The following is a 115,343-nucleotide window of genomic DNA, read 5'->3' on the forward strand; positions in this document are numbered from 1 at the left end:
GTACCCCCCCCCCGTGGCCTTCCTCGCCGACCCGCGGCCGCGGGCGGCCCGGGGCCGCCCGGCCGCCTCGTCTTTGTCGCGCCCCCGCTCCCCCCCCCCCCCTCACCCCCCGCGGTGCCTCCCCAACCCCCCCCCCGCCCCCCACCCCCCCCCCCCCCCCCGGGGGGGGGGGGCCCGGGCCTCTGTCGTTCCGTGGGATCAGGTGTTCGGGGCGGGGATGTCGTCACCGTCGATGCCGTTGACCGGGATGCGGCACTCACCGGTCATTCCGGTCCCGCCCGCGGCGGTCACGACGATCTCGTGGATGGTGGCGTTGGGGATGCCGCTGGGTATCTGCCATCCCGTGGCTCCCTCGTCGAGTCTGATCTCGTAGTCGGTGTTCTGCTTCTCGCCGGGTTCCGGCTCATGGACGATCCGGATGTCGATCCGGTCCCCGGGCTTCCCGTTGTAGGTGATGTCGGCCGACGGTTTCCGGTGGTCGATGTCGATGACCTCCGGGTCGCAATCGCCGGATGTGGATACCTCGCCGAGGATCGGTGCGTCCGTCGGTCTGGGTGCGAGTTGTGCCGAGGGGGCGGTTGACTCCCGCTCGTTCGGCGGGGAGCAGGAGGCTGCCGTCGCGAGGAGGGTTGCGGAGCAGACTGCGAGTACAAGCGGTGTCCGTCGGAGGATCATGTCGGAGTAACTCCTTCGTTCGGTGTCGGGCCTGTGCCCCACGCTACCGGGGGGGGTGGATCGGTGTTTGTATCAATTCATTGACACAAACACCGGTCCCACATAGTGTCATTTGTGCCATATGATTGGTACAAAACTCGAAGGAGTCCACCATGACACCCGTCCTTCCCCTGATAGTCGCAATTCTCGGAGGCATCGCCGGCGCTGTGTCGATCCGCTTCGTGCGGAGGCGAGGAGTCCCCGACGGAGACGCCGTCGCCATCGAATCCCCGGTCCTGGTGCGCTACCGCCGTTGGATCATGGGTGGGGTGGTGGTCGGATCGATCACCGCACTGCTGGGGATCCTTCTCGTCACCGGGCTCGGTCTGGGGCTGGTGTTGGCCCCGATGGTGTTCGCCGTCGTAGTCCTCACCACCTCGGCGCTGGCGGTGGCCACCATCCGACCGCGACAGGGCGCGCGTCGTCAAGCGCCGCTGGCCACCAGAACACTCCGTTCCACCGCCGGGACCACGGACCTGATGGTGGCGCTCACCACGGTCGTTGTCACCGTAGCGGTCCTCGTCACCGGAATCCTCGCCGGATCCCCCGATGACCTCGGAAGGCAGGGACGGGCAGTCACGGTGTTCTGTGACATGGACGACGGACTCCATGTCATCTCATCGACCCCGTGGCCCGGAAGCTGGTACTCGACACCGCTGCTCATCATCCTCGCGACCTGCACACTCATCGGGCTCGGAGCGCTCATTCTCGCGACGAAACGCCCCGTCCTGCCTGATCTGGAGGCCGATGCATCATTCCGCAGGATCGCCGGACACACCGGCACCTGCACCCTCACTTTCACCGCGGCGGTCACGGGCGCCCCGATCGCCTTCCGGATGCTCTCCGCGTACCCCGACTGTGCGGGCATGCCGGGCTTCCTGTGGGCGATTGCGGCAGCCGGTGGGTTGCTCGTCTGTTCCGCCGTGTACGCCGTGGGGCAGGTCGGTGCGGCGCTGGCCGGGCGAGCTCCGGAAGCGCGGTGATCCCGGATGAACCAGCAGGGGATAACCGTTCGGCTGGATGACCCGACGCCGGTCTACGCACAGGTGCACCGGGAGGTTCTCCGGCTCATCGCGGTCGGGGAGCTGACCGAGGGGGACCGGCTACCACCGTTGCGCCAACTGGCGCGGGACCTCGGGGTCGCCCCGGGCACGGTCGCACGCGCCTACCGGGACCTCGAGGCCGCGGGCACTGTGACCACCCGTCGCGGCGCTGGCACCCGGATAGCGGCGGGCGCGCCGAAGGATGGCGCCGCCGGGTCCGTCGATCCGCTGGCCGCCAATGTCGCAACCCTGATCGCCGACGCCGTTGCGGCGGGCATCCCGCTGGATGAGGTGCAGCGGCGGATAGCGGAGGCGTGGCCGGCGGGGTGAGCCGGGACCGTTAGGATTGACGATTGCCAGTTCACCGCACACGTCAGTTCCAAGGAGAATCCCATGGCCGGATACACCCCGGGCGAAACCACCGTGCACACCTCGGTCGCGGAGATCGGCCGCGTCACCCGCGCTCTGCGCGCGACCGCACGGCCGGTCGTTCTCGTTCCCACCATGGGCGCACTCCATGAAGGACACCTGGAACTCGTCCGGGCCGCGCAATCCCTCCCGAGGGCCGTGGTCGTGGTGTCCATCTTCGTCAATCCGTTGCAGTTCGGGGACGGGGCCGACCTGGACTCCTATCCGCGGACCCTGGACGCTGACGTGGAGAAGCTGCGGAAACTCGGCGTTGAGCTGGTGTTCGCCCCGTCCGTGCGCGAGATGTACCCGAACGGGTTCCGGACCACCGTCTCCGCCGGGCCTCTGGCCGAGGAGCTGGAGGGTGCCGCGCGTCCCGGCCACTTCGATGGTGCGCTGACCGTCTGCCTGAAGCTGTTCAACGTGACCAACTGCTCCGACGCGGTGTTCGGGGAAAAGGACTACCAGCAGCTCGTTCTCATGCAGCAACTCGTGACGGACCTCAACCTGCCCGTCCAGCTGCATTCCGTCCCCGTCATCCGGGAGAACGACGGGTTGGCCATGAGCTCCCGGAACGTCCGGCTCGATGACGCCTCGCGGCAGGCGGCCGTCGCTCTCTCCGCCGCGCTCACGCTGGGTGCGCACTGCGGCGATCAGGGTGTGGACGCGGTGCTCACGGGCGCCCGCTCCGTGTTGGACTCCGTACCCGGTGTCGAGGTCGACTACCTGGAGCTTCGCGACGGCAGGTTGACCCGGCTGCCCGGGGACGTCGGGGAAGGTGAGGCCCGCCTGCTCGTCGCTGCCCGGGTCGGAGGCGTCCGGCTGCTGGACAATGTCGGTGTCATCCTCGGTGATCTGCAGACCCGCAGGGAGAAGGAGATCGCCCAGGCCGCCCTCCACGCCGCGGGGCTCGACGCCGAGCTCAGCGATGAGGAGATGGCGGAGCTCCGGAGACTCAGGGAAAAGGTACAGGAGATACGGTCTTCCCGCCGGGGCGGATCCGGAGATTCCCGCGAATGAGGATCAGCACCACCCGTCCACCGGTCGCCCGGAAACGCCGCGGCGTGGTCACCGGTCGCTGAGGGGGAGATTCCCTGCGCCCACACTGATATCTCCGCCGCCGACCCCGCGTGGGGAGCGGGGAGCCGGGCCCCGCACGTTCACCGGCGGTGAATTGGCGGACCATTCCGCCGGGGTTTCCTCCGGCGGCCGGGCGGTTGGCGGTCCGAAACAGGCCCCTGCGGCCGGTGCGTGTCCGGGTCTGAGGTGCCCCGGGTGGTTGGTGTACCCGGTTGCCCTCCTGACGCAGTCGGGTCCCGGTTGAGCGGACTCGGCCCGGATTCGTCTGCAGGCAGGGATGCCGCCACTTCACCGCCGGTCCACATTGTCCACACGGCGCGGGGCCGGTCGGGGTGCGCCGATCCCGGGGTGGACCAGGGGGCTCCCCGGGCCGCGGGATGGAGGAAACTCCCCACCGGCGCACCAGGTCGTCGGATCGGTGCGCGGAGGTGGTCGTGGCCGGAAGTCGGGAACGGGCGAGGAACCACCGCCACTCCCGCGACTGAATCCCCTGTGCCGGTGGCTGGTGTCGTCTGCCTTCGCTTCCACCCGATCTGCCGCCACCGCTGCACGGGAGGCTCCCAGGTGGCGCGAGACATATATAGAGGTATTCCGTCCTATATAGAGGTGCCCCTACATAGAGGTTCCTATATAGAAGTAGACGTGTTCATGTACTCGGCCGGGCGGCCACTTCTGGGGTGTCGTGTGGTTCGCCGCCCGTGTACCGGCCCCGGATGGGATCCGGTCCGGGCGAGCGTGTGAGGGGTCGGGCTGTGGGAGACCGTGGTGGAGATCCGCGTGGTTCCCGGACCCGCCGGCTGGCGCGTGTTCTCCCGGAGGACAGAGATGTGCCCGCTGAGCCGGGCTGTCCACGGTCTTTCGTTCCGGAGAGGCTGCAGGCCGGGCGTGGTGCGGCGACGGCGGATCCGGCACCGGGCAACCGGGAACCGGACGGGACGTTCGGTGTTTCCGGAAGGGACCGCAAGCCCGGGATGTTCCGGGGGAGCGGGTCGGCGGGGAGAAGACGGTCAGTCCTGTCTCTATCCGGTTGCGTGCACGCCTGCACCGGTCCTTTCCCGGACGAAGAGGGATACAGCTTCCGATCGGTGATTCCCCGTCGGAGTCCGGCCGCGGCGCCGATCACGATGCCTCGGGAACAGCCGTCGGCCACAGGCCGAACCGACGATTCATGTACTCCGGGATGCTCGCCGTTTCCTGTCGGTCGTCCCGGGACAGCGGAATCCGGTGCTCCGGGTCCCTCGGGTGGTGGTCCGCCGGGCCCTCCCCGGAGAACCCCGTTAGGTGGCGGTGGAGCGGTACATACGGTCCCACATATAGCGGTTGAGGCTGTTGTGGTCGATGTGGCGGGGCGCTGCTCGCGTTAAAACCCCCCGGATAGGGGCAATTTAAGAGAGGTTGAGATTATCTCAGGCGATTCCGGGCTCTATCTGGCCTGTGTACGTCTTCGTTACTCCGAAAACGCGTTTATCCGTGTTTTTCTCATCTGGTACGCGCCAGCTGGCGATTATAGATGAAAAAGTGCAGGTCGTGAGCCCGGATGTATGCCCCGGATGTGGGTACCCGGTTCCGGCGCCGTCCCGGGGTCGGGAGGATTGTCGATCAGAAAGATGTTGACTCCCACGCTGCGTGTGCTTAAATGAGTCCATGACGTCCTGAGGGCGTCAGCAACTGGAATCTACTACCAGCTCCAGGCTGGTTCCTCTCAAGGAGAACAACATGGACATCGCTCATCAGCTCGGCGCTTTCAGCGACATCATCGGCGGCATCGTCAAGGTCTTCGGCAACATGCCCGAAAGCATCTTCCAGGTCTGGAAGGCCCTCCGCGGCTTCACCGCTGTTGAGATGAGCCTCGGCACCGCCGCCATGAGCGCCGGCAACCCGGTTGCCGAAGGCCTCGCGGTCATCGCCGAATAATCAGCACTTCCCAACTCATAACTCTCTAGGAGCCCTAAAATGGCAAACTTCTCCCTCGCTTCCGACCTCTTCTCCCTCGCTTCCGGCCTCTTCTTCGTCAACGAGTGGAACCCGGTCGTTCAGCTGCTCCACGTCCTCGAGCCCTTCGCTAACGTGGCCGGTGGCCTGAAGAGCATCCTCGGCGCTTTCTGATCGCCGCTTCACTCCTGACGGAGTGAACCTCCCTCGCTGATCCATGATCTTTGAGGGCAACGAGAACCCGGTACCGTGCAATGCACGGTACCGGGTTCTCGCGTTTAGGTACCCGCAGTCCGCCGCGTCGGACGGTTTCAGATGAGATATCCACCCGCTGTCCCCCCGTCGGCGTGGTGAGTCCAAGAATCGTCCGCGTACTCCCCCTCGCGGCGTTAAACTGAGATCATGGCTGAACTTCCCGAGCAGGAACTCCCCGTCGTCGACCTGGCCGCCACCGAAGGCTACATCGTCGATGATTCAGACGATGACGATCCAGTCCTCATCAGGCCCGACGGCGCGCCCGTGGAGACATGGAGGGAGAACTACCCGTACGACGAGCGGATGTCCCGGCACGAGTACGAGCACATCAAGCGTGCCCTCCAGATCGAGCTGCTCAAATGGCAGAACTGGACGAAGGACACCGGGCAACGCCACATCATCCTCTTCGAGGGACGTGACGCCGCGGGTAAGGGCGGAACCATCAAGCGTTTCAACGAGCACCTCAATCCGCGCGGTGCGCGCACCGTCGCACTGGAGAAGCCATCCCCGCGCGAGTCGACCTCGTGGTACTTCCAGCGCTACATCGAGCACTTTCCCTCAGCGGGGGAGATCGTGTTCTTCGACCGCTCCTGGTACAACCGTTCCGGTGTCGAGCGCGTCATGGGTTTCTGCACGGAGTCCCAGCACGCCGAGTTCCTCCGCGAGGTGCCGATGCTGGAGAACATGATCATGGGATCCGGGATCTCACTGACCAAGTTCTGGTTCTCGGTCACCCAGAAGGAGCAGCGCACCCGCTTCGCCATCCGCCAGGTTGACCCGGTCCGGCAGTGGAAGCTCTCCCCGATGGACCTCGCGTCACTGGACAAGTGGCCGGACTACACCCGCGCCAAGGAGGAGCAGTTCCGGTACACGGACACCGACGAGTCGCCGTGGATCACCATCAAGTCGAACGACAAGAAACGGGCCCGCATCAACGCGATGCGCTACGTGCTGTCGAAGTTCGAGTACACCGGCAAGGACCATGAGCTCGTCGGTGAGCCGGATCCGAAGATCGTTCTCCGCGGGCGGGACCAGATCGGCGACTGAACGTCCGGCCCAGTGCCCCACCCGGGGACACTCAGCCCCGGGGCTCGACCGGGTTTCCGTGCCACACCGTGTGGCCGGGTACCCGGTCTCCGCGTAGTACCAGGGAAGCGGGCCCGATGGTGGTGCCCTCGCCGAGGGATGCCGCGGGGAGGATCACGGAGTGCGGTCCCAGGACCGCCCCGGCCCCGATCCGCACGGTGTCGAGACTCATCACCCGGTCCTGGAAGAGGTGCGTCTGCACCACGCAGCCCGGTCCGATCGTCGCCGCGTCCCCGATCTCCACGAGATCCGCCTCGGGCAGCCAGTAGGACTCGATCCAGGTACCCCGTCCGATCCGGGCGCCGATCGCGCGGAGGAACCACACCAGCGGCTGGGCACCCTGATTCGGGTTCAGGAACCACGGGGCGGCGACGGCCTCGACGAACGCGTCCTGGAGCTCGTTGAGCCACACGAAACGGGACCACAGGGGATGCTCGCTGGGTCGGATCCTGCCGACACACAGCCACTTCACCGCCACGGTGATCGCCGCTGCCCCCATGCCGGTGGACATGAGGATGAGCCCACCGCACAGCCAGGCCAGTACCGCACCGGCGAACGGGGCGTCCGGCCGGGTGTACAGCCACTGCAGGGCCAGCAGTGTGCCCGCGGCGAGAACACCGGAAGTCATGGGGGCGAGCAGCCGCATGGTCTCCACGAGGCCGCGGGCGCGCTTCAGTCGCGCAGTGGGCTGGTAGGTCCGGGCCTCGCCGCCGGCGTCGACCGTGACACGGCGCAGCCGCTCCGGAGGGGAACCCAGCCAGTTCGATCCGGCGCGTGCCTTCTTCGGCGTCTGGGAGAGCACGGCGACGAGTGAGTTCTTCGCGAGTTTGCGGCCCGCCCCGGCGATCCCGGAGTTGCCGAGGAAGCTGCGCTTGCCGATTCGGGTCCTTCCGGCGAGCATCCACCCGCCGCCCAGCTCGTAGCCGCCGACCATCGTGTCATCGGCGAGGAACGCACCATCCCTGATCTCAGTGAACGCTGGCACCAGGACGGCCGTGGAGATCTCGGTGTCCCTGCCGACGCTCGCGCCGAGCGCGCGCAGCCACGCCGGGGTCAACCGCGAGGCGTAGAGCGGGAAGAGGTGGGTGCGGGCCGCGTCCATGAGACGTTCCGTGGCCCACAGCTGCCAGCCGATCCGGGAACGTACCGGATGAACCCCGGTGGCCAGTCGGACCGACATCAGGCGCACGCCGACGAGTGTGAGGACCACATTCAGTCCGAAGGCGACGAGCGCACCGAGCGGCGCGAGGATGACACCCGCGGCGACGGTCTCCGTGGGGCTGCCCCCGAGGACGGTCGCCAGCCAGGCGACGACAGCGGCGCCCACCCCGACGGAGAGCACCGGCATGAGGCTCAGCGCCAGGGACGTCACCCCGTAGACCGGAACCCACCACGGGCGCCGGTCCGGGTGCTCCTCCGGGAAACGCTGCTTCGCGCGGCCGACCTTCGCCGCCGGCGAACCTGCCCAACGGGCCCCGGCCTTGACCTTCTTGTCCCCGGTCACGCAGGATCCGGCTTCGACGTGTGCACCGGCCCCGATTACGGCCCCGGGCAGCAGGGTGGAACGTGCGCCGACGCGGGCGTCCGCCTCCACGGTGATCCGGCCGACGTGGACCGTGTCACCGTCGACCCACATGCCCGACAGATCCGTCTCCGGTTCGATGCAGCAGTGGTCACCGAGGGTGAGCAGGCCGGTGACCGGGGGGAGGGTGTGGAGGTGCACGTCCCGCCCGACGGTCGCTCCGAGCAGGCGGGCGTAGCTGGTTATCCACGTCGCCCCGGCGATGTCCCGGGCACCGCACGCGTCCTGGATCCGGTCCGCCGTCCACAGCCGCAGGTGCTCGGATCCGCCGCGGGCGTAGTCACCCGGCGCTATGCCGCGGGTGAGCAGACGCGCGGCGAACGCACCCATCGGAAGCCTGCCGATCGGGGTGACGAAGACGATGAGGAGGAGCAGGACCAGCCACCAGGGGGCGGGCTTCGCCCACCACGCCCCGGCAGCGGACGCGAGATTGTTGCCCACGAGCAACCAGGCCACCCACTGCGCGGCCTGGAGCGTCATCACCGGAACCTGGATCAGGTGCTGAAGGACACGGGTGCCGGCCGGCACGGGACGGGCGGGCTGTTTCTCGGCCGCCCCGGAGTCGTTGTCCGGACGTTCGTCGAGGCGGTGCGCGAGAGCACCCAGCCGCGGATGGTCGTAGAGCTCCCGTACGGAGATGGTCGGGAACCGTTCCCGGATCCGGCCGACCAGCGTCGCCGCGGCGAGCGACGTGCCGCCGAGCGCGAAGAAGTCCGCGTCCGGATCGGCCACCGCCGCACCGAGCACGTCCACCCAGAGCTCCGCGAGCCAGGCCTCGGTCGGGGTCATCGCGGAGGTGTCCGTCACCGCGCCGGGCAGCGGCCACGGGAGCGCGGCCTTGTCCACCTTGCCCGATGTCCGGACGGGCAGTTCATCGAGCACGCAGAGTCGGGGGACGAGGGCCGCGGGCATGCCCTCCGCGAGGCGGGCCGTCGCGGCCTCCGTGTCGAATTCCACCGCGTCGTCCTCGCGCGAGAGGTAGGCCACGAGGACCTTGGAATCGGCGCCCGTGGTCTGGACCACGACGGCGGAGGACCTAACGCCCGGCAGAGCCGCGACGGCGGCCTCGACCTCACCGAGCTCGATCCTGCGTCCGCCGATCTTGACCTGGTCGTCGACCCGGCCGACGAAGTAGAGCCCGTCCTCCTCCAGGCGTACGTGGTCGCCTGAGCGGTAGGCCCGGGACCAGCCCACGCTGCGCAGCGGGGCGTACTTCTCCCGGTCCTTCTCCGGGTCGAGGTACCGGGCGAGGCCTACGCCGCCGATGACTAGTTCACCTACCTGTCCCGGGGCGACCGGGGCGCCGTCGGCGTCGACGACGACGAGATCCCAGCCGTCGAGGGGGAGCCCGATGGACACGTCGCGGCCGGCGTGGAGTCGCGCCGCGCAGGCCACGACGGTGGCCTCGGTCGGCCCGTAGGTGTTCCAGATCTCCCGGTCGCCGGTGTCCAGTCGCTGGACGAGTTCGGCGGGGCAGGCCTCACCGCCGAAGATGAGCAGGCGGACGTTGTCGAGGGCTTCCGGGGGCCACAGACCGGCGAGGGTCGGGACGGTGGACACGGCGGTGATGTCGCGGCTGATCAGCCACGGTCCTAGGTCCATGCCCGAGCGCACCAGCATGCGCGGTGCGGGGACGAGGCAGGCGCCGTGCCCCCAGGCGAGCCACATCTCCTCGCAGGAGGCGTCGAAGGCGACCGAGAGCCCGGCGAGCACCCGGTCGTCGGGTCCGAGCGGACCGCCGGGGGCGTCGGCGAGGAACATCCGTGCCTCGGCGTCGACGAAGGCGGCGGCCGAACGGTGCGTGACGGCGACGCCCTTGGGGCGACCGGTGGACCCGGAGGTGAAGATGATCCAGGCGTCGTCGTCCGGTCGTGGCGGGCGGGTGTCCCCACCGGCGGTCCGGTGGTGCACCGTCAGTCCGGCGTCGGTGACGGTCGCGTTGACGCGGGCCTCGCCGAAGACCATCTCGGCACGCTCGTCCGGGTCGTCGGCGTCGACCGGGACGTAGGCGGCGCCGACCGTGAGGATCGCGAGGATCGTGGTGTAGAGCCCGCTGCCGCCGCTCGGCAGGCGGACGCCGATGCGGTCGCCCCGGCGGATGCCTGCGGCGTGGAGGTCGGCGGCCTTGCGGCGGACGACGTCCACGAGTTCGGTGTAGGTGAGCACCTCTCCGTCATCGATCGCCGCGGCGTTGGGGTGCGCGGCCGCGGTGCGGGAGAGGATGTCGACGAGCGTGCGGCGGGGTGGGGCCTCGCCCGCGCGCAGGAACTGCTGGGGTACGGATTTCAGTGACACGGTGCGGGGCTGGGCGCTTTCCGGTTGGGGGTGATTTCTAGTCGGCGTCGAGGGCGATGATCGCCTTTGCGAGCTTGCGCAGGTGTTTGAGCTGCTTCGAGGTCGACTCGTCGAGGGCGCGGTCCTCGGCGTCGGTGACGATGTCGGCGAGCTTCTTCTGGGCCGCCCGCCCCTTCTTCGTCGCGGCGACGATCTGTCGGCGACGGTCCTTCTGGTCGCGCTCACGTTTGACCCAGGCGTGCCGCTCGAGGCCGTCGATCAGCCGGACCATGTCTGAGGCGTCGACGGCGAGGAGTTCGCACAGTGCGGTCTGGCTGGCCGCCGATTCCTCGACCAGACAGGTGAGCACCCAGTATTCACGGAGGCCGGTCTTCTCGTCGGCGAGGGCCCTCTCGACCTCGTCGCGGGTGCGTCTGCGGAGCCGCTCGAGCTGAAATGACGGGGATTCGAGGAGTGCTGTCGGAACAAGAGGGGTCGCTGCCATAACGTTGATCCTAGCTTTCCAACATGGCGAACGTAAAACGTTGGTGGGTATCCACCATTGTGTGTCGCCGTGATTCGATCGGGGTCAGGTGCCGGGAATCTCCACGGGCAGTTCCGCGGCGCGCCACGCCGACGTACCGCCCTCCACATTGATCGCGTCGATGCCGTGATGCTCCAGGTACTCACAGACACGGGCCGAGCGGCCGCCCGAGAGACAGATGACGTAGAGGTCACGATCCCGGTCGATCTCGTCGAGTCGACCGACGATCTCGCTCATCGGCACATTGACCGCACCGGTCGCGTGACCGTCCGCGAACTCGTCGGCCTCCCGGACGTCGATGAGCTGGGCGTCGGACGGGACGGCGGAGGGGAGAACGGTTCTCATGTGTCGATCCTTCGTGTGGGGGTGTCGGCTGCTGTCCGGGTTTCACCCGCGGGCTCACCCCGGACAGCAGCAGTTTACCTGCGGGCCCCGTGCATTCGGCGGAAACACGGGCCCGAACGGGGCTGGATCGCCGCGGCACCGCAGCCCGATTCCGGCGGGCAACGGGCCGATGTCGCGTGAGGTCAATAGACTGGGTCCATGCAGGGAACCCGTTCGACGATGTTCAACTTCGGCTGGCCACTCGTGGTCGCCCTCATCCTCCTCGTCGTCATCGCCGCTGTCCTGGCCAGGATCGGCCGGACCGAACACGCGCCGGTCATTCCCTGGGCCGCTGTCCGGGCGACGGCCCAGCTGCTGATTCTGGGATTCGTCCTCGACTTCGCGGTGAGCCGTGCATGGGCGGTCGCGCTGTTTCTCATCGCGATCACGCTCACGGCCGCGGAGACAGCCCACGGACGCATCCGGGCCGCCCGCGTCGGCCAGCACGTTCCGCGCAGGGATCGCCCCCGGCTGTCCCCGGGTCGTCGGATCAGGGAGATCCTGATACTCACCGTTCCCGTGGGGCTCGGACCCTTCCTTCTGGTCGGTGCCCTGCTGCTGTCCGGGATCCTGGACATGCGCGGGCTCGCGGTGATTCCCGTCGCCGGTATCCTCATCGGGCACGGAATGGCGGTCTCCGCCCTGACCGGCCGCCGCGTGCACGAGGAGCTCCGCGCCGGGCGGGGCGAGGTCGAGGCCGCGCTCTCGCTCGGATTCACCGCCGGCCAGGCGCGGATGCTCGTCGCCGAGCGCGCGGCGAGTGCCGCGCTCGTGCCCACCATCGACACGACCAAGACCGTGGGCATGGTCACGATTCCGGGGGCCTTCGTCGGCATGGTTCTGGGCGGTGCGACGCCCCTGGAAGCCGGGATCATGCAGCTTTTCGTGATCATCGCGATTCTCGCGGTCGCCACCGCGGCGCTGACGATCACCGAGTACCTCGTGGTGTGGCGCCTGCTCTGACCGCTGCGACGGGGAGTCCGGGGCCGCCGCACGGACACCGCCACCGGTTTCTCTCGGGAACCCGGAATCAACGGAAGCTTCATGCACGGGGCTCAGGGAAGGTCAACTAGTCGGAGTCCTTGTGCCGGTGGGGCCAGCCCCGCCTACCTCGGGGGCGCCGTTCCTTCCCCTGCGGTCCCGGGGGCGCGGCCGGTGGCTGGTCCGCGGTGACGGACAGATGCCGGATCAGCCGCTCCTGCTGTTCGGTCATCCGGCTGATCTGGCTCCGGAGCTGGTCGATCTCGCGGCGCAGCCCCCTGATCTCCATGCGGGCGGCGGTCTGCTGATCCTGCATGGCCGCTGTATCCTCGTCATCGACCTGCTGGACCAGCCACGATGCGAACGTCGCCGTGACTATGCCGGCGACGGCGATACCGCCCAGCATCACCGCGATGCCGATGTACCGGCCGCTCGTGGTCGTCGGGGTGATGTCACCGTAACCCACCGTCGTCACCGTCACGATCGACCACCAGACGGCGTCGAAGAACGTGTTGATCTGTGAGTCGGGGTTACCGTGCTCCACGTCGTAGATGGACAGCGCGGAGATCAGGAGAAGCAGGATCGAGGCGACACCGGTGTACGCGGCGACCGTGACTCGTTTGTTCGTCGCCGAGAACCGCTGCACCAGGAAGATCACCGGCAGGATCCGCAGCAGGCGCAGCGGCCGGAACCAGGGCAGCACGACCAGGAGGAACTCGTGGAGGTGGCGCCAGAACCAGCGGACCCGGTGTTCCGCGAGATAGAGCCGGGCCGCGTAGTCGACGATGAACGCCCACCAGGTCAACCACATCCCGTATTCGGCGATGCGGGTCCAGCGGGCGTCTGCCCGTCCGATGGAGGCCCAGATGAACAGCACCAGGAACACGATGGAGACGATGATCATCGGTCCCTCCACCTTCGCCTCCCACCGCTGCTGCGCGGGTGCGTCCTCAGGAATCTCCGGGTGGAAGACCGCGAGGTAGGCGTACTTCAGGCGGGCCGGGAAGGACGGTTCCTGATCCGGGTCCGCTGTGGTCCGGGTGCTCTCGTCTGGGGTGGCGGGCATGACGAACAGTCTGCCATGCCCGGGAATCTAGCCCTTGTAGCGATCGATGGAGGCCTGCAGGATCTTCTCCGCCTCGGCCTTGTCACCCCAGCCCGCGCCCTGGACCTCTTTACCGGGCTCCAGGTCCTTGTAGTGGACGAAGAAGTGCTCGATCTCGTCGCGGACGAAGGAGGACACGTCGTCGATGTCCTGCAGGTGGTTGAAGCGCGGATCGTCCAGGACACAGAGCAACTTGTCGTCGCCGCCGGCCTCGTCCGTCATCTTGAACACGCCGACGGTGCGGGCCTTGACGATGACGCCGGGGAGGAGCGGCTCGGGCAGGATCACCAGCGCGTCCATCGGGTCGCCGTCCTCGCCGAGGGTGTGGTCGATGAAGCCGTAGTCGGCGGGGTACGCCATCGGGGTGAACAGGTAGCGGTCCAGGTAGACCTTGCCCGTCTCGTGGTCGACCTCGTACTTGTTGCGGGAGCCCTTGGGGATCTCGATCGTGACTTCGATGCTCATGGTGTTTGTTGCCGTGTTCCTTTCCCTGCACCCCCCACCGCGGTGCGGAGAGGCACCGCGGGACGTGACGCAGGATCGACTGCTGTGGACTGGAAAACGGGGACGGCTGAAACCGGACCCGTGACCATTCCATCCTAGCCTTGACGGTGCACCGGGCCTGCGCGGTGCACTAGGATCATGCCCGCAACGGAAACGACCGGCGGGCAGGATACGCGACGCCGGGCGAGGCTCGGAAAGGGAAGTCATGGCGCGCAGGGACGGGTGGTGGGTGATCTCCGCCGTCCTGGTGGTGGCGACCGCAGGCGGAGTGACCACCGTCGCGGCACTCAAGGCCGAGGCCGACCGGGCTCTCACCCACTCGGCACCGCTCACGGTCGCCCGCCCCACCGAGGCATTCACCCCGGTACCGACCGACGGCGATTCCACCGGTGCCGACCCGGCGACGGCGGAAGTGGTCGCCCGCCTCGACGCGTTCGCCGCCGATCCCCGCCTCGGGCACCTCGTCGGATCCGTCACCGACGCGACGACCGGTGAGGTGATCTGGAGCCGGGAGCCGGACCAGCCGGTGCGTCCGGCATCCACCGTGAAACTACTCACCGCGGCCGCGGCGCTGCTGACGTTCGGGCCGGAACACACCGTCACGACCTCCGTCGTCGAGGGCGCGGAACCCGGTACCGCCGTACTCGTCGGCGCGGGGGACGTCGACCTGGGGACGGAGAAACTCGACGAACTCGCCGGGTCAGTCCGGGCGCAGTTCCCGGGCGACGGACCGGTGGACGTCTTCGTGGACACGTCCCGGTGGTCCGCTGACGACTTCGCCCCCGGCTGGTTCCGTGACGACATCGCAGCCGGCTACATCGCCCCCATGGAACCGGTGATGATGAACCGGGGACTCATCGATCCCGCCGACCTCCACGGGCCGCGCAGCGCCGAACCGGCGGTCGACGTATCCCGGGCGCTGGGGGAGCGGCTGGGGGCCCGGCGTTTCGGCTACACCACGGCACCCCACGATGCCCGCGTGCTGGCATCGGTCACCTCGGCACCCCTGGCCGACCGGCTGGAACTGATGATGCGGACCAGCGACAACGTCGCGGCAGAGGCCCTCGGCCGGGAGCTGGCACTGAGCCGCGGGCTACCCGCCGACTCCGCGGGCGCCGGGCGGGCGGTGCTCGACATTCTCCGGGAGCAGGGGTTCGACGTGACCGGTGCCCGACTCGACGACACGTCGGGGCTGTCCGGGGAGGACGAGGCGACGACCGGGCTTCTCGACGCCGTGCTCACCGCAGCCGCCCGGGGCACGGAGCTCCGGGCGCTGCTGGACACCCTCCCCGTCGCGGCGGCGACGGGGACGCTGGCCAACCGCTTCGACGGGTCCGTGGGACGTGGCTGGGTGCGGGCCAAGACCGGGACACTCACCGACACCTCCGCGCTCGCGGGCACGGTGACGTCGGTGGATCGTCGGGTCTACACCTTCGCGTTCATCTCCAACGGCTCGGAGATCCTGCCAGCCAGGGACGCCCTGGACGTACTGGCCTCCACGTTGCGGGCCGGGTGACCGGCGGGTGCCCGCGCGGATCGGGGATGTGCCGGTTCCCCGCACCTGCCCGCACTTTCTCACCCTGCGTCACGCGGTCAGGCGGGTCGAGGCCCCCGGCCGGCCCGCTGTGCTCGGGGTGTCCGGAGGGCCGGATTCCCTGATGCTCGCGGCGGCCGCCCGTGCCGAGGGGGTGGTCGTGCACGCGGTCTGCGTCGACCACGGGCTGCAGCCCGGGAGCGGCGCTCAGGCGGAGAGCGCCGCCGCCCAGGTGCGTTCTATGGGGGGAACCGCCCAGGTCGCCGTCGTCGACCCGTCCGGGTTCACCGGTGGGACCGAGGCGGCGGCCCGTGCCGCGCGCTACCGGGTCCTCGGTGCCGTCGCCGCCCGGCTCGGTACCGCGGTGTGGGTCGGGCACACCCTCGACGACCGCGCCGAGACCCTGCTGCTCGCGGCGCTCCGGGGCAACCCTGGCGGCCTCGCGGAGGAGGGGATCGTCCCCGGAACCGCGGACGCGGAGGACCCCGTCCCGTTGATCCGCCCCTTCCTCGGCGTCCGCCGCGCGGACACCGTCGGCGCGGCCCGTGAGCTCGGCCTGACGCCGTGGCACGACCCACACAACAGCGACACCGCCTTCCGCCGGGTGGCGCTCCGGAGGGAGATCCTGCCGGCGCTCGCCGAACTCGTCGGGGGAGACCCGGCTCCCGCTCTCGCCGAGGCATCCGCCAAAGCGACGCAGGACTCCGAGCTGCTCGACCGCCTCGCCGATGACGTGCTCCGCAGGCACCGCGACGGTGCCGGGGACAGCGGGACGGACGTCCTCCCGGTCGGGGTCGGGGACGAGCACCCGGCGCTGCGGCGCAGGATCATCGCCCGGTTTCTCCGGGACCACGGGGTGGTCGTCAGCACCCGCGGAATCTCCGGCGTCGACGCGCTTCTCGGTGACTGGCACGGGCAGGGGCCGGTCGCGGTGGGTGGAACCGCCGACGGGCGCAGGTTGGTTGTGGCGCGCCGTGGTGGCATTCTGACTGTGAGCACGTGCTGAAGGACACTCTGTGACCGGGCTCACCGTGCCGCGAGCGAACGACGACGAAGGGTCGAGACACACCATGCACGAACAGCTGAACAACCCTGTCCCCGACGGGCCCTACGGAACCGACGTGGAGAAGGTCCTCGTCACCGAGGCCGATCTGCAGCGCCGGGTCGCGGAGATGGCGGCGAAGGTGTCCGCCGAACACGCCGACGACGAGCAGGACCTCATCCTCATCGGGGTCCTCAAGGGGGCCGTCTTCTTCATGACCGATTTCGCCCGCGCGCTGACGATCCCCTCCCAGATGGAGTTCATGGCGGTGTCCTCCTACGGCAACGCCAGTTCATCGTCCGGCGTCGTCCGGATCCTGAAGGACCTCGACCGCAACATCGCCGGCCGCAACGTCCTCATCGTGGAGGACATCATCGACTCCGGGCTCACGCTCTCCTGGTTGATCAAGAACCTGAGGAGCCGTGGGCCGAAGACCCTCGAGGTCATCTCCCTGCTCCGCAAGCCGGAGGCGGTGAAGGCGAAGGTCGACTTCTCCGACATCGGGTTCGACATCCCGAATGAATTCGTCGTCGGCTACGGCCTCGACTACGCCGAGCGCTACCGTGACCTGCCCTATGTCGGCAGCCTGCACCCGAGTGTCTACGCAGACTGACCGTGCCGGGCGGCCGCCCGGCACGGCCCGGGTACCCTGTGTGTGAGCTGCGCCGGGGATGATTCTCCGGCGCCCCGTCCACCGGCACGCTGTCCGTGCCCCGCAACGACTTGAAAAGAAAGGGCCCGGCGACCGCGCCCCGACGACACGACACAGCCGTCGGGACCGTCCGCCGGCTTGGCTTGTGAATGGATAACAAGAAACTGCTGAGGATCGGCGCGATCGCCGCCGTCGTCCTCGTCGCCCTGTACGTGATGACCGTGCTGACCGACGACACCCGTGCCTACCGCAAGGTGGACACATCGGTCGCGTTGGCGCAGCTGGACGAGCACAACGTCGCCGAGGCCCAGATCGACGACCGTGAGCAGCAGATCCGGCTGAAGCTCAAGGAGGACATCACCGTCGAGGAGCGGGACGGCATCAGCGAGATCATCGCCGAGTACCCGGCACGGACCACCCCGGTCATCTTCGACAGGGTGCAGGCGGCCGACGCGGAGAAGTACACCACCAAGGTCACCCGCGAGAGCTTCCTCGGCTCGATGTTCAGCGTCATGCTGCCGATGCTCATCGTCTTCGGTCTGCTGATCTTCTTCTTCTCCCGCATGCAGGGCGGTGGTATGGGCATGCTGGGCATCGGCGGATCCCGGGCCAAGCAGCTCACCAAGGACATGCCCACCAACACCTTCGAGGACGTCGCCGGGGCCGACGAGGCCGTCGACGAACTCCACGAGATCAAGGACTTCCTCCAGGATCCCTCGCGCTACGAGGCACTGGGGGCGAAGATCCCGCGCGGCGTTCTCCTGTACGGCCCGCCCGGAACCGGTAAGACCCTGCTCGCCCGTGCCGTCGCCGGTGAAGCCGGCGTGCCGTTCTACTCGATCTCCGGCTCCGACTTCGTCGAGATGTTCGTCGGCGTCGGCGCCTCGCGCGTCCGCGACCTGTTCAAGCAGGCCCGCGAGAACAGTCCCTGCATCATCTTCGTCGACGAGATCGACGCCGTCGGACGCCAGCGCGGCTCCGGCATGGGCGGCGGCCACGACGAACGGGAACAGACCCTGAACCAGCTGCTCGTCGAGATGGACGGCTTCGGTGACCGCGAGGGCGTCATCCTCATCGCCGCCACGAACCGCCCCGACATCCTCGACCCCGCGCTCCTGCGCCCCGGACGCTTCGACCGCCAGATCCCGGTCACCAACCCGGACCTCAAGGGCCGTGAGATGATCCTCAAGGTTCACGCCAAGGGCAAGCCGCTGGCCCCGGACGCGGACCTGAATTCCCTGGCCAAGCGCACCGCCGGCATGTCCGGCGCCGATCTCGCCAACGTGCTCAACGAGGCGGCGCTGCTGACCGCGCGAATCGGCGGCAACGTCATCACCGCCGACGCCCTCGAGGAGGCCACCGACCGCGTCGTCGGCGGCCCGCGCCGTTCCAGCAAGATCATCTCCGAGCACGAGAAGAAGGTCACCGCCTACCACGAGGGCGGCCACACCCTCGCCGCCTGGGCGATGAAGGACATCGAGCGGGTCTACAAGGTCACCATCCTCGCCCGCGGCCGTACCGGTGGCCACGCCATGACCGCGGCCGAGGACGACAAGGGCATGTACAACCGCTCCGAGCTGTTCGCCCGGCTGGTGTTCTCGATGGGCGGCCGTGCAGCCGAGGAACTCGTCTTCGGTCAGCCCACCACCGGTGCGTCCTCCGACATCGAGCAGGCCACCAAGATCGCCCGTGCGATGGTCACCGAGTACGGCATGTCCCCGGAGCTCGGCACCGTGAAGTACGGCGAGGAACAGGGCGACCCCTTCTCCGGCCGTGGGGCCGGAGGCAGCCTCGACTACTCGCCGGCCGTGGCCGCCACGATCGACCAGCAGATCAGGTATCTCCTCGACAAGGCGCACCGGGAGGCGTACTCCATCCTGCGCGACAACCGGGGGACCCTCGACCGGCTCGCCGGGAAACTCCTGGAGAAGGAGACCCTGCGCCGACCCGACCTGGAGGCACTGTTCACCGACATCACCGCGCGGGAACCGCTCGAGGTCTTCGCGGGTGAGGACACCGACTACCCGCGCCAGTTCGGCCACGAACCGGTGAAGACCCCCACGGAACTCGCCATCGAACGTGGGGAGGAACCGCCGAAGAAGTTCTCCCTGCTGGAGATGTCGAAGGCCGCCCGCGCCCGCCGCGAACGGCAGCTCGCCGCTTCGGGCGTGCCCGGACCGGGGCAGAACCCGCAGGGGAGCCCGGAAACCGGGGGACAGCCGCAGCAGAACCGGACCCCCGGTCCGGATCGGCGGGGCAACACCGGATTCGGCTACGGTGACGCGACGGGTTCACACTCGGTCGATCCCGTCCGGGAAGCTGACGGCGGAGGCGCCGCCCCCACCGGCAGGCACGCTCTGCCGCCCCGGGGCGGGAATCCCGTCGACACCGACACCTCCACACCCGCCTACGGCGGAACCCCGCCGCCGCCCGGCTGGTCCGCCCCCGGCTGGCCGCCGCGCGACGGATCCCGGCCCAACCCCTACGCCGCCGGTGCGGGTCGGGGAACGCCGGAACGCCGCTCACCGGAGGAACACCCCGGGATGGCGTCCTACGGTCCCGGCGAACCGGAGAACGGGACGGACGGGGTGCAGACCTTCGCCGCACCCGGGGACGGTGAGCTGATCGGTTTCCGGCTGCCCGACCATGAACAACCCGAGCACGCGCAGGAGGGCGACGATAGCGTCGACGCGCCGGACGATCGCGACGGGAACGTCTCGGAGACCCCCTCGTCCAGCCCGACGGACGTCATCGATCTCGGGGACACAACCAGCGAACCGCCGAGGGAGGAAGACGATGAGCGACGGGATTGATCTGGAGCGGGCCGCCGCGGCGGTACGGGAACTGCTCCTCGCGGTGGGGGAGGACCCCGACCGGGAGGGGCTGAAGGAGACCCCCGACCGGGTCGCCCGGGCGTACGCCGAGGTTTTCGCGGGGCTGCACGCCGACCCTTCCGAGGTGCTCGCCAAGACCTTCAACGAGGACCACCAGGAACTCGTCCTCGTGCGGGACATCCCCATCTACTCGACCTGCGAGCATCATCTCGTACCGTTCTTCGGGGTGGCGCACATCGGCTACATCCCCGGGAAGAGCGGACGGGTCACCGGTCTGTCCAAGCTCGCCAGGCTGGCGGATCTCTACGCCAAGCGCCCCCAGGTCCAGGAACGCCTCACCCGGCAGATCGCCGATGCGCTGGTCAACCGGCTCGATCCACAGGCGGTCATCGTCGTGATCGAGTGTGAACACCTGTGCATGGCGATGCGCGGTATCCGCAAGCCCGGAGCCACGACCATGACCTCGGCGGTCCGTGGTGGATTCCAGCACAACGCCGCCTCCCGTGCCGAGGCGCTGAGCCTCATCCGGGCGAAGCAGTGACCACCGGGGCCGTCACACGGACACCCCGCCGGTCACCCGACGGGCTCCCCGTCCGGGACCGGTGCCTGGTCATGGGCATCGTCAACGTCACGGAGGACTCCTTCTCCGACGGCGGCCGCTACCTCGACCCCGAGGTGGCCGTCGCGCACGCCCGCGAGCTCGTCGCGTCGGGGGCGGACATCATCGACGTCGGCGGGGAGTCGACCCGCCCCGGTGCCGTCCGGGTTGACCCGGACGTGGAACTGCGCCGGACCGCCCCGGTGATCCGTGCCCTCACCGAAGAGGGGATCCCCACGTCGGTGGACACGATGCGGGCCGGCGTCGCAGCAGCTGCCGTGGAGGCCGGCGTCTCCCTGATCAACGACGTCTCCGGCGGTCAGGCCGACCCGGACATGTTCCGGGTGATGGCGCAGTCCGGGCTCCCGGCCTGCCTGATGCACTGGAAGACGGTCCGATTCGGGGACGCGTCGGGGGCCGCGCACACCGACGGCGACGTGGTCGCCGACGTGCGGCGGCGGCTCGAGTGTCTCGCCGGGGAGGCGCAGGCCGCGGGGATCGCCCCGCACAACATCATCATCGATCCCGGTCTCGGCTTCGCCAAGACCCCGGAGGACAACTGGGCGCTGCTCGCGGCGCTGCCGGAGTTCACCTCGGGGCCCTACCCTGTCCTCGTGGGCGCGTCCCGGAAGCGGTTCCTCGCCGCGGTACGGAGCGACCGGGGACTGACCGGATCCGCGGATCCCGCGACAGCGGCGGTCACCACGCTCTCCGCGCACCACGGTGCCTGGGCCGTCCGGGTCCACGACGTCGCGGTCTCCCGCGACGCGGTGGACGTCGCCGCCGCGTGGCGGAAGGCGGTCCGGGACACGAGTGAACACCAACTGGAAGGACGGGATTTTCCCGAACATGGCTGACAGAATCGAACTCAGGGGACTGAAGGTACACGGGCGGCACGGCGTGCTGTCCGCGGAACGAGCCGCGGGACAGGAGTTCATCGTCGACCTGACCTGCTGGCTGGACTTCACCGCAGCCGCGGCCGGGGACGACCTGGAACGCACCGTCGACTACTCCGAGCTCGCGCAGCTCGCCCACAAGATCGTCGCGGGCAGCCCCCGGGACCTCATCGAGACCGTCGCCGCGGAGATCGCCGACACGGCTATGGGAGCATTCACACAGCTCTACGCCATCGAGGTGACGGTGCACAAACCACACGCACCCATCCCGCTCGACTTCGCTGACGTGGCTGTCGTGGCGCGACGTTCCCGTGGCGGCCGGGGGCAGGGGCAGCCCTGATGCGCGCGGTCCTGTCAGTGGGCGCCAATCTCGATGACGCGACCCGCGCCGTGGAAGGTGTCCTGCGCCACTTCGCCCCGGAGACGGTCTCCGCCTCGCCGGTGTACGACACCGCCCCCTGGGGGGTGACCGAGCAGCCCGATTTCGCCAACGCCGTCGTCATCATCGACACCACCGATGCGCCCGTGGAGTTGCTCGACCGCTGCCAGGCCCTCGAGAATGCCGCCGGTCGGGTCCGTGAGCTCCGGTGGGGGCCGCGGACCCTGGACGTCGACATCGTGCAGTGCGTCGCCGCGGACGGTTCCGAGATCCGCAGCGGCACCGAGCGGCTGACTCTCCCGCACCCGCACGCCCATGAGCGGGCGTTCGTCCTTGTGCCGTGGCTCGCAGCGGACCCCGGGGCCGTGCTCGCCGGGGTACCCGTGGCAGATCTGGTCGACGGGTTGCCGTCCGCGGACGTTGCCGGGGTGCGGCTGCCGGAGGAGCGCCGGTCGTGAGGGCGACCCAGATCCCGCTCCTCGTCGCGACGGCATTGTTCTGTGCCGGGGCCACGGCGATACTGACATGGCGTTTCTACGCGAATTTCATTCCGATATCGGTGACCGCATCGGTCACGCTGTGGCTCATGGCGGGACTGTGCGGGGTGTTGGCGTGGCGTGTCCGGGTCCATCTGGACAAGGGGCGGATAGGGCTCGACCGGAGCCAGCTCAACCCGATCACCGTCGCACAGTGGCTCGTCATCGGGAAGGCCTCGGCGTGGACGGGAAGCGTCGTCGGTGGAGCGTATCTGGGGATGTCGGTCTACATCGTTCCGAGGTCGGGCACGTTGATCGCCGCCGCCGACGATCTCCCCGGGGTCCTCGTCTCGTTCCTCGGGGGGTTCGCCATGGCCGTCGCCGGAGTGATCCTGGAGCGCAGCTGCGAGGTGCCGCCACCGTCTGACGGGGAGCCCGCGGCCGTCGCGTGACCGGGGATCCGTGTTTCCCGGTGGTTCCGCCGGGCGCGCGTGCCTGGGGCGCCGGATCCGGGTCCTTTAGTACATTGGTATCCATGAACGACGCCGATGAGACAGCGACAGCCCCCGGAACAGGGCCGGACCAGGGTCGACAGCGGAATGACATCTGGCAGGTGGCGCTGGTTGTTCTGGTTGTGCTCGCGGTGGTCGCCGTCGTGGTGATGCTGTTCACCGGTAGCGACGTCGCGTTGAAGATCAGTGTTGTCGCGGCCCTCTGGGCCGCTGTCCTCGGGATAATCCTCGTCGCCCGTTACCGCGGTCAGGTCGCTGCTGTGGAACGCGAGCGGGAGCTCGCGGAGCGGGAATACGAGGAGGACCTCCGGCTCGAGACCGCCGTGCACCGGGAGCAGGAGCACATTCTCCAGCAGAGCTACCTCGAATCCCTGGACGAGTACCGGGACACCGCCCTCGCCGAGATCCGGGAACAACTCGAAGCCATGCGGGCGCAGCTGGAGGAGCTCAGCGGACAGACCTGGAGCTACGAACCCGCCGCCCTGCAGGCCGAGGCACGTCGGATCCAGGAGCTGCTGGCCGGTCCGGCCCGGACCGCGGACGACTCCGGGCGGCACGGCCACCCCGGAGCGGACACCGCGGAAGCACAGACCCCGGTTCGCGCGGAACCCGCGGTGTCGGAGGTTCCCGTGGAAGAGGAGTCCCGGGACATCCGGGATGTCGAGGATGTCGAGGAGGTCTCCCCCGAGGAACAGGCGCCGGCCACCTCCCCGGTCCGGCCCCCCGCCGCGGCGGACGCCGACATTCCGGCCGCCTCCGGATCACGCTCACCGTCAGCGGTCGAGGCCCGACGGCCGGAACCCTCCGCCGGGGCCGTGGAGGACGCGACAATCGCAACCGGCCACCCGGACGGCGACTCAGCCGCTGAAGACGCCGTCGACGACGAGGACACCACCGGGGCTTTCGCGCCCGTGTCCAGGCCCTCCTGGTTGACCTCACCGTCGGCCCTGAAGCCGAATCCGCTGATCACCGGCGGATCCGTGCCGGGGGGTGGGGTGCCCACCGACGCCAGCTACCTGATCGCCGGCGGTTCCCGGGACACGGAACAGGCACCCTCATCCGGGTCGGCAGCGGAGGATCCGCCACCGTGGCCCGCCACCGGGGCGGATTCCGGCTCCCACGGGGTTCACGGGGACAAGGGTTTCGACACCGGCGCCATGGGGACGGTCCCCTGGGACGCGTCCGAGCGGTCTGCGGCGCACGCTGCCCCGCCTGCCGGTTCCCCGGACGAGCGTCGGGACGCCGGGCACGACACCGAGGTCCCCCGGCACGGGCGGCGTCGCCGGGACGAGCGTGGCGGCGGCATCTCGGTCGCCGAACTACTGGAGAATCTCCGCGACAACGCGGACGACGATCAGTGACCCCGCCGCGGCTGAGGATCGGGTTCTACGGAACTGATGGGATCGCTGCGGGACTGGCTGAACGGTTGACCGGCATCGGGCACAGGGTCGTCGCCGCCGTCGATCCCCGGCGAACCGACATCCGGTTCCGGTTTCCGGCCGGTGGTGGGGTGGACACGGAGATCGGGGCGTTGCGGCGGTGCGAGCTCGTCCTCATCTGTGTGGCCGACGAGGATCTCCCGGTCGCGGTCGGGGAGCTGATCCCGCACGTGAGCAGGGCACAGATGATCGCCCATCTGTGTGCCTCCCAGGGCACGCGGGCACTCGGACCCCTCGTCGACGAGGTGGCACTGGTGATGGCGCTCCACCCGTGCGTGTACCCCGTCGGCTCCCCGGACAAGGCGGGTGTGCTCCGCGACGCCGACGCCCTGGAGTCGGTGCCGTGGCTCGTGACAGCCGACCCCGGGCCGCCGGAGGGAGTGGCTGAGGTGTTCGTCGCCGAGCTCGGCGGTTGGCCCGTCCCCGTGCCGGAGAACGAGCGGCCGGCGTTCGCCGCCGGGCTGCAGCACGCCACGGAGCATCTGATGACAGTGGTCGATGACGCGTGTTCCATGATCGACGAGGCCTACTTCCGCAGTGGCGGTCCGCAGGAGGGGATCGGGCGCGCGCTGCTCCGGCAGACGTCGCGCAGGGTGCTCGAGGTGGCGCTCGCGGATCCGGACCACAGCGTGCCGGGGCCGGTCTACCGGGCGTCCGTGGACACGGTCCGCAGGCAGCACGATCTGGGGATCCCGGATAGCGCGACGGCCCGGAGCTACCGTGACCTGGCCCGGCGGACCGCGGAGCTCACTCCGTTCGGTGACATCGACATCGAGTTGTGGGCGGACCAGCCTTCCGGCGGGGATCCCGGGCGCGAGGAATGACCGGATCACCCCCGATTGGGGTCTCTCTTTAGTCGAGTGACATTCGTGCAGACCATCACATGTATCAGAGTTTCATCTGTATTGCTTCACGCCAACATGGCTGCTCGGACCCTCTTTCCTGGGCATCGCCACTCCCGGCGATGGGGACCGGCGATGTCACCGACACGGTAAACCCGAATGTCGGATGCCGATTCTGCATAGGCTCTAGGCGTGCAACTGACCCGGTTCTCCGATCTCGCCCTGCGGACCCTCATGCGTCTCGGGGAGGCTTCCGCAGTCGGTGCCACCCGTGTGACGGTGGCCGACCTGGCCGCCGCCATCGAGGCCCCCGACACCCACGTCGCCAAGGTCGTGTCCAGACTGGCCAAGCTCGGTGTCGTACGCAGCATCCGCGGCCGGTCCGGCGGCGTTCTCCTCTCGGAGTCGGCACCGACCCACAGCGTCGGTGCACTGCTCCGCGAGCTGGAACCGAAATCACCGGTGATCGACTGCTCGGTACCGTCCCCCTGTCCCTATCTGGAGGGGGACTGCCTGCTGCGGCACCGGCTCGCCGACGCCACGGAAGCTTTCTACCGGAGCCTGGATGATCTCCGCGTCGCGGACCTCATCGCCGATGCCGCACCAGCCCGACGGGGCGCCGTTCCCCTGGGTCTACCGCACTCCCAATGACCCCCGCCCGCGCGGGCGTGCCGCTCCACGCCGCAACGGATCATCTACCGAGGAGCAACCAGCTCATGTTCGTGACCACCCAGCCCGACACCTCCCGCACGCTGTCCGAGAAGAACGCCGACATCGTCCGCGCGACCCTGCCCGTGATCGGCGCGCACATCAACGAGATCACCCCGATCTTCTACGACAAGATGTTCACCGCGCACCCGGAGCTGATCAGCGACCTGTTCAACCGGGGCAACCAGGCCGCCGGTGAACAGCCGAAGGCGCTCGCCGCGTCGATCGCCACCTTCGCCACCATGCTCGTCGACCCGGACGCCCCGGACCCGGTCGAGATGCTCGGCCGCATCGGCCACAAGCACGTCTCCCTCGGCGTGACCCGCGACCAGTACCAGATCGTCCACGACAATCTCTTCGCCGCCATCGTCGACGTCCTGGGTGACGCGATCACCCCCGAGATCGCCGGCGCGTGGGACGAGGTCTACTGGCTCATGGCGGACGTTCTGATCGACTTCGAGGAGGACCTCTACGCCTCCGACGGTGTCGGGCCCGGCGAGGTGTTCCGCGATGTCACGGTCACCGAGAAGTACGATCTCCCCGGTGACGTGACCGTCTACACCCTGAGCGGTGATCTCTCGATCCCGCGTCCCGGCCAGTACACCTCGGTCGGGGTGAAGTTGGACGACGGCGCGCGCCAGCTGCGCCAGTACTCCATCATCGGCGGCGACGCCACGAAACTGACCATCGCGGTCCGCCGCGAGGGCGAGGTATCCGGGTTCCTGCGCGACCGTGTCGACGTCGGGGACACCGTCCAGGCGACCCTGCCCGCCGGTGACCTCGTCCTCGACGACGCCGACAACCCGGTCGTCCTCGTGTCCTCCGGAATCGGATCCACGCCGATGACCGGCATGCTGCACCACCTCGCGACGACCGGTTCGTCCCGTCCGGTCACCGTTCTGCACACCGATGTCGACGAGGAGCACTTCGCGCAGCACGAGCAGATGGCCGCGTACGTCGCCGAGATCCCCGGCGCCACGATGCAGGTCCGCTACCGCTCGAACAACGAGCGCATCGACATCGCGGAGCACCTGCCCGCCGGGGCGACCGTGTACCTGTGCGGCGGCAACGGCTTCCTGCAGGCGCTGCGCGACCAGATCGCGGCCCTGCCCGCCGACCGCGCGCCGAAGGCCGTGCACTTCGAGCTGTTCTCCCCGAACGACTGGCTCATCAGCTAGCGACGCCCGGGAGGTGATCGGCGCACACGTATCGACTACGCTGGCGGGATGTGACTGACACGAAGAAGAACCCCGCCGTGACCACGCCCGACGCCGACGACGTCCCGGAGCAGCTCCGCATCCGCCGTGAGAAGCGGGCCCGGCTGCTCGACGCCGGCGTCGAGGCCTACCCGGTGGAGGTGAAGCGCAGCACGTCCATCGCGGACCTGCGGGACCGCTACCGGGTTCTCCCCGAGGACGCCGACGAGGCCGCCGCCGTCGAACGCGAGGACGGCGTCACCTACCTGGAGAAGGGACAGGAGACCGACGACACCGTCTCCATCGCCGGCCGGGTCATCTTCGTGCGCAACACCGGAAAACTCTGCTTCGCCAGCATCCAGGACGGCGACGGCACCCAGGTGCAGGCCATGCTCTCCCTCGCGGAGATCGGCGAGGACGCGCTCGCGGGCTGGAAGAGCGACGTCGACCTCGGTGACTTCGTCTCCGTCACCGGCCGGGTCATCTCCTCCCGTCGCGGCGAACTCTCCGTCATGGCCTCGGAGTGGCAGATGGCGTCCAAGTCGCTGCGCCCCCTGCCCGTCGCCCACAAGGACCTGAGCGAGGACACCCGCGTCCGGCACCGCTACACCGACCTGATCATGCGCCCCGCCGCACGGGAGAACGCGCTGACCCGGATCAGGGTGATGCGCGCACTGCGCCACCACCTGGAGGACGAGGGCTTCCTCGAGGTCGAGACCCCGATGCTGCAGACCCTGCACGGTGGCGCCGCCGCCCGCCCCTTCAAGACCCACTCGAACGCCCTCGACATCGACCTCTACCTGCGCATCGCACCGGAGCTCTACCTCAAGCGCTGCGTCGTCGGCGGCATCGACCGCGTCTTCGAGGTCAACCGCAACTTCCGCAACGAGGGCGTCGACTCATCCCACAGCCCCGAGTTCGCGATGCTGGAGACCTACCAGGCGTGGGGCACCTACGACGACGGCGCGGAGACCATCAAGAATCTCATCCAGGCCGTCGCCACCGAGGTGTTCGGCTCCACCACGGTCACCCTCGCCGACGGTACCGAGTATGACCTCGGCGGGGAAACGTGGCAGACCCTCGAGATGTACCCCTCGCTCAACGAGGCGCTCGCCCGGAAGTACCCCGGGCAGCCCGAGGTCACCGTGGACAGCACCGTCGAGGAACTCAGGGCCATCGCGGAGGTGATCGGTCTGACGGTCCCGCAGAACGCAGGCTGGGGCCACGGCAAGCTCGTCGAGGAGATCTGGGAGGTGCTCTGCGAGGACCAGCTCCACGGCCCCGTCTTCGTCCGCGACTTCCCCGTCGAGACCTCACCGCTGACCCGCCAGCACCGCGACAAGCCCGGGGTCACCGAGAAGTGGGACCTCTACGTCCGCGGCTTCGAGCTGGCCACCGGCTACTCCGAGCTCATCGACCCCGTCATCCAGCGGGAGCGGTTCGTCGACCAGGCCCGGCTAGCCGCCGACGGCGACGACGAGGCGATGGTCCTCGACGAGGACTTCCTCACCGCGATGGAGCAGGGCATGCCCCCGACCGCCGGCTGCGGCATGGGAATCGACCGGCTGCTCATGGCGCTGACCGGCCTCGGGATCAGGGAGACGATCCTGTTCCCGATGGTCAAGCCCGAGCCCAGGCAGTAGCACCCGCCACGACGGACGGCCCGGCACCTCCCACTGGGGAGTGTGCCGGACCGTCTCCGCTTTTCCGGGATCAGTCCCGGCTCTCCGGCAGTTCGATGTACCGCGTCGGCCGCAGCCGCGGGATCACGAGCCGCTCGATCAGTCCGAGAACCAGCATGAACACGATGAAGATCACGTAGATCACCGCGGTCGTGGTCACCGACCTGACCAGACCGATCTCCGTGGCGTTCATGAAGTCGTAGGGGTAGTAGCCACCGGTGGCCTGCGCCCGCCAGAACGTCCAGGCCGTCCAGACCACCGGGATGATCAGCGCACCGAGCAGGGTGCGCGGGCGCACGTCCGGGCGTTTCCGCTGCGTCATGTGGAGCAGCCAGATCACCGGGAGCAGGATCGGCATGATGCCGTGGATGATGGGCGCGGTGAACGCCTGCGTGCCGGTGTTCGGCGAGCCATCCGCGATCAGCAGGTGGTACACCAGCCCCGTTGCCATGAGCATGATCGTCGCGTCCAGCCGGAGCACCGCCCCCAGCCAGCCGCCGTCGCGGCCCCGGACGAACCACAGTGCGTAGGAGAGACCCGCCGCGGCGCCGACGATGTTCGACCACAGGGTGAAGTACGAGTAGTAGGCCAGGAGCTTCTCGCCCGTGGACCCGAACGCGGGGTAGTCGGTGAACGGGGTGGTGGCCGCACCGTAACCACCGACGACAGCGGCGCTCACGCCGAGGAGCACCGCCACGAGTCCCAGGAACCGGATCACTGAGGATGTCATTTGGCTGACCTTACAACATGCCGTGAGCGACAATCGGCGGATTGACCCGGAATCGGTCCGGAAACGGTGTTTCCGGACCGTGTTCGCTACCGGCGTACAGCGTGCCACGGAAGCGTGGAAACACTGTCTCACCTGGGGTTCGAGCCACGCTCTGACCAGAGTTGCGTCGCCTGGGGTGCACCATCGCCGGGTGGGCGGAATGTCGGCGCCCGTGCGCAGGTTACAGTGGTGGCACTAACACCCAGCGATTCCAGGGGAGAGATATGTTCGAGAGGTTTACCGACCGCGCCCGCCGCGTCATCGTCCTGGCTCAGGAGGAGGCGCGGATGCTGAACCACAATTACATCGGCACCGAGCACATCCTCCTGGGACTGATCCACGAGGGCGAGGGTGTCGCAGCGAAGGCGCTCGAGTCCATGGGTATCTCGCTGGACGCCGTGCGTCAGGAGGTCGAGGAGATCATCGGCCACGGCACCCAGCCGCACACCGGTCACATCCCCTTCACCCCGCGGGCGAAGAAGGTCCTCGAGCTCTCGCTGCGCGAGGGACTGCAGATGGGCCACAAGTACATCGGCACCGAGTTCCTGCTCCTCGGCCTCATCCGTGAGGGCGAGGGCGTCGCCGCCCAGGTGCTGGTCAAGCTCGGCGCCGACCTCCCGCGTGTCCGCCAGCAGGTCATCCAGCTGCTCTCCGGGTACGAGGGCGGCCAGGGTGATTCCCCCGAGGGTGGCCCCAGCGGGCCGGAGGCCGTCGGCGCGGGTGCCAATCCCACGGGGCGCACGGGCGGTCCCGCCGGTGAGCGTTCCAATTCGCTGGTCCTCGACCAGTTCGGCCGCAACCTGACCATCGCGGCGAAGGAGGGCAAGCTCGATCCGGTCGTCGGCCGGGAGAAGGAGATCGAGCGGATCATGCAGGTCCTCTCCCGCCGGACGAAGAACAACCCGGTGCTCATCGGCGAGCCCGGTGTCGGTAAGACCGCCGTCGTCGAGGGCCTGGCGCTGGACATCGTCAACGGCAAGGTTCCGGAGACCCTGAAGGACAAGCAGGTCTACTCGCTCGACCTCGGCTCCCTCGTCGCCGGTTCACGTTACCGCGGTGACTTCGAGGAGCGCCTGAAGAAGGTGCTCAAGGAGATCAACCAGCGCGGCGACATCATCCTGTTCATCGACGAGATCCACACCCTCGTCGGTGCAGGTGCCGCGGAAGGCGCGATCGACGCCGCCAGCCTGCTCAAGCCGAAGCTGGCCCGAGGTGAACTGCAGACCATCGGTGCGACGACGCTCGACGAGTACCGCAAGCACATCGAGAAGGACGCCGCCCTCGAGCGTCGCTTCCAGCCCGTCCAGGTCCCCGAGCCGAGTGTCGAGATGACCATCGAGATCCTCAAGGGTCTGCGCGACCGCTACGAGGCGCACCACCGGGTCTCCATCACGGACGGTGCACTGGCCGCCGCGGCGAATCTCTCGGACCGTTACATCAACGACCGCTTCCTCCCCGACAAGGCGGTCGACCTCATCGACGAGGCGGGCGCCCGCATGCGCATCAAGCGGATGACCGCGCCCGAGGGTCTGCGCGAGATCGACGAGCGCATAAACGACGTGCGCCGCGAGAAAGAGGCGGCCATCGACGAGCAGGACTTCGAGAAGGCTGCCGGCCTGCGCGACAAGGAACGCAAGCTCGGTGAGGAGCGTGCGGAGAAGGAGAAGCAGTGGCGCTCGGGTGACCTCGAGGAGGTCGCCGAGGTCGGCGAGGAGCAGATTGCCGAGGTGCTGGGCAACTGGACCGGGATCCCCGTGTTCAAGCTCACCGAGGAGGAGTCCTCCCGGCTGCTGCGCATGGAGGATGAGCTGCACAAGCGGATCATCGGCCAGGATGACGCGGTCAAGGCCGTCTCCCGCGCGATCCGACGTACCCGTGCCGGCCTGAAGGACCCGAAGCGCCCCAGTGGTTCGTTCATCTTCGCGGGCCCGTCCGGTGTCGGCAAGACGGAGCTGTCCAAGGCGCTGGCGAACTTCCTGTTCGGCGAGGATGATGCCCTCATCCAGATCGACATGGGCGAATTCCACGACCGCTTCACCGCTTCCCGCCTCTTCGGTGCGCCCCCCGGGTACGTCGGCTACGAGGAGGGTGGCCAGCTCACCGAGAAGGTGCGCCGCAAGCCGTTCTCCGTCGTGCTGTTCGACGAGATCGAGAAGGCGCACAAGGAGATCTACAACACCCTGCTGCAGGTGCTGGAGGAGGGCCGTCTCACCGACGGTCAGGGCCGGGTCGTCGACTTCAAGAACACGGTGCTCATCTTCACCTCGAACCTGGGTACCCAGGACATCTCCAAGGCCGTCGGCATGGGATTCTCCGGCAGCGGTGCGATGGGGGTCGAGGGGCAGTACGAGCGGATGAAGCAGAAGGTCAACGACGAGCTGAAGAAGCACTTCCGCCCCGAGTTCCTCAACCGCATCGACGATGTCGTGGTGTTCCACCAGCTCACCGAGGAACAGATCGTCGAGATGGTCGACCTCATCGCAGCACGTGTCACCAAGGCGCTGCACGCCAAGGACATGGATCTCGAGCTCACCGACAAGGCCAAGCGACTTCTGGCCAAGCGCGGTTTCGACCCGGTGCTCGGTGCCCGTCCGCTGCGCCGCACGATCCAGCGGGAGATCGAGGACACCCTGTCCGAGAAGATCCTGTTCGGCGAGCTCGGTGCCGGTGAGATCGTCACCGTCGACGTCGAGAACTGGGACGGCGAATCCAAGGCGACCGACGCCACCTTCACGTTCACCCCGCGGCCGAAGCCGCTGCCGGAGGACGGGGAGTTCAGCGAGATCAGCGTCGAGGCCGCCGAGGCCATCAAGGACGTCTCCGACGCCGCAGATGGCGACGTTCCCGAGGGCGACACCGCCAGGGAGATCGAGGCGGAGGAGATCATCGAGTCCGCCGAGCACGTCGAGAACCCGGATCACCCGGACCAGGACAAGGGACGCAACTCCGCCCCCGACGACGACGGCGACACCGAGGCCGGCGGTGGACAGGCCCCCGCAGGCACCGTCTGACCAACGCTGACGCACCACGGCAGGGCCCCGCCCGGAGTTCGATACTCCGGGCGGGGCCCTGCTCCGTGTCCGGCCGTCGGTTCCGGGACGCATGATCTCGCCCGGGCGGTGCTCCCGCAGCACGAACCGCGCCGAGGCCCCCGGGACGTCGGGTGTGAGGGGCCACGGGTCGAACCCGGTGAAGGACACCCGCGAATAAGACCGGTCGCGGGCGGCGCCCCGGGCGGTCGTAGAATCGGGTGGAATGGTGTTTCCTCCGGAGAATCCGGCACGAACGGACCGTGGAATACCCGGGTGTGTCCGATCGGGCATGTCCACCAATCGAGCAAGCAGGAGAATCAGTGGGGCTGAACTACCGTCGACGCAAATCACTCGGCAAGGGCACGTGGCTCAATCTGTCGGGATCGGGGGCGTCCGTGTCCAAGCGGTTCGGGCCGCTCACGGTCAACTCCCGGGGCCGGGTCTCGCTCCGGCTCCCGGGCGGACTCAACTGGCGCGGTCGCTGGCGCTGAGCCCGCCCGGTGGCGGGACGAACCACGGAAGACCCGGTGAGACGTGAGGAAGGTGACTGGTTGTGGCGGATGGCAGCCGATCGGACGGTGAGCTGCAGCAGCTTATGCAGCTCCAGCAGCAGATGGGACGGGAGGCCGACGCGGTCCTGAGACTCGGCCTGATGATGACTGCCGCAGGCACCGGGGGGTACCGGGTGCTGCGCGCGATGAAGCGGGCCGCACGATCCCTCGGATTCGACCGGCTGGACGCCATCGTGTCCGTCAACACGATCACGTGCACGTTCCACCGGTGCGACATGTTCCGCACCGTCGTCGCGAACCACCACGAGCCTTCGGTCGACGCCTCCCGGATCGAGGCACTGGAGGATCTCACCCACCACATGCACCGCCGGTTCACCGTGGAGGAACTCAACCACCGGCTCGACGTCATCGAACGCACCGTGGTCAAACGCTGGTCCCGGCTGCTGCTCGCCATGGCGGCGGGGGTCGCCTGCGCCTCCTTCGCGGTCCTCAACCGCTATCCCGCCAGCGAGGCCGCGGTCGTCGCGGTCTCGGCGGCGTGCGGGCAGTTCGTCCGGGTGACCCTCGGTCGTAGGCACTTCAACCAGCTCGGCACCGTGTCCGCGGCCGGCGCCGTGGCGTGTCTCGTGTACTGGGCGGTCACGGTGCTGATCGGGATGATCGGGGACACCGACACGACCTCCTTCGCCGCCGGTTACGTCGCCGCGGTCCTGTTCCTCATCCCCGGGTTCCCGCTGTTCTCGGCGCTGCTGGACCTGACCCGCTTCGACATCACCGCGGGAATCTCCCGGTTGACCTACGCGGTGAGCGTCATCATCACCGCGACGATCTCCGTCGGGATGGTCAGTCTCGTGACCGGGCTCAACCCACTGCCCGCGAGCCCCGGGCCACCTTCCCCGGCATGGTGGGCGGCGGCCGCCGCCGCGAGCTTCCTCGGTGTCGCGGGGTTCGCGCTGCTGTTCAACTGCTCGCGCCGCATGGTGCTGCTCGGGGCGTCCGTCGCGATGGTCGCGAACATGACCCGGCTCGTGCTCGTGTTCCACCACGTGCCGCAGCACCTCGCCGCCTTCATCGCCGGAGTGCTCGTCGGCGTCATCGCCGCACTGATCCACCGGTCCGCCCGGGTTCCGAGGATCACCGTGACGGTGCCGGCCTCGGTCATCATGATTCCCGGTGTCGCCATGTACACCTCGATGTACGCGTTGAATACCGGGGACATGGACCTCGCGATGTCGGCGGCCGCTTCGGCGGCGTTGGTCGTCGTCTGCATTGCGGCGGGGCTGGCGCTCGCCAGGATGCTCACGGATCCGGACTGGGCCTACGGTCGGAGCATCGACCTGCACAAGCAGCTCACCGATCCGGCGCAGCACCCCGGCGGGGCAGACCTATCCGACCGTCCCCGTACTCCTCGGCGAGACCGTCACTGAGAAGCCCGAGCAGCGCCCGGGCACGCTGCTCCTCATCGGGCCACACGGCGTCCACCACGCGTCGGTGCACCGGCCCGTCCGCGTCCCGAAGCACCGCCATGATCTTTCCCCGCACCTGCCGGTCGGTGCCCGCGAACTTCTGCACCCGTTTCCGCGCCGCTCCGAGTTCCCCCTCTGTCGGCGCGGGGCAACCGGCCCGCTGCCACGCGCATTCCGTGCGCAACGGGCAGGCGTCACAGTCCGGGCGTGCGGCGGTGCACACCAGGGCGCCGAGCTCCATCAGCGCCACCGAGAACCGGGGGACCAGCTCCGGATCGGAGGGCAGGATCGATTCGACGTCGTCGAGGTCCCGGCGCCGTGGAGTCCCGGGGAGAAAGCGTCCCTCAATGAGCCGCCGGTACACGCGTCTCACGTTGGTGTCCACCACCGGAACGGGTCTCCCGTACGCGAACGCGGCCACGGCCCGCGCGGTGTAGTCACCGATCCCGGGGAGCGCGAGCAGCTCATCGACGTCGTCGGGAACCCGGCCATCGTGCCGGGTGGCGATCACCGCCGCGCACTCCTGCAGCCGGAGGGCCCGGCGGGGATAACCGAGGCGTCCCCAGGCCCGCAGGACCTCATCGGTGCCCGCCGCCGCCAGATCCGCCGGGGTCGGCCAGCGTCGCATCCACTCGCGCCAGATCGGCTCCACCCGGCGGACCGGGGTCTGCTGGCTCATCACCTCGGACAGCAGCACCCCCCACGCCCCCGTCGAGGGGGTGCGCCAGACTAGGTCACGCCGGTTGGCGTCGTACCAGCGCAGGAGGGTCCGGGTGATCACAAGGGCAGGAGTCTATCGGGTTCCGGTCCCCGGTCACACATCGTCCATAATGTCCCGCGGCGGACCCCGACGGTGCACAATTGAATCATGACGAACACCCTTTCACCGGATGAAGACCGGGCCCCCCGAAATCCGAAGGCCGTGTGGGCCGCGCTGATGGAGGGCAACCGTCGTTTCATGAACTTCTCGGTGGAACGCCCGAACCAGGACGCTCTGCGCCGCAGTCAGCTCACCCAGGGACAGGAACCGCTGGCTGTTGTTCTCGCCTGTTCCGACTCGCGGGTCCCCGTGGAGCTCATCTTCGACCAGGGACTCGGTGACGTCTTCGTCATCCGTACCGCGGGCGAGATCATCGACCTCGCGGTACTCGGTTCGCTGGAGTACGCGGTGGAGTCCCTCCACGTCCCGCTCGTCGTCGTCCTCGGACACGAGTCCTGCGGTGCCGTCGGGGCGACGATGGCGGCACTGGACGGGCACGAGATCCCCGGGGGATTCCAGCGCGTGCTCATCGAGAAGGTCAGCCCCTCGATCCTCGACGCCCGGGCTGCGGGACGCCGCACCATCGAGGAGTTCGAGGCGCATCACGTGGCCGAGACGGTCGACCAGGTCCTGTCCCGGTCACCCGAGATCAAGGCCCGGGTGTCGAAGGGGACCTGCGGCATCGTCGGTGTCCGGTACCGCCTGTACGACGGGATGGCGGAGCCCGTGGTCACCATCGGTGTCAACGACGACTGACAAAACAGACGGGGACACGCCGCAGGACTGACACGTGCGCGGCGCGACGCCGCATAGACTCAGGCTCGTGGACAACAGAAACCGTCGACTGCCCAGAGAGATCTACATCCGCCGCCGGGTGGCGGCGGGCGTCGTGCTGATCATCGTCGTGTTCCTGGTCGGATGGCTGATCTCGGCGCTCGTCGGCGGTAACGACCCGCAGCCGACCGCTGCGGAGGGAACGGAGACCACCACCTCCACCCGGGGGACGACAGCCGCGGAGGCCTCCCGGACGTCCACCGGTTCCACCACCGAACGCGGAACCGCGACGGCCGCGACCACGGCGGGTAAACGGCCCGCTGATGAACCGAAGAAGGACAAGCCGTACGCCGGGTCGGAATCCACCGCACCGACGGCGGAACAGGCGCCGTCCGAGCGGAAGAAGACCTGCGAGCTCAGCGATCTCATCATCACCGCCACTTCCGATCAGGCCGCGTACGCGCCTGACGTCCAGCCCAGTTTCTACATGGCGGTGAAGAACCCCACCGCCGCCGACTGCGAGATCGATCTCGGGGAGAACGTCCTCCGCTTCGAGGTGTACGACCTGGCCACCAACCGCCGGGTCTGGTCCGACGTCGACTGCAACCCCGCCGTGGATGTCACCGAGCGGACGTTCCCCGCGGGGGAGGAGCGCTACTACGAGGCCGTCTGGTCCCGGACGAATTCCGCACCGGGCAGCTGCGGGGACCGGACGCAGGTTCCGGCCGGCGGCTACTACCTGCACACCCTCGTCGGCGGCAACCACTCGGATGCGCACCCGTTCAACCTGATGTGACGCCGCGGCGCTCAGCCGAGGGCCGCGATCGCCTCCCCGATGGTGCCCACCCGCGTTATCCGCATCCCCGGAACGCTGAGATCGTCCCCGGACGGCACGATCGCGGACACGTAGCCCAGACGCGCGGCCTCCTGGAGCCGCCGCCGTAGATCCGGTACCCGCCTGATCTCCCCGGCCAGACCGACCTCACCCAGCACCACGGTCTTGGGTGCTATCGGGCGACCGTCCATCGCGGACACGGTGGCGAGAGCGACCGCGAGATCCGCCGCCGGTTCCCCGACCTTCATGCCGCCCACGGTCGCGATGTAGACCTCCCGGTCGAAGGACGGACGACCGGCCCGTGCCGAGAGAACCGCGAGCACCATCGGAACCCGGGTCGCGTCGAGGCCGGTGACGGCCCGTCGGGGATTCTTCGACTGGGTCGGCACCAGGAGGGACTGGACCTCCGCGAGTATCGGACGGACCCCGTCCATCGCGACCGTCACCGCGGTCCCGTCGGGGGTGGAGTCACGGTGGGACAGGAACAGTCCCGAGGGGTCCTCCACCTCCCGGATCCCGTCCCCTGTCTGCTCGAAACACCCGACCTCGTCGGTGGCCCCGAACCGGTTCTTGATGCCGCGCAGCATCCGCAGCGAGGAATGCCGGTCACCCTCGAAGGTCAGGACCACATCGACCAGGTGCTCGAGCACCCTCGGGCCGGCGACGGACCCGTCCTTGGTGACGTGACCGACGAGAAGCACGGGGATGCCGGAGGTCTTGGCGAGGGTGGTCAGCGCGGCGGTGGTGGCGCGGGACTGGGCGACACCGCCCGACACCCCCTCGACCCCGCTGATGTGCATGGTCTGGACGGAATCCACGATGAGCAGACTCGGCTTGAGCTGCTCGACGTGACCGAACACGACGTCGAGATCCGATTCCGCGGCGAGGTACAGCGTCGGTTGGAGGCCCCCGGTGCGTTGGGCGCGCATCCGTACCTGGCCCGCGGATTCCTCGGCGGTGATGTAGAGGGCCGTTCGGGTGTCGGCGGACGGATCGTCCGGGCCGGCCTTCGCGGAGGGCTGGGCCGCCCAGCGGGCGGCCACCTCCAGCAGGAGCGTCGACTTGCCCACGCCGGGTTCGCCCGCGAGAAGCACCACGGAGCCGGGGACGATGCCGTCGCCGAGGACCCGGTCGAGTTCGCCGATACCGGTGGATACCGTCGTCGCGGTCGCCGGGTCGATGCGGCTGATCGGTACCGCGGGTGACGTCGGGGTCAGTCCGGTCGGGAGGTTCCCGCCGACCGCGGCACCGGCGGCCCCGGTCCCGCCCGCCGTTGCCCGGGACTCGGTGAGGGTGCCCCACCCGCCGCAGTCCGGGCAGCGTCCCAACCACTTCGGTGTGCTGTAGCCGCACTCTGAGCAGGTGTGCACGCTGCGGGGTTTCTTCGCCATGGGAACCACCCTAACGCGTGGGCCCGACACGGCTGCGAAAGGGTGTTCGAACCGGGTGGGGGGCGCGAAAACGGCCACTCCCGCGTCAGGGAGTGGCCGTTTCGTGGAGGGGATCAGGGGTCAGTGCCCGGAATGCCCCTCGTGGCCGTCGCCCTTCCCCTCGGGTCGGTCGATGTCGGCCGGTGTGAGGATGGGGGCGGCGATGGTCGCGGTGACGTCGATGGTCTGGCCGTCGTCGAAGGTGAATACGACATCGGCGTTGCCGCCCGGTGGGAACCCCTTGTCCCTGACCGCGGTGACCACCTGGGTGATGCAGATACCGTCGCCGACCTCGGGCAGGGTGTCCAGGTGTGCCCGGGACCCGGCGACGATGGAGCAGTCACGGTTGAGCTCGGTGTCTCCCCGCAGGCTCACCTTCTCGCCGTCGACGGTGGCGCTCTTCAGGGAGTGGACCGACATGTCGGTGTCCTGATTCACCAGGGTGAACCGGAGGGACGCGGTCGAGGTCCCGTCGACCTCCACGGTGACGTCGCGGACACCCATCTTGCCGTCCGGGGTGTCCGCGCGGGCACCGTCAACCGCGGCGACCTGGCTGGCTGTCTGGGAGATCTGGCCGGAGCTGCAGGCGCCCAAGGTCAGTGCCGCCGCAACGGAGACTAGGGCCGCTGCCGCGCCTTTCACGGTCTTGGTGGTCATCACTTTCAGTGTCCTCCATCGGAAGGCTTTCGGGTAAGGCAGTTGTTGTCCTCACTCTAGCTGCTGTTCAGACTCTCCACACAGTTCAAGGGATTTGAGGAGGGGGAGCGCGGGGGCAATCCTTTGATTGCGTCAACTGTCATCCCCGTGTCCGGTCCGTGGGTGGGTCAAGTGTTTCCGTGACCGGCCAGTGCACCCCACTGCTCCGGGTGTTCGGGGAAAACAGCTGGTTGGGGGCATGCTAGAATCAGCCCCGCAACAGTGACTATTCACCGTGGCGCCGGTGGGCGCAGGAAGGTGCATCAAGTGGGCATGGATTTCAAGGTCGGCGACACCGTCGTCTACCCGCATCACGGCGCTGCCGTGATCGAGGCTATCGAGAGCCGGGAGATCGGCGGCGAGGTGCTCGACTATCTGGTCCTGCAGATCCACCAGTCCGACCTCACCGTCAAGGTTCCCACGAAGAACGCCGAGCTCGTCGGAGTCCGCGACGTCGTCGGTGAAGAGGGCCTGCAGAAGGTCTTCGGCGTGTTGCGCGAGACCGATGTCGAGGAGGCCGGCAACTGGTCCCGCCGCTACAAGGCGAACCAGGAACGGCTCGCCTCGGGCGACGTGAACAAGGTCGCCGAGGTGGTTCGCGATCTCTGGCGTCGCGACCAGGACCGCGGCCTGTCCGCGGGTGAGAAGCGGATGCTGGCCAAGGCACGGCAGGTGCTCGTCGGTGAGCTCGCACTCGCCGAGGGCGTGGACGAGGCCAAGGCCGACGACCTGGAGGCCCAGATGGAGGCGACCATCGAGAGGCACGACGCGGCCGGTGCCGGGGACGACTCCGACGTCGTGAAGAAGGCGGACGATGATGTCCCGGGCGTCGATCTCGATGACGTCGACCTCGACTCCGACGACGACTGAGCCGTAGCGCGGAGTGTCAGCTTCAGCCGATGACCGCCGGGTGACCGCGTTGCTCGCGGCCGCCGGACGGGGCACCCGATTGGGTGCCCCGGTGCCGAAGGCGTTCGTGCCGCTGCGCGGCATGACCCTCGTGGAGCGCAGCGTCCGGGCCATGGCCACCTCAGGGGTCGTCGATGACGTGATCGTCCTGGTCAGCCCGGACATGGCGGATTACGCCCGCACCATCCTCGAGCGTGCGGGACTCCTCGATGACCCGACCCTGCCCGTCCGTCTGGTCCACGGTGGCGGGGAGCGCGCGGACTCCGTCTGGGCCGGACTCCGGGCCATCGACGCCGACGACGGTGTCGTCGTCATCCACGACGCCGCCCGCGCGCTCACCCCACCCGGGCTCATCGCCCGGGTGGTCCACCGCGTGCGCCGCGGTGAGGTCGCGGTGATCCCGGTGCTCCCGGTGACCGACACCATCAAGGTCGTCGACGGCGACCGGGTCGTGGACACCCCGCCCCGCTCCGATCTCCGTGCCGTCCAGACCCCGCAGGGCTTCGACCTCGCCACACTGCGTGCGGCGAACACCGCCTACTTCAGCTCGGAGGACCCCGGCTTCACCGCCACCGACGACGCCTCCCTGATGGAATGGGCGGGACACACCGTCACCTGCGTCAGGGGCGATCCCATGGCGCTGAAGGTGACCACCCCCATGGACATGATCCTCGCCCGGCACATCACCGACGAGGCCGAACCGACCATCTTCGAGGTACCCGGTGACTGAGAGCCCCATCATCCCGCGCGTCGGCATCGGAACCGACGCCCACCAGATCGAGGCCGGCAGGGACTGCTGGATCGCCTGCCTGCGGTTCGAGGAAGCCGACGGCTGCGAGGGGCATTCCGACGGGGACGTCGTCGCCCACGCGCTCGTGGACGCACTGCTGTCCGCCGCGGGTCTCGGGGATCTCGGATCCTTCGTGGGGGTGGGCCGGGCCGAGTACGACGGGGTTTCCGGTGCCCGCCTGCTCCGCGAGGCACGTGAGCTCCTCGAGTCCAACGGCTGGGCGATCGGTAACGTGGCGGTGCAGCTGATCGGCAACACACCGAAGCTGGGCCCACGCCGGGCCGAGGCCCGGGACGCCGTCGCCGGGATCCTCGGCGCCCCGGTCAACATCTCCGCCACCACGACCGACCACATGGGCTTCACCGGACGCGGTGAGGGGCGTGCCGCCGTCGCCACCGCGCTGGTGTACCCCGCGGTCTGACCGGTCCTCCCGCCGCCCGGAACCGGGGGTGCGGCAGATAGGATGGGTGCCGTGACTCTGCGAATCTATGACTCAGCGACCCGTACCCTCCGCGACTTCGTGCCCCTGCGCCCCGGGCACGCCTCGGTGTACCTGTGCGGTGCGACGGTCCAGTCTGTTCCGCACATCGGCCACGTCCGCAGCGGTGTCGCGTTCGACATCCTCCGCAACTGGCTCGAGGCCAAGGGCCTCGATGTGGCGTTCCTCCGCAACGTCACCGACATCGACGACAAGATCATCACCAAGGCCGCCGAGGCAGGTCGCCCCTGGTGGGAATGGGCCGCCACCCACGAGCGCGCCTTCACCTGGGCCTACGACCAGCTCGGTGTCCGGCCCCCGTCCCTCGAGCCACGGGCCACGGGCCACGTCACCGAGATGGTCGACTACATGCAGCGGATCATCGACGCCGGCCACGGCTACGCCGCGGACGGCAACGTGTACTGCTCACCGACCACCATCGAGGGCTACGGGAGGATCTCCGGGCAGCGCCTCGACGAACTCGACCAGGGCGAATCGGCGGGCACCGGGAAGCGGGACCCGCGCGACTTCACCATGTGGAAGGCGGCGAAGCCGGGCGAACCGTCCTGGCCGACGCCGTGGGGCGACGGCCGTCCGGGCTGGCACCTCGAGTGCTCGGCCATGGCCACCAAATACCTCGGTGGGGAGTTCGACATCCACGGCGGCGGCCTGGACCTGAAGTTCCCGCACCACGAGAACGAGGCCGCCCAGGCGACAGCGGCCGGCGACGGCTTCGCCCGCTACTGGATGCACAACGGCTGGGTCACCATGGCGGGGGAGAAGATGAGCAAGTCCCTCGGCAACGTGCTCTCCGTCCCGCACGTCCTCACCCTCGTCCGCCCCGTCGAGCTCCGCTACTACCTCGGCAGCGCCCACTACCGGTCCATGCTCGAGTACTCCGAGCAGACCCTCGCCGACGCCGCCACCGGATACCGCCGCATCGAGGCGTTCCTCGACCGGGTCGGTCCCGTCGAGCGCACCACCTGGACCGACCGCTTCGCAGCCGCGATGGACGACGATCTCGGCGTTCCCGCCGCCCTCGCCGAGGTACACAACGCGGTCCGCGCCGGGAACAGCGCACTCGCCGCGGGGGACCGGGATGAGGCGGTTCGCCTCGCGGGTCAGATCCGTGCGATGATGGCCATCCTCGGTGTCGACCCCCAGTCCGATACCTGGACCGCCTCCAGGACCGCGTCCGGTGGCACCGACGACGCGGCGGGAAAAGCCCTGGACACCCTGATCCGGACTGAACTCGACCGTCGGACCGCCGCCCGCGCGGCGAAGGACTGGGCCACAGCAGATGAGGTGCGCGACCGCCTGGCGGCGGCGGGCATCGAGATCACCGACACCGCCGACGGCCCACAGTGGTCGCTGCGCACCAACACCGACGACAAGTAAGGCCCCTGAAGCACCATGGCTGGAAATTCCAAGCGCACCGGAGCGGTGCGCAAGACCGACAAGAAGAACCCCCAGGTCGGATCCGGTGGCCAACGCCGTCGTGGTCTGCGGGGCAAAGGCCCCACCCCGAAGGCGGAGGATCGCACCTACCACCCCGCACACAAGCGGAAGAAGGAGGCGGAGCGCCGCGCACGCGGCCGCCACGTCAAGGAGGAGACCACCGAGCTCGTCGTGGGGCGCAACCCCGTCGTCGAGTGCCTGCGCGCCAAGGCGCCGGCCAACGCCCTCTACGTGGCCGTCGGCACCGAGAGTGACGAGCGTCTGACGGAGGCCGTGCAGCTCGCCGGGCACCGCGGCATCTCCATCATCGAGGTGCCGCGCACCGACCTGGACCACATGACCGGCAACGGCATGCACCAGGGCATCGGCCTGCAGATGCCGCCGTTCCGGTACTCGGCGGTCGAGGACCTCATCGAGCAGGTCAACGAGCGCGGCGAGCCCGGCCTGATCGTCTGCCTCGACAACGTCACCGACCCCCGCAACCTCGGCGCGGTCATCCGCTCCGTCGCGGCGTTCGGTGGACACGGTGTCGTCATCCCGGAGCGTCGCTCGGCATCGGTCACCGCCGTCGCATGGCGCACGTCGGCGGGAACCGCGGCCCGTCTCCCGGTCGCGAAGGCCACCAACCTGACCCGGACCCTCAAGCAGTTCCAGAAGGCCGGCTACCAGGTCGTCGGCCTCGACGCAGGTGGTGACCACACCCTCGACACCTACGACGGGACCGGCCCCACGGTCGTCGTGGTCGGCAGTGAAGGCAAGGGGATCTCCCGCCTCGTCGGCGAGACCTGCGACGTCACCCTGTCCGTTCCCATGGCCGACTGGGTGGAATCACTCAACGCGTCCGTCGCCGCGGGCGTCGTGCTCAGTGAGTTCGCCCGCCAGCGCCGTGCGCAGCTGAGGTGACCCGCCACCGTCCGTGACGGACACGAGGAACGGCCCCACCGTGATACCGGTGGGGCCGTTCCAGTTTCCCGTGCGGTGGCCGCTAGACCGTAGGCTCGGTCCGCGTCGGCTCCGGGGCGTGGTCACCGATCTCCTGCAGTCCCCCCTGGGCGCGGAGCCGGAGGGCGTCCTCGTCCCGCTGTGCCGTCCGCCCCCGGAGGTACCCGATGAGGCGGCAGATGAGGTAGATCACGAAAGAGATGGTGGTGACGAACACGCTCACCGGTAGCCCGGGCGCGAGCGAGATGACGAAACCACCGAGCGCCGCGACCTCGGCGAACACGGTCGACAGCACGACCGCGCGCACCGGGCTGGAGGTCACCTGGGCGGCCGCGGCGCCCGGTGTGATCAGCAGGGAGATCACCAGCAGCGCGCCGACGATCTGCACCCCCTCGGCCGCGGAGAGCCCGACGAGGACCGCGAATCCGACCGCGACCAGGTGCACGTTGACCCCGGCCGCAGCGGCCATGTGCGGGTCCGCGGAGGCGAACAGGATCGGTCGCCAGAACAGCACGACGCATCCGACGACCAGGGCCGTGATCCCGGCGAGCAGCCACACCGAGCTCGACTGCACGCCGACGATCTGGCCGGTGAGCAACGCGAAGGCGTTGGATGAGCGCCCCGGGTACAGATGGATGAACAGCACCGACAGCCCCATGCCGAAACTCAGGACCACGCCGACGGCGGTGTCCTGCTGACGCATGCCGAGCAGCGCGAGAACGATGGCCGCCACGATGGAGCCCACCACTGCGCCGACCCCGACGTTGACGCTGAGCAGGAGCGCGGCCGAGGCGCCCATGAGGGCGAGTTCGCTCGTGCCGTGCACCGCGAAGGACATCCGGCGCAGCACGATCAGCGGGGCCATGATCCCGGAGAGGATCCCGAGCAATCCCGCGGCGATCAGGGAGTCCCGCACGAAGTCGACCCCGAGCAGGTAGCGCGTGTCGGTGATGAACTGGGTCATGTCCATGGTTGTTCCTCGGGTCGGTTGGGATCGGTGGGGCGGGTCAGAGGACGACGAGGCGGCCGTTGACCTCTGCGACCTCGACGCGCGTGCCGTAGAGCTCTGAGAGCGTATCGGAGCGCATCACCTCGGACACGTCCCCGAGCACGTGCCCGTACGGGGCGAGGTAGAGCACCCTGTCGACGACTCTCAGGACCGGGTTGATGGAGTGGGTGACGAACACGACCGCCGTCCCGGCCTCCCGGCGCCGACGGTCGATGAGGTCCACGGTGCGTTGCTGCACACCCATGTCGAGGGAGAGCAACGGCTCATCACAGAGAAGGAGCTCGGGATCGTTGGCCAGGGCCTGCGCCTGGCGCACCAGCTGTTGTTGGCCGCCCGACAGGTTGCCCACCCGCCTGTCCGCGATCCCCGTCGCCCCGACCTCCCGGAGCAGTTCCTCGACGGCCCCGCGCCTCGCCCGACGCCGCCTGACCACCCCGTGTGCGGCGGACAGGTTCACCAGGTCCCGGGCGCGTAGGGGGAGATCGGGGGAGAACATCCGCTGCTGGGGGATGAATCCGGTCCGCGCGTCCACCGAGACCGTGCCGCGGGTGAGCCTGCGGGTTCCGGTGACCGTGTGCAGCAGCGTCGACTTCCCGGCACCGTTGGGGCCGAGAACCGCCAGGAACTCGCCGGGCCCGACCGTCAGATTCAGATCCGAGAAGAGCGGGTCGACGGCGGCGCCGGTGAAGGTGAGGACCATGATCGTGGTTCTTTCTGATCAGAGGTCCGGGAGGGCGTCCCGGACAGCAGTTGAGCCTTCCACGCGGAAGATGACTCCGTGTGGAAGGCTACAGGGTGGAGCGGGGGCGGTCGGGAATCAGTTCTTCCTGACCTGGTCCGCGCCGGTCTTCAGACGCTCGACGGCACCGCTGAAGAAGTCGAAGAAGTTCTCGCCGCGTGACGGGGTCTCGAAGACCTCCACCACCGGGATACCGAGTCCCCGGGCCTCGTCACGGAGACGTTCGGTCGAATCGGTGGCGGTCTGCGGGTTGAAGATCAGGACATCGATCTCACCGTTCTTCAGTGCCTCGGTGAAGGCGGCGTAGTCGGCGGCGGTGGGCTCGGATTCCTTGAGGGTGGCCGTCCGGTAGCCCTCGGGGGTGGCCTCGGTCAGGGGGGAGTGCTCCACGATGTAGTCCGCGATGGGTTCGGTCTGGGCGACGCGGACCGCCGGAAGGGAGTCCATCTCAGTCTCGAGTGCGGAGAGCTTGTCCTCCAGCTTGTCGGTGTCGACCTTCGCGTCGGGACGCAGTTCGGAGACCCGTTCGGCGAGCTCGGCGCCGACCTCCTCGACGGCGTGCGGGTCGTACCAGATGTGCTCATTCACGAGATCGCCGTGATCATGTCCGTGGTCGTGATCGTGCCCGTGGTCGTGGTCGTGCCCGTGCTCGTGATCATGTCCGTGGTCGTGCCCGTGATCGTGCACGGTGAGTGGGAGGGCGTGGATGATGATCGACTCATCCATGTTGCGGTACAACCAGGAGTCGTATCCGCCGCCACCGACCACGATCAGGTCGGCTTCCTGGGCCAGTGCCATGTCGGCCGCCGTCGGTTCGAACGAGTGGGGATCCACGGAATCGCCGACGATGATGGCCCGGATGTCGGCGTCCTGGTCGGAGACGACCATGTCCGCGACGTCGGCCCAGATCTGGGTGGAGGTGACGATGTTGAGTTTGTCGTCGCTTTCAGCGGCCGCGGTTTCACCGGACTGTTGCGCCGCTGTCGTGGACTCCGGTGCGGGATTCTCGTTCCCCGGTGCGCAACCGGCGGTGGCCATGACCATACCGGTGGCGAAGAGTGTCGCACCTGCGGTCCGGGCGGGGTGGTTCCGGAGATTGCGGAGGAGGGGACGGAAGCTACTGTTGATCATGAAACCCAGTTTCAGACAAATGACAACCTTTGTCAAGTTTATGATCATTTAACTGACCTCGGATCAGTGGCCGGTGCGTGCCTGCATCGGCTCCCGGTGAACCTGGGTGCTAGGTTTCTATCATGGCAAAACGTAATCGGCAGCGCGGTACGCTCGCGTCTCTGGCCGCCGAACTCGGGGTGTCGAGGACGACCGTCTCCAACGCCTACAATCGCCCGGAGCAGTTGTCCGCGTCCCTGCGGGAGAAGATTCTCGCCACCGCGGAACAGCGCGGTTATCCGGGGCCGCACCCGACGGCCCGCTCACTGCGGACCCGTCGGGCCGGGGCCATGGGTGTGCTGTTGACCGAGCATCTGACCTACGCCTTCGACGATCTCGCCTCCGTCGACTTCCTCGCGGGCATGGCCGAGGCCTCCTACGGAGGCAACACCTGTCTCACCCTTATCCCGGTCGGCCCCGACAGCTCCGTCGATGTCGCCGCGGCCGCCCAGCTCGTGAACCAGCCCGTCATCGACGGATTCGTCGTCTACTCGGTCGCCGCCGACGACCCGTACCTGCAGGCGGCCCGAAACCGCAGGCTCCCGCTCGTCATCTGCGACCAGCCCGCCGATGAGACCGGACTCCCGTTCGTCGGCATCGACGATCGCGCGGCGATAGCGCCCGCAGCTCAGGCTCTCATCGACGCGGGACACCGGCGGATCGGGATTCTCTCGATCCGCCTCGACCGGAGGAAGAACGACGGCCCGGTGTCGGCCGAACGTCTGCGGAATGCCGGGCTGCACGTGCAGCGCTCCCGGGTTCTCGGCGCACTGGACGTTCTCGCCTCGGCGGGCATCGATCCGGACACGGTGCCTGTCATAGAGCGGCACATCAATGACCGGGCGAACAACGTTGACGCGGCGCGGGAGCTTCTGGAGACCCACCCGGATCTCACGGCCGTACTCTGCACCACCGACTCGATGGCCCTCGGTGTCCTCGACTACTGCGCGGATCACGGGATCTCCGTACCGGACCGGCTGTCGGTCACGGGATTCGACGGGATCGTCACCGCCGTGGCCCGGGATCTGACAACCGTGATCCAGCCGAACCGGGAGAAGGGGGCCGCCGCGGGAAGGATGCTCTTCCGGCTCATCGAACAGCGGCTTTCGGATGAGGATCCGTCCGTCGGGGAGCCGCTGCGCGAGCTGCTGGAAACGAAGTTCAGGCCCGGCGGCACGGTCGCGGCGCCCCGGTCCACGGACTGAACAGGCGGCTCAGCCGTTGAGGTGGGCGGCACGCGCCTCGGCGAGCCGCTCGAGGACAGCCTGCACGCCGGCGGTGCCGGCGACGCGGCCCAGGGCTGCGGTGGCTCCGTCCCCGACCTTGATCCCCAGGTCACCGGATTCCAGCACCCGGAACCCGTCCTCGTCGGTGACGTCGTCGCCGAGGAACACGACGGCGTCCCATCCACCCCGCTTCCTGGCCGCGTCGATCCATGTGCCCTTGTTCACCGACACCGCGGAGAACTCGACGATGCACTTACCCGTGGACACGTGCAATCCCTCCGGGCGCAGCTGCCGGGCCTCGTCGAGGAGCCGGTCGCCCAGTTCCCGGTCGGCGACCCGCCTGGTGTGCAGCACCCGGTGAAAGGGTTTGCGCTCCACCGCGGCACCGGCATGCCCCACGATGAGGTCGTTGAGGCGTTCGCCCACGGCGTCGAGGAGCCGACGCTGCCCGTCGGTCGGCTCAACCGGATCGCCGGTGCTCTCCGCGCCGTGGCTCCCGACGAGTTCGATCCGGTCGCCGGTTCCGGACAGGCGTCGGAGGGTAGCCAGATCCCGGCCGGAGAGGATGGCGGCCCCGGTGTCGGGGAGTTCGCCCAGCGCCTCGAGGGCCGCGATGGAGGCCCGGTTGACGGGAACGTTCTCCGGGTCGTCCGCGAAATCGGCGATCGTGCCGTCGAAATCGGAGATCACGAGCAGTCTGGGGGCCCGGATCACGGAGCTGAGTCTGGCTTCGAGGCTGGTGTCGTCCATGGCCCCGATGGTACGTCGGCCGGTGGCCCGGTTCAGCTCGACGTGGTCAGCCGGATGCCCCGCTTGTCGACGGCCGGATCATCGGCATCGGTCAGCAGCAGCTCACCGTCCTGGGGGCGGGACACGGTGAGCGCACCGGCGCCGAGTACCCCGAGGAGCCCCTCGTGGAAGTAGAGTTCCGTGCCCTCGCACCCGCTGCCCTCGCGCACTCGCAGGTCCCGGAACTTGAACGTCACGGCGGCGGGGTCCGTCGCCGCCACCCTTTCGCCGTCCCCGTCGAGGAAGTCCACGGATCCGGTGAATGGTGCGCACCCGGTGTCCCCGACGACGGTGCTGTCCCCGAATGCGAGGTGTACCCGTCCGGCGAGGGTGTCGGGGAGGACACTCGGATGTTCGGTGTCGGTGTACACGTTCGTCACCTGCCAGTTCGAGGAGACCACCGGGGCCTGTCCCTGCGTGCACCCTGTGAGGAGCAGAACGCCGAGGACGACGGCCACCGTCGGGGTACGCAACCGGGTACCCATCAGTGGCTCCGAAGGGCGTCGAGGAAGGACCGGGCCCAGAGGTCCACATCGTGCTCGACGACCTGGCGGTGCATGGTGAGCATCCGTTCGGCCGCCTCGTCCGGGGCGTCCCGGAGCATGGTCACCGCGGTCATCAGCTGTCGCTTCACCGAGTCCCCGTCGTGCGGATTGCAGAGGAAGGCCCGGTTGAGTTCGGTCGCCGAACCCGCGAACTCACTGAGGACCAGGGCCCCCGAGCCATCACCGTGACAGGCTACGTATTCCTTCGCCACCAGGTTCATTCCGTCCTTGAAGGGGGTCACGAGCATGATGTCGGCGGCGACGTAGCAGCCGAAGAGCTGCTGCTTGTCGAGGGAACGGTGGAGATAGTGCACGACCGGCCTGCCGACCTCCGCGAATCGGCCGTTGATCCGGCCCACGGCCTCCTCCACCCTGGCGCGGGTGCGGCGGTAGTGCTCCAGCCGCTCGCGCGAGGGGGTGGCGATCTGCAGCAGCACCGAGTCGTGGGGTTCGAGTGCACCGGACTCCAGCAGCTCCTCGTAGGCGGAGAGCCGCTGGAGAATGCCCTTCGTGTAGTCGAGTCGGTCCACACCGAGAATCATCGTCTCCGGGTCCCCGAGACGGTGGCGGATGTCGGTGGAGTCCACCTGCGAGGCGGTCTCGATCACCGAGGCGGTGTCGATGGAGATGGGGAACGCGGCGACCCCGACCCGGCGACCGTCGGGGGCGGTGATGTGTGCGGTGATCCCGCGGACCGATGCCCGCCCCTCCACGTTGAGGCTGTCGGGCTGTCCGGTGTGGGACCCCGGGGCCCCCGCGACGGAGCGCGCCAGGGAGAGGAAATTGTCGGCGTTCTGCGGCAGGTGGAAGCCGATGACATCGGATCCCAACAGACCGCGGACGATCTCCTCGCGCCAGGGCAGCTGGCGGAAGAGCTCCGCCGGAGGGAACGGGATGTGCAGGAAGAAACCGATCGTCAGATCCGGTCGGAGCTGCCGCAGAATGCCCGGAACGAGCTGGAGCTGGTAGTCCTGCACCCACACCGTCGCCCCCTCGGCGGCAACGGACGCCGCCTCGCGGGCGAAGGTGTAGTTGACCTCCCGGTAGGTCTCCCACCAGGCGCGGTCGTAGGTGGGGGGAACGATGAGGTCGTGGTAGAGCGGCCAGAGCGTGGCGTTGGAGAATCCCTCGTAGAACTCCTCGTAGTCCGTGGCGGTGAGCGTCACCGGATGCAGGAGGATCCCGGAATCCGTGCGGAACGGCTCCATGCCGCCGTCCACGGTTCCCGGCCAGCCGACCCAGCAGCCGGCGTTGCGCTCGAGAACCGGGCTCAACGCGGTGACCAGGCCACCGGGGCTCGGGGTGAAACTCCTCGTTCCGTCCGGGTTGACGGTGACATCGACGGGCAGCCTGTTCGCCACAACGACGAAGTCATTTCCGCCCTTCGCCGGGGTATGTGGCGCGGCAGTCACGGTCAGGCCTTCTTCGTGGTCTTCTTCGCGGTGGTTTTCTTGGCCGTGGTCTTCTTGGCGGCCGTCTTCTTCGTGGCCTTCTTCGCGGTCTTCTTCGCGGTGGTTTTCTTGGCCGTGGTCTTCTTGGCGGCCGTCTTCTTCGTGGTCTTCTTGGCCGTCGTCTTCTTGCGGCTCCTGGCTGACTCCGCTTCGGCGGCCTCAGCGTGTTCCGCGGCGATCTTACGGTAGTTCAGGCGTTCGGGAGCCACGCCGAGCATGGATGCGAGGGTGACGCAGTCGAAGAAATCGGTGGAGTAGGTCGCGACGATCCGACGGGCCGCCTTCGCGGTGTTCTCCTCCACGGTGTGCAGCGACTCGGCGTTGGTGGTGCGGGTGTCTGTGACCTTGGGCGGCACTGATCCTCCTGGAATCGTCGGCTGGGGCTGGGCTGGGCACAGCTCATCCTACGCCACGGCGGCGCCGGGAACATGCCGCCCCCCGACGGGCGCGGAGTGTGCTCAGTTCCGATTGTCGGGATGAATCCGCGGGTCGGAGGCGCCGGCGGCACCGCCGGGCATTCCCGGGTGCCGCGTATTCGCGCTGCGGGCCGCTTTCCGGGCCCGGTGCTGGCGACGGTTCACGGCGGATCCGGTCCGCCGGACGACGCGGGCGGTCGTCTCCACCGGCCTGGAATGCCGGAAGGAGGAGGCCCTGCGTCGGGCGAAGCTGGTGTACCGGTTGAGCGGTGGCGGACGGCGCAGTTTCCGGGCGACCCATTCTCCCAGAACCACACCGGCGGCGAGGGAGGAACCGATGGCCAGTGCCAGCGCCATGTTCCCGAATCCCTGCACCAGCTGCTCATTGAGCAGGGTGTACATGCCCCGGTAGATCGTCAGGCCCGGCAACAGGGGCGTGATGCCCGCGACCGCCGTGATCAGGGGTGGGATGAGGAACCGCCGGGCGAGCAGACCGCCCGCGAGACCGATGATCGTCGCCGTGATGCCGAGTCCCACGACCGGGCTCATACCGAGGGGTATCAGCACGAAGTAGTAGCAGGCGGAGCCGGCCAGCGAGGTCAGTCCGGAAATCCAGACCGAGGGCCACTCTGCGAACGCGGCCACGGCGAATGCGGCCGACGCGGCGGCGCCGGCGAGAACCTTCGCGGAGACGGATGCGAAGTTGACCGGGGTCGTGGCCTCGAGCGGGGGCAGCGTCACACCTAGCGCCGTCGACGCCTGGATGCCGATGGCGACTCCGGCGATGATTCCTCCGGTGAGCATGATCGTCTGGAAGAACCGCGCCGAGGCCGTCACCGGGGCCCCGGTGATGCCGTCCTGGATGGCCTGCACCAGTGTCAGACCGGCGAGCAGCACGATGATTCCCGAGGCGATGATCTGCCCCGGTGCGAGGTTGATTCCGTTCTCCAGCGCCCAGTTGTAGGTCATGGCCGCGGGCAGGGTGGCCACGAACCCGCCGTACATGTTCCGGTAGAACTCCGGCAGGCCCTTCTTCTCCAGCCAGATGTGCCCGGCCATGATGACGAGGGCCGTGAGGAAGGAGATCACGGAGACCAGCCAGCCACCGCCGAGCAGGACCGCGACGGCGGCGGCCAGTCCCGCCCAACCGACGAGCGCGGTGCGGATCCCGTAGGGCGGGGGCATCGAGGTCAGGTCGTTCATGATCTGTTCCGCGACATTGGGTGGAGTCGCGCCGGCCTGGATGGACCGGATCAGACGGTCGATCTCGGCGAGCTTGGAGAAGTCCAGGTCCAGCTTCGGCACGACCCGGAACACCGTGATCGGAATCTTCTGACCCGTGTCGATCTGAGTGAACAGCTGGATCGTGTTGAAGGTGATGTCGACGTGCACGTAGTGCAGCCCGTAGGCGGAGCACACGGTGTGGACGTGGGCACGGGTGTCGTGGTTTCCGGTCCCCGAGTACAGCAGGTAACCGCCGATCCTGGCGGCGAGGTCCATGACCGCGGTGACCTGCGCAGGGTCGGTGAGATCGATCGGAGCCAGTGGTGAGGGAGGGGGAGCGGCCTTGGCCTCGTCGATCGTCGCGAAACGACCCTGACGGGACCGGAACAGCCGCAGCCTGGTCAAGATGTCGGACACGTCGGCTACTGATCCTTCGGAAAAACGACTGGTGGGAACGCGCGGTGTCGCGCACCGGGAGCAGCATACCCCGGTGAGTCCGGGCACGGAACCTGCGCCGGATGGTGCAGGTCTTGGACTTGGCCGGTACTCGTCCGGTATCATCCTCGCGTGCCCCGGACACATGCACCGGGGCGTTGCTGGAGTGGCGCAATTGGTAGCGCACCGGTCTTGTAAACCGGCGGTTGTGGGTTCGAGTCCCATCTCCAGCTCGATCAGACCGGGCGACCGCGGCATCGCACCCCATGGTGGGGTGGGGCCGCGGTTTTCCGTCTGCTGCCGTCCACAGCCCCGGTACCCCGGTGCGTCAGTGGAGGTCGCGAATGGCCTCGGTCATCGCGGTGCGCTGTTCGGCGGGCATGGTGCGGTGGCCGGGCGCGTCGTGCAGCCACGGTCCCTCCGCCGCGAGCATCTTCAGGTGGCGGCCCCGGCGCTCTCCGGCGGCGTGTCGGACACTAGGTCCCGACGATGAGGCGCGGAACCCGGGCCGCCGGAGTAGTACGCCGCAGTCCGGTGCCGGGGGCCGTCGGCAGAGCGACGGCCTCCACGGGTCCACCCACCCGAAGTGGGCTGTATCCGGACACCGGTCGGAAGCGCCGCGTGATCGGCGGATCGGTCCCCGCCGGGAGGAGTGTTCCGGGCCCCGTGGCCAGGACACCGCCGGTGAACGGTCGCTGTCGGAAGATCCGGAAAATCCACCGGTGGTTCGGGCGTCCGTCGCTGTCGCCGTCGGAACAGCAGCGCAGTGACGATCGCGGTGAAGGGCCGGCGACGGTGATGATTGGATCGGGGTGGGTGCCCCAGGATGAGCTTGATCGCGAGGACCGGGCCGGACAGGGTGAGCGGCGCCGGCAGGGAAAACAGGGCGTCCCGGTGACCGTGCCCGGAGCGGAGGTCGTGCCCCGGATCCCGATGGCTGTGTCGCGTTCCCGGGTGTCCGTGAAGGTGACCCGGATGAGAGGGAGCGTCGCGGGCATCATTATCGCGGCTCCGACGGCCGACAGCGAGGCCGCGCCGAACAAGGTGGGGCCCGCGGTGAACATCCGACGGTGACCGGAGCGGTCACCCGGTGCACCTGCCCCGGGAGCGACCCGGCCATGACGAGTGGGGGCGTCGATGATCCACAGCGTCTGGTGTGCGGTGGCACCGGGTTCCCCGCGGAGGGTCGGCGGAGCCGTGTGCGGGGTCGAGTGTCGATGCCGATCAGGAGCGGTCCGGAACTGATGGCGGTGAGAAACGCCCTCCGCCGGATGGCGGGAAAGGTGTGCGGCATCCTCAACTGGACCATCCTCAACTGGACCATCCGGTCGGTTTCTTCCGGCGGGCGGTCTGACTCCCCTCCGGGCTGTCGGACCGCCCGGAGGGCGGAATGTGGCGAAAAGCTCTGGGGGCCTTCCGTGTGATCTGATGTCTTCCCTGCAGTTCAGAGGTGGTGTTTCGGGCGGCTCTGCGGGAGGGCGACCTCCGGGACGGTTGCGTCCGGTCTGATACCTGGCGGGAATCGGTGGAGAGGTTCACCATGGATGAAGACAGTGAACCAATCAGGTACCCACAAGGTGCACACATAAGGAGCACAGCAGAACATGTCACAGAGTTTCGCCGAACAGATCGTCGCCAGTCTGGAGCGGCAGGGTGTCACCCGGATCTTCGGCCTCGTCGGGGACAGCCTCAACCCGATCGTCGACGCGGTCCGCCGCAGCAGCATCGAGTGGATCCACGTACGCAACGAGGAGGTGGGTGCGTTCGCCGCCGGCGCGCACTCCCTCGTCACCGGTGAACTCGCCGTGTGCGCCGCTTCCTGCGGGCCGGGAAACACCCACCTCATCCAGGGACTCTACGATTCTCACCGCAACGGGGCGAAGGTGCTGGCGATAGCCAGCCACATCCCGTCGCTGCAGATCGGCTCCGACTTCTTCCAGGAGACCCACCCGACGCAGATCTTCGGGGAGTGCTCCGGGTACTGCGAGCTGATCAACTCCCCGTCCCAGGGCGCCCGCGTGCTGCACAACGCGATCCAGTCCACGATGGCGGGCCGTGGCGTCAGCGTCATCGTCGTCCCCGGTGACGTCACCACCGAGGACGCGGTGCCCGCCCCGGAGCTGAACAGCGTCATCTCCGCGCACCGTCCGATCGTCTTCCCGCACCCCGAACAGGCCGCGAAGCTGGTTCAGGCGATCAACGACGCCAGGAGCGTCACCCTGTTCTGCGGTGTCGGCTGTGCCGGCGCCCGCGACGAGGTGTTCGCCCTCGCCGAGAAGATAAAGGCCCCCGTCGGCCACGCGCTGGGCGGCAAGATGTTCATCCAGCACGACAACCCCTACGACGTCGGCATGTCCGGTCTCCTCGGCTACGGGGCCTGCTTCGACGCCTGCGACGAGGCGGACCTGCTGATCCTGCTCGGCACGGACTTCCCGTACAACGACTTCCTGCCCAGCGGGAACGTCGCGCAGGTCGACATCAACGGCGCCCACATCGGCAGGCGCACCGAGGTGAAGTACCCCGTCGTCGGCGACGTCAAGGCCACCATCGAGAACATCCTCCCCTCGATCGAGGAGAAGACCGACCGCTCCTTCCTGGACAAGATGCTCAAGGAGCACGCCAAGAAGATCGAGCACGTCGTCGAGGCGTACACCAGCAACATCGAGCACCACACCCCGATCCACCCCGAGTACGCCGCCGACATCATCGACGAACTCGCCGCGGAGGACGCGATCTTCACCGTCGACACCGGCATGTGCAACGTGTGGGCAGCCCGCTACATCAACAACCCCACCGGCAACCGGACGCTGCTCGGCTCCTTCCGCCACGGCACGATGGCCAACGCCCTCCCGCAGGCCATCGGTGCCCAGGCCGCCGCCCCCGATCGGCAGGTGATCTCCATGTCCGGCGATGGTGGGCTGGCGATGCTCATGGGTGAGCTGCTCACCGTGAAGCTGCACCAGTTGCCCGTCAAGACCATCGTGTTCAACAACTCGTCGCTCGGCATGGTGAAACTGGAGATGCTCGTCGAGGGCATCCCGGAGTTCGCCACGGACCACGAGGAGGTCAACTTCGCGGCGATCGCCGAGGCCTGCGGCATCCGATCGGTCCGGATCACCGATCCGAGGAAACTGCGTACGGAACTCGGAGCGGCACTCGCCCTCGACGAGCCGGTGCTCATCGACATCGTCACCGACCCGAACGCGCTGTCCATCCCGCCGGACATCACCCTCGAGCAGGTCATGGGCTTCTCCAAGGCGGCCGCCCGCACGGTCCTCGACGGCGGCGTCGGCCGGATGTACAACCTCGCGATGAGCAACCTCCGGAACATCCCGCGTCCCTGACCGCCGGCCGTTCTTGACCTTCACGCCGCGGCAACCCCGAGAGTGGTGTCCGTGACCGACCACACGATTGGACGGGCCGCAGAGGAACTGGGCGTGACCGCCCGGACTCTGCGGCACTGGGACGAGATCGGGCTGCTCAGCCCGGGTTGGCGCACGGAGACCGGCGACTACCGCCTGTACACCGACGCCGACCTGGACCGCGGCCTCGACATTCTCATCTACCGGCGGGCCGGTGTCCCGCTCAGGGACATCGCCGTTCTGCTGGCGGAACCCGTAGACAGGCGGGACCGGCTGCTCACCCAGCGGGAGCTTCTCGTCCGACGGATAGGTCACCTGCACCGGATGGTCCGGGCAGTGGATTCGATCCTGGAAGGGGACACCGTGACAATGCAGGACAAGAAGGCGATATTCGGCGAGGATTATCCTGACTGGCTGGCCGAGGCAGAAGAGCGTTGGGGCGACACCGGGGACTGGTCGCACGCCCGGGACTCGATGAAGACGATGGATGCCGAGGGCTTCCGCAGGGTGAAGGCTGAGTCCGATGCCTTCGCGGCGGCCCTGGTCGACGCCCGGGGCCGCGGAGTGGCGCCGGGCGACGCCGAGGCGGACGCGCTCGTCGGGCGCCACGCCGCGATGGTGGACACGTTCTACCTGTGCACCCGGGCGAAGCAGGTTCTCCTCGCCCGGATGTACGTCGCGGACGGTCGTTTCGCCGCCTACACCGGCGACGCCGCCGATTACCTGGTTGAGCTCGTCGAGGCGAAGGCCCGCGCGGAGGGGATTGACCCGGACACCGTCGCCTGGGAGTGAGATCCACGCACGGGAAAGCGGGCCCCGGGGCGGTGGGAAACCACCCCGGGGCCCGCTCGTGTCCGTCGGCTCGTTCAACGGGTCACTTGATCGACCCCGCGGTCAGTCCGCCGACGAGCTGCTTCTCGATCAACCCGAACAGGATCAGCACCGGGATGATCGCGATCACCGACACCCCGAAGACGTACTGCCAGGACGTCTCGTACTGGCCGACGAACTTGGTCAGCGCGACCGAGAGGGGCTGCTTCTCGGCGGAGGAGAGGATCACCAGGGACGCGGCGAACTCGTTCCACGCGGCGACGAAGGTGAAGATCACGGCGGTCACGATGCCGGGCCACACCAGCGGCAGGTTGATCCTGAACAGCACCGTCCACAGGCCGCAGCCGTCGATCTGCGCGGCCTCGTCGATCTCCTTCGGTACCGACGCGAAGAAGGAGTGCATGATCCAGGTCGAGAACGCGAGGTTGAACGCCGAGTTCACCAGGATCATCGCGATGTACGTGTCGACGATGCCGAACAGCTGGAACTCGCGGAACAGCCCGGCCACGACGAGCGCCGGAGGGCACATCTGGGTCAGCAGCACGACGAAGAGGAAGGCCCCGCGCCCCGGGAACCGGAACCGGGCGGTGTAGTACGCGGCGGGCATCGCCACACACAACACGATCAACGTGGAGATTCCGGCGATGAGCACCGTGGAGAACACGTTCATCCCCACGGGTGTCTCGGGTGTCGACCACATGGAGATGTAGTTGTCGAAGTGCCATTCCCGCGGAATGTAGGTCGGCGGGATACCGAGCACCTCCGCCCGGGATTTCAGGGATCCGACGAGCATGATCGCGTAGGGGAGGATGAACACCGCCAGGATCAGCAGGCCACCGACGATCCGGAGGCCGGTGTGCGGCCGGGCGCCGGGGGCGGGTTGCTCGCTGTGCCGGGCGAACCACGAGGCGCGGGCCTCTTTCGGGGGCTCCGTCGGTCCGGTCGTGCCGCCGACGGCCTCCTCGGTCACTGGTTTCTGGATTGCGCCGGGCATCAGTCGTCAACTCCCTTCATGGGTTTGGTGAAGTAGAGGTAGCAGCCGATGAGCACGACCATGATGACCAGGTTGATCACCGACAGGGCCGAGGCCCAGTCGAGGTGCCCCCGGTTCCGGATGTACTTGAACAGCAGCGTGGTGGTGGTGTCCGCCGCGTTCCCGGGGATCGACCCGGTCAGGACCTGGAGGATCGGCAGGTTGTTGAACACGTTGATGATGTTGATGGTGGTCGCCACCGCGATCGCCGCCTTCAGCTGGGGCAGGATGATCGAGAAGTAGATCCTGGTGCGGCTGGCGCCGTCGACCCGGGCGGCCTCGATGACGTCGTGCCCGATGGCGGCGTGGCCGGCGAGGATCGTGTAGGTGGTGAACGGCAGGGAGACGAAGACCGCGACGAGGATGGCGATGGTGAATGCCGGGACGGGTTGCTTGGTGAAGCCGTAGTCGGCGCTCTCCGTCAGCCCGAGGTCGTGGAGGAACCGCTGCCCGATGCCGAGCTTCGGTTCGAGGGCGTAGTAGATGACGGTGGTGGTCATGACGACCGACGCCGCCCAGGGGATGATCACCGCGAGCCGGACGAGCTGGCGTCCGGGGAAGACCTTGTTGAGGAAGTTCGCGAGTACCAGGGAGATGAGGATGGTGAGCACGACCACCGACACGACCCAGATGACGGTGTTCAGCAGCACCCTGGGGAGCGCCGGATCACTCAGCACCTGGGAGAAGTTGTCGAAGCCGGCGCTACCCTTGTCGACACCGATCCGGCTGATCGTCCGTGTCGAGTTGTAGACCATGAGTGCCATCGGGTACACCACGATGCCGGCGAAGAGCACCAGGACGGGTGCCAGCCACGGCAGTGCACGCAGTGTGTCCCGGAAGGTCCGCTTGTCCTGTCGGAGACGAGCCATGAGAGTCCAATCGCTGTGGAGACGGGTGTGGGGGCGACGGTGATCCGTCGCCCCCACGGAGGGCAGTCGGGCGCCTAGCCCTGTTCGACCTGCATCTGGATGGCCTCGAGAACCTCAGCGGGGTCCTCGGACTCGATGCGTCCGATGTTGGACTGGATCGCGCCCTGGGCGGCCTGCCAGTCCGGGTTGGTGAACGGGTAGAAGCGGGCGTTCGGGAGCAGCGGGATGAACTCCTCGATCGTCTCGTCGGACTTCATCTTCTCGCCACCGGAGACGGTGACCGGGATGAAGCCGAGGGTGCCGACGAAGTCGGTGTAGACGTCGTCGCTGTAGAAGTAGTCGAGGAAGTCGCGGACGGCCTCCTGCTTGGCGGAGTCCTCGTCATTCCTGAACACCATGAGGTGGTCGGCGACACCGAGGGTCATCGGGTCGCCGTTCTCCGTGGGGATCGGGGCGAGTCCGTAGTTCAGGTCGGGATTCTGCTCCTCGATGAGCTTCTTGTACTGGGGCAGCCCGACGACCATGCCGACCTTGCCCTGGAAGAAGGTCTTGCCGAGTGGCGTGCGCTGGGAGGATCCGGGATTCGCCTGGGTCGCGCCGGCGTCGATGAGCTCCTTCATGAACGTCGCACCCTCGAGGTTCTTCGCGGTGTCGATGGCGATCTCGTCGTTCTCGGCGTAGCCGCCCCCGGCGCCGAAGAACCACACGGCCGTCTCACCCTGTGCCTCCTCGTTGCCGAGGGGCATGCCGTAGCCGTCGACGCCGGGAAGATTCAGATCCTTGATGGCGAGTGCGTCGTCGCGCAGCGCGTTCCAGTCGGCCGGTGGCTCGGTGATGCCGGCCTGCTCGAAGAGGTCCTTGTTGTAGAACAGTGCGCGGGCCGACGCGATGAGCGGCAGACCCCACTGGGTGCCGTCCATGGAGGCGTTCTCGCGGAAGGAGGGCTGGATGTTCTCGAGCGTCGCGGCGGAGACGACATCCTCGGCCGGGTAGAGCAGATCCTCGGAGGCGTAGTCGGTGAAGGAGTCGATGTTGAGGATGTCCGGGGTCTTGTTCGCCTGGATGTTGTTGCGCATCACGTCGTTGATGTTCTCCCAGGACTCAACCTGGAGATCGACCGTGACGTCGGGATTGTCGGCCTCGAAACCGGAGATGATGTTCTCCCAGAGAGCCTTGGTGTCGTCCGAGTAGGAGGGGACGAGGAGATTGATCTCGGTGGAGCCGTCGGCGCCGCCGGACCCGGAGGGCTCTCCGCCGCTGCAGGCGGAGAGTCCGGCGAGAGCCATGCCGGCGGCGATGGTGGTGACGGCGACACGTGTGGTGAATGGACGCATGGGGGGAAACCTTTCCTCGGTTCCGGCACGGTGCGTGCCGGAGCGTGAACGAGTTCGAGGGGCGGTTCCTTGAGGGAGGCCGCGCCGCTTCTCTTGGTGTGAGTATGAGTGATCCGGGACACTCCCCCGGTGTCGACCACCTTTTTGTAACCTTTTCGTTACTCAGTTTTCAGGCGTGAACATTCGCCCGTCCGGGGGTGATGGGGGTGCTTCCATGATTCGTTTTCGCCCGATCAATCATCGGCCGGTGCGATATTTCCAGGTCGCCGTGAGCGATATATGGGAATACCTTAACGGAATTGCTGTTTGGGGAAATCTGGGGAATCGGGGGTGGTGTGGGGGTGTGTATTTCTTCCGGGGAACTCGTACGGTTGAGTCGCCGGTACGGCATTCACAGGTGGGTCACAGCTCGGGCATGGTGATTACACACGGGTCGCGTGTGTAGTGGAGGGGAGTGCATGCCACCAGGTGGAGAAGAAAGGGAGCGGTGGGAGATATGGAATCCATGAAGGACACCCAGGTGACGGTTCTCGTCGTCGATGATGAGCCGAACATCGTCGAACTGCTGGCGGTGAGCCTGAAGTTCCAGGGATTCACGGTGGCCACCGCCCGATCGGGGCAGGAGGCCCTGCGGGTCGCGCGGTCCTGCGAGCCGGACGCCTTCATTCTCGACGTCATGATGCCCGGAATGGACGGTTTCGAGCTGCTCGGGAAACTGCGCGCGGAGGGCTTCGACGGCCCCGTGCTGTACCTGACCGCCAAGGACGCGGTCGAACACCGTATCCACGGGCTCACCATCGGCGCGGACGACTACGTGACCAAGCCGTTCTCCCTGGAAGAGGTCATCACCCGGCTCCGGGTCATTCTCCGCCGGGGCAGGCTGCTCGACGACGGGGCCTCGGACGCGACCCTGAGCTACGCCGACCTCACCCTCAACGACGACACCCACGAGGTGACCAAGGCGGGCCGGATCGTCGATCTGTCCCCCACCGAGTTCAACCTCCTCCGGTACCTGATGCTCAATGCGGAGGTCGTTCTCAGCAAGGCGAAGATCCTCGACAACGTCTGGCACTACGACTTCGGCGGTGACGGCAACGTCGTCGAATCGTACATCTCCTACCTGCGACGCAAGATCGACACCGACGCGCCGCACCTCATCCACACGGTCCGCGGTGTCGGCTACGTGCTGCGCACACCACGGTCATGACCCGGGCCGGCTTCGGGGAGTGGCGGTCCCGCCTGTCGCTCCGGGTCCACCTCATCGTCATCGTCCTGCTCATGACGGCGACCGGGCTCGGCCTCTCGGCCGTGTTCGTCACCGAAGTGATGCGCAACTACATCTACGTGCAGGTCGACGAACAGCTCGAGGGTGCGCTCGGTGGCTGGGTGGGACGGGACATCCCGCGACTCGCCCCGGACGGCCCCCGCCTACCCAGCTCCTTCTACCTGGAGAAGGTCTACCCGGACGGCTCGAGCCTCACCTTCAACGACAACCCGGGCGCCCCTGACCTGGCGGGGGTGAAGCCCGGCGAGTACCCCGTCACGGTGGGGTCCGCACCCGGTCCCGGCGAGGACATCCGGTGGCGGGCGATCGCCGATTCCCGGGACGGGGTCACGACCGTCGTCGCCTACTCCCTGGCGCTCGAGACATCGATGCTCCGGTACCTGCTGTTCTTCCAGTTCGTCATCGGGGTGGTCGTCCTCGTGGCGGTCGGCGGCATCGCCCAGTGGATGGTCCGGAGGGCGTTCCGTCCGCTGCGGGAGGTGGAGACAACCGCCGTGGCCATCGCCGGCGGGGACCTGAGCCGACGGCTCCCCGAATGGCCGAGGACCACCGAGGTCGGGCAGCTCGCGGACTCCCTCAACACGATGCTGACCCGGCTGCAGGAATCCATTGACTCGGCGCGCAGGAAGGAGGAGCAGATGCGCCGCTTCGTCGGGGACGCCTCCCACGAACTCCGCACCCCGTTGACCGGGGTCAGGGGCTTCGCCGAGCTCTACCGCTCCGGGGCCACCCGGGACGCGGACATGGTGCTCGACCGTATCGAGCAGGAGGCCGGCCGGATGGGGGTCCTCGTCGAGGACCTCCTGGCGCTGACCCGCGCGGAGGAGGCGCCCATGGATCCCGTTCCCGTGGACATGCGACCGGTCTGCCTCGATGTCGTCACGACGATGCGGGTCGCCCACCCGGAGCGCGTCATCCGCGTGGTGGACACCACGACCGCGGACCCGGTCGTCGCGGGGGACCGGCAACGACTGCACCGGATCATCGGGAACCTGGTGGGCAACGCCCTGATCCACGCCGGCCCCGACGCCCGGGTCACCGTCGGCCTGGCGACCGGGGACGGTTCCGTCCTGATCACCGTGGCCGACGACGGCTGCGGCATGACGGAGGAGGACACCCGGCAGATCTTCGGACGCTTCTACCGGGCGGACGCCTCCCGGTCCCGGGCCTCCGGCGGCTCCGGGCTGGGGCTCGCGATCGTGAAGTCACTGACCGAATCCCACGGCGGGAACGTCAGCGTGCGCAGCGCTCCGGGGGAGGGGTCGGTGTTCACCGTGGAACTCCCGCTCAACGCGCCGGACTGACCGGCCGGTCCCCCGGCACGGGATCACCCGACGACCGTGCGGGGACCGGAGGTGCGGTCAGAGATCGAAGTCCGCGGTGTAGGGGCCGTCCCCGTCCCGGATCGTCTGGCAGGCCAGCGTCTGATCGTCGCCGATGTCGTAGGCGCTCAGCACGTGGTTGACCAGCATGTGCCCCGGACCTCCGGTGAGAGTGCACTGGCAGGCCCCACACTCGCCCTGCGTGCAGCTGAACGGCGCGGGGATGTCGGCGTCGAGGAGGGCGTCGAGGAGCAGCTGCTCCGCGGGCCAGCTGAATGGATGGTCGACCCCGTCGACGGTGGCGGTGTGGATCCCACCGGCGGGGTCCGCGGTCACAGGTTCTCCACCCGCCGCGAGGTCTCGTGCCCCGTCGCGCTGAGGTCCTGGTCGGCGTCCCCCGGGGCGGGCACGTCGTGCGGTTCGGCCGCCCCGTCCGCCAGCGCCAGGGCGACCTCCTCGGCGTGCGTCGTCAGCAGGGCATGCGAGGTGCCCCGCACCCACCGGACCTCGCCAACCTGTGAGGAGACGGGATCGACGATACGGTCGTTGTCCGAGACGATCGAGATCACGCGGAGGCCCTCGGGGATCGGGGCGTCGATCTCCGCGTCGCACATCAGCTGGACCAGGGAGGGGCCGGTCACGGCGGTGACGAGTGCCCGCACCAGCGGATTCCATGCGACCGGCTGGCCCCGGAAGCACGCCCCCAGCCCGACGAGGGTACGGACGCGACCGGCGAACTCCGGCAGATGCGCTAGGCGCAGGCCCATGAGGCCGCCGAGGGAATGGCCGACGATGTCGAACCGCTGGCCCGGCTCCAGCTCGTGCTCGAGGGTTGTGACGATGTCGAGGAGACACAGCTCGAGTCGATCCGTGCCGCGGTGTCCGAACTCCACGCCGATGACCCTCCGGCCCTCGTCCCTGAGACGGGCGGCGATGAGTGCGAAGTTGCCCGGGGAACTCACGGTTCCGTGGAGCAGCACCACCGGGACGTCCCCGGCGACCGGGGGGAGTGGCTCCGGGAGGACACCCCGGCGGGGTATGAGCAGAGCGAGGTTCACGGCCTCCCCTTCAACTGGAGATGGTGGGTCGCAGCGACTCGAGGGTCTCCGCGACGAGGGTGCGCACAATTCTGCTCCGCGGCATTTCCGTGTGCAACACCACCGCCCGGGGGTGGAGGTCCTGCAGCCAGATGTTCTCCACCCCGGGCCCGTCGAGGAAGCACGAGTCGGCGGGGACGACCGTGGAATCCGTCCGGGTGGCGACGCAGGTGTAGCTGACACCGGGCTCCGTGTCGCCGTCGGCGTTCAGCGCCGTGAGGAACGCCGATCCCGTGAACTGCTGACGTCCGGCCGGACCGAACACCGTCTCCGTCGCGCGGGTCGTCAGCTCGGCCTGCCGTTCGGTGAGCACCAGCGGCTTGAGCAGGCCCGCTTCCCGGATACCGTGGTTGGGGCTCGCCAGGCAGATCAGGTGCCGGACGTGGCGGGCACCGCCGAGCATCCGCATCCACCACCGGGCGAGCACCCCGCCCTGCGAGTGACCGACGAGGATCACCCGGTCCGCCCCGGTCGCGTGCAGGACCTGTGTGATGTAGGCGCCGACCTGGTCCGCGGAATCCTCGATCCGGTTCGTCGCCCGGTTTCCGTAGTCCGGGATGAACACCGCCCACCCCAGTGCCCGGAGTTGGGTGGTGAGATCCTCGAAGTCACCACTGGTGACGGTGGTTCCGTGGATGAGGACGACCGGCCAGGGCCGCTCCGGTGTGGGGCGGGCACGCCAGTCGTCCTCGACCCAGCCCCTGACCCGCAGCCGCGCACCGACCGGAACGGAGACGTCCAGTTCCGGGATCAGTCGCGGTAGTCGGGCGGAGAGATCCCTCAAGCGGGACGACCGTCATCATCGGTGCCGAGTGCGGCACGGAGCTTCGCCGCGGCGGCGTCCATCTCCGCCGGGTCTGTCTGATCGGCGGGGATCACGTGCCTGAAGTCGTAGTCGGCCATGCTCGAGGTGGGGAACACGTGGATGTGGGCGTGCGGAACCTCGAATCCGGCGATGATGTAACCGGCCCGGGGAACATCGAAGCACTCGGGGATCACCGCGCCCACCATCTGCGCGACCTCATTCAGGTGCCCCCAGGTCCGCTGGTCCAGGTCGGTCCAGCGGTCGACCTCCTCGACCGGGACCACCAGCACGTGCCCGTAGGTCAGGGGCTCGATGGTGAGGAATGCGACCGCCCTGTCATCGCGCCAGACGAACCGTCCGGGAATCTCGCCGTTGATGATTTTCGTGAATACGCTGCTCATGACAATCCAGGGTAGCGGCCCCGGGCCGCCCGCGCCGCCCACCGGTTCCGCCGGTTCCACGCTCCGGCGGAATCCTGCGACGGTAGGGTGGAGTTCATGCGAATCCTCGTCATCGGATCCGGAGCCCGCGAGCATGCACTGCTGCGTGGCCTGGCACAGGACCCCATCGGACCAGAACTTCACGTCGCCCCGGGCAACACCGGAATGGAGCCCCTGGCGACCCGACACACCGAACTCGACGGCAGACCGTTGAAGGTCGATGATCCGGCACAGGTCACCGACCTCGCACGCCGGATCGACGCCGACCTCGTGGTCGTCGGCCCGGAGATCCCGCTCGTGGCCGGTGTAGCAGACGCCCTGCGGGACGCGGGGATCGCCGTGTTCGGGCCCGGGCGGGAGGCCGCCCGCATCGAGGGCTCCAAGGCCTTCGCCAAGGACGTGATGGCCGCCGCGGGTGTCGCCACCGCACACGCCGAGGCGCTGGAACCCGGGGCCTCCGACGATGAGATCGACGCCGCCATCGACCGCTTCGGACCCGTCTGGGTGGTCAAGGACGACGGACTCGCCGGTGGCAAGGGCGTCGTCGTGACCCGCGACCGGGACGAGGCCGTGGCACATGTCCGTTCCGTCCATTCCTCCGGTAACCCGGTGCTCCTCGAGAGTTTCCTCGACGGGCCCGAGGTGTCCCTGTTCTGTCTCGTCGACGGCACCACCGTCGTCCCTCTCCTGCCCGCCCAGGACCACAAGCGGGTGCGGGACAACGACGAGGGCCCGAACACCGGCGGAATGGGTGCCTACGCCCCGCTTCCGTGGTTGCCGGACGGCGCCGTGGAACAGATCGTGCGCGATGTCGTGGAACCCGTCGCCGGGGAGATGGCGCGCCGGGGCTGCCCCTACTCGGGCCTGCTGTACGCGGGACTCGCGTGGGGAGCCGACGGCCCGGCCGTCGTCGAGTTCAACTGCCGCTTCGGAGATCCCGAGACCCAGGCCGTCCTCGCGCTGCTCGAGACCCCGCTCGCGGAGCTCCTGCGGTCGGTCGCGGACGGCACGCTGGCCGCGCAGCCGCCGCTCCGCTGGCGGGACGGGTACGCACTGACCGTCGTTCTCGCGGCCGAGGGCTACCCCGCTTCCCCCCGTTCCGGGGATGTCATCACCGGTGCCGACGTCGACGGTGTCCTGCACGCCGGAACGGCCCGCAACAGCGACGGCGAGCTCGTGTCCGCTGGTGGGCGGGTGCTGTCCATCGTCGGGACCGGCCCCGATCTGGTCGCCGCGCGGGAGGAGGCGTACGGCATCCTCCGGGGGATCACGATGGCCGGTGGCCACTACCGGTCGGACATCGCCGGGCCCGCTGTCGAGGGTCGCATCCGGATCTGACCCGTTCCGGGCCGAGGGGGTCTAGAGTTCTACGGCGTGAGCAGAACTCCCCAAAGACGCGGTTCGGGTCCCCCGCGTCGTCCCCTCAGCCCGGCCAGACTCGTGGCCGGCGCCTTCGCGGTCCTGATTACCTCCGGAACCCTCCTGCTCCTCCTTCCCGCGGCCCGGGCCGGGGACGGTGGGGCAGATGTCGTGACGGCACTGTTCACCGCGACCTCAGCGGTGTGCCTGACCGGCCTGATCGTCGTTGACACCGCCACCTACTGGTCCCACTTCGGACAGGCGGTCATCGTCGTCCTGATCCAGCTCGGCGGACTCGGGATCATGACCCTGGCGACGTTCACCTCATGGGTCGTCGCCGGCCGGATCGGGGTGAAGTCGCGGCTCAACGCCGCCGCGGAGGGTCGCGGGATCCACCTCGGTGACGTCCGCACCCTCCTCGTCGCCACAGTCACATTCACCTTCGTCGCCGAGTTCATCGTGGCCGTCCTCCTGACCCTCCGCTTCCGGTCCTACGGTTTCGACTGGGCGGCGAGTCTCTGGGAGGGCGGATTCCACGCGGTCTCGGCGTTCAACAACGCGGGTTTCGGACTGCGCAGCGACAACCTCGTGCCCTACGCCCGGGACAGCGGAATCGTGCTGCCCGTCGCCGGGGCGATCATCATCGGTGGTCTCGGCTACCCGGTGCTGCTGGAGATCGCACTGCGGACACGTCGCCGGTCCCAGGGCATCACCAGGTTGCCCCAGATGTCGCTGACGGCCCGATTCGCCTTGACCGGCACCACGATCCTGCTCATGATCGGCTGGATCGGCTACGCGGTGCTGGAATGGCGCGGGGTCTTCGCCGAATTCGGTGTCAGGGACAAGCTCCTCAACTCGTTCTTCCAGTCGGTGACCACCAGGACCGCGGGCTTCAACACCGTCGATCTCGGTGAGTTCCACCCCTCGAGTCTGCTGCTCACCGACGTACTCATGTTCGTCGGCGGTGGCTCAGGTGGTACCGCCGGCGGCGTGAAGGTGACCACCGTCGCCGTCCTTGTCGCCGTCGTCATGGCCGAGATCCGCGGTGCGGAACACGTCTCGGCCTACAGTCGCCGGATCCCGCAGCGGACGATCCGGCAGGCGCTCACCGTCATCGTCCTCGCCGGGGTGTCGGTGGCCGGGTCCATCGGGGTCATGCTGCTGCTCGCGCCCGAGATAGAGACGAACCGCATAGTCTTCGAGGTGGTCAGCGCATTCGCCACGGTCGGCCTGTCCACCGGAATAACAGCGGACCTGCCCGCGGCGGGCCAGCTGCTTCTCGTCCCGCTCATGTACGCCGGCCGTATCGGCCCGATCACGCTCGTCGCGGCGCTCGCAGCCCGCAACCGCAACGGCATCCTCTACTCACATCCAGTCGAAAGGCCCCACATTGGTTAGCTTCCTGCAACGCCGCTCACTGCCCCCCGTCGTCATCCTCGGCCTCGGGCGTTTCGGTATGGCCCTCGGGGAGGAGCTCGTCGCCTCCGGCGTCGAGGTTCTCGGGGTCGACGACCGGGAGGACGTGGTCTCCACCGCGGCCGGCATCCTCACCCACGCCACCATCGCGAACACAACCAACATCGAGGCCCTGCGCCAGCTGTCGGTGCACGAATGCCAGCGTGCCGTCGTCGGTATCGGATCCAACATGGCGGCCTCCCTGCTCACCGCCTCCGCCGTCATCGAGCTCGGTGTCCCCAACGTGTGGGCGAAGGCGGACGGTGACGCGCACGCGAAGATCCTCACCCAGATCGGGGTCCACCACGTCATCCGGCCCGAACGGGACACAGGGCGCCGGATCGCCCACCTCATGACGGGCAACGTCGAGGAGTACGCCGAGTTCGACCGGGACTTCGCCGTCGTCAAGCTCGCACCACCGATGTCGATGCTGGGGAAACAGATCAGCGCCGTACCCCCGGGAATCCACATCGTCGCGGTCAGGCACCCCGGGGCCCGGTTCGTAGTGGCGCGAACCGATGAGACCATCCGGTCCGGTGACCTCGTGATCGCGGCCGGTGACCCCGAGGTGCTGGAGGCGTTCGTCGCGGCGGGCTGACCCACCCGAACCGGTTGTTCCGCAGAACCGATGCGGCCTGTCGTGCGATAATGGCCGCGTGCCCGCAAAGAAGAAGATCGCCAACGTCCTGTCCACCCGCTACGCCTCCACCGAGCTGACCAACCTGTGGAGCCCCGAAGCCAAGATCATCATGGAGCGCCAGCTCTGGATCGCGGTCATGAAGGCCCAGAAGGACCTCGGGGTGGACATCCCCGCGGATGCCATCGCCGCATATGAGAAGGTCATCGACCGGGTCGACCTGGAATCGATCGCCGAGCGAGAGCGCGTCACCCGCCACGACGTCAAGGCCCGTATCGAGGAGTTCAACGCCCTCGCCGGACACGAGCAGATCCACAAGGGCATGACCAGCCGGGACCTGACCGAGAACGTCGAGCAGCTGCAGATCCACCGCTCCCTGGAGCTCGTCCGGGACAAGGCTGTCGCCGTCATCGCACGTATCGGGGAGCGCGCCGCGGAGTACCAGTCGGTCGTCATGGCCGGACGCTCCCACAACGTCGCCGCCCAGGCCACCACCCTCGGCAAGCGGTTCGCCTCCGCCGCGGACGAGATGCTCGTCGCCGTCGAACGCACCGAGGGGCTGCTCGCCCGCTACCCGCTGCGCGGCATCAAGGGCCCGATGGGAACCGCCCAGGACATGCTCGATCTCATGGGCGGCAACGAGACGAAGCTCGCCTCCCTGGAGACCCGGATCGCCGATCACCTCGGATTCTCCCGGGTGTTCGACTCGGTCGGGCAGGTCTATCCGCGTTCCCTCGACTTCGACGCGGTCTCCGCCCTCGTCCAGCTGGGTGCGGGTCCCTCGTCCCTGGCGCACACCATCCGGCTGATGGCCGGGAACGAGACCGTCACCGAGGGCTTCAAGGAGGGGCAGGTCGGTTCCTCCGCCATGCCGCACAAGATGAACGCCCGCTCCTGCGAGCGGGTCGGCGGATTGCAGATAATCCTCCGCGGCTACCTCACCATGCTCGCGGACCTGTCCGGCCAGCAGTGGAACGAGGGCGACGTGTTCTGCTCCGTCGTGCGCCGGGTCGCGCTGCCGGACGCCTTCTTCGCGCTCGACGGACAGTTCGAGACCTTCCTCACCGTACTCGACGAGTTCGGCGCCTTCCCCGCGATGATCGACCGCGAGCTCGAGCGCTACCTGCCGTTCCTTGCCACCACCCGCATCCTCATGGCCGCCGTCCGCGCGGGTGTCGGCCGCGAGACCGCCCACGAGGTGATCAAGGACAACGCCGTGGCCTGCGCCCTGAACATGCGGGAGAACGGCGGGGAGCAGGACCTGGTCGAGCGTCTGGCCGTCGACGATCGGCTTCCTCTCGACCGGGCACAGCTCACCGAGGCTCTGGCCGACCGGCACGCGTTCATCGGCGCCGCGGAGAGCCAGGTCTCCAGGGTCCTCACCCGGATCCAGGACCTGGTCAACCGGTATCCCGTGGCGGCCGCGTACCGTCCGGGCGAGATCCTCTGACAGTCGCCGGGACGCCGGCGCACAGCTGACTGACAGGATCCCGCAAGCACATTCGGGGTTCGACGCGCTAGATTCGTCGGCATGATCGAACTACCCGCCATCCCGCTCACGGGGCCCGTCGCTGTAGCGGTGACCGTTTTCGTCCTCGCGGCAGCCGGCGTCCTCGCGGCCGTGGGGGCCCGCAGGTCCGAACTCAGGCGCCGGACCCTGTGGGCGGCCGTCGCGGGCCTCGCGCTCACCGTTTGCTCCTGGCTGATCATCGAACACGTCTGGCGGCCGTTCCCGGACTCGCTGCCCTTCCGGATCTATCTCGCCGGTTCGGTGGCGTTCTTCGTCGTCGCCGCTCTGGTGCTGCAGAAGGGCAGGCGGCTGATTCTGGTCATCCCGGCGGTTCTCGGGGTGGCGGCCACGGCGGCGGTGGTCAACCAGATCTACCAGAGCTATCCCACGCTGCGGTCCCTGGATCCGTCCCCCGTCGCGGTGCAGATGAGCTACCCGGAGTTCCGGGATCTGACCCGGGCCCCGCAGATCAAGGGCCATGACGCCGCCGCACTCGTCACCCTCCCGCTGGATGCGACGGAATCGAAGTTCACGCACCGCGACGCGATCGCCTGGATCCCCCCGGTGTACTTCTCCGACCCCGAAGTGAAGCTTCCGGTCATCGTGCTGCTCGCCGGGAACCCCGGGGCCCCGGACCAGTGGTTCAACGCCGGTGGTGCCAGTGACACCCTCGCGGACTACCAGGCCCGGCACGGCGGCGTCACCCCGATCGTGATCAGCGTGGACGGCACCGGGAGCTTCGGCGCGAATCCGCTGTGCATCAACGGTGAGCGGGGACAGGTCCAGACCTGGCTCGCCGTCGACGTCCCCGCGGGGATCCGGGAGAAACTGCGGGTCGACCCCGACCAGTCCCGGTGGACGATCGGGGGACTGAGCTACGGTGGGACGTGCTCGCTGCAGGTTCTGGTCAACCATCCGGACTCCTACGGCGCCTTCCTCGACTACTCCGGGCAGGCTGAACTCGGCACCGGCAACCACAGGGAGACCGTCGACGAGTACTTCGGCGGCAGCGAACTCTCCTTCATCCGGGCGAACCCCGCGGATCAGCTGGCCGAGGCCATCAGGGAGGGATCCACCGCCTACACCGGGATCGCCGGACGTTTCGTCGCCGGTGAGGACGACCACGAGGCGATAGAGGACCTGAAGATGATGCAGAAGGTGACCAGTGACGCGGGGATGCAGACCGAGTTCCTGACGGTCCACGGAAGCCACGACTACAAGACCTGGCGCAACGCGTTCCGGGAGACCCTCGACTTCGCGGCCCAGCGGGGTGGTCTGAACCGATGACCGGAGTGACACGGGAAACAGAACGACGGAACACGCCACGGACTGTGGGACGCAGTGCCGTACGTGGTGTGTCGACCGGCATCCACTGGGCGGGAGCTCTCCTCGTCGGTGCACCGGTCACCCTCGCCGCGCTCGTCATCAACTGGCTGCTGTTCATCATCTGGAGAGGTGACGGCAACGCGTTGGAGGACGCGTTCGGCGCGGCCGCCCCGAGTCTCCACCCCTGGGCGGTACTCACCGCGGGTCTGACCGGACCGACGGTGTCGACCGTGGTCCTCGGCTCACTGGCGCTGGTGTCCCTGGGGCTGCTGGCCGAAAGGCGACTGGGCAGTTACCGGTACGCCATCGCCGCGGTCGTCATCCAGGCGTTCGCGGTGATCGTCGGGCTCACCGCGGCGCAGGCGGTCGTCGCCACCGGTAGTCACTGGGGTGGGATCCTCGACGGCCAGCACACCCTCACGCCGGTGTCCTGGACGTTCGGAACCGCGGCGTTCGCCTCGGCCTGGATGAAGGCTCTCTGGCGGCGCAGGGTCCGGGCCGTCGTCCTCGCTTTCTCCCTGACCCTGTTCCTCTACTCCGGGATCGTCGCGGACTTCGTGCGTCTCGCGGCGGTGATCATCGGGCTGCTCATCGGGCAGTGGCTGGTGGAGCGTTCCCTCCGGTTGGGATCCATCTCCTTCCGCGAGGGCCGGACACTGCTCGCGATCGCGATGCTCGCCGTCGCGGTCGGCCCCCTCGTCGCGGGACTCAACCCCGATTCCGCGGGCCCCTTGTCCGGTGTGGCGGTCCTGACCTTCGATCCGGGCATAAGCCCGCGTCACGCCCTCGAGATCTGCGGTGCCCAGCCGAACTCGATGGCCTGCGCCGAGGCGACGAATGAACTACGGGAGTCGGGGCTCGGTCCGTTCCTGCTCAACCAGCTTCCGGTCATTCTCATGGCCGTCATCGCCCTCGGGATCTCCCGCGGACGGCGGCTCGCGTTCGGGGTCGCCCTGCTCACCCTGTCCGCGACCGTCGTTGTCCTGACCCTCGAGATGCTGGCGCTCTTCGAGGAGTTCGGTGGTGGCGTGTACGCCTGGTCGAGTCTCGCCGGTGTCGTTTTGCCGTGGGTCGTCATCCTCGCACTGCTGGTCCGCTACCGTCGGCTCTTCCGGGTCCGTGTGCACCGGGGTGCCGTGCACGCCCTGATCCGCAGGATCCTGCTGCTCCTCCTCGGTACCGGGATGGCGTGGATCCTGGGTGCCTTCCTCCTCCGGGACGACTTCCTCCCGCGGGCGGAGCTACCGTCGATCCTCCGCTCCTGGCTGTCGCACTACATACCACCGGTGCTCGGCGACAACATCGACCACAATCTCATTCCGGTCGGGGAACTGAGCTGGATGCTGTCAGTCTGGATCGGTGTCATCTTCTGGGCCGGGGCCACCGTCGCGTTGTACGCCGCAATGACCTCCGCGGAGAACCCGGGAGATGTGCGCAGTCGTGCCCGTGCGGCGGAGTTGCTCGGGTCGGGCACCGGCGACCACCTCTCCGCGATGACGATGTGGCCCGGCAACCGGTACTTCCTCACCGATGACGGATACGTGGCCTACCGGGTGCACGCCGACGTGGCGGTCACCGTCGGGGAACCGGTCGTGACGGGGGACACTGACCCGCAGGATCTCGCCCGCCGCTTCGAGGACTTCGCGGCCAGCCGTGGCCGCCGGGTCGCCTGGTACTCGGTCCGCGCCGGGTTCGCGGAGGCCCGTGCTTCCGCGGACTACCAGGCGGTGCAGGTGGCCTCGGAAGCCGTCTGCGACACCACCGCGGTCGAGTTCCGGGGCAAGAAGTTCCAGGACGTCCGCACGGCGCGGAACCGCGCCGGGAAAGAGGGGATCCGGGCGGAGTGGACATCGTGGAATGAACTCACTCCCGGGGTCCGGGAGCAGATCATCGAGCTGAGCGAGGAATGGGTCGCGGACAAGGCGCTGCCGGAGATGGGTTTCACCCTCGGTGGCGTCAATGAGATCGTCGCCCCGGATGTCGCACTGATGCTCGCCCTCGACGGGGATAACCGGGTGCACGGGGTGACGAGCTGGTTGCCGGTGCGTCGCGAAGGTGAGGTCGTGGGGCGGATGCTGGACTTCATGCGTCGGGACACCGAGGGGTTCCGACCGGTCGTGGAGTTCCTCATCGCCGAGACCATGCTGCAGGCCCAGTCGGACGGACTCGAGTGGATCTCCCTGTCGGGAGCCCCCCTCGCCCATACGGGGGCGGTGGACACAGGTGGGGTCGCGGCCGTGCTGGACCGCGTCGGCGCGTTCCTGGAGCCCCTCTACGGGTTCAAGTCGCTGGCCGCGTTCAAGTCGAAGTTCCATCCCCGACACGAGTCCTGGTACCTCTGCTACCGCGATGAACTTGCGTTGCCGTCGATCGCGGTGGCGGTCGGACGGTGCTATGTGCCACAGATGGAGGTCAGCCAGGCCGTTCACGTGGCGCGGGTATGGGCACGGGGCTAGACTGTGTCCACATGCGCCCCGAACTCTCCCAGTACAACCACCTCTCAGCGGGAAAGGTCCGCGAGATCTACGAGATCGACGATGACAACCTGCTGATGGTCGTGTCCGACCGCATCTCCGCGTACGACCACATCCTCGAGACGGAGATCCCCGACAAGGGCCGCATCCTGACGGCGATGAGCGTCTGGTTCTTCGACGCCATCGATTTCCCGAACCATCTCGCGGGCCCCATCGACGACGAGCGGATCCCGGAGGAGGTCCTCGGCCGGGCTCTCGTGTGCCGGAAGCTGGAGATGATCCCCTTCGAGTGCGTGGCCCGTGGCTATCTCACCGGCTCGGCGCTGACCGAGTACCAGGAGACCGGGTCGGTCTGCGGGATCGAGCTTCCGGAGGGGCTGCGGGAATCCTCCCGACTCCCGCAGCCGATCTTCACCCCGGCGACCAAGGCCGAACTCGGGGACCACGACGAGAACGTCACCTTCGAGGAGGTGGCCGAGCGTCTCGGTGAGGCCCGTGCGACGGAACTCCGGGACGCGACGCTCGCCATCTACACCCGTGCCGCCGAGCTCGCCCTCGAGCACGACCTGATCCTCGCGGACACCAAGTTCGAGTTCGGTGTCGACGAGGACGGCAGCCTCGTGCTCGCCGACGAGGTGCTGACCCCGGATTCCTCCCGGTACTGGCCCGCGGACGACTACGAGGAGGGCAAGGTCCAGCCCAGTTTCGACAAGCAGTTCGTCCGCAACTGGCTCACGGGCCCGAAGTCCGGGTGGGACAAGTCCTCGAACACACAGCCGCCACCACTGCCCGGTGGTGTCGTCGAGGCCACCCGGGAGCGCTACATCGAGGCGTACGAGCGGGTGTCCGGAGAGAAGTTCGGTAACTGGATCGGATCCTGCGTCTGACCCGGCGGGCAATGCCCGGAGCCCCGCCGGGGACCGTTGAAAACGGCCCCGGCGGGGCTCTTCCCGTCACACCCCCACAATATTGTCTACTACGCCACATTCTCCCTGATTAGTTAAGTCACACCTTCCTTAGGGGAGGCTCAGCTGGTAATAATGATGCGGTACAAAAATTGCCGCCCCGCACCGTCAGAGAGTGGGACGGCAACCGTTTTCTCTCACCAGCAGGAGAACCATGAAGTTGCACATCAAGTCAGCGGGCGCGGCACTGGCCGCAGCAGCCCTCGTCCTCGCCGGATGCGGCGGTGCCGACGATGACGCCGCCAAGGACGGGGCCGCCGGCTCCGCGGACAGGTCCACGGAGTCCTCGTCGGAGAAGGAGAGCACGTCAGCACGTGAGGCGTCAGACGGTGGGATCACCATCACCGACGTCGAGGGACGCACCGTCACCTTCGATTCCCTCCCCGAGCGGATCATTCTCGGTGAGGGCCGGGGCGTGTTCGCCACCGCCATCCTCGACAAGGACGATCCGCTGGACAAGGTTGTCGCCATGGGCTCCGATCTGAAGAGCGGCGCCCCGGGCTACTACGAGAACCTCGTCGAGGCGTACCCCAGGGCCGGCGAGGTCCCGGAGATCGGAAACATCGCCAAGGGTGACGTGACGGTGGAGAATCTCGTGTCCTACCAACCGGACGCCCTCGTGATCACCGCAGACCACTACTCCGCGGCCAAGACCACCGGCATGCTCGACAAGATCGACGCCGCCGGAATCAAGTACATCGTCACCGACTTCCGTCAGCACCCGATGACGAACACCACCGTCTCGGTCACCGCGCTGGGTGAACTGCTCGGCAAGGAGGACGCGGCCACCTCGTTCAACAAGGAGTGGAACTCCGTCGTCGACCGCGTGAAGGAGCGGGTGGCTGAGACGGACTCCCGACCGTCCACGTTCCTCTGGCGCGCCGCAGGCCTGAAGGACTGCTGCGCCACCTTCGGCAAGGCCAACCTCGGTGAGATGATCACCGTCGCCGGTGGCGACAATCTCGCCGACCACATCATCGACACCGAGTCCGGTGACATCACCGCCGAGAAACTCATCGACGAGCAGCCGGAGATCATCATCGCCACCGGCGGCACCTGGTCGAAGCAGAACGACAAGCCGCAGGCGGTCCCCCACGCCGATCTCGGTTACGGCGTCAGCGAGGAGACCTCCCGCGACACGTTGAGGGGCCTGCTGGAGACACCCGGCCTGAGCGAACTCGACGCCTCGGGAGACGGCAGGTTCTACGGCGTCTGGCACCAGTTCTACGATTCCCCCTTCAACTACATCGCACTCGAGCAGTTCGCCAAGTGGATTCACCCGGAGAAGTTCGACGATGTCGACCCCGCAGCGGACTGGGATGACGCGAACAGCAAGTACCTCCCGTTCCCGGCCGACGGCACGTTCTTCATCGGGATCAACTGACCCCGGAACCGTCCGAAAACGTGAATTCCCGGAAAACCGTCATCCCGTCGGGACCGCCTCCCGGCGGGGTGCACGCATCCCCGTCAACCGCGCCGGGCGTCGGCGACATCGTCGCCGACCACCGCAGAACCGCCAGATTCCGGTGGTTCGTCATAGCGCTCCTCACCGTGCTCGCCGTCGGTGCATTCATCATCTCCACCATCGTCGGGCCGATAGACCTCAGTGTCCGTGACGTCATCGTCGGCCTGGTCAACCCGGATTCCCTCGACTCGACCGGACGCACCGTCCTCTGGCGTCTGCGCCTGCCGATGTCGGTGATGGCCGTCCTCGTCGGTATGGGACTTTCACTCGCAGGTGCCCAGATGCAGACCATCCTGGGGAACCCTCTCGCCGAGCCCTTCACCCTCGGGGTGTCGGCCGCGGCGGCGTTCGGCGGTGCAGCGGCGATCGTCCTCGGTGTCGTCATCATCGATCAACCCCAGTTCAACCTGGCCGCGACGGCGTGGGTGGCCGCCATCGTGGCCACCGGTCTCATCGTCGTGGCCAGCGTGGTCAGGGGGGCGAGTGCCGAGACGATGATCCTTCTCGGTATCGCCCTGGTGTTTCTCTTCCAGGCTCTGCTCGCTCTCATGCAGTACCGCGCCACCACCGAGGCACTCCAGCAGATCGTCTTCTGGACGATGGGGTCCCTGACCCGCGCCACCTGGGCGGGCAACACCATCATGGCCGTCGTGCTGGGCGTCTCCCTCCCGATCTTCGGGGTGCTGTCCTGGCGGTTGACCGCCCTGCGTCTCGGCGATGCGCGGGCGACGGCGATGGGGGTCAACGTCGCCCGGCTCCGTGTGGTCGTGCTCGTCATGGTCTCCCTGATCGCCGCCACCACGGTCGCGTTCTCCGGGGTGATCGGATTCGTCGGTCTCGTCGGTCCGCATGTCGCCCGCACCCTGGTGGGGGAGGATCAGCGCTACTTCATCCCCGCCTCGCTCGCCGCGGGCGCGCTGATGCTCTCGGCGGCGCACGCCGTCAGCCTCATCATCGTTCCGGGAGTGGCCATCCCCATCGGCATCATCACCGCACTCGTGGGTGTCCCGAGCTTCATCGCCATCATCATGTCCCGGAGGAGGTCGATGTGGTGAACGACAACCGTGGCTCCCGCGTTGTTCTCGAACTGTCCGGCCTCACCGTCGGGTACGGGCGCAGGCGCGTCATCGAGGATTTCACCGCGACCCCCGTTTCCGGTGGGCATGTCGTCGGGCTCCTCGGTCCGAACGCATCCGGTAAGTCGACGCTGATCAAGTCCATCGCCGGCATCCACGGGACGGTCGGGGGGACCATCCGCGCGCGGGTGGACGGCGTGACACGCGACGGGCGTTCCCTGCGCCGGATCGTCGGCTACGTACCTCAGGACCTGCCTGACACCGCGGCACTGACGGCGTTCGAGACGGTACTGATCGCCGCACGTCGGGCCCGCAGTGTCCGGGGCATCGACATCCCCGCCGTGGAACTGGCGGGTCGGGCGATGACGGAACTCTCCATCGGGGAGCTCGCCGGCAGATACATCTCCGAACTGTCCGGCGGGCAGCGTCAGCTCACCGCGGTGGCTCAGATGCTCGTCGCACGACCCGACGTGATGCTGCTCGATGAGCCCACGTCCGCGCTCGACCTGCACCGCCAGCTGTTCCTGCTGGAGATGATCAGACGCCGGGCCGCGGAGAGCGGTGCAGTGGTGCTCATGGCCATCCACGACATCAACCTGGCGGCCCGCTTCTGCGGCGAACTGCTGGTGATGAAGGACGGTCGCGTCGTCGCACAGGGGGAGCCCCGCACGGTTCTCACCCCGGAGCTCCTGGCCGAGGTGTACGGCGTGGATGCGGAGATCCTCGACCACGGTGGAGTCCCCGTGGTCGCCCCGGTCGCGGTCTGAGCCCCGGGCCGGCCGATCTCCGCCCCGGGCAGCGAGAGAACGGCGCCCACCCCCGGCCGGGAGGTGGGCGCCGTTCTCGTGGTGGCCGCTGCACGGTCGGCGTGCACCGGCGATGGATCAGGCCGCGGTCGTCGTCAACGGCACATTGAGATCGAACACCGCCACGCCGATGGTCATCACGAGGACCGTGATCAGGACCAGGGCGATGAGGTTCAGCCAGATACCCGTCTTGACCATGTTGTTCATGGACACGTAGCCGGAGCCGTAGGCGATGGCGTTCGGCGGGGTGGCCACGGGCAGCATGAAGGCGGAGGTCGCGGCCAGCGCGACCGGGATGGCCAGGTACATCTGGTTCATACCCAGTCCGACGGCGACGCCACCGACGACGGGAAGGAATGTGGCCGCGGTCGCGGTGTTGGACGTGAACTCCGTGAGGATCAGGACGATACCGGCGACCACGAGGATCAGCAGGAAGATCGGCAGGCTGTCCAGGTATCCGACACGGGTACCGATCCACTCGGAGAGTCCGGTGCCGGAGAACTGCTTGGACAGCGCCAGTCCACCACCGAAGAGCAGGAGCACGCCCCAGGGCAGCTCGAGGGCGGTGTGCCAGTCGAGCAGCGGTGTGCCCTTCTTCAGGTCCGCGGGGATGATGAACAGCAGGATACCGACGACCATGGCGATCACGGCGGAGCTGAAGTTGTCCGCGAAGGTCGAGCCCTTGAACAGCAGCGGGATGCCGATCCAGGATGCCGCGGCGAGAACGAAGATGACTCCGACGAGCTTTTCACCGGTGGACATCGACCCCATGGCCTCGAGCTCCCGGTTCATCATCTCCCGGCCGCCCGGGATGTGGTCGACCTCGGGCTTGAACAGCACCTTCACCAGGACGAACCAGCAGACGAGCATGAGGACGACGGCGAGCGGCACTCCGACGAGCATCCACTCACCGAAACCGATGGGATGTCCCTGATCCGCCATGTAGCCGGCGAGCAGCGTGTTCGGCGGGGTACCGATGATGGTGCCCAGCGAGCCGATGGACGCGGCGTAGGCGATGCCCAGCATCAGGGCGATACCGAAGTTCGTCTTCGGCGGCTCCGCCGGGCCGCCCTCGGAATCGTCCAGGGCGGCGGGATCCTCGCCCAGTTCGCGGCGCTTGTCGGCGTCGAGGCTGTTGTTGATCAGGGTGAGCACGGAGACACCGATGGGCAGCATCATCACGGCGGTCGCGGTGTTGGACACCCACATGGAGAGGAAACCCGTGGCGATCATGAATCCGAGGATGATCGTCGCGGAGGAGGTCCCCATCATCTTGACGATGTGCAGGGAGATGCGCCGGTGCAGATTCCAGCGCTGCATCGCGAGCGCCAGCATGAACCCGCCCATGAACAGGAAGATCACCGAGGATGTGTAGGCGCCGGAGAACTCCTTGATCTGGGCCACGTTGAAGGCCGGGAACAGCACCAGCGGCAGGAGCGCGGTGATCGGGATCGGGATCGCCTCCGTCATCCACCACGCACCCATCAGGACGGCGATGGCCGCGGTGGAGCGCATCTCGTGGGTGGTGGATTCCTGGGGCATGATCCAGTAGACCAGCGCAGCCAGGACCACACCGGCGATGAGCCCCACCCGCTGCCGGATCACCTCCTTGCGCTCCGCGGGTTCGGCCAGCTGCCCCGGGGACTTCTCGGGTGCGCCGGGACCGATGTCGTGGTGTTCGAACGGGTCGACGTCACCATGTGACTTCGCTGAGAGATAGGGGTGCGACACGATGGACTCGTGGTCGCCGATGTTGTCGATCGGTTTGGACATGGTGCCTCTTTCAACTGTGTGCGTCACAGCGGGTGCCTGCTGGTGGTCGGTGTTCCACTACGACAGCGGAACCGGGCATCCGGACCGGGGCCGTCATCTGGTTCCGGGGGCGCGGTGCAGGTACTCCGTCTGCTTCCGGGGCGAGACGGTGTTCAACCTAAATGTAACGTGAGAGCCTGTTTGACAGGTAACAATCGACTCTGCAGTATGGCTCCGGTCTCTGAGGTGTGGCGAAACCGGTGGTCAGTGCTACCTAAAACTGAAATGTCGGGGGTGGCTAAAGGGGGGTTTATTTTCCTGTGCTTATGCTGTCGATCAGCTGACAAGGGAACGCGGTGTGATTCTCCGCGCCCACTGGTCGGGCGGGCGGAACCGGACCGGCGTTCGACGGGGTCGGCGGGTAGCATCGGCACAATGGACACCGCAGATTCCGGAGTACGACAAGCCGACGAAACGAACACCGCGCAGCCGCCGCTGGCGGCCCGGCACCCGATCATCCGGGAGCACCACGGTTACCGCCTCGTGGACGACTACGAGTGGTTGCGGGACAAGGAGTCGGAGGAGACCCTCGCCCATCTGCGTGCGGAGAACGCCTACACCGACGTGATGACCGCCGATCTGGACGCTCTGCGGGAGAACATCTTCACCGAGATCAAATCCCGTGTGAAGGAGACGGACATGTCCGTCCCCACCCGTTCCGGCGGGTGGTGGTACTTCGGGCGGACCGTCGAGGGGTCGAGCTACGGCATCTCCTGCAGGGTTCCCGCGGAACCCGGGGCCGACGCCTGGGTGCCACCGGTCGTCCCCGAGGACGGCACGCTCGAAGGGGAGACGGTCATCCTCGACTCCAACGAACTCGCCGAGGGGCACGAGTTCTTCGCCCTCGGGGCGTCGAGTGTGACCCGTTCAGGCCGCTACCTCGCCTACTCGGTGGACACCACCGGCGACGAGCGCTTCACCCTCCGGATCAAGGACCTCCGGACCGGTCAGCTCCTCGAGGACCGACTGGAGGGCATCTCCTACGGTGCGACGTGGGTGGGGGAGGACTACATCTTCTATCAGCGTGTCGACGAGGCCTGGCGTCCGGACTCCGTCTGGCGGCACAGGGTGGGTACCCCGATGGAGCATGACGTACGGGTGTTCCACGAGCCGGACGAACGGTTCTGGACCGGCGTCGGGACCTCCCGCAGTGAGAGATTCGTGATCATCAGCACCGGGTCCAAGACCACGAGCGAGACCTGGGTGCTGGACATGGACGACCCGACGGGTGAGTTCCGGTGTCTGCTCCCACGCGAGAACGGAATCGAGTACGACGTCGACCACGCGGTCATCGGGGGTGAGGACCGCTGGCTGGTCACCCACAACGCCGACGGGCCGAACTTCGCGGTCGGGGAGTGCGCCGTCGGTGAATTCACTGACCTGCGCTCGCTGCGCCAGCTGGTGCCGCACCGTGACGACGTCCGGATCGAGGGCGTCGACACGTACCGCGACTTCATCGTCCTCGCCTACCGCGCCGGGGCCATCGGCCGGGTCGCGGTCATGCGGCTGGATGGCGCGGACGGGTACGGCACCTTCGAGGAGATCCGCTTCGACGAGGAACTGAGCAGTGTCGGCGCCGGCGGGCAGCCCGAGTGGGACGCCCCCGTCATCCGGCTCAGCTACACCTCCTTCGTCACCCCGGCGCAGCTGTACAACTACACCGTCGCGACGGGCGAACGGGTGCTGCTGAAGGAACAGGAGGTCCGCGGCGGCTATGACCCGCGGGACTACACGGCGACCCGCCTGTGGGTCACGGCCCGCGACGGCGCCCGGATCCCCGTGTCCCTCCTGCACCGCACCGATCTCGACCTGACCCGTCCGAACCCGACGCTGCTCTACGGGTACGGGTCCTACGAATCCTCCATGGACCCGGGCTTCTCGGTGTCCTGGCTGTCGATGCTCGACCGCGGCATGATCACCGCCTTCGCCCACATCCGCGGCGGCGGGGAGATGGGCCGCCTCTGGTATGACAACGGCAAGACGATGTCGAAGAAGAACACCTTCACCGACTTCATCGATGTCGCGGACGACCTCCTGGACCGGCGCGTGACCACCCGCGACCAGCTCGTCGCCCTCGGGGGGTCCGCGGGCGGCCTGCTCATGGGCGCGGTCGCGAACATGGGCGGCGACCGGTTCCGGGCGATCGAGGCGATCGTGCCGTTCGTCGACCCCCTGACGAGCATGCTGATGCCGGAACTGCCGCTCACCGTCACCGAGTGGGAGGAATGGGGGGACCCGCTGCACGACAAGACCGCGTACGAGTACATGGCCTCCTACGCCCCCTACGAGAACATCGGGGCCAGGCCCTATCCGAACATCCTCGCCGTGACCTCGCTGAACGACACCCGGGTGCTCTACGTCGAACCGGCGAAGTGGATAGCGAAGCTCCGCGTCACCGCGACGGCGGGCGAATTCCTGCTGCGTACGGAGATGTCCGCGGGGCACGGCGGGGTCTCCGGCCGCTACGAGCGCTGGCGGCAGACCGCGTTCGAGTACGCCTGGCTGATCAACCAGGCGACGGGCCGCACCGAGTGACCCGCAGTGATGCGTGCCGACATCCGTTCATGCCCGGGTGGCTTGGGACCGTCGACCCCGCATGGGGGTGATTGAGGGGGTTGTCGGGCAGGGGTATCTGCTGGTATACCCCCTGAATACAGCGTTTTTGCTGCCGGGTCTGAGCAGGCCGTAGATCGGGGTGGTCTGCTGACGCCCGATCGGCGTAGGAGATTCGGTTCCGGGGGCGTTGCCCCGGGGTGGCCGTGGGCGTACTGTCACCACATCGCCGGGCGCACCCCGGCCATGTACCAACCCGCCACGGGCCGGAGCCAGCCTCCGGCCCCGCTCATGAATGGACCTCCCATGACGCAATCCGGTTCCCTGCCCGCCGCGCAGGGTCCCACCGCCTCCGGCCCGCGTATCGCCGAGCCGAAGACGAAGAAGGACAGCACCCACTGGCTCTACATCGCGGTCATCGTCGCCGTCATCGCGGGCATCGCCTTCGGTCTGATCGCCCCCGAGACCGCCGCCGGTTTCAAGGTCGTCGGCACGATGTTCGTGTCCCTGATCAAGATGATGATCTCCCCGGTGATCTTCTGCACCATCGTTCTCGGCATCGGCTCCGTCCGGGCGGCGGCCTCCGTCGGCAAGGCCGGCGGCATCGCGCTCACCTACTTCATCACGATGTCCACCTTCGCCCTCGGCATCGGCCTGCTCGTCGGGAACCTGATCCAGCCCGGTGACGGCCTGAACATCGAGGCCACCCGGGACGCGGGACAGAGCTTCGCCTCCAAGGCCGAGCACGGCGGCGGCACCATCGGCTTCATCCAGTCGATCATCCCCGAGACGATCTTCTCCGCGCTGACCTCCGGTTCCGTCCTGCAGACCCTCTTCATCGCCCTCCTCGTCGGGTTCGCCCTCCAGTCGCTCGGGCGCACCGGGGAACCGATCCTCGCCGGCATCGCGCACCTGCAGAAGCTCGTGTTCAAGATGCTGACGATGATCCTGTGGCTCGCCCCGATCGGCGCGTTCGGCGCCATCGCCGGCGTCGTCGGCGCCACCGGCATCGACGCGGTCAAGCAGCTCGCGATCCTCATGATCGCGTTCTACATCACCTGCGTGATCTTCATCTTCGGGGTCCTCGGCGCCGTGCTCCGCGTCTTCGGCGGCTTCAGCATCTTCAAGCTGGCGAAGTACCTGGCCCGCGAGTACCTGCTCATCGTCGCGACGTCGTCCTCCGAGTCCGCCCTGCCGAACCTCATGCGCAAGATGGAGCACATCGGCGTCGAGAAGCCCACCGTCGGCATCGTCGTCCCCACCGGTTACTCCTTCAACCTCGACGGCACGGCGATCTATCTCACCATGGCGTCGATCTTCATCTCCGACGCGATGAACAAGCCGCTCGCCATGGGTGAGCAGATCAGCCTGCTCGTCTTCATGATCATCGCGTCCAAGGGCGCCGCGGGCGTCTCCGGTGCGGGTATCGCCACCCTCGCAGCCGGCCTGCAGTCCCACCGCCCCGAGCTCCTCGACGGCGTCGGCATCATCGTCGGCATCGACCGGTTCATGTCCGAGGCCCGCGCACTTACCAACTTCTCCGGCAACGCCGTGGCCACCCTGCTGGTCGGCCGCTGGACCGGGACGATCGACAGCCAGCGCGTCCACGACGTCCTCGACGGGAAGATCCCCTACATCGAGTCCGAGGTGGACGACACCGTCGACCTGAAGAACCCGACCGTGGTCAATCCCGCCACGGAGCGGCTCCAGCCCACCCCGCAGGTGGACCTGGACGCCTACCGGAGCCACTAGACTCGGAAGGTATGAGTTCCCTCCACGACATTCCCGTGACCACCCTCGACGGCCGTGACACCACCATGGCCGACTGGGCCGGCCACGTCCTGCTCATCGTCAACACCGCCAGCGAGTGCGGTCTGACCGGACAGTACGAGGGGCTGCAGGACGTCTACGACGAATTCCGCATGCGCGGCTTCTTCGTCATCGGTGTCCCCTGCAACCAGTTCGGCGCGCAGGAGCCGGGCGACGCCGGGGAGATCGCCGAGTTCTGCTCCTCGACGTACGGTGTGTCCTTCCCGCTGCTCGCCAAGACGGACGTCAACGGGGAGAACGAGCACCCCCTCTACACCTTCCTCAAGAAGGAGACCGGTGGGGAGGACATCTCCTGGAACTTCGAGAAGTTCGTCGTCGATGAGGCGGGGGAGGTCCTCGGACGCTTCGATCCCCGCACCGATCCGGAGGACGACGAGATCATCGAACTGATCGAGGCGAACCTCCCGATCTGACCGCGGGGGCCGGGTGGGGAGGGGACACCGTCGCCGCACGCCCGTTACCTCCGCCCTGCCCCCACCCCCGTGCGATGACCCCGGCCCGGCCGCCCGGTGAAAACCCGGTGAAATGCCGCGGACGTCCCGGTGACATGACCCGGCGAATGGATCTGGACCGCACAAACACCGCCGGTCCCGTTTCCCGGACATTGATACCGTGCTGCGGTACCCCCGGGCGGACCCATTCCCCCGGAGGCAGCCACCCACCGGACCAGCCCAGGGAACCCGAGAATGCCGCACGCCGCACGTCCTTCGCACAGTCGAGCAGAGATCCGTGGTCTCGACCGCCGCACCTTCCTCCGGAGCACCGCCCTCGCCGGCGCGGCACTCGCGGGAACCCGCATCGCGTCCGAGATGCCCGTCGCGTACGCCGATCCGGCCACCCCGGACGGCTCCGCCTTCCTGCACTCCGTCGCGTCCGGTGACCCACTCCCGGACGCCGTCATCATCTGGACCCGCGTCACCCCCACACCCGAGGCGACCCCCGGTTCCGGGCTCGGCGACACCACCGCCGTGCGGTGGGAGGTTGCACTCGACCCCGGGTTCAGCCGCATCGTCCGCAGCGGCAGCGAACACACGAGCGCCGCGTTCGACCACACGGTGAAGGTCGACGTCACCGGACTGGCCCCCGCGACGACGTACTTCTACCGCTTCACCGTCCTCGACGGCCCCGCCGTCGGCTCCGTGTCCCGGACGGGGCGCACCCGGACCGCGCCGGGGCGCTTCGAGCGCACCGCCAACGTCCGCTTCGGTGTCACCAGCTGCGCCAACTACGAGGCCGGGTTCTTCCTCGGCTACCGCGACTTGGTCGCGCGCGAGGACATCGAGTTCGTGCTGCACCTCGGCGACTACACCTACGAGTACGAGACCGGTGGCTACACCGGGGCATACGGCACCGTCGCCCGACCCGTCCAGCCGCCGAACCGGACGGTGAGTCTCACGGACTACCGGATCCGGCAGGGCTGCTACCACCGGGACCCGCACCTCGCCGACCTGCACGCCGCGAAACCGATGGTCTGCATCTGGGACGACCACGAGTTCGCCGACAACACCTGGCGGGATGGAGCGACGGGGGACAACGGGTGGTCCGGACCCGAATTCGCGGAACTCAAATCCGCCGCCACCCGCGCCTATTTCGAGTGGATGCCCGTGCGCACCCAGGGGGCCGCGGATGACCGGCACCTCTACCGCACCCTGCGGTGGGGCAGCCTCATGGAGCTGATCATCCCGGATCTGCGCAGCTACCGGGACGTTCAGGTCGAACAGGGGCCGGCGAACGTCACCGACCCGGATTTCCTCCGCGCGGTCGGACAGGACTCCCGGTCCATGCTCGGGCAGACCCAGTTCGACTGGCTCACCGACGCCGTGACCACATCGACCGCCCAGTGGCAGATGATCGGCAACGAGGTGATGTTCGCGCCGCTGACCATCCCCGACACCCTCGATCCCGTCATCCACGACTGGCTGGTCAACCAACTAGGGATCCCGCCGGGCGGACTCGCGGTGAACACCGACCAGTGGGACGGTTACATGGCGGAACGTCAGCGCCTCATCGAGGCCATCGTCGCCGCAGGACGGACCGACGTGGTGTTCCTCACCGGTGACATCCACACATCCTGGGCCGCCGACATCCCCCGCGACGCCTTCTCCTACCGCCGGATGCGCGGCGGGGAGGTCGCGGCGACCGAATTCGTCGCCCCGTCGATCACGGGCGCCTCCGTCTTCGACACCGTCACGAAGGACCACATGTACGAGGGTGTCACGGCTCCCGCGATGGAGCCCGCGCAGCGGACGCTGCGGGATCTCGACCCCTGGTTCAAGTGGATAGACCTGCGCTACCACGGCTACCTCTGCGTCGACGTCACGCCCGAACGCACCCAGGCCGACTGGTTCCACACCGCCACGGTCCTCGATCCCGACGCCCCCTCCTACTGGGCGCAGAGCTACGCCACCGCGGCGGGACACCCCGGGACCTACCGGGTGGACGCTCCCGTCGACGTGGTCCGCTCGGCGTTCGGGTGACTAGGGGGCAACCGCGGTCGAAACACCGGTGACCGCAGGTGGGCCGTCGATGTAGTGTTTTTCGCAGAGGAACCTTCACGGCCCCGGTCCCGGGGACGTGTCGTCACGGTGCGTCCTTCCGTACCTTCCCGGATTGAGGGATCCCCATGAGCGACAGTGCCCCCGAACTGCAGTGGATCGACGCCGACGGTTACCAGCTGGCGCTGGACGGCGGGGAGATCCGCTGCCGCAACGCCCGCGGGAAACCGCTGAAGACAGTCCCCGCCAAGGCGCGGAAGACCGGGGCGTTCGACACGCTCAGCGCCACCCGCGAGCTGCTCGTCCGGCACGACGAGAGATGCCGGTCCACGGTCCTCGGCTGGTTCCTGAACGGCGGGGAGGTCCCCCTCGCCCTGATCGCGGCCGTCTGGGAGGACAACGCCTGGCGCCACTGGCTGGCCGGTCTCCTCATCCACTCCGGCACCGTCACCGGTCTGCTGCACGACGTCGATGACCGCGGGCTGCACCTGGTCGGTCCGGACGGCACGATCACCACCCTGGCCGTCACCGGCACCGGGACGCTGAACTTCCCGCACCCGGCCGAGATACCCGGAATCGCCGTCTGGCGCGAGCTCGCCGTCGGCTCGGGGATCCACCAGAACACCGAACAGCTCTTCCGCGAGACACACCCCAGGCCCGGGGACGAGGAGACGCTGCGGGCCTCCCTCGGCGCCTACGCGGACGGCACCTACGAGGAAACCTCCGAGCTCCTCGAACGCGCCCGCGACGCCGGGTTCGTCGCCGGTCTCGACGGTATCCGCGTCACGGTACGGGAATCAGGTGAGCTGACCACAGCGGTCCTCGAGTTGAGGACCTACGGACCCGACGACGGTGTGGACCTCGACCACCTGTACTTCGAACGCGACGGGCGGACGATCAGCCCGGAGTACGTCGGACCGGTCGCCTACTCCGAGGCGATCCGCATGGCGGAGTACATCCACGCCGGCAGCACCCCGGAAACCGAATCGGACGGATGGTAGGGCCATGACCGACAGAGAAGCGATGTCCGCCCCGCACGCCGTCGACCCGGAACTCAGCCGCGGTGCGATCCTGCCCCCGGAAGCGGATCCGCCCGTCGACGCCCGGACGGTCCCTCTGGTGGCCGCGACCTATGCCTCGTCCGCGCACACCATCGTTCGGCTCGTCGCGGAACCCCTGCTGGAGGCCGAGGACACCGCGCTGGCCGCCCAGGGTTTCACCCGCACACGCACCACCACGGCAGGACAGATACGGCCGACGGCGATCGGTTTCCCGGCCTGGCCGATCCTGGTGGACCCGGACAACACCCGGCAGGCCCTGAACCTCGTGGACGACGTCGAATGGGCGCGCCGGGTGGCGCACTCGCGACCGGGGGACGTGAAGAAGCGCTTCGAGAAACTCGCCGCCGAACTCACGGCCTCGGCCCCACACCTCGTCCCGCCGCTCTTCGAGGAGATCGCGCGCATCCTCCATGACGTCGGCAACGACGCCGCGGCCCTGCGGTTCTTCGGTCGTGCCCGCGAGATCGAACGCGCGCACGACATTCCCGTCGATCCCGACCGCCACCGCGCCGTATTCACCGAGTTCTCGTCCCTGGGCATCGTGGGGGCCCGCGAGATGACCGCCGAGGCCGGGGCCGCCGTCCGGCGTTTCACCGATCCCCGCGACGCCTTCGACCACCTCCTCGACCTCAACACCGCCCGGATCGCCGCCGGCGGCCAGCCCCCCTACGCCGATCTCGCCCGCGATCTCCGCGACGTCGGCGCCGCCGCGGGGCTTGACCCCGACCGGGTGGATGAGCTGCTGCTCGGGAACGTGGTCGGACTCGTGGCCGTGCGTCGGGCGCCGGCGGAGTTCTTCGACTCCGTACGGGACTCCCTGATCCGCCACATCGGACGGCACCCGGAGACGGCGTCGTGGTTCCTCGAGGCGTGCCCCCGCGAACTCGGGGTCGACGACTACCTCCTCCTGCTCCGGGACAGCGGGATCTGGCGGTCCGTCACCGCCGATCCCCGAGCCACCGGTGACCTGCTCCTCCGCCTGGTCGATGAGCTCCGTGGCGGTGCGGCCGGGGAGGTACCCGCCACCCCGCACCTGATCGAGGCCGTCGACGCCGGCCACGCCGCTCTCGCGGGCAGGCGGAGCGATTCCCGCTGCCTCCGGAACCTCAGCCTCGACCTCCTCGACACGCTGTGCGCCGCCGGAGTGGTCTTCGCGCCCCGGTCCTTCCACGACCCGGTGCGGGCCGACACCCTCGACGAACCGTGGCTGTGCTGGCTGGAGGGGGAGCACGAGGACGCCGGACAACCGCGCAGAGATCTGGGTCACCTCGCCGCCGACCCGGTTCTCGGGCCTGTCGCCGCCCGGAGCCTCGACCCCGGTTTCCTCACGCACCACGCCGACACCGTGCTCGGCCACCCCGGCGCGACCGCGCTGCTGAACATGCGGTTGGCCGACTTCGCGGCGGAGCGCGCAACCGCCGCCGGGAGCTTCGAGGCGCTCGAGCGATTCCTCGACGGGCCGGTCAAACGGCTGCGGGACTCCAGGATCGACGAGTTCAACCCCGATGCGATCGAGCGCATCTTCGCCTTCGACCGGGCCGAGGAGCTCGCCACGGCGCTCCGCTCGGGACTGGCGGTGGAGTACACCTTCCCCGCCCTGGAGGCGGCGGTGGAGCGTGTGCGCACCCTCGCCGCCGACACCGACACCCGCCGCACCGTGCCCGGTGACCGGGAGTTCGACCCCCTGAGGATCCACGAGAGCTGGCCGCTGCACGCCGTCAGCTGCGGCGGATTCGTCGTGGTGTTCGACGCCGACGGCATCGTGTCCGAGCTGCGCGTCCCCGGGGAGGTCGGCGAGGTCGTCGGCGTGCGGACGGTGGGCGGGCGCGTCCGGGTCAGCTACAAAGCCCGGTACGCGCACGAGGAGAGTGTCTTCTGGAGCGGTGACGATGAGGGACACGACACCGGGGAGCTCGTCACGTCGGTGGAGGGTTCGGCCAGCTGGGAGATCGACGCCGGCCGGATCACCGCGAACGGGTTGATCACCGTCGGCGACGTCACCGCGAACCGCTGGCAGTCACCCGTGCTGGTCACCCCGTCGGCCGTCGTCGGCGTGAGGTCCCTGGTGCACAACGCCTGCCCGCGCTTCGATCCCCGGACCGGCGAGAGCCTCGGGGAGATCGACCTGCGGCTCTGGCCCGAGCGACTCACCGAACTCGGTGTTCCCGTCGGCGACCTCGACCTGGGTGTTCTTCCGCCCGCGGTGTGGGAGTACCCCGACGACCCCGACGCGGACCGGGACACGGTGCACAGGCTGGAGTACGCCACCTGTCTGCCCGTCATCACCGACACCACGGCGGACAGCCTCACCGGGCACTGCGGCGGCTGGCACCTGAACTTCCCGGTGGATCACGGCCCGTACCACCACATCATCGGCCCGCTGGGGACATTCCGTATTCCCCGGGACCGGCGGCTCAGCCCGACCACGGCGATCGCCCGCCCGGGCGGGGGAGTCGTCGTCAACTGCGCCGACGGATTCATCGACGCGGACACCGGACGCAGGCTCCCGCTGAGTCTCGAGGGGGACGGCCGCCACAGCTACCTCGACCATCTCCCGGACACCTGTCTCCACTTCCTCTCCGCCCGCGATGAGACCCTCAGCGCCAGGCTGCGCACCGTCACCGCGGGCGACGTCGCCCCGCTGCTCGACGACGGTCTCACCCCCGGTCACCGGCGCGAACTCATCGCCGAGTGCCTCGGGACCCGGGACACCGTGATCATCGACGCCGTCGACGGGCTCGTGCGGCGCAGCGCGGAACTGTCGCAGACGATGAACGGAATCCACCCCCCGGTCGACAGACAGGTCCGGGTCCCCGACATCAGCGAGGAACTCGACGCCTACATCCACGGCTACCTGGGGACCGGTGGTGGCGGGCTCAACAACTACGGGGCACTCCTCACCGGGCTGGGGCGCGCCATCCGGAGGAATGAGCTGCACAGCTACGGCTACGGGGAATGGGACCGCATCAACTGGGGCATCGGCTTCATCGGCAACGAGCGGGCGCTCACCGCCCTCGTCGCCGCACCGTGCCTGTCGCCGGAGCTGCGCCACGAGGCCGTGGGGTTCGTCCGTTCTCTGCTGAAGGCCGGACTGGTGTGCAACGGCTGGCGCTACGTCGAGGTTCCGGCCGACGCCGTGGACTCCACCGAGACCCTCTACGAGGGGTGGCACGACGACTGCGTCGTCATCAGCTACCGGTACGACCACAACTGCACCGGATCCACCGGTCGGGGCGACCGGATCGTGCTGCTCGCGCCGGAGGACAGGCGGCACTGGATGGGGGTCGACCTCGGGGACGGTGCGGACACCTCCCTCGGCGCGGCCGCACTCACCGCCGTACTCGATGCCGCCGACGCGCAGGATCCCCGGGACGCGGTGGAACGCCGGGAGGCGCTTCAAACCGGCGTCGACACCATCGCCCGGGCGAGCGGCGTACCTGCCCGGGTCCTGTTCCGGCTCCTCGGCGCCCCCCTTCCCCCCACCCACCGGGAGACGAAGGAGGAGCGCGCACTGCTGGGGCTGACCGTGCAGCAGTCGAAGACGGCGCGCGAGATCATCGACCAGTTCGAGCCCGAGGAGTGCGCGGCGATCCTCGCCGCCGCGGTCGACCCCGACGACCCCGCGGCATTCACCGCCGGGCACCCGGACACCGACGCGGTGATCGCCGCGACCGGTCGCGTTCTCGGCGAACCCGCGGTCCGACTGAGCGACGAAGACCTGGACCTTCTCGTCGGGAGGCAGGCAGAACCAGAGGAGCGGAACATCCGCCGGCTGCTGCGTGGCGGGGAGGTCGTCGACGACGGCGGCGTCCGGGACAGCTATCTCGGCCTGCTGATCACCATCGCGGTCGAGTGCCGCATCAGCGCCGACGAGGCAGCCTGGATCGCCCGGCAGATGAGGGCGGCCGCGGACTGGGTGCGGGGATGTCCCGAGGCCCGGCGGAGGGAATGGGACCGGCTGGTCCCCGTCCCCGGGCCCGACAACAGCCGGGAGCTGGTGGACGACCAGCCCGTTCCCGTTCTCGCCCGGGTCGTCGCCGCCGGAGGCACGGACGACCTCATCAGCTGGCTCGAATCCGGTGGGTTCCTCCCGGACCCGCGCCGGTGGGATCCGGTGGTGGCCGTCCCGCACCTGGTGCAGGAGGTCGCGGAGACCAGGGGACTGGGTACGGACGCCGCCCGCTACTGGCTGGAGCTCCTCGCGTTGACCGCCCCCGACGACAGGCTCATCCGGGAACTCAACGGGTGGACCGGGAAGGACATCGACGCAGCCGCCACCGAGCTGCAGCAGCGGGGACTGGTGATCGAGGCCAGGCGCAGGGGCGCCACCCGGACGAGGTTCCTCCCCGGGGGCTGGATGGAGGCGTCCGGCCCCGACCGCCCGATGGAGGTGTGGAAGGTCCCCCACCACCTGCTGTGGGAGGACGACCGCGTGCACGGCATGATCCCCGGATGTCCGCAGGTCGTTCCCCCGGCCGAGCTCTACCTCGATGTGTGGGAGCGCATCCGGGGTGGCGATGAACCCGGCTACACGGAGCTCCGCACCACGCCCCACCGCCGGAAGCGCCGGTAGACGAGGGGCACCCCGCGTCCATCGCGCCCCGGCCACCCCCACCGGTGACCCACGTCACCGGTGGGGCGGCTTCCGCCGCGGACCCGTCACCGTCGACGGCGGCGGTGGTGCACCACCGTGCGCGGCACCCCCTGACAGCTGTGTGAACGCCCCCGTCAGCCGGTAGTCTTGAGGCCGTTATCCCCGGCCCACGGCGCGTGGACCGGAACCACCCCTGACACCAGTGAAATAGGGAGCTGACACACCGTGGCCCGTGTAGTTGTGAATGTGATGCCGAAGGCAGAGATCCTCGATCCCCAGGGACAGGCCGTGCACCGTGCCCTGGGACGAATCGGAATCGACGGCGTCGCGGACGTCCGCCAGGGCAAGCGCTTCGAGCTCGAGGTGGACGACACCGTCACCGACGAGCAGCTGAACCACCTCGCGGAGACCCTGCTCGCGAACACCGTCATCGAGACGTTCACCATCGTCCGCGGGGAGGCGTGAGCCCGGTGGCTGCGAAAATCGGTGTCATCACCTTCCCCGGCACCCTCGACGACGTGGACGCCGCCCGCGCGGCCCGCATCGCCGGCGCCGAGGTCCACGAACTCTGGCACGCCGACGAGGACCTGAAGGGCGTCGACGCGGTCGTCGTCCCGGGCGGATTCTCCTACGGTGACTACCTGCGCAGCGGCGCCATCTCCGCGCTGGCCCCCGTCATGCGTGCGGTCGTCGACGCCGCGCACAAGGGCATGCCGGTGCTCGGGATCTGCAACGGCTTCCAGATCCTCACCGAGGCACACCTCCTCCCCGGGGCCCTGACCCGCAACGAGGGCCTGCACTTCCACTGCGTGGACACCTATCTCGAGGTCGCCAACGCGGACACCGCGTGGACCAACACGCTGGCACAGGGGCAGAAGATCCTCATCCCCGCCAAGCACGGCGAGGGCCGCTTCCAGGCCGACGCCGAGACCGTGAAGATGCTGGAGGACGAGGGCCGCGTGGTGTTCCGCTACACCGACAACTTCAACGGCTCCGTCAACGCCATCGCCGGCGTCAGCAGCGCCGACGGCCGCGTCGTCGGCCTGATGCCGCACCCGGAGCACGCCGTCGAGAAGCTCACCGGACCATCCACCGACGGCCTGGAACTGTTCCTGTCCGCCATCAGCCACATCGGTGCCTGACCGCGCCACCACGAGAAGGACACCGGAGAAAAACACCATGACTTTCAACGACACCGTCGACGCCGCCACCGCCGACCCGAACGCCGAACAGCCCTACGCCAGCCTCGGGCTCAAGGACGACGAGTACGCCCGGATCAAGGAGATCCTCGGCCGCCGCCCCACCGACGCCGAGCTCGCCATGTACTCCGTCATGTGGTCGGAACACTGCTCCTACAAATCCTCCAAGGTGCACCTCCGCTACTTCGGGGAGACCACCACCGACGAGATGAACTCGAAGATCCTCGCCGGCATCGGTGAGAACGCCGGCGTCGTCGACATCGGCGACGGCCACGCCGTCACCTTCCGCGTCGAATCCCACAACCACCCCTCCTACGTCGAGCCCCACCAGGGCGCGGCCACCGGCGTCGGCGGCATCGTCCGCGACATCATGGCCATGGGCGCCCGCCCCATCGCCGTCATGGACCAGCTGCGCTTCGGCCCGGCCGACGCCCCCGACACCGCCCGCGTCCTGCCCGGTGTCGTCGACGGCATCAGCTTCTACGGCAACTGCCTCGGCCTGCCGAACATCGGCGGCGAGACCGTCTTCGACGCCTCCTACGCCGGCAACCCCCTCGTCAACGCCCTGTGCGTGGGAACCCTGAAGACCGAGGACCTCAAACTCGCCTTCGCCTCCGGGCTGGGCAACAAGGTCATGCTGTTCGGCTCCCGCACCGGTCTCGACGGCATCGGCGGTGTCAGCGTGCTGGCCTCCGACACCTTCGAGGAAGGCGCCGAGCGCAAGCTCCCCGCCGTTCAGGTCGGCGACCCCTTCGCCGAGAAGGTCCTCATCGAGTGCTGTCTCGACCTCTACCGCGCCGGCGTCGTCGTCGGCATCCAGGACCTCGGAGGCGCGGGCCTGTCCTGCGCCACCAGTGAGCTCGCGGCCGCCGGCGACGGCGGCATGCTCGTCAACCTCGACGCCGTACCCCTGCGCGCCGAGAACATGACCGCCGCGGAGATCCTCTCCTCCGAGTCGCAGGAACGCATGTGCGCCGTCGTCGCGCCCGAGAACGTCGACCGCTTCCTCGAGATCTGCGCCCACTGGGACGTCGCCTGCGCCGAGATCGGCGAGGTCACCGACAACGACCACCTCGTGATCACCCACCGCGGGGAGACCGTCGTCGACGCCCCCGCGCACACCATCGCCCACCAGGGGCCCGTCTACGAGCGTCCCTTCGCCCGCCCCGACTGGCAGGACGACCTCCAGCGGCCCGTCGAGGTGGACAGGCCCACCGACGCCGCCGCGATCCACGATGCCTGGATGCGGATGATCTCCTCCCCGGCGCTGTGCTCCCGGGCGTTCATCACCGAGCAGTACGACCGCTACGTCCGCGGCAACACGGTGCTCGCCCGCAACGCCGACTCCGGCGTGCTGCGCATCGACGAGAGCACCGGTCGTGGCGTCGCCGTTTCGGCGGACGCCTCCGGGCGTTACACCAAGCTCGACCCGGAGACCGGTGCCCGCCTCGCACTCGCCGAGGCGTACCGCAACGTCGCCGTCACCGGCGCCCGCCCCGTCGCCGTCACGAACTGCCTCAACTTCGGTTCCCCGGAGAACCCCGACGTCATGTGGCAGTTCCGCGAGGCCGTCCACGGTCTGGCCGACGGTTGCGTCGAACTCGGCATCCCGGTCTCCGGCGGCAACGTCAGCTTCTACAACCAGACCGGCACCGAGCCGATCCTCCCGACGCCCGTCGTCGGTGTCCTCGGCGTCATCGACGACGTGGAACGCCGCATCGGGCACGAGCTCGGCACCGTCGACGGCGGCGAGGTGCTCTACCTCCTCGGCGAGACCCGCGACGAGTTCGGCGGTTCCATCTGGCAGCAGGTCAACCACGACCAGCTCGCCGGTATGCCCCCGACCGTGGACCTCGCCGACGAGGCCGCGCTGTGCCGGCTCCTCTCGGCGCAGACCGTCGACGACGGAGCATCCCCGGTCATCACCGCCGCGCACGACCTCTCCGAGGGCGGGCTCGCCCAGGGACTCGCGGAACTCGCGATGACCGCCCGCCGGGACACCGGCATCGGCCTCGACATCGACCTGTCCGGCGTCCACGACGACCCCTTCGTGGCGCTGTTCTCCGAGTCCGCGTCCCGCGTCCTCGTCGCCTGCGCCCCCGGTGACGCCGAGGAACTCGAGCGCCGCGCCGGCGTCGAGGGTGTGCCGTTCACCAAGCTCGGCACCACCACCGAACTCGGCGACGCCGCGCTCATCCGCGTCAGCGGTGGGGTCGACCTCGAGGTCTCGGTCACCGAGTTGCGCGAGGCCTGGCAGGCCACGCTGCCCGGAATCTTCGGCCACGCCGTCGGAGCGAACTCCGTGGTGGAGTAGACCGCGGACACCCCGTGGAGGGCCCGGTACCGCCGCTGGTGCGGTACCGGGCCCTCCACCTTCTTCCGCCCCACCCCCGGGGCGGAACCGAACCCGGGGGGTGGGGCGGAACCGAACCCGGCGAGCCCCGGGGTGACCGCGGAGCCCCGGGGTGACCGCGACCGATACACTCCACCCATGAGCTTCCTCCGGCACCGCCTCGTCCGCGCGTTCGGCCTGTTCTGGTTCCTGCCCGCCGTCATGGTGCTGTTCTCGGTGGCGCTGGCGCAGGCCCTGATCGTGCTGGAACGCCACCTCGGTGTCCCGGGTTCCCTGGAGTTCGTCTACGCCGGCGGCGAATCAGGGGCCCGAGGCCTGTTGTCCGCGATGACGGGAATGTCCATCGGAGTGGCGGGCACGCTGTTCTCCATCACCATCGCCGCGCTGTCGTCGGTGATCTCCACGATGGGGCCCCGACTGCTGCACAGTTTCCTCTCGGACCGCGGTATCCAGGCCACCCTGGGGATCTTCCTCGCGACGTTCGCGTTCTCGCTTCTCAGCCTGCGGGCCGTGTCGGCCGGCAACGGGGACACCGTGTTCATCCCGCACTACAACGTCAGTGTCGCGATGGTCTACGCAGCGCTCTGCGTCGGGTTCCTCGTGTACTACATCAACCACATGGCGCAGTCCATCAACATGACGCGGGTGGTCAACCTGCTCAGCGGGGACCTGTCCCGGGCGCTGCGGCGGGGGACCGAGCTCGCCGAGGAACAGGGTGACTTCCCGCGCGCCGTCGACGGCTTCTTCGCCGGGGCGACGGCGGTGTTCACCGACCGCGGCGGATACGTGCAGCAGGTGGACTACCCCCGGCTCGCGGACATCGCGGAGGAGAACGACTGCGTGGTGCAGCTGCTCGTCCGGCCGGGTGACTACCTCCTCACCGGCTCGGAGATAGCCCGGGTGGTGCACGGGGGAGATGCCCCGGACGGGATCACCGACTGCCTGCTGCTCGGTGCGAACCGGGACGATTCGCAGGACCTCGAGTTCTCGGTGAACCAGCTCCTGGAGGTCGGGGTACGGGCGCTCAGCCCCGGCACGAACGACCCCTTCACCGCGATGGGCGTCATCGACCGGTTCGCGGAGTCGCTCGCCCGACTGGAGAACCGGGAACTGCCGCGGGGCGTCATCGCCCGCGACGGCATGCTGCGCGTCGAGTTCGCGGTCACCACGTTCGAGGGCCTCGTCGACACGATGTTCCACCAGCTCCGGCAGAACGCGGCCGGTTGTACCGCGGTGTACATCCGGTTGCTCGACAGGTTGGGTGACGTCGCCGGGATCGTCACCGCGCGGAAACGCCTTGACCATCTCCGGCACCACGCCGACCTGGTGTGGGACGACGCCAGGCGGACCGTCGCCAACTCCGGGGACCTGGCGGACATCCGGTTGCGGTACCACCGGGCGCGGAAGGCCTGCGCGCGCAGCACCCGCGGGGCGGAGAGCCTCGGGGACTAGTCGGTGTCCCCGGCGTCGGGCCCGTCCCCGGTGGCCGCGGCATCCCGGAGGTCCCGCAGCTGCTCCCGCCGGTGGATCACGTACCAGATCAGGAAACCGAGGCCCGGAAGCAGGGTGACCAGGGAGAAGACCAGGATCAGGCGCAGCGGGTCCGAGTTGCGCCGCAGCTCCAGCCGGACGGCCGTCACGGGCATCGCGATGAACAGCAGCATCAGGACGAGACCGGATAGTCCGAGGCTCCCGAAGTCGTTCAACAGGCTCATCGCGTAGGTGGTCCGGGACATTTCCTTCCCCTGTCGGTGTGGTCCGCCCTTCCGGTCGAGACCGACCATACCCCACCTCCACCGCACCGGAGCCCGAGCGATGGGAAAAGGGAACGCGTTGTTCATTCCGGTCTCACCCGGGGTTCACGCCCGTGTGCGACGATGGCCGACATGAACCGGCCGATGATCTCCCTGTCCCTCTCCTCCCTCCGGTCGGAGAACCTCGGGGACGCGCGGAACCTGATGGCCGAACTCGCCCCGGCGGGTGTGCGGCCGACGCTGCGGGTCGCCCCGCACTGCTCCCGCGACTGGGCGCTGCGCCGCCACCCGGACGTGCTCGAGTTCATCCACGACTGCCGTGACGAGGGAGCCGAGATCGTGCTCGCCGGCTTCGACGAGTCAGTCCGGGGCAGGCGCTCCGAGTTCGCCGAGCTCCCCGCCCACGAGGCCCGGCTCCGGCTGACCGCCGCGTGCCGCCAGATGGCCGCCATGGATCTGACGACCGACGTGTTCTCTCCCCCCAGGTGGATCCTGTCCGAGGGAACCCGGAGCGTCCTCCCGGAACTCGGCTTCGCCGTCCTGTCCGATCTCAACGGGGTGCAGGATCTGCGCACCGGGGACGTCGCGGCCGTACCGGTTCTCGCATTCGGCGAGGGGTTCGGCGCGGCGCGGTGGTGGCGCAGAAGCGTCCGGAAGGTCGGTGCGCGCCAGATAGCCACCGGTCACAGCATCCGGTTGTCCACCGCGGCGTGCAGGCTGGCGGAGGACGATGTCCGGGACAGTCTGCTGACCGTGGTGCACTCCGCGCTCGCCGCCGGGTACGCCCCGGCGAACCGGATCTCGGATGTCCTGGCGGACGGCCCGAAGGTCTGAGAACCGTGGAACAGCACGTTTGGCGCCCGCCCACCCGGCCGGCGTAGCGTTGATTCTGGACCGGTACCTCTCGGATGGCCGCCTGGCGTCCGGCCCGGGGGATGCCGTTTCCCGCACACGATGAAGAGACGAACACGAGGAGCACTCACATGCACCGGGGCGGACGTCGTTCGACACTGCACGGGGAGACCAGTACCACCGAAGAGGAGATCATCGAACGGAACACCGCCTCCGTCAGGGCGGACGGGATGATCGCCCGCACGGTCTGGCGTACGGACCGGGGTCCCCGCCCGGGCAGTCGCGGCTGGATCCACTTCTTCGCGGCTATCCTCGCCGTGTTTTCGGGTTCCGTCCTCGCCACCTACTCCTGGATCCGCCTGCCGTGGTGGCAGGCGCTCGGTGTGATGGTGTACGCCGTCGGCGTCGTCATACTCTTCGGGGTCTCCGCCGCGTATCACCTGGGTCCGTGGAAGCGGGCCTCCACCGTCCTCTGGTGGCGTCGGGCCGACCACTCCACGATCGCCGTGTTCATCGCCGCGACGTACACTCCGTTCTGTCTGATCGCCCTGCCCCCGGAGACCGCCAGGTGGGTGCTCGCCGTCGCCTGGGGTGGTGCGCTCCTGTCAGTCGTGATGAACCTCGCCTGGATCGACCACCCGCGGTGGCTCGGGGTCCTGGTCTATCTCGCTCTCGGGTGGCTGATCGTGCCGGTCGTCCCGCAACTGTGGACGTCAGCCGGGGCGGCCGTCGTGTGGCTGCTGTTCGCGGGCGGCATCGTGTACACCGTCGGCGCGCTGATCTACGCCTTCCAGTGGCCGGGCCGCGAAGCGCGCTGGATGGGGTACCACGAGTGGTTCCACCTCGCCACCGTCATCGCCGCGGTCGCGCACCTCGTCGCCGTGTGGATCGTCGTCACCCAGGCCGCGCCCTGACGGGTCCGCCCGGGCGTCAGCGCCGGATCAGCGGCAGCGGACGGTACTTCGCCCGCAGCTCCCGCAGGGTCGCCGCGTGTTCGGCGAGACGGACATCCTCCGTCGTGCGCGGCGTGAACTGCCGGGCGGGCAGGGGGTTGCCGTCGATGTCGACACCGATGTAGGTCACCGTGGCGTGGATCGCGGTCTCGAGGCTGTCCCGGCCCCCGCGCGGTGAACCGGCGCGCAGGTGCACCGACGTCTGCATGGACCGGGCGTCGGTGCGCATCAGCCGGGTGTCCACCTCGATGAGATCGCCGATGTTGATCGGACGGTAGAACCGGATCCCGCCCGCGTAGACCGCGACGGTGTACTCGCCCGACCACTCCATCGTGCAGGCGGTCGCCGACTCGTTGATCCACTCCATCGCGGTGCCGCCGTGCACCTTGCCGCCCCAGTTCACGTCCGTCGGCTTCGCCAGGAACCGCGTGATCATCCTCGGCGCCTGGCTCGGCCCGTCGTAGGTCTGCTTGGACATCTCCTCCTCGATGGCCTTGCGCAGCTCGATGCGGGACAACGCCGCGGCGTGCACCTGCTTCTCGTGCTCCGTGCCGGGAATGAACTCCGGGACCTTCTGGGACCGTCCGGTCGACGCGTCCCGGGCGACGAAGATGACCAGGCAGTCGCAGGCACGGGTGTAGACGCCCTCGCGGGGATCCGCGGAGAACACCTCGTTGATGATGTGCATCGAACTCCGTCCCGTCATCGCGATCCGGGAGCGCACCTCGACCATGTGGCCGGAGGGGATCGGACGGGCGAAGTGGATGTGTCCGACGTACGCGGTCACGCAGTACGTGCCGGACCACGCGGTCGCACACGCGTAGGCGGCCTTGTCGATCCACTCCAGCACCCGGCCGCCGTCGACACCGTGGGCACCCGCGGTGATGACGTCGGTGGGGCTGGCCAGGAAGCGGAGCGTGACGGCGGGGGAGGGGGTCGGCATGGGTTGTGTTCGTCCTCGGATCGGGTGACGGATGAGCTACCTGAACTCTAGCCACCCGGCGTCGCCGGGCGGAAAAGTCGTTCCACCGGACGGGAACGGGCACGGTCCCGTCCCGCGCGTTAGAGTCGGGAACCATGACCAGGACACCCGACCCGGCGGCGGTCCACGCCGCCGTCACCGCCGTAGCCGACTGGATCCGCGCGGAGGACCCCGATGCCGGTGTCCCCCGCCCGTCCCGAGGTGCACTGGCCGACGCCGTCCGGCTGACCGCACGGGCGCTCGCCGCGGACGCGCCGGGCAGGAGCGTGGAGGTCCGGGTTCCTCCGTTCGTCGCCGTGCAGTGCGTCGAGGGACTCCGGCACACACGGGGCACCCCGCCGAACGTGGTCGAGTGCGATCCGCACAGCTGGCTCCGGCTCGCCTGCGGCCTGGTCACCCTCGATGAACTGCGTGGCCGCCCCGGCATCGAGGTCTCGGGGACCAGGGCCCACGAGATAACCCGGTGGCTGCCGGTGCTCCACCTTCCCCGCGCGGGGGAATGAGCGGCCGCACCGCCGCCCCCCGATTATTGGGGGTTCCACGGCGCGGCGGCTAGCATGATGCGATGTGGCAGTCAGTGAAAAGCCGGAGATGACGGACGACAGGCCCAGCGGAAACCGCAGGGTCGATCTCGATGACCACGGGGAGAATCCACCCCGCGAGGAATGCGGGGTGTTCGGGGTGTGGGCGCCCGGCGAGGACGTCGCGAAACTCACCTACTACGGGCTCTACGCGTTGCAGCACCGCGGCCAGGAGGCCGCGGGCATCGCCGTCGGCGACGGCGACCAGATCGTCGTGTTCAAGGACCTCGGGCTCGTCTCGCAGGTGTTCGACGAGCAGTCCCTCGCGGCGCTCAAGGGCGATCTCGCCATCGGGCACACCCGGTATTCCACGGCCGGTGGTGCCTGCTGGGAGAACGCCCAGCCCATGTTCCGCATGGCCCCGGACGACACCGACGTCGCGCTCGGACACAACGGCAACATCGTCAACTACCTCCAGCTCCTCGACGAGGCGGCGGGGAAGAAGTTGGTCAATCCGGACACCGCACCCAGCGACTCCGACGTCATGACCGCGCTCCTCGCACACCGCATCGGCTCGGGACGCAGCATGCTCGACTCCGCGCGGGAACTGCTGCCGCGCATCGAGGGCGCCTTCTGCCTCGTGTTCACCGACGGTAACACCCTCTACGCGGCGCGCGACCGCAACGGCGTCCGGCCGTTGTCGCTCGGCCGGCTGGACAACGGCTGGGTCGTCGCGAGCGAGACCGCGGCCCTCGACATCGTCGGCGCGTCCTTCGTCCGCGACATCGAACCCGGTGAGATGGTGACCATAGACGGCTCCGGCGTCCGCAGCGAGCGTTTCGCGCCGGTGAATCACAAGGGCTGTGTCTTCGAGTACGTCTACCTCGCCCGCCCCGACTCCACGATCCGCGGCCGCAACGTCAACGCCACCCGCGTCGAGATCGGTCGACTGCTGGCCGCCGACCACCCGGCCGGCGGCGCGGACATCGTCATGCCCGTGCCCGAATCCGGTACGCCGGCGGCGGTCGGCTACGCGGAGGCGTCCGGTATCCCGTTCGCCCAGGGCCTGATGAAGAACGCCTACGTCGGACGCACCTTCATCCAGCCCTCCCAGACGATCCGGCAGCTCGGCATCCGGCTCAAGCTCAACCCCCTGCGCGAGGTCATCGCCGGGCGCTCGCTCGTCGTCGTCGACGACTCCATCGTCCGCGGCAACACCCAGCGTGCGCTGATCCGCATGCTGCGGGAGGCCGGGGCCCGTGAGGTCCACGTGCGGATCGCGTCCCCGCCCGTCAAGTGGCCCTGTTTCTACGGCATCGACTTCGCCAGCCCGGGGGAACTCCTCGCGAACTGTGTCGAGGGGGACAACGAGGAACAGATGATCGACGCCGTGCGTACCGCGATCGGCGCGGACTCGCTCGGATACGTCTCCGTCGAGCGCATGGTCGAAGCTTCGAGGCAGGACTACACCCAGCTCTGCTGCGCCTGCTTCGACGGCCACTATCCGCTCGGGCTGCCCGAGGGAAACCCCAACGCGGATCTGGTCCGGCGACTGCAGAACCCCGCGGGGGAACCGGCGCTGAACTGATCCGTGCACCCCCGCCCGGGCCCGGTTCCTCTACGATCGGCTCCGGAACGGTGATGCGCGACCGGCCGATGACCGGCCCCGTGCAGCACCCGCATACACACACCTTCACCGAGTACGTACCTAGTCCAGGAGAGACGAAACACCATGAGCCCACACGACGAGCAAGGCGCTTCCTATGCCGCAGCCGGTGTCGACATAGCCGCCGGCGACCGGGCGGTGGAGCTCATCGCCCCGCTGGCCCGTCGAGCCACCCGGCCCGAGGTGCGCGGGGGAATCGGCGGTTTCGCCGGGCTGTTCGCCCTCGGCAAGTACGAGAACCCCCTCCTCGCCGCCGGCTCTGACGGCGTGGGCACCAAGCTCGCCGTGGCCCAGGCGATGGACGTCCACGACACCATCGGCATCGATCTCGTCGCCATGTGCGTCGACGATCTCGTCGTCTGCGGTGCCGAGCCGCTGTTCCTCCAGGACTACATCGCGATCGGCAAGGTGGTACCGGAGCACGTCGCACAGATCGTGTCGGGCATCGCCGAAGGATGCGTCCAGGCCGGATGCGCCCTGCTCGGTGGCGAGACCGCGGAGCACCCCGGAGTCATGGAGCCCGGGCACTACGACGTCTCCGCGACCGCCGTCGGCGTCGTCGAGGCCGACCGCGTCCTGGGACCCGAGCGGGTCCGGACCGGCGATGTCGTCATCGCCATGGCGTCCTCCGGGCTGCACTCCAACGGCTACTCGCTCGCGCGCCACGTCCTGCTGGAGAAGGCCGCGCTCCCGCTCGACGGACACATCGAGGAACTCGGCCGGACCCTGGGGGAGGAGATGCTGGAGCCCACCCGCATCTACGCTCGGGACTGCCTGGCGCTCGCCGCGGAATGCGACGTGCACACCTTCTGCCACGTCACCGGTGGCGGACTGGCGGGCAACCTGGCCCGCGTCATCCCGGAGGGGCTCACCGCCGAGCTGTCCCGCGGAACATGGGCCCCGCCGCAGATCTTCCGCACCATCGCGGACCTCGGCAAGGTGCCGCAGAACGAGATGGAGAAGACCTTCAACATGGGCGTCGGCATGGTCGCCGTCGTCGCCCCGCAGGACCGGGACCGGGCGCTGGCCATGCTCACCGCCCGCCACATCGACTGCTGGGAGCTCGGCACCGTCCGCTCCCGCACCGGGGCGGACACCGCTCCGGTGCTCCTGAAGGGAAGCTACCAGTAGCGTCACGCCAACGGTGAACCGGCGCCCCCGGGGGCCTTCCGTCACGGAGGGAGACCCGGGGGTGCCTTTTCGGATGCGGGTCGGGGAGTCCCGTGACCGGCGGGCCGTGGTGGATTGGTGCATGAATCGCCGAAAACCGCCCTCCACGTCACCTGCCGGTGCGGGGAGGGCGGGATCAGGTGCGACGCGCCCGGGTGCGGAGAAAAGGTGCGGAGAAAAAGAGGGGGACCACCGGGGTGGTCCCGCGTCATCCGGTCAGCGCCATCTGGAGGCACTGTCGTCGTCAGCGCCGTCGTCCTCGGACCAGTCGGCCCACTGGTCGTACGGGTCCTCGCCGTGGTCCTCCTCGGAGTGGTGGCTCCCCTCATCCCGTCCGGACAGTTCGCGCTGGAGCGAGTCCAGGTCCATGTCCGGGATGTTGTACTTCAGTTGACGAGCAACCTTGGCTTGTTTTGCCTTGGCACGGCCGCGACCCATGGTCTGACCCCCTTGGAGTGATCGGGGCGCACGCGTACGCGTCGCCCCGGGGCGTGTTTCTAGTTCAGTGTATTCCTGTTAGACAGGATAGCCGGAACCGGGGGATTTTTCCGCTTTTGGTCCGTGACCTCGGCTTCTTCCCAACCCCGCTCACCGTGGCGTCAGCACGACGTCCGTACGGGCGCCGGTAGGGGGCGTCCGCGGTGCAGCCCCGGAAGGAGGGGCTCAGTCGGTGATCCCCTTGAGTCGGTTGATCGCCGCCCGCCCGGGCTGCACGCCCCGTTCCCGCTCGATGGAGTCGGGATCCACGGACACGGCGACCCCGTCGCCGGCGCTGAGGCTTCCGGAACGCTGTGCACTGCGCTTGACCAGCGCGAGCGCTATGGGGCCGTAGTCGCAGTCGTGGACGACGGTTCCGATCCTGCCGACGGTGCGGCCACGGTCGGCCACCGGGTCCCCGGTGGCCGGGAGCTCGGGTGCCGAGCCGTCGAGGTGGAGCAGCACCAGGGAGCGTGGGGAGCGGCCGAGGTTGTGGACCCGGGAGACGGTCTCCTGCCCCCGGTAGCACCCCTTGACCAGATGGACGGCCCCCGGGTGGCCCTCTCCACCGATCCAGTGGGGGATCTCGTGGGGGATGGACCGCGGATCGAGGTCCGCGGCCACCTCCGGTTCGAGGGCCCTGACCCGTTCCGCGGTCCACGCCATCAGTCCCGCGAGCCTCAGCCCGTCCCCCCCGTCCCCGGAGGGGCAGAGGGCGTCGACGACGGAGCCCATCAGGGGGCGGGGGACGGCGATGTCCCTCCGGGTGGGGCCGCGCCAGTCGACGTCCCGGATGAAAGCGGCCCCGGGGGGCGGAGGGGGAGTCGCGCCGAGGACCGTGAGGATCGCGAGGTCGGTCACCTCGATCTCTACCTCGGACCAGAACTTCATCCGCTCCAGGTAGTCCACGAGGGTCGTCGCGGAGGCGGCGGGGAGATCCAGGTGGAACACGCCGTCGGACACGGTCAGATCCGCGTGGTGGAGGATCCGGCCCTGCGCGTCGAGGTCGAGCGCCGCGGCGCTGTAACCGTCGGCGACGTCATCGAGCTTCTGCGACAGCAGTTTATTCAGGTAGTCGGCGGCATCGGGCCCGCTGACCGCGATCACGGTGCGGTGCGACCGATCCACCAGGGCGCCGGGGCCCTCCACCGCGCGTTGCTCCACCAGCGGACCGCCGTAGTGCCAGGCGACGCCGACGGTGTCGGCCGCGGTATCGGGACCGAGCGCAGGTTGTGCCCCCGGGCGGTCGAGGAGGATGGAGCGGTAGCTGCTGTTGTCGGAGTCCACACCACGCATGCTAGTACCTGCACCCGGTCGGGTGCCCGCCGCCGGAGGTCGCCGCTTCAGCGATAGGCTGTGTGCATGAGCAGCACTCGCCCCGGCCCCGTCATCCTCATCGTGGAACCCTCCGGGGGGTCGAGCAGGCGCCACAACCCGGAACTCGCGATGATCTACGCCGACGATCTGGGTGTGACCAGAGGAGACGGCATCTTCGAGACCCTCCTGGTCCGGGACGGCTCGGCACGGAACCTGGAACGCCACCTCGACAGGTTCGTCGCCTCCGCGCGGATGCTGAGCCTCCCCGAGCCGAACGCCGCGCAGTGGGCGAGGGCGACGGCGGAGGCCGTCGCCGACTGGGAGGAGGCCGGCGGCAACGAGGCGGCGTGTGTCTGGACGTACACGCGTGGCCGCGAGTCGACGGGGCGTCCGACCGGTTGGATCACCATCAAACCCGTCTCCGAGAAGGTTCTCCGGCAGCGGGAGGAGGGGGTGTCCGTGCTGACGACGCCGCGCGGATACTCGATCACCCCGACACTCCCGGAGCGGGGCGCCGTCGGTGGCGGGGAGACGCCACCGTGGCTGGTCACCGGCGCCAAGACCCTGAACTACGCGGCGAACATGGCGGCGCTGCGGTACGCGGCGGCCAAGGGCTTCGACGACGTCATCTTCACCGACGACGGGCGGGTGCTGGAGGGAGCGACGTCGACGGTGGTCACGGTGACCGGGAAAACACTGCGGACCCCGCCCCCGGGGCGGGACCTGCTGCCCGGAACCACACAGGCCGCGCTCTTCAGCTACGCCGGGGCCCACGGATGGACCTGCCTCGAGGAGCCCGTGGACGTCACCGATCTGCTGTCCGCCGACAGCGTGTGGCTGTGCAGCTCCGTGCGCCTCGCGGTGAGGGTGGTCCGCATCAACGACAGACAGCTGCCGGAGACGGCCGCGGTGGCGGGGGCCCGGGAGCTGTTGACGGCGGCTCTCAGCTGAGCGGGCGTCAGCCCATGAAGCGCTTGAGCTGGGCCGACATCCGGGGATGCAGGGCGCCGTCGACGAGGCGCTCGTCGACCCATCCCAGGTCGTTGTTGGGCAGCAGGCCGTAGAGCCGCTTGCCCGGCCCGAGGGTCGACGGACCCGTCGCCGTCACCATGGTCGAGGCGCTCTCAAGCTGCCAGGCACGTTCGGTGATCGGCTCACCGTAGAAGATCTCCACGACGCCGGTGGAGTGGCAGCAGATCAGCTCGATCTCGTCCTTCTCGCTGATCCGGAGGAAACCGGTCTCCCGCTGATCGGCACCGGCGGGATTCCCCTCATCATCGAGTTTCCAGATCCTCGACTCGTAGGAGATGTAGTTCTCGCCGTCGTGCGCGAAGGTGAGCTGTTGGCCGAAGTTGTACTGACCGTCGGTGGCGGTGTCCGCCTGTCCCTCACCACGCCACACCCCGATCAACGGCAGCAGTGCGAGGAGTCCGTCGTGCAGACTCGGGCCCTGGCGCAGGTTGGCCGTGTCGTCGGGTACCGGGAGATCGCCGAGACCCGGGATGTTCCGGCCCGCGGTCTGCTGCGCCTGCTCCGCGGCCAGGTTCACCGCGTCGTTTCCGTTCAGCGGCGCGCCGGAGCCGGGATGTCCCGCGGCGGCTGCGTCGGCGGGGGTGTCGGGTCGGGGGCTGTCCGGGGTGGGTTTCGTCGAGTCATCCATGGGCACCAAGCCTAGCGGCCCGGCCACCGCCGTGTCCCGCCGGTGTCCCCGGTCAGGTGAGCGGCGCCCCGGTCCCCGGGAGCGCCTCCCGTTCCGGGCCGACCGGCAGGATCGGCGTCTCGCCGACCACGACGTTCCGTTGCCGGGACTCCAGGTAGATGGAGCCACCGGAGCAGAAGACCTTGTCCACCCGGGTGGGCAGCGGGAGATCCTCCGTCCGGAGCCGCCAGGTGAAGATCGAGCGGATCTCGTCCGCGCGGTCCTCGGGGACGCCCACGAGCCGGTACGGGGTCATCGTCAGATCCGGACCCTTGATCCGCAGCCGCACGTAGACCGTCACCGGCCGGTCGAAACCGGGTGGTGTGCCGGTCAGGCGCGCCTCTGTGGCGGGCTGCGCCGCGGGCGAGATGTCGGTCGGATGCGCGATGTCGAGGTCCGTGACCCCGATCCGTGTCCCGAGGGCGACACCGTCGAGGCGCACCGTCCGGGCGATGACCGATGCGGGGGCGCCGGTGATCTCGCCGCTGAGCACCCGGTCGCGGGGGAGCTCGAGATCACGGATCTCGGTGCGCAGGTTGGCCGTACCGATCCCCTCGACCTGTACGTCGCCGGCCTCGACGACGACCATCGGCACCACGTGCGTCACCAGCGCCCCGAGATAGGGGAGACCGCCGACCGTCACCCGTGGACTCTGGTCGAGGTCCTCATCCGCGCGGATCTCCCCGGAGATCCGTCGCTCGGCGTGCACCGCCGCGCCGGTGTCGACGGCCCAGGGCGCGGCGAGGAGTACCACCGCGGACAGCAGAAGTCGGCGAAGCAGGGATGGTTTCACACCTCCAAGGTTTACCGCACGTGGTCCCGCGGGGTTTTCACTAGCCTGGGAACACATGGAGATCAGTACGACGACACCCACCGATTCAGCCGCCCCCACACCCGCCGCGGAGATCCGGCGGCTCAACTCCGCCGCAGCCGCGCACGACGGGATCGAACCGTTCTCCGAGCAGTTCCTCCTCGGCCTCGACGACGGAGGAGATCGGGGCCACCGACACGTGATCGCCCGCACCGGCGGCGGGGAACTCGTCGGGGTCGCGGCCTCCGACGGTTCGACGGCCGAGCTGGTGGTGGAACCGGGACACCGTCGTCGCGGTGTGGGGGCCGCGCTGTACCGGGCACTGTCCTCCGGGGTCGGGGTGGATACCGTCTGGGCCCACGGGAATCTCCCCCCGGCCGTCGAATGGTGCCGGAGCCGGGGGCTCGAACCGGTCCGGGAGCTGCTGGTGATGGGGGTCGGGGGTCGGGATCTGGCCACGGCCGCCGGGGCGGTGGAGCGGGAGGGCTTCCACGTCATGGATCTGGACCGCTCCCGCCGGGTCTACGGTGCGGACCACGTCGACGGTGAATGGCTGCGCGTGAACAACGAGGCGTTCAGCTGGCACCCGGAGCAGGGTGGATGGGACGCCGACCGGCTCGCCCGCGGCCAGGACACCGACTGGTTCGACCCGGAGGGTGTGCTGCTGTTCTGGAGCGGTGCGGGCGGTTGCGGCGGATGTCCGGACCCTGAGCTCGCGGGGTTCCACTGGACCAAATGGCACGGTGGGGACAGGTCGGGGAAGTCGGTCGGTGAGGTCTACGTCGTCGGACTCGCCGACGGGTACCGCGGGCGGGGACTCGGTGGCCCGCTGATCGCCTCCGGGCTCCGCCACCTGGCGGGCAGGGGAGCCGATGAGGTGATCCTGTACGTGGAGGCGGACAACACCGCCGCCGTGGTCGCGTATGAACGACTCGGTTTCGGCGTGCGCGAACGTCATGTCGCCTACGGCTCCCCGAAGTAGTGCGCGTGGGGGGATGACATTAGTGGTGAACTGGGAACAATGGGGCAGACCCGGGGTAGTTCCCGCAGCTTTCCGTCCGAATTAACCTGCCGTTCACCGACAGGGCCCGGTCGGGACATCTACACCCTCTAGCTTCGTGGGTGAGGCAAGCGGACCACACCCCTGCCCCGGCCGGTCGGTGTGGTTCATTTTTCCGCCGTGAAGTTCCTTTTCGCGGCATCACCAGGGAAAGCTGCCGCGAACAGCCCAACCACACCCATGGAGGAATTCCACAGTGATCCGCAACCGTTCCCGTCGCGCCGCCCTGCTCGGTGGCATCGCCGTCGTCTCGCTCGCAGCGACCGCCTGCTCCGAGTCCGCTGACACGAACGCCACCGGCGGCGGAGAAGGCTCCGCCGCAGTCGAGGGCCTGTCCGGTACCACCGGAACGCTGTCGGCAGAGGGTGCCTCGTCGCAGCAGAAGGCCATGGACCTCTTCGGTACCGTGTACCAGCAGCAGGTCCCGGGTGCCCAGTTCAACTACACCGCCTCCGGCTCCGGTTCGGGTCAGAAGCAGTTCATCGCCGGTCAGGTCGCCTTCGGTGGATCCGACTCCCCGCTCTCCGACGAGCAGATCCCGGACGCAGCGAAGCGCTGTGGCGGCAACGAGGCGTGGCACCTTCCCCTGGTCATCGGCCCCGTGGCCGTCGCCTACCACCTGGAGGGCGTCAGCGACGACATCGTCCTCTCCCCCGAGGTCATCGCCAAGATCTTCAGCGGCAGGATCAGCTCCTGGAACGATCCGGCCATCGCCGAGCTGAATGACGGCGTCGATCTTCCCGACACCGCCATCAACGTCGTCTACCGCTCCGAGGAGTCCGGTACCTCCGACAACTTCCAGAAGTTCCTGAAGGCCTCCGCCCCGGGCGAGTGGGACACCACCGGCAAGTCCTTCCCCTCCGCCACCGGTGCCGGCGCCAACGGCTCCAACGGGGTCGTGACCGAGGTCTCCAGGACCGACGGCGGCATCACCTACGTCGAGGCCGGCTTCGCCACCGAGCAGGGCCTGAACATCGCCCGGATCAACTTCGGTGAAGGCGCCGTCGAGCTCAACGACAAGAGCGTTGGCAAGGCCCTCGACAACCTCAGCTACAAGACCGAGGGCCACAACATGGTCGTCGACTCCACCAAGCTGTTCGAGATGAAGAAGGAGGGCGCATACCCGCTCGTCCTGACCACCTACGAGATCGTCTGCTCCGCAGGCTACGACGAGGAGACCTCCAAGATGGTCAAGGACTTCCTCAACGTCGCCCTCAACACCCAGAACGAGCGCCTCGAGAAGCAGGGCTACATCCCGGTCTCCGGTGACTACGCCAAGAAGCTCAAGGACGCGGTCGACGCGATCCAGTAAGACCCCACCTCGTGCCCCGGTAACCCCGGGGCACGAGCCCCTTTCTTCAGATCTCACGAGGACACACATCAGACATGACGAAGCCACTCTCCACTTCGGGGCGTAGCCGACCGGGTACCCGAGGGGACGCGGACACGGTGGAACCGACCATCGCCGACACCCCGGTCGGATCCGGTAGCGACACAATCCACGCAGCAGGCACGGCACACCGGCGCAACGACCGGATCTTCAAGGGAATCGCCACCACCTCGGCGGCCACCATCACGGTCCTGATCGCGGCCATCGGCTTCTTCCTGCTCTGGCGTGCGGTCCCCGCACTGATGAACAACGCCGAGGGCCTCACCGGATTCTTCACCTACGGCGGTGACTGGAACACCAGCGACACCAGCGCGATGCTGTTCGGTATCCCGAACCTCCTCGCCGTCACGGTGACCGTCTCGCTCGTCGCCCTGGCTCTCGCGATGCCGGTCGCCCTCGGCGTCGCCCTCTACCTCTCCGCCTACGCGCCCGAACGCCTGCGGAAACCCCTCGGATTCCTCGTCGATCTCCTCGCCGCGGTCCCGTCCATCGTCTACGGCCTCTGGGGTGCCGCTGTCCTCGGCCCGGCACTCGGCGGGGTGTTCGAGTGGATCAACGCCCACGCGGACAGCTTCTTCCTCTTCCGGCACTACGCCAACTCCCCGGCGTTCTCCACCTCCCGCAACGTGCTCACCGGCGGTGTCGTGCTGGCCATCATGATCCTGCCGGTCATCGCCGCCACCGCCCGTGAGGTGTTCGTCCAGACGCCGGTCGGGCACAAGGAATCCGCCCTCGCCCTCGGCGCCACCCGCTGGGAGGTCGTGAAGATGACCGTCCTCCCCTTCGGTTTCTCCGGCTACATCTCCGGATCCATGCTGGGCCTCGGCCGTGCCCTCGGTGAGACCATGGCCCTCTATCTCGTGGTCTCCCCGTCCTCCGCCTTCCGCGCCTCCCTGTTCGACGGCGGTACGACCTTCGCCACCGCCATCGCGAACGCCGCCCCGGAATTCAACGACAACCTCAAGGCGGGCGCCTACATCGCGGCCGGCCTGGTGCTGTTCCTCCTGACCTTCGTGGTCAACGCAGGTGCGCGCGCCGTGATCAAGAACAGGAGCATGTCCTGATGAATGCAACCTCCCTCTCCCAGGACACCGGAGCCGGGCACGACGTCATCGGCACCACGCCCACCTTCCCCAGGCTCTCCTCGTCGCGGCGCAACGCCAACGCGGTCTCCAAGTGGATCATCCGGGTCTGCATGGTCACCGCCCTGATCCCCCTCGTCTGGATCCTCGCCGACGTCCTCATCAAGGGCCTGAAGGTCACCCTCACCCTCGACTGGTGGACGAAGTCGCAGCTCGGTGTGCTCTACACCGAGCCGGGCGGCGGCATGGTCCACGCCATCATCGGCACCCTGGTGCAGTGCGGCGTCGCCTCCGTGTTCTCCATCCCGATCGGCGTGTTCACCGCCGTCTACCTCGTCGAGTACGGCGCGAACAACAGGCTCTCGAGGATCACCACGTTCATGGTCGACATCCTCACCGGTGTCCCCTCGATCGTCGCCGCACTGTTCATCTACTCGGTGTGGATCGCCCTGTTCGGGTTCAACCGGTCCGGTTTCGCCGTGTCCCTCGCCCTCGTGCTCCTCATGGTGCCCGTCGTCGTGAGGACGACCGAGGAAATGCTCCGCATCGTCCCCCAGGACCTCCGCGAGGCGTCCTACGCACTGGGTGTCCCGCGGTGGAAGACCATCGTCAAGATCGTGCTGCCGACCGCGTGGTCCGGCATCGTCACCGGCATCATGCTCGCCATCGCCCGGATCATGGGCGAGTCCGCCCCGGTCCTGATCCTCGTCGGATCGACGCAGGGCATCAACTGGGACCCGACCGGGAACTCGCAGTCCTCCCTCCCCCTGATGATGCTCGACATGTACCGCGCCGGCACCTCCCCGGCCGTCGTCGACAAGATGTGGGGAGCCGCCCTCACCCTCGTCCTCCTCATCGCGGTACTCACCATCACCGCCCGCATCCTCTCCATCCGGGTCACCGGAAAGAAGAAGTAACCCGGCCTCCGGCCCCGCACCCAGATCCGCACATCCTGGAACAGAAGGACACACAACAAAATGGCCAAGCGCCTCGATCTCAAGGACGTCAACATCTACTACGGCGATTTCCACGCCGTGCAGAATGTCTCCCTCAAAGTGCCGCCGAACGCCGTCACCGCGTTCATCGGCCCCTCCGGGTGCGGCAAGTCCACGGTGCTCCGCACGCTCAACCGGATGCACGAAGTCACCCCGGGCGCGACGGTCAAGGGTGAGATCCTCCTCGACGGTGAGGACATCTACGCACCGAACGTCGACCCGGTCGCCGTCCGCAGCACCATCGGCATGGTCTTCCAGAAGCCGAACCCGTTCCCGACGATGAGCATCGAGGAGAACGTGGTCGCCGGCCTCAAGCTCGCCGGTGAGCGCAACAAGACCAAGCTCAAGGAGGTCGCGGAGCGCTCCCTGCGCGGTGCGAACCTCTGGGAGGAGGTCAAGGACCGCCTGGACAAGCCCGGTTCCGGCCTCTCCGGTGGACAGCAGCAGCGCCTGTGCATCGCCCGCGCCATCGCCGTCGAACCCGCCGTCCTGCTGATGGACGAGCCCTGCTCCGCCCTCGACCCCATCTCCACGCTCGCGGTCGAGGAACTCATCGACGAGCTGAAGCAGGACTACACCATCGTCATCGTGACCCACAACATGCAGCAGGCCGCCCGTGTGTCCGACCAGACGGCGTTCTTCTCCCTCGAGGCCACCGGCAAGCCGGGCCGCCTGGTCGAGGTCGGACCGACCAACCGGATCTTCGAGAACCCGCAGGAGAAGGAGACCGAGGACTACATCTCCGGTCGCTTCGGATAGCCCCGACCGACGAGAGACCCGGGCCGCCCACCATGACGGTGGGTGGCCCGGGTCTCTCGTCGTGCAACGTCGACCGTGAGCGTGGACCGTCAGTGACCGCCCCGGGAGAAACGCCGCTCCAGTTCCTCGAAGCGGCGCTCGATGTCGGCCTCCGCCTCATCCTCGCGGCGCTTCGCCATGTAGTCCCGCGGCATCAGACCGGTGGACAGGTAGACGATACGGCTGGCGACATTCACCGCGTGGTCCGCGTACCGCTCGTAGTAGCGGCTCAACAGGGTGACGTCCACCGCCGCCGTGGTGGAGTACGGCCAGTCCCGCTTCGTCAGAACAGTGAACAGGTGCTCGTGGAGGTCGTCGACGGCATCGTCATCGGCGCCGAAGACGAGGGCGACATCGACGTCCGGGTCGATCAGGATCTCACGTACCTTGGCGCTCATCTCCAGCGTGACGCGGGACATCTCCTCGAAGTAGCCGGTCAGGGGCCCGGGTACCGCAGGTTCCGGGTGTCGACGGCGGGCTGTCCGGGCGACGTGCTTCGCCAGGACACCCATCCGGTACATGTCCTCGACGATGTAGATGGAGGAGACCACCTGGCGGAGATCCCGTGCCAGCGGGCCCTCGAGGGCGAGCAGCTGCACCGCGCGTTCCTCGCAGCGGAGTCGGACCACCTCGAGATCGTCGATGAGGGACAGGGCCTTCTCAGCGGACTGCAGATCCTGTTTGAGCAGGGCGTCGGACGCATTGCTCATGACAGAATGGACCTGGTCACACATGATGATGAGGTCATGGGCGAAGGCGTCGAGGTGTTCCCGGTATGAGGTGCGCATAACTGCCACTATAGAGGTATCGACACCGGTCCGCCCGCCGACCGGTGGGCCGATCCAACGCGGTCAACCGTGCGCTGCGGAGAAGCTATCCGCCGGAGTTGTCGATGTCGGCACCGACCGGAACGGTCTCATCCTCGGGATCATCGAGCCAGCCCTCGGGAAGAACCACCTTGCCGGGTGAACCCTGGCGGCCGCGGGGCCCGTCCGCGTCATCCGGCAGCGCGTCCGAGCCGAAGAGTGGTTCGAGATGGGAGTCCAGCTCCGCAAGGGACGCCACCCCGGCCAGTGCCCGTCGGACGTCACCGCCGACGGGGTAGCCGCGGAAGTACCAGCCGACGTGCTTGCGCAGGTCGCGGCATCCCTTGGTCTCCCCGTCGTGCTCCACGAGGAGCTCCGCGTGCCTGCGGATGATCGTCGCGACCTCGCCGAGCGTCGGTTGCGGGGGGAGCGGACGCCCGGTCAACTCGGCGGACAACTCCGCGAACAACCAGGGCCGGCCGAGACAACCCCGGCCTATGACGACGCCGTCACAGCCGGTCTCGTCCATCATCCTCCGCGCATCGGACGCCGCGAAGATGTCACCGTTGCCCAGCACGGGTACGTCCGTGTCGGAGAGGTGCTCCTTGAGCTCGGCGATACGCGACCAGTCCGCGTGCCCGGAATAGCGTTCGGCCGCTGTCCTGCCGTGGAGCGCGACGGCCCGGGCACCGGAATCCACGGCGATCCGGCCGGCGTCGAGGTGCGTGAGGTGCTCGGCGTCGATGCCGACCCGGAACTTGACGGTAACGGGTATGTCCGTGCCCTCGGTCGCACGGACTGCCGCGGAGACGATGTTGCCGAAGAGCCGTCGTTTGTAGGGGAGCGCGGCACCTCCGCCCCGCCGGGTGACCTTCGGTACCGGGCACCCGAAGTTGAGGTCGATGTGGTCCGCCATGTCACGGTCCACGATCATCCGGGCCGCCCGGTAGGTGTATTCGGGGTCCGTGGTGAACAGCTGCAGGGACCGCGGGTTCTCGTCCGGGGCGAACGTCGTCATGTGGAGGGTCTTCTCGTTACCCTCCACGAGCGCCCTGGCGGTGACCATCTCACACACGTAGAGACCTGCGACGCTGCCCATCTTCGACCGTTCCTGCTCCCGGCACA

General features: G+C 68.4%; 102 protein-coding genes and 1 tRNA gene (1 of these 103 running past the window's edge). 69 read left to right on the forward strand and 34 right to left on the reverse strand.

The features are described 5' to 3' along the window. Positions 1-198: 198 nt before the first annotated feature. Entirely contained in the window at positions 199-675 is a 477-nt protein-coding gene (locus KRX55_RS10660) for a hypothetical protein (protein WP_218407719.1), read from the reverse strand. Positions 676-827: 152 nt separating this feature from the next. Between KRX55_RS10660 and KRX55_RS10665 the strand changes: the two genes are divergently transcribed. The 6 genes from KRX55_RS10665 (at position 828) to ppk2 (ending at position 6,479) form a co-directional block, all read left to right on the forward strand. After that, positions 828-1,697: a hypothetical protein gene (locus tag KRX55_RS10665; RefSeq protein ID WP_218407720.1), complete on the forward strand. Its 870-nt coding sequence runs from the start codon at positions 828-830 to the stop codon at positions 1,695-1,697. 6 nt (positions 1,698-1,703) lie between these two features. Next, complete coding sequence (locus KRX55_RS10670) at positions 1,704-2,087, forward strand: GntR family transcriptional regulator (protein ID WP_218407721.1); 384 nt, start codon at positions 1,704-1,706, stop codon at positions 2,085-2,087. A 63-nt stretch (positions 2,088-2,150) separates the two neighbouring features. Further along, entirely contained in the window at positions 2,151-3,185 is a 1,035-nt protein-coding gene (gene panC, locus KRX55_RS10675) for a pantoate--beta-alanine ligase (protein ID WP_218407722.1), read from the forward strand. A 1,776-nt stretch (positions 3,186-4,961) separates the two neighbouring features. Continuing rightward, positions 4,962-5,159, forward strand: a complete 198-nt coding sequence (locus KRX55_RS10680; protein WP_218407723.1) for a hypothetical protein — start codon at positions 4,962-4,964, stop codon at positions 5,157-5,159. A 39-nt stretch (positions 5,160-5,198) separates the two neighbouring features. Next, a complete protein-coding gene (locus tag KRX55_RS10685; protein ID WP_218407724.1) occupies positions 5,199-5,351 on the forward strand; it encodes a hypothetical protein in 153 nt (50 codons plus the stop codon). A gap of 228 nt (positions 5,352-5,579) precedes the next feature. Beyond that, positions 5,580-6,479: a polyphosphate kinase 2 gene (gene ppk2, locus KRX55_RS10690; RefSeq protein ID WP_218407725.1), complete on the forward strand. Its 900-nt coding sequence runs from the start codon at positions 5,580-5,582 to the stop codon at positions 6,477-6,479. Between the two features lie 31 nt (positions 6,480-6,510). Here ppk2 and KRX55_RS10695 read toward each other — a convergent pair whose 3' ends face one another. The 3 genes from KRX55_RS10695 to KRX55_RS10705 all read right to left on the reverse strand — a co-directional run bounded on the left by KRX55_RS10695 (position 6,511) and on the right by KRX55_RS10705 (position 11,263). Next, positions 6,511-10,395, reverse strand: a complete 3,885-nt coding sequence (locus tag KRX55_RS10695) for a Pls/PosA family non-ribosomal peptide synthetase (RefSeq protein WP_218407726.1) — start codon at positions 10,393-10,395, stop codon at positions 6,511-6,513. A 37-nt stretch (positions 10,396-10,432) separates the two neighbouring features. Next, positions 10,433-10,879: a MarR family winged helix-turn-helix transcriptional regulator gene (locus tag KRX55_RS10700; protein WP_218407727.1), complete on the reverse strand. Its 447-nt coding sequence runs from the start codon at positions 10,877-10,879 to the stop codon at positions 10,433-10,435. A gap of 84 nt (positions 10,880-10,963) precedes the next feature. Further along, positions 10,964-11,263: a rhodanese-like domain-containing protein gene (locus KRX55_RS10705; protein WP_218407728.1), complete on the reverse strand. Its 300-nt coding sequence runs from the start codon at positions 11,261-11,263 to the stop codon at positions 10,964-10,966. 198 nt (positions 11,264-11,461) lie between these two features. Here KRX55_RS10705 and KRX55_RS10710 point away from each other — a divergent pair, with 198 nt between their 5' ends. Further along, entirely contained in the window at positions 11,462-12,265 is an 804-nt protein-coding gene (locus KRX55_RS10710) for an ABC transporter permease (protein ID WP_218407729.1), read from the forward strand. Positions 12,266-12,371: 106 nt separating this feature from the next. Here the strand turns inward: KRX55_RS10710 and KRX55_RS10715 are convergent, their stop codons facing one another. Next, positions 12,372-13,349, reverse strand: a complete 978-nt coding sequence (locus KRX55_RS10715) for a potassium channel family protein (protein WP_218407730.1) — start codon at positions 13,347-13,349, stop codon at positions 12,372-12,374. 27 nt (positions 13,350-13,376) lie between these two features. Further along, positions 13,377-13,853 carry an inorganic diphosphatase gene (locus KRX55_RS10720; protein ID WP_218407731.1) on the reverse strand — a complete coding sequence of 159 codons (477 nt, stop codon included), beginning with the start codon at positions 13,851-13,853 and terminating at the stop codon, positions 13,377-13,379. A gap of 244 nt (positions 13,854-14,097) precedes the next feature. On the opposite strand from KRX55_RS10720, the gene dacB reads away from it, so the two are divergent. The 14 genes from dacB (at position 14,098) to lysS (ending at position 28,643) form a co-directional block, all read left to right on the forward strand. Continuing rightward, positions 14,098-15,408 carry a D-alanyl-D-alanine carboxypeptidase/D-alanyl-D-alanine endopeptidase gene (gene dacB, locus KRX55_RS10725; protein ID WP_218407732.1) on the forward strand — a complete coding sequence of 437 codons (1,311 nt, stop codon included), beginning with the start codon at positions 14,098-14,100 and terminating at the stop codon, positions 15,406-15,408. Between the two features lie 7 nt (positions 15,409-15,415). Next, positions 15,416-16,432: a tRNA lysidine(34) synthetase TilS gene (tilS, locus tag KRX55_RS10730; RefSeq protein ID WP_218407733.1), complete on the forward strand. Its 1,017-nt coding sequence runs from the start codon at positions 15,416-15,418 to the stop codon at positions 16,430-16,432. Positions 16,433-16,496: 64 nt separating this feature from the next. Further along, positions 16,497-17,081 carry a hypoxanthine phosphoribosyltransferase gene (hpt, locus tag KRX55_RS10735; protein WP_218407799.1) on the forward strand — a complete coding sequence of 195 codons (585 nt, stop codon included), beginning with the start codon at positions 16,497-16,499 and terminating at the stop codon, positions 17,079-17,081. Positions 17,082-17,269: 188 nt separating this feature from the next. Next, complete coding sequence (gene ftsH, locus KRX55_RS10740) at positions 17,270-19,933, forward strand: ATP-dependent zinc metalloprotease FtsH (protein ID WP_218407734.1); 2,664 nt, start codon at positions 17,270-17,272, stop codon at positions 19,931-19,933. Beyond that, on the forward strand, positions 19,917-20,495 hold the full coding sequence (gene folE / locus KRX55_RS10745; protein ID WP_218407735.1) for a GTP cyclohydrolase I FolE: 579 nt from the start codon (positions 19,917-19,919) through the stop codon (positions 20,493-20,495). The genes ftsH and folE overlap by 17 nt, the downstream gene beginning before the upstream one ends. 71 nt (positions 20,496-20,566) lie before the next feature. Then, positions 20,567-21,409, forward strand: a complete 843-nt coding sequence (gene folP / locus KRX55_RS10750) for a dihydropteroate synthase (RefSeq protein WP_218407736.1) — start codon at positions 20,567-20,569, stop codon at positions 21,407-21,409. Next, the gene (folB, locus tag KRX55_RS10755) at positions 21,402-21,788 is read left to right on the forward strand and encodes a dihydroneopterin aldolase (RefSeq protein WP_218407737.1); all 387 of its coding nucleotides are present in this window, start codon (positions 21,402-21,404) and stop codon (positions 21,786-21,788) included. Before folP ends, folB begins: the two co-directional genes overlap by 8 nt. Continuing rightward, on the forward strand, positions 21,788-22,285 hold the full coding sequence (folK, locus tag KRX55_RS10760) for a 2-amino-4-hydroxy-6-hydroxymethyldihydropteridine diphosphokinase (protein ID WP_218407738.1): 498 nt from the start codon (positions 21,788-21,790) through the stop codon (positions 22,283-22,285). The genes folB and folK overlap by 1 nt, the downstream gene beginning before the upstream one ends. Further along, positions 22,282-22,755: a DUF3180 domain-containing protein gene (locus tag KRX55_RS10765; RefSeq protein WP_218407739.1), complete on the forward strand. Its 474-nt coding sequence runs from the start codon at positions 22,282-22,284 to the stop codon at positions 22,753-22,755. The genes folK and KRX55_RS10765 overlap by 4 nt, the downstream gene beginning before the upstream one ends. An 83-nt stretch (positions 22,756-22,838) precedes the next feature. Further along, positions 22,839-24,176: a DUF6779 domain-containing protein gene (locus tag KRX55_RS10770; RefSeq protein ID WP_218407740.1), complete on the forward strand. Its 1,338-nt coding sequence runs from the start codon at positions 22,839-22,841 to the stop codon at positions 24,174-24,176. Continuing rightward, a complete protein-coding gene (locus tag KRX55_RS10775) occupies positions 24,173-25,078 on the forward strand; it encodes a DUF2520 domain-containing protein (protein WP_218407741.1) in 906 nt (301 codons plus the stop codon). The genes KRX55_RS10770 and KRX55_RS10775 overlap by 4 nt, the downstream gene beginning before the upstream one ends. A gap of 210 nt (positions 25,079-25,288) precedes the next feature. Further along, a complete protein-coding gene (locus tag KRX55_RS10780) occupies positions 25,289-25,747 on the forward strand; it encodes an RrF2 family transcriptional regulator (RefSeq protein WP_218407742.1) in 459 nt (152 codons plus the stop codon). A gap of 65 nt (positions 25,748-25,812) precedes the next feature. After that, entirely contained in the window at positions 25,813-26,982 is a 1,170-nt protein-coding gene (locus tag KRX55_RS10785) for a globin domain-containing protein (protein ID WP_218407743.1), read from the forward strand. A gap of 50 nt (positions 26,983-27,032) precedes the next feature. Further along, the gene (lysS, locus tag KRX55_RS10790) at positions 27,033-28,643 is read left to right on the forward strand and encodes a lysine--tRNA ligase (RefSeq protein ID WP_370625833.1); all 1,611 of its coding nucleotides are present in this window, start codon (positions 27,033-27,035) and stop codon (positions 28,641-28,643) included. Between the two features lie 70 nt (positions 28,644-28,713). Here lysS and KRX55_RS10795 read toward each other — a convergent pair whose 3' ends face one another. After that, positions 28,714-29,412: a Pr6Pr family membrane protein gene (locus KRX55_RS10795; RefSeq protein ID WP_218407744.1), complete on the reverse strand. Its 699-nt coding sequence runs from the start codon at positions 29,410-29,412 to the stop codon at positions 28,714-28,716. Positions 29,413-29,675: 263 nt separating this feature from the next. On the opposite strand from KRX55_RS10795, the gene KRX55_RS10800 reads away from it, so the two are divergent. From KRX55_RS10800 to KRX55_RS10810, 3 genes are all read left to right on the forward strand, one after another. Further along, entirely contained in the window at positions 29,676-32,462 is a 2,787-nt protein-coding gene (locus KRX55_RS10800) for an ATP-dependent Clp protease ATP-binding subunit (protein WP_255567782.1), read from the forward strand. Between the two features lie 341 nt (positions 32,463-32,803). Beyond that, complete coding sequence (locus KRX55_RS10805; protein ID WP_200253495.1) at positions 32,804-32,974, forward strand: DUF4236 domain-containing protein; 171 nt, start codon at positions 32,804-32,806, stop codon at positions 32,972-32,974. 122 nt (positions 32,975-33,096) lie between these two features. After that, positions 33,097-34,422 carry a threonine/serine ThrE exporter family protein gene (locus KRX55_RS10810; RefSeq protein ID WP_218407801.1) on the forward strand — a complete coding sequence of 442 codons (1,326 nt, stop codon included), beginning with the start codon at positions 33,097-33,099 and terminating at the stop codon, positions 34,420-34,422. Here the strand turns inward: KRX55_RS10810 and KRX55_RS10815 are convergent. Continuing rightward, entirely contained in the window at positions 34,346-35,242 is an 897-nt protein-coding gene (locus tag KRX55_RS10815) for an A/G-specific adenine glycosylase (protein ID WP_370625834.1), read from the reverse strand. The genes KRX55_RS10810 and KRX55_RS10815 overlap by 77 nt on opposite strands. Positions 35,243-35,329: 87 nt before the next feature. Here KRX55_RS10815 and KRX55_RS10820 point away from each other — a divergent pair, with 87 nt between their 5' ends. After that, entirely contained in the window at positions 35,330-35,977 is a 648-nt protein-coding gene (locus KRX55_RS10820) for a carbonic anhydrase (protein ID WP_218407745.1), read from the forward strand. Between the two features lie 67 nt (positions 35,978-36,044). Beyond that, the gene (locus KRX55_RS10825) at positions 36,045-36,791 is read left to right on the forward strand and encodes a hypothetical protein (RefSeq protein WP_218407746.1); all 747 of its coding nucleotides are present in this window, start codon (positions 36,045-36,047) and stop codon (positions 36,789-36,791) included. Positions 36,792-36,802: 11 nt separating this feature from the next. Here the strand turns inward: KRX55_RS10825 and radA are convergent, their stop codons facing one another. Together radA and KRX55_RS10835 are read right to left on the reverse strand one after the other, a co-directional pair. Then, positions 36,803-38,221: a DNA repair protein RadA gene (gene radA, locus KRX55_RS10830; RefSeq protein ID WP_218407747.1), complete on the reverse strand. Its 1,419-nt coding sequence runs from the start codon at positions 38,219-38,221 to the stop codon at positions 36,803-36,805. 120 nt (positions 38,222-38,341) lie between these two features. Continuing rightward, positions 38,342-38,917 (reverse strand): hypothetical protein, encoded by a 576-nt coding sequence (locus KRX55_RS10835; RefSeq protein ID WP_218407748.1) that lies wholly within the window; start codon positions 38,915-38,917, stop codon positions 38,342-38,344. A gap of 312 nt (positions 38,918-39,229) precedes the next feature. Between KRX55_RS10835 and KRX55_RS10840 the strand changes: the two genes are divergently transcribed. From KRX55_RS10840 to rlmB, 5 genes are read left to right on the forward strand one after another with little or no spacing between them, the layout of a single operon-like run. Beyond that, the gene (locus KRX55_RS10840) at positions 39,230-39,826 is read left to right on the forward strand and encodes a CarD family transcriptional regulator (protein WP_218407749.1); all 597 of its coding nucleotides are present in this window, start codon (positions 39,230-39,232) and stop codon (positions 39,824-39,826) included. A 13-nt stretch (positions 39,827-39,839) separates the two neighbouring features. After that, complete coding sequence (ispD, locus tag KRX55_RS10845) at positions 39,840-40,595, forward strand: 2-C-methyl-D-erythritol 4-phosphate cytidylyltransferase (RefSeq protein ID WP_370625835.1); 756 nt, start codon at positions 39,840-39,842, stop codon at positions 40,593-40,595. Further along, a complete protein-coding gene (gene ispF / locus KRX55_RS10850; RefSeq protein ID WP_218407750.1) occupies positions 40,588-41,076 on the forward strand; it encodes a 2-C-methyl-D-erythritol 2,4-cyclodiphosphate synthase in 489 nt (162 codons plus the stop codon). Before ispD ends, ispF begins: the two co-directional genes overlap by 8 nt. A gap of 51 nt (positions 41,077-41,127) precedes the next feature. Next, a complete protein-coding gene (cysS, locus tag KRX55_RS10855; RefSeq protein ID WP_218407751.1) occupies positions 41,128-42,531 on the forward strand; it encodes a cysteine--tRNA ligase in 1,404 nt (467 codons plus the stop codon). Between the two features lie 15 nt (positions 42,532-42,546). Further along, positions 42,547-43,494 carry a 23S rRNA (guanosine(2251)-2'-O)-methyltransferase RlmB gene (gene rlmB, locus KRX55_RS10860; RefSeq protein WP_218407752.1) on the forward strand — a complete coding sequence of 316 codons (948 nt, stop codon included), beginning with the start codon at positions 42,547-42,549 and terminating at the stop codon, positions 43,492-43,494. A gap of 82 nt (positions 43,495-43,576) precedes the next feature. Here the strand turns inward: rlmB and KRX55_RS10865 are convergent, their stop codons facing one another. The 3 genes from KRX55_RS10865 to KRX55_RS10875 form a co-directional block, all read right to left on the reverse strand. Next, complete coding sequence (locus KRX55_RS10865) at positions 43,577-44,503, reverse strand: metal ABC transporter permease (RefSeq protein ID WP_218407753.1); 927 nt, start codon at positions 44,501-44,503, stop codon at positions 43,577-43,579. Between the two features lie 37 nt (positions 44,504-44,540). After that, positions 44,541-45,242, reverse strand: coding sequence for a metal ABC transporter ATP-binding protein (locus KRX55_RS10870; RefSeq protein ID WP_218407754.1), 702 nt, complete (start codon positions 45,240-45,242; stop codon positions 44,541-44,543). Positions 45,243-45,359: 117 nt separating this feature from the next. Beyond that, on the reverse strand, positions 45,360-46,412 hold the full coding sequence (locus KRX55_RS10875) for a metal ABC transporter solute-binding protein, Zn/Mn family (RefSeq protein ID WP_218407755.1): 1,053 nt from the start codon (positions 46,410-46,412) through the stop codon (positions 45,360-45,362). 122 nt (positions 46,413-46,534) lie between these two features. Between KRX55_RS10875 and KRX55_RS10880 the strand changes: the two genes are divergently transcribed. After that, positions 46,535-47,656 (forward strand): LacI family DNA-binding transcriptional regulator, encoded by a 1,122-nt coding sequence (locus KRX55_RS10880; RefSeq protein WP_218407756.1) that lies wholly within the window; start codon positions 46,535-46,537, stop codon positions 47,654-47,656. Between the two features lie 9 nt (positions 47,657-47,665). On the opposite strand, the gene otsB is transcribed toward KRX55_RS10880, so the two are convergent. From otsB to thrE, 5 genes are all read right to left on the reverse strand, one after another. Next, positions 47,666-48,427, reverse strand: a complete 762-nt coding sequence (otsB, locus tag KRX55_RS10885; protein WP_218407757.1) for a trehalose-phosphatase — start codon at positions 48,425-48,427, stop codon at positions 47,666-47,668. Positions 48,428-48,459: 32 nt separating this feature from the next. Further along, the gene (locus KRX55_RS10890) at positions 48,460-48,951 is read right to left on the reverse strand and encodes a hypothetical protein (RefSeq protein ID WP_218407758.1); all 492 of its coding nucleotides are present in this window, start codon (positions 48,949-48,951) and stop codon (positions 48,460-48,462) included. Beyond that, on the reverse strand, positions 48,951-50,423 hold the full coding sequence (locus KRX55_RS10895; RefSeq protein ID WP_370625836.1) for an alpha,alpha-trehalose-phosphate synthase (UDP-forming): 1,473 nt from the start codon (positions 50,421-50,423) through the stop codon (positions 48,951-48,953). The genes KRX55_RS10890 and KRX55_RS10895 overlap by 1 nt, the downstream gene beginning before the upstream one ends. Before the next feature lie 2 nt (positions 50,424-50,425). Next, positions 50,426-50,818 (reverse strand): hypothetical protein, encoded by a 393-nt coding sequence (locus KRX55_RS10900; protein WP_218407759.1) that lies wholly within the window; start codon positions 50,816-50,818, stop codon positions 50,426-50,428. Positions 50,819-50,920: 102 nt separating this feature from the next. Further along, entirely contained in the window at positions 50,921-52,519 is a 1,599-nt protein-coding gene (gene thrE, locus KRX55_RS10905) for a threonine/serine exporter ThrE (protein ID WP_248113984.1), read from the reverse strand. Between the two features lie 178 nt (positions 52,520-52,697). On the opposite strand from thrE, the gene KRX55_RS10910 reads away from it, so the two are divergent. The 4 genes from KRX55_RS10910 (at position 52,698) to KRX55_RS10925 (ending at position 56,691) form a co-directional block, all read left to right on the forward strand. Further along, positions 52,698-52,770, forward strand: a tRNA-Thr gene (locus KRX55_RS10910). Positions 52,771-53,353: 583 nt separating this feature from the next. After that, the gene (locus KRX55_RS10915) at positions 53,354-53,611 is read left to right on the forward strand and encodes a hypothetical protein (protein ID WP_218407760.1); all 258 of its coding nucleotides are present in this window, start codon (positions 53,354-53,356) and stop codon (positions 53,609-53,611) included. Between the two features lie 530 nt (positions 53,612-54,141). Continuing rightward, on the forward strand, positions 54,142-55,881 hold the full coding sequence (locus KRX55_RS10920) for a pyruvate dehydrogenase (protein ID WP_218407761.1): 1,740 nt from the start codon (positions 54,142-54,144) through the stop codon (positions 55,879-55,881). Positions 55,882-55,932: 51 nt separating this feature from the next. Then, positions 55,933-56,691, forward strand: a complete 759-nt coding sequence (locus tag KRX55_RS10925) for a MerR family transcriptional regulator (RefSeq protein WP_218407762.1) — start codon at positions 55,933-55,935, stop codon at positions 56,689-56,691. 82 nt (positions 56,692-56,773) lie between these two features. Here the strand turns inward: KRX55_RS10925 and KRX55_RS10930 are convergent, their stop codons facing one another. From KRX55_RS10930 to KRX55_RS10940, 3 genes are all read right to left on the reverse strand, one after another. Continuing rightward, complete coding sequence (locus KRX55_RS10930; protein ID WP_218407763.1) at positions 56,774-57,724, reverse strand: carbohydrate ABC transporter permease; 951 nt, start codon at positions 57,722-57,724, stop codon at positions 56,774-56,776. Beyond that, a complete protein-coding gene (locus KRX55_RS10935) occupies positions 57,724-58,632 on the reverse strand; it encodes a carbohydrate ABC transporter permease (protein WP_218407764.1) in 909 nt (302 codons plus the stop codon). The genes KRX55_RS10930 and KRX55_RS10935 overlap by 1 nt, the downstream gene beginning before the upstream one ends. A 74-nt stretch (positions 58,633-58,706) precedes the next feature. Further along, entirely contained in the window at positions 58,707-59,966 is a 1,260-nt protein-coding gene (locus KRX55_RS10940) for an extracellular solute-binding protein (protein WP_218407765.1), read from the reverse strand. Between the two features lie 496 nt (positions 59,967-60,462). Here KRX55_RS10940 and KRX55_RS10945 point away from each other — a divergent pair, with 496 nt between their 5' ends. After that, complete coding sequence (locus KRX55_RS10945; RefSeq protein WP_218407766.1) at positions 60,463-61,173, forward strand: response regulator transcription factor; 711 nt, start codon at positions 60,463-60,465, stop codon at positions 61,171-61,173. Next, positions 61,170-62,555, forward strand: a complete 1,386-nt coding sequence (locus tag KRX55_RS10950; RefSeq protein ID WP_218407767.1) for a sensor histidine kinase — start codon at positions 61,170-61,172, stop codon at positions 62,553-62,555. Before KRX55_RS10945 ends, KRX55_RS10950 begins: the two co-directional genes overlap by 4 nt. A 57-nt stretch (positions 62,556-62,612) precedes the next feature. On the opposite strand, the gene KRX55_RS12105 is transcribed toward KRX55_RS10950, so the two are convergent. From KRX55_RS12105 to KRX55_RS10965, 4 genes are read right to left on the reverse strand one after another with little or no spacing between them, the layout of a single operon-like run. Continuing rightward, positions 62,613-62,909: a 2Fe-2S iron-sulfur cluster-binding protein gene (locus KRX55_RS12105; protein ID WP_370625837.1), complete on the reverse strand. Its 297-nt coding sequence runs from the start codon at positions 62,907-62,909 to the stop codon at positions 62,613-62,615. Further along, a complete protein-coding gene (locus KRX55_RS12110; RefSeq protein WP_370625838.1) occupies positions 62,906-63,631 on the reverse strand; it encodes an esterase/lipase family protein in 726 nt (241 codons plus the stop codon). Before KRX55_RS12110 ends, KRX55_RS12105 begins: the two co-directional genes overlap by 4 nt. Positions 63,632-63,641: 10 nt before the next feature. Next, entirely contained in the window at positions 63,642-64,454 is an 813-nt protein-coding gene (locus tag KRX55_RS10960) for an esterase/lipase family protein (RefSeq protein ID WP_255567783.1), read from the reverse strand. Continuing rightward, entirely contained in the window at positions 64,451-64,876 is a 426-nt protein-coding gene (locus KRX55_RS10965) for an HIT family protein (protein WP_218407768.1), read from the reverse strand. Before KRX55_RS10965 ends, KRX55_RS10960 begins: the two co-directional genes overlap by 4 nt. 96 nt (positions 64,877-64,972) lie before the next feature. Here KRX55_RS10965 and purD point away from each other — a divergent pair, with 96 nt between their 5' ends. From purD to KRX55_RS11015, 10 genes are all read left to right on the forward strand, one after another. Further along, entirely contained in the window at positions 64,973-66,253 is a 1,281-nt protein-coding gene (purD, locus tag KRX55_RS10970) for a phosphoribosylamine--glycine ligase (RefSeq protein ID WP_218407769.1), read from the forward strand. A 36-nt stretch (positions 66,254-66,289) separates the two neighbouring features. Then, entirely contained in the window at positions 66,290-67,672 is a 1,383-nt protein-coding gene (locus KRX55_RS10975) for a TrkH family potassium uptake protein (protein ID WP_370625839.1), read from the forward strand. Beyond that, positions 67,665-68,327: a potassium channel family protein gene (locus tag KRX55_RS10980; RefSeq protein WP_200256660.1), complete on the forward strand. Its 663-nt coding sequence runs from the start codon at positions 67,665-67,667 to the stop codon at positions 68,325-68,327. Before KRX55_RS10975 ends, KRX55_RS10980 begins: the two co-directional genes overlap by 8 nt. Positions 68,328-68,385: 58 nt before the next feature. Continuing rightward, entirely contained in the window at positions 68,386-69,816 is a 1,431-nt protein-coding gene (gene purB, locus KRX55_RS10985) for an adenylosuccinate lyase (protein ID WP_218407770.1), read from the forward strand. 81 nt (positions 69,817-69,897) lie between these two features. Further along, entirely contained in the window at positions 69,898-71,163 is a 1,266-nt protein-coding gene (locus KRX55_RS10990) for an alpha/beta hydrolase (RefSeq protein ID WP_218407771.1), read from the forward strand. 68 nt (positions 71,164-71,231) lie between these two features. Next, positions 71,232-73,658 (forward strand): bifunctional lysylphosphatidylglycerol flippase/synthetase MprF, encoded by a 2,427-nt coding sequence (locus KRX55_RS12115; RefSeq protein WP_218407772.1) that lies wholly within the window; start codon positions 71,232-71,234, stop codon positions 73,656-73,658. 11 nt (positions 73,659-73,669) lie between these two features. Further along, positions 73,670-74,563, forward strand: a complete 894-nt coding sequence (locus tag KRX55_RS11000) for a phosphoribosylaminoimidazolesuccinocarboxamide synthase (RefSeq protein WP_200256668.1) — start codon at positions 73,670-73,672, stop codon at positions 74,561-74,563. A gap of 232 nt (positions 74,564-74,795) precedes the next feature. Beyond that, on the forward strand, positions 74,796-76,025 hold the full coding sequence (locus KRX55_RS11005) for an ABC transporter substrate-binding protein (protein WP_218407773.1): 1,230 nt from the start codon (positions 74,796-74,798) through the stop codon (positions 76,023-76,025). A gap of 152 nt (positions 76,026-76,177) precedes the next feature. Continuing rightward, positions 76,178-77,161 carry a FecCD family ABC transporter permease gene (locus KRX55_RS11010; RefSeq protein ID WP_370625842.1) on the forward strand — a complete coding sequence of 328 codons (984 nt, stop codon included), beginning with the start codon at positions 76,178-76,180 and terminating at the stop codon, positions 77,159-77,161. Beyond that, positions 77,155-77,949, forward strand: a complete 795-nt coding sequence (locus KRX55_RS11015) for an ABC transporter ATP-binding protein (protein WP_370625840.1) — start codon at positions 77,155-77,157, stop codon at positions 77,947-77,949. Before KRX55_RS11010 ends, KRX55_RS11015 begins: the two co-directional genes overlap by 7 nt. A gap of 117 nt (positions 77,950-78,066) precedes the next feature. Here KRX55_RS11015 and KRX55_RS11020 read toward each other — a convergent pair whose 3' ends face one another. Continuing rightward, positions 78,067-79,761: an SLC13 family permease gene (locus KRX55_RS11020; protein WP_218407775.1), complete on the reverse strand. Its 1,695-nt coding sequence runs from the start codon at positions 79,759-79,761 to the stop codon at positions 78,067-78,069. A 414-nt stretch (positions 79,762-80,175) separates the two neighbouring features. On the opposite strand from KRX55_RS11020, the gene KRX55_RS11025 reads away from it, so the two are divergent. From KRX55_RS11025 to KRX55_RS11070, 10 genes are all read left to right on the forward strand, one after another. Beyond that, on the forward strand, positions 80,176-82,335 hold the full coding sequence (locus KRX55_RS11025; RefSeq protein ID WP_218407776.1) for a S9 family peptidase: 2,160 nt from the start codon (positions 80,176-80,178) through the stop codon (positions 82,333-82,335). Positions 82,336-82,659: 324 nt separating this feature from the next. Beyond that, entirely contained in the window at positions 82,660-84,105 is a 1,446-nt protein-coding gene (locus KRX55_RS11030) for a cation:dicarboxylate symporter family transporter (RefSeq protein WP_218407777.1), read from the forward strand. A gap of 11 nt (positions 84,106-84,116) precedes the next feature. After that, a complete protein-coding gene (locus KRX55_RS11035) occupies positions 84,117-84,596 on the forward strand; it encodes a glutathione peroxidase (protein WP_218407778.1) in 480 nt (159 codons plus the stop codon). Between the two features lie 273 nt (positions 84,597-84,869). Continuing rightward, entirely contained in the window at positions 84,870-86,660 is a 1,791-nt protein-coding gene (locus KRX55_RS11040) for an alkaline phosphatase D family protein (RefSeq protein ID WP_218407779.1), read from the forward strand. A 146-nt stretch (positions 86,661-86,806) separates the two neighbouring features. Further along, positions 86,807-87,679 (forward strand): DUF4132 domain-containing protein, encoded by an 873-nt coding sequence (locus KRX55_RS11045; protein WP_218407780.1) that lies wholly within the window; start codon positions 86,807-86,809, stop codon positions 87,677-87,679. A 4-nt stretch (positions 87,680-87,683) separates the two neighbouring features. Continuing rightward, the gene (locus tag KRX55_RS11050) at positions 87,684-92,312 is read left to right on the forward strand and encodes a hypothetical protein (RefSeq protein ID WP_218407781.1); all 4,629 of its coding nucleotides are present in this window, start codon (positions 87,684-87,686) and stop codon (positions 92,310-92,312) included. Positions 92,313-92,558: 246 nt separating this feature from the next. Then, positions 92,559-92,798 carry a phosphoribosylformylglycinamidine synthase subunit PurS gene (gene purS / locus KRX55_RS11055; protein WP_198736569.1) on the forward strand — a complete coding sequence of 80 codons (240 nt, stop codon included), beginning with the start codon at positions 92,559-92,561 and terminating at the stop codon, positions 92,796-92,798. 5 nt (positions 92,799-92,803) lie between these two features. Beyond that, positions 92,804-93,475, forward strand: a complete 672-nt coding sequence (gene purQ, locus KRX55_RS11060) for a phosphoribosylformylglycinamidine synthase subunit PurQ (RefSeq protein ID WP_198739394.1) — start codon at positions 92,804-92,806, stop codon at positions 93,473-93,475. 37 nt (positions 93,476-93,512) lie between these two features. Continuing rightward, entirely contained in the window at positions 93,513-95,846 is a 2,334-nt protein-coding gene (purL, locus tag KRX55_RS11065) for a phosphoribosylformylglycinamidine synthase subunit PurL (protein WP_218407782.1), read from the forward strand. 177 nt (positions 95,847-96,023) lie between these two features. Next, positions 96,024-97,337, forward strand: coding sequence for a DUF2254 domain-containing protein (locus KRX55_RS11070; protein WP_218407783.1), 1,314 nt, complete (start codon positions 96,024-96,026; stop codon positions 97,335-97,337). On the opposite strand, the gene KRX55_RS11075 is transcribed toward KRX55_RS11070, so the two are convergent. Continuing rightward, the gene (locus KRX55_RS11075; protein ID WP_218407784.1) at positions 97,334-97,621 is read right to left on the reverse strand and encodes a hypothetical protein; all 288 of its coding nucleotides are present in this window, start codon (positions 97,619-97,621) and stop codon (positions 97,334-97,336) included. The two genes, KRX55_RS11070 and KRX55_RS11075, sit on opposite strands and share 4 nt — an antisense overlap. Positions 97,622-97,771: 150 nt before the next feature. Between KRX55_RS11075 and KRX55_RS11080 the strand changes: the two genes are divergently transcribed. Next, positions 97,772-98,473 (forward strand): DUF2334 domain-containing protein, encoded by a 702-nt coding sequence (locus tag KRX55_RS11080; protein WP_218407785.1) that lies wholly within the window; start codon positions 97,772-97,774, stop codon positions 98,471-98,473. A 248-nt stretch (positions 98,474-98,721) separates the two neighbouring features. Further along, the gene (gene trhA / locus KRX55_RS11085) at positions 98,722-99,405 is read left to right on the forward strand and encodes a PAQR family membrane homeostasis protein TrhA (RefSeq protein WP_255567797.1); all 684 of its coding nucleotides are present in this window, start codon (positions 98,722-98,724) and stop codon (positions 99,403-99,405) included. A 16-nt stretch (positions 99,406-99,421) separates the two neighbouring features. Here the strand turns inward: trhA and KRX55_RS11090 are convergent, their stop codons facing one another. Continuing rightward, positions 99,422-100,387 (reverse strand): acyl-CoA thioesterase, encoded by a 966-nt coding sequence (locus tag KRX55_RS11090; protein ID WP_218407787.1) that lies wholly within the window; start codon positions 100,385-100,387, stop codon positions 99,422-99,424. Between the two features lie 134 nt (positions 100,388-100,521). Here KRX55_RS11090 and KRX55_RS11095 point away from each other — a divergent pair, with 134 nt between their 5' ends. The 3 genes from KRX55_RS11095 to purM all read left to right on the forward strand — a co-directional run bounded on the left by KRX55_RS11095 (position 100,522) and on the right by purM (position 103,744). Then, positions 100,522-100,929: a sterol carrier family protein gene (locus KRX55_RS11095; RefSeq protein ID WP_218407788.1), complete on the forward strand. Its 408-nt coding sequence runs from the start codon at positions 100,522-100,524 to the stop codon at positions 100,927-100,929. 88 nt (positions 100,930-101,017) lie between these two features. Beyond that, positions 101,018-102,535, forward strand: a complete 1,518-nt coding sequence (gene purF, locus KRX55_RS11100; protein WP_218407807.1) for an amidophosphoribosyltransferase — start codon at positions 101,018-101,020, stop codon at positions 102,533-102,535. A 144-nt stretch (positions 102,536-102,679) separates the two neighbouring features. Further along, the gene (gene purM / locus KRX55_RS11105) at positions 102,680-103,744 is read left to right on the forward strand and encodes a phosphoribosylformylglycinamidine cyclo-ligase (protein ID WP_218407789.1); all 1,065 of its coding nucleotides are present in this window, start codon (positions 102,680-102,682) and stop codon (positions 103,742-103,744) included. Positions 103,745-103,999: 255 nt separating this feature from the next. On the opposite strand, the gene KRX55_RS11110 is transcribed toward purM, so the two are convergent. Together KRX55_RS11110 and ygfZ are read right to left on the reverse strand one after the other, a co-directional pair. Further along, a complete protein-coding gene (locus KRX55_RS11110) occupies positions 104,000-104,221 on the reverse strand; it encodes a DUF3073 domain-containing protein (RefSeq protein WP_200256707.1) in 222 nt (73 codons plus the stop codon). A 225-nt stretch (positions 104,222-104,446) separates the two neighbouring features. Further along, on the reverse strand, positions 104,447-105,547 hold the full coding sequence (gene ygfZ, locus KRX55_RS11115) for a CAF17-like 4Fe-4S cluster assembly/insertion protein YgfZ (RefSeq protein ID WP_370625841.1): 1,101 nt from the start codon (positions 105,545-105,547) through the stop codon (positions 104,447-104,449). A 75-nt stretch (positions 105,548-105,622) separates the two neighbouring features. On the opposite strand from ygfZ, the gene KRX55_RS11120 reads away from it, so the two are divergent. Next, on the forward strand, positions 105,623-106,528 hold the full coding sequence (locus KRX55_RS11120) for an aminodeoxychorismate lyase (protein WP_218407791.1): 906 nt from the start codon (positions 105,623-105,625) through the stop codon (positions 106,526-106,528). Between the two features lie 7 nt (positions 106,529-106,535). Here the strand turns inward: KRX55_RS11120 and KRX55_RS11125 are convergent, their stop codons facing one another. Both KRX55_RS11125 and KRX55_RS11130 read right to left on the reverse strand, forming a co-directional pair. After that, positions 106,536-107,237, reverse strand: a complete 702-nt coding sequence (locus tag KRX55_RS11125; RefSeq protein WP_218407792.1) for an FABP family protein — start codon at positions 107,235-107,237, stop codon at positions 106,536-106,538. A 52-nt stretch (positions 107,238-107,289) separates the two neighbouring features. Further along, a complete protein-coding gene (locus tag KRX55_RS11130; protein ID WP_218407793.1) occupies positions 107,290-108,069 on the reverse strand; it encodes an LmeA family phospholipid-binding protein in 780 nt (259 codons plus the stop codon). Between the two features lie 55 nt (positions 108,070-108,124). Between KRX55_RS11130 and mshD the strand changes: the two genes are divergently transcribed. From mshD to pstB, 5 genes are all read left to right on the forward strand, one after another. Further along, complete coding sequence (gene mshD / locus KRX55_RS11135) at positions 108,125-109,069, forward strand: mycothiol synthase (protein ID WP_218407794.1); 945 nt, start codon at positions 108,125-108,127, stop codon at positions 109,067-109,069. A 277-nt stretch (positions 109,070-109,346) separates the two neighbouring features. Next, on the forward strand, positions 109,347-110,459 hold the full coding sequence (gene pstS, locus KRX55_RS11140) for a phosphate ABC transporter substrate-binding protein PstS (RefSeq protein ID WP_218407808.1): 1,113 nt from the start codon (positions 109,347-109,349) through the stop codon (positions 110,457-110,459). 74 nt (positions 110,460-110,533) lie between these two features. After that, complete coding sequence (gene pstC, locus KRX55_RS11145) at positions 110,534-111,601, forward strand: phosphate ABC transporter permease subunit PstC (RefSeq protein WP_218407795.1); 1,068 nt, start codon at positions 110,534-110,536, stop codon at positions 111,599-111,601. Then, on the forward strand, positions 111,601-112,536 hold the full coding sequence (gene pstA / locus KRX55_RS11150; protein WP_218407796.1) for a phosphate ABC transporter permease PstA: 936 nt from the start codon (positions 111,601-111,603) through the stop codon (positions 112,534-112,536). Before pstC ends, pstA begins: the two co-directional genes overlap by 1 nt. A gap of 60 nt (positions 112,537-112,596) precedes the next feature. Next, a complete protein-coding gene (pstB, locus tag KRX55_RS11155; RefSeq protein ID WP_198739411.1) occupies positions 112,597-113,373 on the forward strand; it encodes a phosphate ABC transporter ATP-binding protein PstB in 777 nt (258 codons plus the stop codon). Positions 113,374-113,462: 89 nt separating this feature from the next. Here the strand turns inward: pstB and phoU are convergent, their stop codons facing one another. Both phoU and dusB read right to left on the reverse strand, forming a co-directional pair. Further along, positions 113,463-114,200, reverse strand: a complete 738-nt coding sequence (gene phoU / locus KRX55_RS11160) for a phosphate signaling complex protein PhoU (protein ID WP_200256718.1) — start codon at positions 114,198-114,200, stop codon at positions 113,463-113,465. A gap of 85 nt (positions 114,201-114,285) precedes the next feature. After that, positions 114,286-115,343, reverse strand: the 3' portion of a protein-coding gene (gene dusB / locus KRX55_RS11165; RefSeq protein ID WP_267185873.1) for a tRNA dihydrouridine synthase DusB. 106 nt of this gene lie beyond the right edge of the window; 1,058 of the gene's 1,164 nt are visible here — the last part of the coding sequence; its start codon lies beyond the right edge, outside the window; it ends in the stop codon at positions 114,286-114,288.

It is taken from the genome of Corynebacterium sp. TAE3-ERU16, from assembly GCF_019209935.1.
Classification (GTDB): Bacteria; Actinomycetota; Actinomycetes; order Mycobacteriales; family Mycobacteriaceae; genus Corynebacterium; species Corynebacterium antarcticum.

Coding starts and splice junctions, on each gene's coding strand:
- KRX55_RS10660 (WP_218407719.1), bottom strand. CDS start 675: ATGATCCTCCGACGGACACCGCTTGTACTCGCAGTCTGCTCCGCAACC.
- KRX55_RS10665 (WP_218407720.1), top strand. CDS start 828: ATGACACCCGTCCTTCCCCTGATAGTCGCAATTCTCGGAGGCATCGCC.
- KRX55_RS10670 (WP_218407721.1), top strand. CDS start 1,704: ATGAACCAGCAGGGGATAACCGTTCGGCTGGATGACCCGACGCCGGTC.
- panC (WP_218407722.1), top strand. CDS start 2,151: ATGGCCGGATACACCCCGGGCGAAACCACCGTGCACACCTCGGTCGCG.
- KRX55_RS10680 (WP_218407723.1), top strand. CDS start 4,962: ATGGACATCGCTCATCAGCTCGGCGCTTTCAGCGACATCATCGGCGGC.
- KRX55_RS10685 (WP_218407724.1), top strand. CDS start 5,199: ATGGCAAACTTCTCCCTCGCTTCCGACCTCTTCTCCCTCGCTTCCGGC.
- ppk2 (WP_218407725.1), top strand. CDS start 5,580: ATGGCTGAACTTCCCGAGCAGGAACTCCCCGTCGTCGACCTGGCCGCC.
- KRX55_RS10700 (WP_218407727.1), bottom strand. CDS start 10,879: ATGGCAGCGACCCCTCTTGTTCCGACAGCACTCCTCGAATCCCCGTCA.
- KRX55_RS10705 (WP_218407728.1), bottom strand. CDS start 11,263: ATGAGAACCGTTCTCCCCTCCGCCGTCCCGTCCGACGCCCAGCTCATC.
- KRX55_RS10710 (WP_218407729.1), top strand. CDS start 11,462: ATGCAGGGAACCCGTTCGACGATGTTCAACTTCGGCTGGCCACTCGTG.
- KRX55_RS10715 (WP_218407730.1), bottom strand. CDS start 13,349: ATGCCCGCCACCCCAGACGAGAGCACCCGGACCACAGCGGACCCGGAT.
- KRX55_RS10720 (WP_218407731.1), bottom strand. CDS start 13,853: ATGAGCATCGAAGTCACGATCGAGATCCCCAAGGGCTCCCGCAACAAG.
- dacB (WP_218407732.1), top strand. CDS start 14,098: ATGGCGCGCAGGGACGGGTGGTGGGTGATCTCCGCCGTCCTGGTGGTG.
- hpt (WP_218407799.1), top strand. CDS start 16,497: ATGCACGAACAGCTGAACAACCCTGTCCCCGACGGGCCCTACGGAACC.
- ftsH (WP_218407734.1), top strand. CDS start 17,270: ATGGATAACAAGAAACTGCTGAGGATCGGCGCGATCGCCGCCGTCGTC.
- folE (WP_218407735.1), top strand. CDS start 19,917: ATGAGCGACGGGATTGATCTGGAGCGGGCCGCCGCGGCGGTACGGGAA.
- folP (WP_218407736.1), top strand. CDS start 20,567: ATGGGCATCGTCAACGTCACGGAGGACTCCTTCTCCGACGGCGGCCGC.
- folB (WP_218407737.1), top strand. CDS start 21,402: ATGGCTGACAGAATCGAACTCAGGGGACTGAAGGTACACGGGCGGCAC.
- folK (WP_218407738.1), top strand. CDS start 21,788: ATGCGCGCGGTCCTGTCAGTGGGCGCCAATCTCGATGACGCGACCCGC.
- KRX55_RS10770 (WP_218407740.1), top strand. CDS start 22,839: ATGAACGACGCCGATGAGACAGCGACAGCCCCCGGAACAGGGCCGGAC.
- KRX55_RS10785 (WP_218407743.1), top strand. CDS start 25,813: ATGTTCGTGACCACCCAGCCCGACACCTCCCGCACGCTGTCCGAGAAG.
- KRX55_RS10795 (WP_218407744.1), bottom strand. CDS start 29,412: ATGACATCCTCAGTGATCCGGTTCCTGGGACTCGTGGCGGTGCTCCTC.
- KRX55_RS10800 (WP_255567782.1), top strand. CDS start 29,676: ATGTTCGAGAGGTTTACCGACCGCGCCCGCCGCGTCATCGTCCTGGCT.
- KRX55_RS10810 (WP_218407801.1), top strand. CDS start 33,097: ATGGGACGGGAGGCCGACGCGGTCCTGAGACTCGGCCTGATGATGACT.
- KRX55_RS10820 (WP_218407745.1), top strand. CDS start 35,330: ATGACGAACACCCTTTCACCGGATGAAGACCGGGCCCCCCGAAATCCG.
- radA (WP_218407747.1), bottom strand. CDS start 38,221: ATGGCGAAGAAACCCCGCAGCGTGCACACCTGCTCAGAGTGCGGCTAC.
- KRX55_RS10835 (WP_218407748.1), bottom strand. CDS start 38,917: ATGACCACCAAGACCGTGAAAGGCGCGGCAGCGGCCCTAGTCTCCGTT.
- KRX55_RS10840 (WP_218407749.1), top strand. CDS start 39,230: ATGGATTTCAAGGTCGGCGACACCGTCGTCTACCCGCATCACGGCGCT.
- rlmB (WP_218407752.1), top strand. CDS start 42,547: ATGGCTGGAAATTCCAAGCGCACCGGAGCGGTGCGCAAGACCGACAAG.
- KRX55_RS10865 (WP_218407753.1), bottom strand. CDS start 44,503: ATGGACATGACCCAGTTCATCACCGACACGCGCTACCTGCTCGGGGTC.
- KRX55_RS10870 (WP_218407754.1), bottom strand. CDS start 45,242: ATGGTCCTCACCTTCACCGGCGCCGCCGTCGACCCGCTCTTCTCGGAT.
- KRX55_RS10875 (WP_218407755.1), bottom strand. CDS start 46,412: ATGATCAACAGTAGCTTCCGTCCCCTCCTCCGCAATCTCCGGAACCAC.
- KRX55_RS10880 (WP_218407756.1), top strand. CDS start 46,535: ATGGCAAAACGTAATCGGCAGCGCGGTACGCTCGCGTCTCTGGCCGCC.
- otsB (WP_218407757.1), bottom strand. CDS start 48,427: ATGGACGACACCAGCCTCGAAGCCAGACTCAGCTCCGTGATCCGGGCC.
- KRX55_RS10890 (WP_218407758.1), bottom strand. CDS start 48,951: ATGGGTACCCGGTTGCGTACCCCGACGGTGGCCGTCGTCCTCGGCGTT.
- KRX55_RS10920 (WP_218407761.1), top strand. CDS start 54,142: ATGTCACAGAGTTTCGCCGAACAGATCGTCGCCAGTCTGGAGCGGCAG.
- KRX55_RS10930 (WP_218407763.1), bottom strand. CDS start 57,724: ATGCCCGGCGCAATCCAGAAACCAGTGACCGAGGAGGCCGTCGGCGGC.
- KRX55_RS10935 (WP_218407764.1), bottom strand. CDS start 58,632: ATGGCTCGTCTCCGACAGGACAAGCGGACCTTCCGGGACACACTGCGT.
- KRX55_RS10940 (WP_218407765.1), bottom strand. CDS start 59,966: ATGCGTCCATTCACCACACGTGTCGCCGTCACCACCATCGCCGCCGGC.
- KRX55_RS10945 (WP_218407766.1), top strand. CDS start 60,463: ATGGAATCCATGAAGGACACCCAGGTGACGGTTCTCGTCGTCGATGAT.
- KRX55_RS10950 (WP_218407767.1), top strand. CDS start 61,170: ATGACCCGGGCCGGCTTCGGGGAGTGGCGGTCCCGCCTGTCGCTCCGG.
- KRX55_RS10965 (WP_218407768.1), bottom strand. CDS start 64,876: ATGAGCAGCGTATTCACGAAAATCATCAACGGCGAGATTCCCGGACGG.
- purD (WP_218407769.1), top strand. CDS start 64,973: ATGCGAATCCTCGTCATCGGATCCGGAGCCCGCGAGCATGCACTGCTG.
- KRX55_RS10990 (WP_218407771.1), top strand. CDS start 69,898: ATGATCGAACTACCCGCCATCCCGCTCACGGGGCCCGTCGCTGTAGCG.
- KRX55_RS11000 (WP_200256668.1), top strand. CDS start 73,670: ATGCGCCCCGAACTCTCCCAGTACAACCACCTCTCAGCGGGAAAGGTC.
- KRX55_RS11005 (WP_218407773.1), top strand. CDS start 74,796: ATGAAGTTGCACATCAAGTCAGCGGGCGCGGCACTGGCCGCAGCAGCC.
- KRX55_RS11020 (WP_218407775.1), bottom strand. CDS start 79,761: ATGTCCAAACCGATCGACAACATCGGCGACCACGAGTCCATCGTGTCG.
- KRX55_RS11025 (WP_218407776.1), top strand. CDS start 80,176: ATGGACACCGCAGATTCCGGAGTACGACAAGCCGACGAAACGAACACC.
- KRX55_RS11030 (WP_218407777.1), top strand. CDS start 82,660: ATGACGCAATCCGGTTCCCTGCCCGCCGCGCAGGGTCCCACCGCCTCC.
- KRX55_RS11035 (WP_218407778.1), top strand. CDS start 84,117: ATGAGTTCCCTCCACGACATTCCCGTGACCACCCTCGACGGCCGTGAC.
- KRX55_RS11040 (WP_218407779.1), top strand. CDS start 84,870: ATGCCGCACGCCGCACGTCCTTCGCACAGTCGAGCAGAGATCCGTGGT.
- KRX55_RS11045 (WP_218407780.1), top strand. CDS start 86,807: ATGAGCGACAGTGCCCCCGAACTGCAGTGGATCGACGCCGACGGTTAC.
- KRX55_RS11050 (WP_218407781.1), top strand. CDS start 87,684: ATGACCGACAGAGAAGCGATGTCCGCCCCGCACGCCGTCGACCCGGAA.
- purL (WP_218407782.1), top strand. CDS start 93,513: ATGACTTTCAACGACACCGTCGACGCCGCCACCGCCGACCCGAACGCC.
- KRX55_RS11070 (WP_218407783.1), top strand. CDS start 96,024: ATGAGCTTCCTCCGGCACCGCCTCGTCCGCGCGTTCGGCCTGTTCTGG.
- KRX55_RS11075 (WP_218407784.1), bottom strand. CDS start 97,621: ATGTCCCGGACCACCTACGCGATGAGCCTGTTGAACGACTTCGGGAGC.
- KRX55_RS11080 (WP_218407785.1), top strand. CDS start 97,772: ATGAACCGGCCGATGATCTCCCTGTCCCTCTCCTCCCTCCGGTCGGAG.
- trhA (WP_255567797.1), top strand. CDS start 98,722: ATGATCGCCCGCACGGTCTGGCGTACGGACCGGGGTCCCCGCCCGGGC.
- KRX55_RS11090 (WP_218407787.1), bottom strand. CDS start 100,387: ATGCCGACCCCCTCCCCCGCCGTCACGCTCCGCTTCCTGGCCAGCCCC.
- KRX55_RS11095 (WP_218407788.1), top strand. CDS start 100,522: ATGACCAGGACACCCGACCCGGCGGCGGTCCACGCCGCCGTCACCGCC.
- purF (WP_218407807.1), top strand. CDS start 101,018: ATGACGGACGACAGGCCCAGCGGAAACCGCAGGGTCGATCTCGATGAC.
- purM (WP_218407789.1), top strand. CDS start 102,680: ATGAGCCCACACGACGAGCAAGGCGCTTCCTATGCCGCAGCCGGTGTC.
- KRX55_RS11110 (WP_200256707.1), bottom strand. CDS start 104,221: ATGGGTCGCGGCCGTGCCAAGGCAAAACAAGCCAAGGTTGCTCGTCAA.
- KRX55_RS11120 (WP_218407791.1), top strand. CDS start 105,623: ATGAGCAGCACTCGCCCCGGCCCCGTCATCCTCATCGTGGAACCCTCC.
- KRX55_RS11125 (WP_218407792.1), bottom strand. CDS start 107,237: ATGGATGACTCGACGAAACCCACCCCGGACAGCCCCCGACCCGACACC.
- mshD (WP_218407794.1), top strand. CDS start 108,125: ATGGAGATCAGTACGACGACACCCACCGATTCAGCCGCCCCCACACCC.
- pstC (WP_218407795.1), top strand. CDS start 110,534: ATGACGAAGCCACTCTCCACTTCGGGGCGTAGCCGACCGGGTACCCGA.
- pstA (WP_218407796.1), top strand. CDS start 111,601: ATGAATGCAACCTCCCTCTCCCAGGACACCGGAGCCGGGCACGACGTC.
- pstB (WP_198739411.1), top strand. CDS start 112,597: ATGGCCAAGCGCCTCGATCTCAAGGACGTCAACATCTACTACGGCGAT.
- phoU (WP_200256718.1), bottom strand. CDS start 114,200: ATGCGCACCTCATACCGGGAACACCTCGACGCCTTCGCCCATGACCTC.